The sequence below is a fragment of the Pseudomaricurvus alkylphenolicus genome (assembly GCF_011683955.1).
Taxonomy (GTDB): domain Bacteria; phylum Pseudomonadota; class Gammaproteobacteria; order Pseudomonadales; family Cellvibrionaceae; genus Pseudomaricurvus; species Pseudomaricurvus alkylphenolicus.
Window position 1 is genome coordinate 172,785 of sequence record NZ_JAAQPI010000006.1, and the last position, 115,343, is coordinate 288,127.

Below are 115,343 nucleotides of genomic sequence, written 5' to 3' on the forward strand. Positions count from 1 at the left end.
CTGCACCACCTGTGCTTCCGCAGCGATGACATTGAGGCTGATGTGGCCCGTCTGAAGGAAAAGGGTTACCGCTTCCTGTCGGACGAACCCAGCCTGGGCGCCCACAACAGCAAGGTGATCTTTATTCATCCCAAAAGCTGCGACGGCGTGCTGATTGAGCTTAATCAGCCCATGGGCGATCACTGATCGCCCCGCCCTGCGGGGCAAAGGAAAACCTATAGACAGCAAGATAGTCCATCACAACGGCAAGACTCTCAATTCCTTAAACCCTGGGAATTGTGGTGTCATAACGGGCTATCACCAACAGATGCACAAAGACGAGAACACGCTTTATGTCTGACAAGAAACCGACAATCGCCGATTGGGAAGCCCTGGCCACCAAGCAGACCAAGGGCCTGACTCCCGACGAGTTGACCTGGAACACCCCCGAAGGCATCGACATCAAGCCCCTGTACACCAGCGCCGACCTCGAAGGCCTGGAGCACGCCGACACCTTCCCGGGCATGGCTCCCTACGTGCGCGGCCCCATGGCCACCATGTACGCCGGTCGTCCCTGGACCATTCGCCAGTACGCCGGTTTCTCCACGGCCGAAGAATCCAACGCTTTCTACCGCAAGAACCTGGCCGCCGGTGCCCAGGGCGTGTCGGTGGCCTTCGACCTGGCCACCCACCGCGGTTATGACTCCGATCACCCCCGGGTATCTGGTGACGTCGGCAAGGCCGGTGTGGCCATTGACTCTGTTGAGGACATGAAAATCCTGTTCGACGGCATCCCGCTGGACAAAGTCTCCGTCTCCATGACCATGAACGGCGCCGTACTGCCGATTCTGGCTAACTACATCGTCGCGGCCGAAGAACAGGGTGTGAGCCAGGACAAACTCGCGGGCACCATTCAGAACGACATTCTGAAAGAATTCATGGTGCGCAACACCTACATCTACCCGCCCGCGCCATCCATGAAGATCATTGGCGACATCATCGCCTACGCTTCGGACAACATGCCGAAGTTCAACACCATTTCCATCTCCGGCTACCACATCCAGGAAGCCGGTGCCGATGCCGCACTGGAGCTGGCCTACACCCTGTCCGACGGTCGCGAATACGTGCGTACCGCCCTGGCCGCCGGCCTGGATGTGGACGCCTTCGCACCGCGCCTGTCGTTCTTCTGGGGCATTTCCATGAATTTCTACATGGAAATCGCCAAGATGCGCGCCGGTCGCCTGCTCTGGAACCGCATCATGGCGGAATTCGAGCCCAAGAACCCCAAGTCTTCCATGCTGCGTACCCACTCCCAGACCTCCGGATGGTCCCTGACCGAGCAGGACCCCTACAACAACGTGGTGCGCACCACCATTGAGGCCATGGCTGCCGTATTTGGCGGCACCCAGTCCCTGCACACTAATGCTCTGGACGAAGCGGTGGCCCTGCCGACCGAATTCTCGGCTCGTATCGCCCGTAACACCCAGATCATCATTCAGGAAGAAACCGGCATTACCCAGGTAGCCGATCCCTGGGGCGGCTCCTACATGATGGAGTCCCTGACCCAGCAGATCGCCGACCGCGCCTGGGAGCTGATCGAAGAGATCGAGGAAAACGGCGGCATGGCGAAGGCCATCGAAGCTGGTATTCCGAAACTGCGCATTGAAGAGTCCGCCGCCAAGAAACAGGCTCGCATCGACCGTGGCGAAGACGTGATCGTAGGTGTGAACAAGTACACCCTCGAGGAAGAGGAAGATCTCGACATCCTCGAGGTGGACAACGTCGCCGTGCGCGAATCCCAGATCAAGCGCATCAACGACATCCGCGCCGAGCGCAACAACGAAATGGTCAACCAGGCCCTGGCCGACCTCACCGCCGCTGCCGAAACCGGCGAAGGCAACCTGCTGGACCTGTCCGTGAAAGCCGCCCGCCTGCGTGCCACCGTTGGTGAAATTTCCGATGCCCTGGAAGCCAAGTTCGGCCGCTACAACGCCCAGGCCCGCACCATCTCCGGTGTCTACGGTGCGCCTTACGAGGACGACAGCGACTGGCAGGCGATCAAATCCGACATCGAAGCCTTTGAATCCGAGGAAGGCCGTCGCCCCCGTATGCTGGTGTGCAAAATGGGCCAGGACGGACACGATCGCGGTGCCAAGGTCATCGCCACCGCCTTTGCCGACGTCGGCTTCGACATCGACCTGTCGCCCATGTTCTCCACCCCGGAAGAAGTTGCCAAGCAGGCCATCGAAAACGATGTGCACGTGGTCGGTGTATCTTCCCAGGCGGCCGGACACAAGACCCTGGTACCTGAGTTGATTGCCGAACTGAGCAAGCAGGGTGCCGACGATATTATCGTGGTTGCCGGCGGTGTGATTCCGAAGCAGGACTACGACTACCTGTATGAGTCCGGTGTTAAAGGCATCTTTGGTCCCGGTACCAAGATCCCTGTATCGGCTCGCCAGGTATTGGATGAGGTTCGCAAGGCTCACGCATAACACTGAGTCTTTTGAACACAACGATTGCTGTACTATAGTTTGCCCCCTTAATGGGGGCATTTTTTTAGCTGTTATAGTTTCGATCAGGTTCAGTAGTAACCTGGCCGGCGACCTACCGGCGGGTCTGCATTTTACGCTCCGAATGGGCCATCCATGGCCCGGTCCCGCGCCATCCCTGGCGCTAGTCGCGAAAATGCAGACCCGCCGGTAGGTCGCCTAGTTCTGTGCCACAAGAATGTATATCAAAGGGTCAGACTCCTTGAAAACACTTGGATGGAATCAGGACTTTGGAGACAACTTGATTGCTGATCAAGGGGTCTACCCCTTGATATGCTCAATATTGAACAAAACACGGTCACGAAGGAATAAATTTTTAGGGAACATTATGCCCAGCATCAATCTGGAATTACTTCGCCAGGGCAACCGCCGCGCCCTGGCCAAAGCCATCACACTGGTGGAAAGCAAGCTGGACAAACACCGCAGCGAATCCCAGCAGGTGCTGGAAGACATCCTGCCCGACACCGGTAAAAGCATTCGCATCGGTATCAGCGGCATTCCCGGCGTGGGCAAGTCCACCTTTATCGAAGCCTTTGGCAAACACCTGATCGACCAGGGCAAAAAAGTCGCCGTCCTCGCCGTCGACCCCAGCTCCCCCCTGCGCGGCGGCAGCATCCTCGGTGACAAAACCCGCATGGAAGAACTGTCGCGGGAAGACAACGCCTTTATCCGCCCCTCCCCCTCCGAAGGCGCCCTCGGCGGTGTGGCCCAAAAAACCCGCGAAACCATGCTGTTGTGCGAAGCCGCCGGCTACGACGTTATCCTGGTGGAAACCGTAGGTGTGGGCCAGTCCGAATACGAAGTCGCCGCCATGGTCGACTTCTTCCTGGTGCTGATGATCCCCAACGCCGGCGACGAGCTTCAGGGCATCAAGCGCGGCATTATGGAACTGGCCGACGCCCTGGTCATCAACAAGGCCGATGGTGAAAGTATTAACCTGGCCCAGCGCACCAAGTCCCACTACCAGAACGCCTTCCACCTGATCAAACACGGCTCCTTCTGGAACCCGAGGGTGGAAACCTGCTCCGCGCTGCAGAAAGAGCGCATTGGCGACATCTGGGAAATGATCTGCGACTACCAGAAAGCCGCCTTGGAAAACGACGCCTTCTTCGAAAAACGGGCCCTGCAAAATTCCGAATGGCTCAATAAGCTGATCCACGAAATGCTGGAAATGCGCCTGAACCAGAACCCCCAGGTTCAATCCAAAATGCCAGGACTGCAAAAGGCCGTGGAAGACAACACCACAACACCCTATAACGCCGCCAAGCAGATCGTTGACCTTCTCTAAAAATTGGAGATTTAAAAGGACCCACCACCTGTAATTTCCACCCCCAAAACGGCGGATTACGCCGCTGCGCGACTAATCCGCCCTTCTACGAATCCGGCACGACTGGCTAAGACAAGTGACATTTCAATCTGGCCCGTCTTTTCAGAATATCCGCCCACCACCAAGCCCACCTATTAATGAGGCACAAAACCAGACGAACCGCGGTGTGAAAGGCGGCTGGGGGCTGGTTTCCGGAGCATTAAAGAGGGAGCCGAAAGAGCAAAAAAGACCGGCGTTTTCTGCCGGGCTTTTTTGGGACTGAGGGAAGCCCGGAGGGCCGCACGACCGCTCCGGAAACCAGCCCCCAGCCACCACTTGAGGCACATGACTACGGGCCATTACCGCCACCCAACCGCTCCACAAAGCAAGACACCAGCCGCCACTTGAGGCACAACACCGTCATACAAGTGAGCCCCACCTGATCGGAAAACCATATCCCAATCAACAACTTCCTGTAACAAACAATACGCTAGAGTTACCCCTTCATTCAGGGCATAATGTTGCGCCCTGCAGTCTGGCCTGTGACCCCTTCGAATGGCACGAAAGATACTCAAGCGCTGGTTACCCAACCCCCACGAAATCAAGGAACACCCCACCTTGAATTTCATGAGTCATCTACTGCATGACCCCAACCTGTTCCACCTGAACCGCCACTCCGTCTCCGGCGCCTTCTTCGTCGGTCTGTTTGTCGCTCTTATGCCAACCCTGGGCCAAATGCCCATCGCTGCCCTCGTGGCCCTGATGTTCCGCGTTAACATGCCCATTGCCGTCGCCCTGGTCTGGATCTCCAACCCCCTGACCATGCCGGCCATCTTCTACGCCACCTACGAATTCGGCCGCTGGATACTCGACAGTCCCGCCCTCGAATTCACAATGGAACTGTCCTGGGAATGGTTTAGCACCGAATTCACCAAACTCTGGCAGCCACTGGTTGTGGGATCACTATTGGCAGGCCTGGTAGTGGGATGCCTGGGCTACATCAGCATGCAACTGTTCTGGCGCTGGCACGTGGTAAGGAACTGGGAAAAACGTAAAGCCCGTCGCCAGGCGCAAGAATCTTCCGAGGATATCTAGGGAACCAACTCTACTCAAACCTCAACGCTTCCGCCGGTTCTACCCGACTGGCACGCCAAGCCGGATACAGTGTCGCTAGCAGACTCATTAGCAGCGACACCATCGACACCAGCACAAAATCAGCCAACTGAATCTCAGACGGTAAATAACTGACCGGATACACCTCCGAGTCGAGAAATCGAAATCCGATTATCCCCTCCAGAAATGCCACCAGCGGTTGCACATAGGCAGAACCCAACAACCCCAGCAATCCGCCCAACAACGTACCCGTCGCCCCGATTACCGCACCCTGGACCATAAACACCCCCATCACCTCGCGGCGGCTGGCACCCAGGGTCTTCAGAATCGCAATATCCGTCTGCTTGTCCACCACCACCATCACCAGTGTGGACACCACATTAAATGCTGCAATGGCGACAATCAAAAACAACAACAACCCCACCAGATTCTTCGACATCTGTACCGCGTGATACAAATTGCCGTGAGTGCGGGTCCAATCAGTACCGTAATAGCCATAAGCCATACTGCGTACTTGTCTATAAATGATCTCGGGCGCATCAAACAGGCTGCTGGCTTTAATTCGCAAACCGGAAACGGCACCGGGATTTTCAGACAGGTCACTGGCAGCATCCAAACGCACCAACGCCAGAGAATGGTCCAACTCCGTCCCCGAACGAATAATACCCATCAGCGTCAGCGGTTTGACCTTGGGCAAGGCACGGCTGTCACTGCTGGAAGGCACCAGCACTGTAATCTTGCCGCCTTCCTTCACTCTCAGACTGCGAGCAAGCCCCTGCCCCAGAATGATGCCACTGGCACCGGAGCCACTTTGCAATTGCTGCAGTACCTCTGGCTCAATAAAGTCCTGTACCACGGACACGCGGGCTTCCTGCTCCACATCGATGCCATAGAGCCCGGCGGGCTCAACCCGGCGACCAACACTCAACATCACCTGCAGTTCCACAAAAGGGGCCGCTTCAAGAATATTCGGATTGGCATCAACCACATCGCTGCGCAACTTTTGCCAATCTTCAATACCGTGCCGGTGATAGATTGCGCCATGGGGCAAAATGCCCAGAATTCGGTCCCGCAGCTCCCGTTCGAATCCATTCATCACCGACAACACCGTCAGTAACAAACCCACGCCCAGCGTCAGCCCGGCAATGGACAGCCCGGAAATAAAAGAGACCAACTGGGTTCGACGCCGGGCTCCCGCGTAACGCAGGCCGACAAAACGACTGAAGTAACCCGGCAACATCGACTTAGCTAACCCTTGGATGCAAAGAACCGTCGCGCAGTTCCAGCACCCTATCCATCGATTGCGCCAGGCGTTCGTCATGGGTAACAATCACAAAGCTGGTCGCACACTCGTTGCTCAACTGATGCAACAGCGCCTCGATGCTGTTGGCCGTCTGGCGATCGAGATTTCCCGTAGGTTCATCCATCAACACACACGCCGGCTGATTAACCAGTGCGCGAGCAATGGCAACCCTCTGGCGTTCACCGCCCGACAACTCCGCAGGTTTGTGTTGAAGACGCTGGCCGAGCCCGACCTGTTGCAGCAAATCCGCGGCGGCAGCCAGCGCCCCGGACTTTGTCACGCCCGCGATCAATTGAGGCATGGCCACATTTTCCAGTGCGCTGAATTCCCCTAAAAGGTGATGAAATTGATACACAAAACCCAGATGCTGATTTCTCAGACGACCGCGCACATTGTCATTACATGCGGAAAATGGTTTGCCCAACAGTTCCACTGCGCCGGCATCCGGCGTATCGAGCCCGCCCATCAGATTCAGCAGCGTGGATTTGCCGGAACCGGACGCCCCGATAATCGCCAGGCGCTCACCGCGTACCAGTTCCAGATCGACGCCGGTCAGCACCTCCACTCTGGCGGGGCCTTCCGCATAACTTTTTTGCAGTCCGCTGCAACGCAGAGATGTTTCGGTTCTGACTAGAGTGACTGCAGTGGCCTCTGGTATCCGGCTGTCCTGGCTCAAATTCTTTCCTATAGCAAAATCTGATTTGGATTATTCGTAGCGCAAGGCTTCGGCGGGCTCCACCGTCGAGGCCCGGTAGGCGGGGTAAAGTGTCGACAACAGACTCAGACTGGCCCCCACAACTGCAACTACCAAAACGTCGCCCAGCATCAATTGCGAAGGCATATGACTGATAAAATACACCTGGGGATCAAACACCTGCAGTCCTGTGAGCTGTTCCCAAAACGAGACAATAGCTCCGACGTTAACGGCGATAATGGCACCCAACACACAGCCCATCAGTACGCCCAACCAACCGGTAATGGCTCCCTGAACAACAAAGGTCGCCATCACCTGTCCCCGGCTCAGCCCCAATGTTCTGAGCACCGCAATATCAAAGCGTTTGTCCGCAACCATCAGTACCAAACTGGAAATAATATTAAACGCCGCTACCGCAATTATGATCATCAGCAACACCGACACGACCGTTTTTTCCATCTTGACCGCCGAAAACAGACTGCCCTGGGTCTTGCTCCAGTCACGAACGGTCAACGGGCTGCTGTTGGCCGATGCAAGTTGTGATAACTGACCCTCAAGGTGCTTGGCCAACTCTCCCGCTTCGTACATGTCGCGGGTGCGCAGCTCGACTCCACTCACCCGCTTGCCCGTTCGCAGCAGTTTTTGAGCGTCGGCAAGATGCAGGATGACAAGCTGCTGATCCACCTGCGCACCCACCTCGAACACACCACTGACCGTAAAACGTTTGATGCGAGGGTAAATACCCGCCGGGGTCACGCTCAACTGCGGCAAAGTCAGGGTCACCTTGTCACCGGGCATCACCCCCAGATAACGCGCTAACAATCGACCAATAATAATGTTGTATTCGCCTTGAGCGAGGCTGCTGGTATCGCCGAGCACCATATGTTCTGAAAGCGAAGAGATTCGAGGCAAGTCTTGCGGAAGGACACCTCGCAGCTGAACACCTTGCATACCTCTTTCATAACTTACCATGGCGTCGCCATCGACGTAGGGCGCTGCCGCCAGAATACCGTTTTGAGACTCCACCTGTTGCCGTAATTTCGCCCAATCCCCGATACCGTCCTCGCCAATGACCTCGATATGGGGAATAACCTGCAACAATCGCTGCTTGATCTCTCGATCAAAGCCATTCATTACGGACATCACAACAATCAACGCCAGGGTACCCAGCGTCATTCCCAGCAGGGAAAACCCACTGACGAAGGAAATAAACTGATTGCGGCGCTTGGATCGGGTGTATCGGGCGCCAATAAACAGGGGCAGCGGCAAATTCATAGCCGTCATTAAACCCAATGCCCCGACGGACCACAAGGGTTGAACCAAACTATTAATCAAATGCCCCAACTGCTTGATTCAACAGGCGAATCGCGCCAAAGTCACAGCGGTGACTTCGCAGACACCCGGCGCCGGTGGTGGTACACTCATGGTAATGGCCAACCACCAGACCCACAGCTTATGACCGACTCCGAACGCCGCAGCTTTTTCCGTATCAATAGCGAAATCGCGCTGGATTTCCACAGTGTCAGTACCCAGACCCTGGAACAGGGCAATGTGGAAGAAGAATTCCCCCTGGACCAACAGGCACTGGATCTGTTCAACCAGTTTCGTCGCCTCGACAAGGAAGCGGCCCCTCTACTCAGCGGAATCGCCGAATTCAATCGCGGCGTGGCCGACTACCTGAGTCTGCTGAACAAAAAGATGGACTTGTTGGCTCAGCAATCGCTGGCGGGCGACTATCTGAACAAGGATGTGCGCCCTACCCACGTCAATCTGAGCGAAGGTGGCCTGGCATTTAACTGCGGAAAAGCGCTGTATAAGGGGTCCAGTGTTGCCCTGCGTATGATGTTTTTACCGGACTATACCGCCGTTGCCAGCTTCGCCACCGTCATACGCTGCGACAGTAATGAACAGGGAGGCTATAAGGTGGCCTGCAAGTTTGTGCAACTGACATCGGCCAAGCAGGAAATCCTGGCCAAACAGATTTTACAGGCGCAAATGGCGAAACGCCGCAAACATCGGGAAACATCGGAGGACGATCACCAATGAACCCGGTCAAATTGACACTGGCGGCGCTGCTGTCCCTGGTGTTTGGGGCAGGTGTCGTCGCGGAAACCATCCGGATTCCCATCGGCCAGCAGGGATCTCAACAGACAATCGAAAAACCCGCTCTGGGTATGTCTATGGCTGAAGTCCGGGCGGCTTTTGGTGAACCCGTCGAGCAGCGGGAACCTCGTGGAGAGCCACCCATCTCCCGCTGGGAGTATGAGCGTTTTGTGGTCTACTTCGAATCCGACATCGTCATCCACAGCGTTATCAAACATGTGCGGCGCGATGTCGGTGAAACGAAGAATCCTTAGAAGCGATTGACGCGGTTCAAACCGTCCAGGGCAGCAATGCGATAGGCTTCTGCCATCGTCGGGTAGTTAAAGGTGTTCTTCACAAAGAACTTGATACTGTTGCCCTCACCCGGCTGACTCATAATCGCCTGGCCAATGTGGATAATCTCGGACGCTTCCGCACCAAAGCAGTGAATACCCAGAATTTCAAGATTGTCGATGCGAAACAGCAGCTTCAACATGCCCACATCTTCGCCTGAAATCTGCGCCCTGGCAGTGTTTTTGAAGAACGCACAGCCCACTTCGTAAGGGACTTTAGCGTCCGTCAATTCCCGCTCGGTTTTACCAATCGAGCTGATCTCCGGCAGTGTATAAATGCCGGTAGGCGCGTCAGACACAAACCGTACCGTCAGCCCCGCTATACCGCGGGCACAGGCACGCCCCTGGTCAAAGGAAGCGCTTGCCAGACTGGGCCAGCCAATAACATCACCGGCGGCGTAAATGCCGTCAATATCGGTCTGATAACGTTCATTCACAGACAACTGGCCGCGATGATTTGCCTCAAGACCGATGGCTTCGAGATTAAGGGTGTCTGTATTACCGGTACGTCCGTTACACCACAACAGTGCATCGGCGCGCAGGCGTTTACCTGACTGCAGATGCATGGTCACACTGTGGGCATCCGCTTCCACCGCTTCATATTCCTCGCAGTGACGTACCGTCACACCGCCATCACGCAAGTGGTAGCTGAGGGCATCGGAGATTTCATCGTCGAGAAAAGACAGCAGCTGTTCGCGGCTGTTGATCAGATCCACCTTGATACCAAGGTTGGAGAAGATGGAAGCGTATTCGCAACCAATCACGCCAGCACCGTAAATAATCATGGTTCTAGGCGTATGCTGCATACTGAGAATGGTGTCGCTGTCGTAAATACGCGGATGGTTAAAGTTGACGTTTTGCGGACGGTACGGACGTGAGCCAGTAGAGATCAGGATATTTTTGGCGTTGATGATTTCTTTGGCACCATCTTCTACAACCACTTCGACTTTCTTGTCATCAACGAACGAAGCCTCGCCCACGTGAGTCTGAACGCGGTTGCGGGCCGCCGCCGTCGTAATGCGATCAACCTGCATGGGAATAACTTTGCTGGCCGCCTTAAGCACTTCAGGAAAGGTCAGCAGCCTTGGTTCGCCGATGACCCGGAACAGGTTGTGAGTGTTATAACGGATCAGCTGCTTGACAGCATGACGCAGCGACTTGGAGGGAATCGTACCTTTGTGAGCACAGTTGCCGCCGAGCATATCGGCGCGTTCTACCATGCCCACCTTCATACCGGCCTTGGCCGCGGACATCGCCGCTCCCTCACCCGCCGGTCCCGAACCTATCACCAGTAAATCGTAGGTGTACTCCGCCATCTCCCGCTAAACTCCTCACTCCAGGTTGTGTACTGCGGCGAACAGCTATCCACCGCACTATTGTCTTTATTTATTTGCCAGAGGCATCGTAGGCAAGCTCTGCCGGAGCCTGCTGCTTTTGCTGCTGCTTTTCTTGTTCTTCTTCACACTTGTTGGGATCTCCCCCGCACAGATCACACACATAGTCCTCTTCCTTGAGCGCCGCACCGACACCGCCACAGGAACCTTTTAGTGGTTTACGTCCCATCAGCACACCAACTGACATGGCGATGACAAACAACAACAAGACCGCGAGAGTTACAAAGAACATCTGCATAGTTACCTCCTGGCCCTACGGACCATTGGCCAAATAGGGTTTAAATGTATCAGAGGCCACCTCTTCAAAGGTCGCCCCCTGCCTGATTATAAATAAGGCCGGAATGCCCTCGCCATTAGCCAATGGTAGAGCCTGTTCCAGTCCCAACACACTGAACGCAGTCGCCAGGGCATCCGCCCGGGCCGCCGATTTGTCCAGCACCGTCACCGAAGCCAGATGATGGGTAATCGGTCTGCCGGTTCGGGGATCAATGGTATGACTGTAGCGAACCCCGTTCCGTTCAAAATAATTTCGATAGTCGCCAGAGGTGGCCATGGCCATATCGCTGAGTTCGATCGCCCTCTGAACGGTTTGGGTAAGCCCAGCCGAGGGTGTCTCCACCGCGATACGCCAGGGGGTTCCCCTTCGACTGACGCCCTTCAGGCGGATTTCGCCGCCAATTTCCACCAGATAGTTATGGTAGCCCCCTGCTTCCAGCAATTGTGCCACCCTGTCGACGCCATAACCCTTGGCCACTGCGCTCAGGTCGACGTTGATCGGCTTGTGCCGACGGACACGACCCTGATTCAACTCCAGGTTTTGGTAACCCACATTGACAGAGGCCGCTGCGATTTCCCCGTCGCTGGGCACTCTATCCTTTGCCGGATCGGGCCCAAATCCCCACAGATCAATCAACGGCCTCAGGGTCACATCAAAGGCCCCTTTGGACAGTTGGCTGACCGACTCACTGATCGCCAGCACCTCCATCAGTGGCGCGGACACCGCCTGCCATTGTCCTGTCTCTACCCCATTGAGACGATTGAGCTCCGAATCAGGAATATAGGTGGACATTGCCTGATTGATATCCTGCAGCAACGCATCAATGTCCCGCTGCAGAGCTTCCACATCTTTAGGTGCCCGCTCCGCAACAATCGAAATATTGTAGCTGGTACCCATGGTTGCCCCGGACAGGCGCGTCTGCACCAATTCCGGACGCGGACTGCACGCACTCAGTGCAAAAGCCCAGAGGCAAAACCAAAACGAGGCCAGCATTGCTGACCTCGTCATGAGGAAATTGTCCTTCAAAATTCCCCGTTCCTTCCGCTTAGCCGCCGAAATCATCCAGCAAGATGTTTTCGTCTTCAACGCCCAGATCCTTGAGCATTTTGATCACAGCTGCGGTCATCATTGGGGGCCCACACATGTAGTATTCACAGTCTTCAGGGGCCGGATGGTCCTTCAGGTACTCTTCATACAGAACATTGTGGATAAAACCGGTGAGGCCGTCCCAGTTGTCTTCAGGCTGAGGATCGGACAGGGCCACGTGCCACTCGAAGTTGCTGTTCTCATTGGCCAGCATATCGTACTCGTCCTGGTAGAACATCTCGCGCAGAGATCGAGCACCATACCAGTAAGACATCTTGCGGCTGGACTTCAGACGCTTGAGCTGGTCGAAGATGTGAGAACGCATTGGCGCCATGCCAGCACCACCGCCCACAAAAACCATCTCAGCGTCGGTATCCTTGGCAAAGAACTCACCGAACGGACCGTATACGGTCACTTTGTCGCCAGGCTTGAGGCTGAACACATAAGAAGACATCTGTCCGGCGGGAATACCCTGGGAGCCGGGAGGTGGAGTGGCAACACGAATGTTGAACTTCACGATACCCTTCTCTTCGGGGTAATTGGCCATGGAGTAAGCGCGGATCACCGGCTCATCCACTTTGGACTCGATGTTAAAGAAGCCAAAGCGCTCCCAGTCACCGCGGTACTCTTCTTCGATATCAAAGTCGGCGTACTTGACGTGGTGAGCGGGCGCTTCCAGCTGAACGTAACCACCGGCGCGGAAGTCAACGTTCTCGCCTTCAGGCAGCTTCAGCGTCAGCTCCTTAATAAAGGTGGCCACATTGGGGTTGGACTCAACAGTACACTCCCACTGCTTGACACCAAACACGTCTTCTTCAACGTGAATTTTCATGTCCTGCTTAACAGGCACCTGACAAGACAAGCGCCAGCCTTCGGCTGCATCGCGCTTGGTGAAGTGGGATTCTTCGGTAGGCAGCATGGAGCCGCCGCCACTGTTAACCACACACTTACACTGGGCGCAGCTGCCGCCACCGCCACAGGCGGAAGGCAGGAACAGACCGCCTTCGGCCAGGGTTTGCAGCAACTTGCCGCCCGCAGGAACAGTGAGGGTTTTCTCACCGTTGATTTCGATGTTGACGTCGCCGCTGTTAACCAGCTTCGCACGCGCACTGAGGATAACCGCCACCAGCGCAAGCACGATGCCGGTGAACATCACGACACCTAATACGATTGTAATATCCATACTTCGTAATACCTCGCTGATTACAGGTCAATGCCGCCGAAGGACATAAAGCCAAGAGACATCAGACCCACGGTGATAAAGGTGATACCCAGGCCACGCAGACCGTCGGGTACATCGCTGTACTTCATCTTTTCGCGGATACCGGCCAGAGCGGTAATCGCCAGAGCCCAGCCAACACCGGAGCCGATGCCGAACACGGCGGATTCCGCCAGATCGTAGTCACGCTCTACCATAAACAGTGAGGCACCCATGATGGCACAGTTCACGGTAATCAGTGGCAGGAAAACACCCAGGGCGTTGTACAGCGCAGGTACGTACTTATCCAGAACCATTTCCAGGATCTGTACCAGTGCCGCGATCACACCAATGTAGGTAATCAGGCCGAGGAAGCTCAGGTCCACTTCCGGGAACCCGGCCCAGGCCAGGGCGCCGTCAGCCAGCAGGTAGGTGTACAGCAGGTTGTTCACCGGTACGGTAATACCCAGTACCACCACAACGGCAATACCCAGACCCAGGGCCGCGTCCACCTTCTTGGAGATCGCCAGGAAGGTACACATTCCCAGGAAAAAGCTCAGGGCCATGTTTTCGATAAAAATCGCCCGCACAAACAGGCTAAGATAATGTTCCATCGCTTAAGCCTCCTTAATGGTGTTGGGACAGATCTTGAACTCTTCCTCTTCTACCTGATCAGGCTTGTAGGCACGAATGCCCCAAATGATCAGACCAATCAGGAAGAACGCACTGGGTGGCAACAACAGCATGCCGTTGGAGACGTACCAGCCGCCTTCAGTGGCCAGCGGCAGAATCTCATAACCCAGCAACTTGCCGGAACCGAACAGCTCACGAATCGTACCCAGGGCAATCAGCAGCGCACTGTAGCCAAAACCGTTACCGATGCCGTCCAAGAAGCTTGGCAGTGGTGGGTTTTTCATGGCGAAGGCTTCCGCGCGACCCATCACGATACAGTTGGTAATGATCAGACCCACAAATACCGACAGTTGCTTACTGACATCGTAAGCCACCGCCTTCAGTACCTGATCCACCACGATTACCAGTGAGGCAATAATGGTCATCTGGATGATGATGCGGATGTTGCCCGGGGCGTGGTTACGCACCAGAGACACAAACAGGTTGGAGAAGGCGCACACCACGGTCAGTGCAACACACATCACCAGGGTCACCTTCAAGGAGCTGGTGACCGCCAGCGCCGAACAGATACCGAGAATCTGCAGGGCGATGGGGTTGTTTTCAAGAATTGGCTTTAGCAGTAGCTCTTTCACTTTCATGATTAAGCCTCCCCATTCTTCAGATTGGTCAGGAAGCCGGCGAAGCCTTGCTCGCCCAACCAGAACTTGATCAGGTTATCGACGCCCTTACCAGTGAGCGTAGCGCCCGACAAGCCATCGACCTCGTGTTCAGAACCCACAGTGGCCGGTCCCTTTTTGACGGTCAGGCCCACGGTGCCGTCAGCCTTGTAGGCTTTCTTGCCCGGGAACAGTCCTTTCCAGTTGGGATTATCCACCTCTCCGCCGAGGCCCGGCGTTTCGGCGTGCTCGTAGAAGCCCATACCAACCACAGTATTGAAATCAGACCCCAAAGCCAGGAAGCCGTAGAGCGTGGACCAGAGACCGTAGCCCTTAATGGGCAGGATCACGGTTTCAACACCATTGGCACCCTCCACCAGGTAGACCTTGGCAACATCAGCGCGGCTGGAAATCTTGGCGATATCCTCGTCACCGGACAGCTCCTTGGAGCGGGCCGGATCCTTGGAAGCCTTGCGCTGATCGTACTTGTCAGTGCCCTCTTCCACCTCGGTGAATTTACCGGTATCCAGGTCAACCAGTTTGGTGGTGATCTGCTTGAACTGTTCTTCAACACTCTTGCCGTCTTCCAGCAGGCCTGCGGCCAGCAGGATATTGCGCTTGAAGTCCAGTGACTTGTTAGCGATCTGCGCGGGCTTGAGCATCACTGCTGCGGTGGAGACCACCACGGAGCAGACGATACACAGCGCCAGCGCGACGCCGATAGTTTTTCCAATAGTATCGTTAGACACGTGCCAACCTCCGCTTAATGTTCGACTGAACCACAAAGTGGTCGATGAGCGGGGCAAACAGGTTGGCAAACAGAATTGCCAACATCATACCTTCCGGGAAGGCCGGGTTAGCCACGCGAATCACAACCACCATAAATCCGATCAGGGCGCCAAACCACCACTTGCCAGCGTTGGTCATGGAAGCCGATACCGGGTCGGTGGCCATAAAGATCATGCCGAAGGCAAAGCCACCAATCACCAGGTGCCAATGCCAGGGCATTGCCATCATCGGGTTGGAGGACGGGTCACCAACGAGGTTGAACAGGCTTGAGGTCAGGAACATACCTAACATAACGCCGAGAATGATGCGCAGCGATGCGATTTTCATCGCCACCAGCACCACACCACCGAGCAGGATGGCCAGGGTGGAGGTCTCACCAATCGAACCCTGCATATGGCCGAAGAACGCGTCCATCCAGGTCAGTTGGCCCTCAAGGGCTTGCATACCGTCTGCGGCAGCCACAGACAGCGCAGTTGCGCCGGTGAAACCGTCCACGGCTGTCCACACCGCGTCGCCGGACATTTCCGCCGGATAGGCGAAGAACAGGAAGGCGCGACCCGCCAGTGCCGGGTTAAGGAAGTTTTTACCGGTTCCGCCGAAGACTTCCTTGGCGATAACCACACCAAAACTGATACCCAGGGCCGCCTGCCACAGGGGCACATCGGGCGGGCAAATCAGGGCAAACAGCACCGAGGTTACGAAGAAACCTTCGTTGACTTCGTGACCACGCTTGGCAGCGAACAGCACTTCCCAGAAACCACCGACGATAAAGGTCACCGCGTAGATGGGCAGAAAGTAAAGGGCGCCGTGCAGGATATTGTCGAACCAGCTGTTGGCGTCAAATGAGGCGATAAATACATCGCGCCAGTTGCCAATCTCGGTCAGGCCCAGATCCGCCATGGCGGTGTTGGCCTGCCAGCCGACGTTGTACATACCGAAGAACATCGCCGGGAAAGTACAGACCCAGACGGTGATCATAATGCGCTTGAGGTCGATACCGTCACGAACGTGGGAGCTGGTCTTGGTCACATCGTTGGGACGGAACAGACCGGTATCCACGGCTTCGTAGAGTGCGTACCACTTCTCGTATTTACCACCCTTGTGAAAGTGCGGCTCCATATTGTCTAGAATTGTGCGTAAACCCATGCCTTAACCCTCCTTCTCAATACGGGTCAGGTTATTGCGAAGGATGGGGCCGTACTCGTATTTGCCGGGGCAAACAAAAGTACAAAGGGCCAGATCCTCTTCGTCCAGTTCGAGGCATCCCAGTTTCTGGGCCATATCAGTGTCGCCCACAATCAGGGAGCGGAGCAGCTGGGTTGGCAGGATGTCGAGCGGCATAATGCGTTCGTAGGCGCCGATGGGCACCATGGCACGCTCTGAGCCATTGGTGGAGGTAGTCATATCAAACTTCTTGCCGGAGAAAAGGCTCGACACGTAGATGCTCAGCGCGGAGAAGTTGTCAAAACCGGCGCGCAGGTAATGCAGGAACGGACGGTCGCGCCCCTCTTCCAACGCGCAGATCTGCTGGTGATAACGACCCACGAACGCAAAAGCGCCGGAAGCGGTACGGCCACCAAACACAGAACCGGAAACCACGCGGTTGTCGCCGGATTTCAGCTGACCCGCGGTAAGCTCATCGATGCTGGCACCGACTCGGGTACGAACCAGACGGGGCAACTCAACCTGAGGGCCGCCCAGGGCGATAATGCGCTCAGTAGGCAATACACCCGTGGTGAACAGCTGGCCAAAGGCGATCACATCCTGATAGCCGATAGTCCAGACCGTCTTGCTGACGCTGACAGGATCGAGGTGGTGGATGTGGGTACCGGCGTTGCCGGCTGGGTGCAGACCACCGAACTCGTGTGAGGAAACGCGGCTGTTATTGCCAGTGAAGACGTCGGCGCCTTCGGCTTTGCACACGTATACCTGACCGGCGGTCAGCTTGCTCAGCACAGTCAGGCCGTTGACGAAATCATCGCGGTTTTCGCGGATGATCAACTCCGGATTGGCCGCCAGCGGATTGGTATCCGTGGCGGTCACAAAGATGGAGTTGGGCGTGGTGGCCGGAGCCGGCACCTTGCTGTACGGACGGGTGCGCAAGGCGGTCCAGAGTCCGGAATTCACCAGATTCTCTTTCACCTGCTCCTCAGACAACGAGGCCAATTGGTCCACGCTGTACTGGGCGAAGCTCTCGGCTTCATCACCCTCGACATCGATAACGACAGACTGCAGTACACGCTGAGCACCGCGATTGATCGCGGCCACGGTACCGGCGGCAGGCGCCGTGTAGCGCACCCCCTCAGTCTTCTTATCGGTAAATAGTAGCTGCCCTAGCTTCACTTTGTCGCCGACCTGAACGGCCATGGTAGGCTTCATACCGTGGTAATCAGCACCAATTACGGCGACAGAGCGAATCCGCGGGCCATCGACAATGGCCTGCTCGGGAGCCCCGGATATGGGTAGATCCAATCCCCGACGGATATTAATCATACGTCTCTGCCTAATCACTCGTTTGAAAGTTGTGTCGGCGCTGCGAGTGCAACGCCAAAATATTCTTCTCCAGCCGCTGGACACCGCGATTTATTAACGACACACCTTGAGAAGCCGATCAATTTGCACTCAGAACGGGCAAATAGGATTCAAATTCGGCGATTCAAGTGTAGTCGATCGCAGTCAACTTGCACTCGGCTGTTTGGAGTTTCCTGTCGGGATACGGCTTTGGGACGCTGTCGCTCACTTGTCATCAATACAGCTTTTAATGCTGCTTTATCGCCGTTTTGTTCTCTCTGCTGCAAAGCCCTGTGACGATCTAAACGCCATCTCAGGAGCGCTGGAGCAATAACCCTAGTCTGTTTGCAGGTTCCCCAAAATAAACGGGCGCAATTATAAAGATCAGTGGCGTCACTTGCCAGTGATAAAGTGTGTTTTCAGCGCTTTTTCTGTCGGAAAAAGCCTGATTTCTCAAGATGTTAGGCCTGGAAGGGAATTTTGGACGATTTAGCAGTCAGAATTGATTAAGGAGGCTGATCAGGGTGGAGGGGAAAGGGAAGCAGCAACCGCAGCTACTGCTTCCTTTTATATAGCTACTGAAATCAACCCTTGGGGTAGATATCGTAGGAAACACCGCACATGTCTTCGAGGCAGCGAACCACCTGACAGCTGTAGCCGTATTCGTTGTCATACCAGCAGTAAAGAACGGCGCTGCTACCCTCGACGATGGTGGCGCGGGAGTCAAATACACAGGCGTGACGGGAGCCGACAAAGTCGCTGGACACCACTTCCGGAGAGTTGGTGTAGTCGATCTGCTGCTGCAGCTTGGAGTACAGGGCAGTCTCACGCATGTAGGTATTGAGTTCCTCTGCCGTCGTCTCGCGACCCAGCTGCAGGTTCAAAATGGCCATAGAGACGTTAGGGGTGGGTACGCGAATGGCGTTGCCGGTCAGCTTACCCTTCAGCTCAGGCAGAGCCTTGGCAACCGCCTTGGCTGCACCGGTTTCGGTGATCACCATGTTCAGTGGCGCACTGCGACCCCGACGCTCACCTTTGTGGTAGTTGTCGATGAGATTTTGGTCGTTGGTGTACGCATGCACCGTCTCCACGTGACCGTGGTTGACGCCGTACTCGTCCATCATCGCCTTGAGAACAGGCGTAATAGCATTGGTGGTACAGGATGCTGCGGAGAGGATATTGTCCTCAGCGGTAATATCACCATTGTTGATGCCGTAAACGATATTCTTGATGTCGCCCTTACCGGGCGCCGTCAGGATTACCTTGGAGGCGCCAGGGCATTCCAGGTGCTGACCAAGGCCGGCTTCATCGCGCCACACACCGGTATTGTCGACGATGATCGCGTTGTTGATGCCGTATTCGGTATAGTCAACTTCAGCGGGAGAATTGGCGTAGATCACGCGAACTTCGTTGCCGTTCAGCACCAGGGTATTGGTCTCTTCGTCGACTCGGATAGTGCCCTTGAAAGAGCCATGTACGGAGTCACGACGTAGCAGGCTGGCGCGCTTCACCAGATCATCCGCAGCTTTGCCCTTGCGCACAACAATGGCGCGCAGGCGCAGCACATCACCGCTGCCGGCTTTTTCCACCAGCAGGCGGGCGACCAGGCGGCCGATACGGCCAAAACCGTACAAAACGACATCCTGAGGCTCAGGCAGAGGCTTGCTGGCGCTGCCGACGGCGTCGCCTACTTCAGCCTGGATAAATTCACTGACGCTGGCACCGTTGCCGCTTTTCATGAATTTAACGGCGATCTTGCCCAGATCAATATGGGCAGGTCCCAGATCCAGCTTGGACAGCTCTTCCAGCAGCGGATAGGTTTCAAACTCGGACAGTTCGTTCTCTTCCACCTGACGTACGCGACGATGCGCCTTCATCAGCTCGATCACAGAGAGGTTGACGAGGGAGCGGCCATACATATACAGCTTGACGTTGCGCTCACGGTTCAGCTTACCAATGAGAGGGATCATCGCCTCAGCGAGGGCTTCACGCTCTTTCCAGTCCTTGAAAAAATCGTCTGGCTTGGGTCGGTTCACGAGTTGTCACCTTCAAAATAGTTGGTCGTGGTTTGGCGCTAAAAACACAGTAATTTCAACACCATGCCTCCATCAGGAGGAGCGCTATTATCGTGATTCCAAATGGCCGGCGCAAGCAACTAAGCGAAATCTAAGTGAATTACAAGTCCTTTGGGAGGTTTTGTCCCAGCAATTTAATTCAGTTACAAAATAATGAACAAAAACCGTGTATTTCCGCCAACTGATGGGCCGAAATAGCCACTGCAAAATCAGCTCTTTAAAGCAAATCCGGACAATCCCGGCTACAATACCCCGGCATTTTATTATCGAGTTACTATCGAGCCCTTAAATCGGGACCTTTCTGTCGAGCCAATCGAATGACCATAAGCAACACCGCCACCAGTGCCACCCCTCTTAACCCTGCCCTTAACACCAAATCGGGCAATAAACAGCAGTGGGGCAACTTACCTGGCAGCGCCAAAGCACTCGCCATTCACTCCGCGGCACGGCAACACGACAGCCTGACACTGGTTATTGCGCCCGATACAGAATCGGCCCGACTGCTTGAATCCGAACTGCGTTTCTTTAATCATGCGGATGACCCATTACCTATCCTGCATCTGCCAGACTGGGAGACCCTCCCCTACGACAGCTTTTCCCCGCACCAGGACATTATTTCCGAACGCCTGCTGACGCTGTATCAATTACCGCGCACCGAAACCGGTATTCTGGTGGTTCCGGTAAGCACATTGATGCACCGGCTGGCTCCGGCATCGTTTCTGGCCGGCAACAGCTTAGTGCTCAAACCCGGACAGAAATTTGTCATTGAACATATGCGCCTGCAGCTGGAAAACGCCGGCTACCACTGTGTGGAAACCGTGTACGAACACGGTGAATTCGCTATTCGTGGCTCCCTGATCGACATCTATCCCATGGGCAGTGAAACCCCATTCCGCATCGATCTGTTTGATGACGAAGTGGAAACCCTGCGTACGTTCGATCCGGAAAGTCAGCGCTCTGTCAATCAGGTCGATGCCATCGAGTTGTTACCGGCAAAAGAATACCCGCTCGACAAAGCCGGCATCGCCCGCTTTCGCAATCGCTGGCATCAACGCTTTGATGTCGACCACAAGGCTTGCCCGGTTTATCAGGACATCAGTTCCGGGATCAGTCCGGCCGGAATCGAGTATTACCTGCCGCTGTTCTTTGAGGTGTGCAGCACGCTGTTTGATTACCTGCCTCAAAGCAGCCAGGTATTTTTGCTGGAGCGCATCGACGAATCCACTGAGCAGTTCTGGCGCGACCTGACTGAGCGCTATGAAAGCCGCTGCGGAGATCTTCAACGCCCGATCCTCAAACCCGCAGAGATGTTTTTGTCCGCAGGCGAACTATTTGGGTATCTCAACACCTACCCGCGCAACACGCTGGACAATGCCATATTGGATCCGGGCGCAGGGCGTCGCAACTTTAACTGCCGCCCTTTGCCGAATATCAGCGTCAATTCCCGCTCCGACACGCCACTGGCGGAGCTGGAAAACTATCTGTTGAGCACCAGCCAGAGGGTGCTGTTTTGCGCGGAGTCCGCCGGTCGCCGTGAGGGCCTGCTGGAATTGCTGAACAGAATTGATGTGCAGCCCGCGCAGTTGGATCAATGGCAGGATTTTGTCGATAGCGACGAACCCATTGCCATTACTATTGCGCCCATTGATCGAGGTCTGAGCCTAGAAGAGCCCAATATCACCTTGATCACGGAAACTCAATTGCTGGGTGAGCGGGTGCAGCAGCGACGACGCCGTCGCCAACAGCAAGATGCCGGAGAGTTGGCCATTCGCAATCTGACGGAACTGCGCATCGGTGCACCGGTGGTTCACATTGACCATGGCGTCGGCCGTTACCTGGGCATGGAAACCATAGCGGTCGACGGCCAGACCAATGAGTTTTTAACGCTGGAGTACGCCAACAAAGCCAAACTCTATGTGCCGGTTGCCAGCCTTGATCTGATCAGTCGCTATTCCGGGGCGGACGATCAAATGGCGCCGCTGCACAAACTGGGCAGCGAACAATGGAGCAAGGCCAAGAAAAAAGCCGCTGAGCAGGTGCGTGACGCCGCGGCAGAATTACTCGATATTTACGCTCGCCGTGCTGCTCGCCAAGGCTTTGCCTTCGAAGACCCCAAAGAAGCCTACGAACGCTTTGCGGCGGGTTTTCCGTTTGAAGAAACCGCTGACCAGGAAAATGCCATCGAAGCGGTGTGGAACGATATGATTTCCAAGCAGCCGATGGATCGGCTGGTGTGCGGCGACGTTGGCTTCGGCAAAACAGAAGTCGCCATGAGAGCAGCGTTTATCGCCACTCATTCCGGCAAGCAGGTCGCTATGTTGGTGCCCACAACCCTGTTGGCGCAGCAGCACTTCGAGAATTTCCGCGACCGATTTGCCGACTGGCCCATTCAGGTGGATGTGATGTCGCGCTTCCGCTCGGGCAAAGAAGTGGAAGGTGTTCAGGGCAAACTGGCCGAGGGAAAAATCGACATTGTTATCGGTACCCACAAGCTGCTGCAGTCGGACCTCGACTACAAGAACCTTGGACTGTTGATCATCGATGAAGAGCATCGCTTTGGTGTGCGTCAAAAAGAAAAACTGAAATCTTTGCGCTCGGAAGTCGACATTCTGACTCTCACGGCGACGCCCATACCACGTACCCTGAATATGGCCATGTCCGGCATTCGCGACTTGTCGATTATTGCCACGCCACCCGCGAAGCGACTCTCCGTTAAAACCTTTGTTCGCCAGAATGATCCGGCCATGACCAAAGAGGCAGTATTGCGGGAAATTCTCCGTGGTGGGCAGGTGTATTATCTGCACAACGAAGTAAAGACCATTGAAAAAACCGCAAGAGAACTACAGGAACTGGTTCCAGAGGCGCGAATTGCGATTGGCCATGGCCAGATGCGTGAACGCCAGCTTGAACAGGTGATGAGTGATTTCTACCATAAACGTTTTAATGTGTTGGTGTGTACGACTATTATTGAAACCGGTATCGATGTCCCCAATGCCAACACCATCATTATCGATCGTGCCGACAAATTTGGGCTGGCACAGCTCCATCAATTGCGTGGCCGCGTGGGTCGCTCCCATCACCAGGCCTACGCTTATTTGTTGACGCCCCACCCCAAGGCCATGACCGCTGATGCTCAGAAACGCCTGGAAGCCATTGCCCAAACCACTGATCTCGGTGCCGGTTTTACCCTCGCCACCCACGACCTGGAGATTCGCGGCGCCGGAGAATTGCTGGGGGATGAACAGAGCGGACAAATGGCAAGCGTTGGTTTCACCCTTTACATGGATATGCTCGATCGCGCCGTGAAGGCCATCAAGGATGGTAAAACCGAGAACATTGAAGAGGCACTGGATACGGGTATCGATATCAATCTGCGACTGCCCGCTCTGATTCCGGACGATTATCTGCCCGATGTGCACTCGCGCCTGATGATGTATAAGCGCATTTCCGGCGCCGCTGACGACGATGCCCTGCGCGAACTGCAGGTGGAAATGATTGATCGCTTCGGACTTCTGCCGGATGCCTGCAAGAACCTGTTTAAGATCAGCAGCCTCAAACTGCGCGCCCAGACGCTGGGCATCCGCAAACTGGAAGCCAGCCCCACCGGAGGACGCATCGAATTCGGAAAAGTCACGGAGGTGGACCCGTTAACCATTGTAAAAATGGTGCAAAACCAACCGCAGAAATACCGCCTGGAAGGTGGCAGCCATTTAAAATTCACCCTTGATATGGATAATAGCGATACACGCATCAAGCGGGTGGATGATCTGTTGCAACAACTTGGCGGCAATGCCGCCTGAAACCGCCCTTACTGATCGTTTCCCGGAGTAATATGGCTCGCAGCAATATGGACTGGACATTAACCATGTCATCTCGCCTTCGCCGCACAGGGTTGTCTGCACTTCTCTCTGCGCTATCGGCGGTGGCCATGGCACAGGAGCCGCGCTGGTACGAGGTGGAAATCATCATCTTCGCGCATCCGGAAACACCACACCAGGAAGTCTGGCGGGAGAATCTTGAGCTGGCTTATCCTCCCAATTGGGTGCAGTTGCAAGACCCTGTTGAAGTGGAAAAAGCCATGCAGGAGGCCGCCGACAAACTGGCTCAGGAGTTGGCGGAAGCGGAAAAAGCCGCTGAGGAGCAGGCACGGCTTGAAGCGGAACAGCTGCAAGCACACATCCTGGAGCCGCAGCGATACCGGGACGGTACAGTTAGCCCGGAAACCTTTCCCGATCATTCCAAAGCATCACAACCGGAGATGAGCGCAAACGCTGAGACCGACCCGACCGCCTCCGCCCCCTTGGAGGCGCAGGAAAACAGCGCAGTCACAGAGCCGATGCAGGTGGAACCCGAGGAATCGGAGCCCATATTGCCCCCTCAATTGCCGCTGACGGTTGACCTGGAACGCGAACCCTACTTTTGGCTGCCCAGGGCATCTCGACAGCTCAATCGTCAGGCTTCGGCCATTCGCCGTTCCCGGGACTACCGTCTGCTGTTTCATCAAGCCTGGCGACAGCCGGTGGTCGAACAATCCTTGGCGCCGGAAATACTGATTGCCGCCGGCAACCCGTTTGGTCGACACCGGGAGGTGGAAGGCACTGTATCCTTGAGCGTCTCCCGCTACCTGCACCTGAAGACCAATCTCTGGTTTACCCGGTTCAACCACAACTTCGGCCAGGAACAGGGTGACTGGCCTGAGCTGCCTGTTGCGCCGAATTTACTTCCCGATCCCGCCGATGAGGACTTGCTCGGGGAATTCACTGACTCTCTTCACTGGAGCGAGAATGGCACCAAGCCACCCCATTCTCCCTGGGACAATACACCGGCAATCAGCGACGAGTACGACCAGATTCTCACCAGACCCTTCGTGCCCGGTGAAATCTCGATCATGAAGCAGAAACGGCGTATGCGCAGTACAGAGATGCACTACCTGGATCATCCCAAATTTGGAATTCTGGTACTGACGACACCCTACGAGCTACCCCCGCCCGAGGCCCCTGAAGAACAAACAGATGAATCAAACGAGCGAGAGGCTCTTTAGGATTAAAACACAGTAATCTGAAGAACATAGCGGCCCGAACACATGATCGCGACCAACAATGGCACTCGCATTCGGGTGTACATGCCTCCCGCGACACTTGCACTCGTATTCGGGTGTACATTACATCCTTGTAAATCGTCGCTCCCGGCATCCATGCCTCCCGCGACACTTGCACTCGTATTCGGGTGTACATTACATCCTTGTAAATAAAAAGCCGGCAATTTGAGCCGGCTTTTTGTTGATGTCTTGTTATTGGTGTCTGGATCTGGTTTGGTACAGTTTCAGTTTTCTAGACGGCGCTCACGTTTTCGGCCTGCAGACCTTTATCACCCTCAAGAATGTCAAATTCTACGGACTGACCTTCCGCCAGGGATCGATACCCCTCGCCTTGAATATTGCGATAGTGAACAAACACGTCATCGCTGTTTTCGCCTCGAGTGATAAAACCATAGCCACGAGCATTGTTAAACCACTTGACCGTGCCAACTTCGCGAGCTGCCATACTGAATTACCTCGTTTATTATAATATGAATATTGTTGTTTACCCTAAGAGCGATACCCTTCGCACATTATTCGTGCGAACATCATACGCACGATTCACTCCTGCCCCCCACTTACCCCGAACACGCTATCAACCAGATAACAGTCAATTCGATATCCAGCTCGATATCATTACCGTGACAGCGTGACGGCTCCCGTCAAGGCGAAGCGAATTCACTCTTTTTAAGGTAAAATCCGGCCGCTGTCCAGCAAAAGATTTCACTTTCTTGATATTTTGGAGTAAGGCGGGGTATTTCAGGGAAGCGGGCGGGCTGTCGCGTAAAATCGCAACAGTGACGCCCCAATCAGGTTTCTTACCTGAGCCATTCCACTGTTCACCACCCTCTCAATATCGGCCATGGTGATAATGTCACGGGTAAGTCCAGCGCCCCGATTTACCACCAGGCAAATACTGGCGTAAGACATATCCAATTCCCGGGCCAGACTGGCCTCTGGCATTGCCGTCATACCCACCAGATCGCAGCCATCGTTCATCAGCCTGCGAACCTCCGCCGCCGTTTCCAGCCTAGGCCCTTGAGTACAGCCATAGACCCCTTCTGCCACCACTTCAATCTGACGGTCGTTTGCCGCGCTGATTAAGGTCTGACGCAAGCGCTCACAATAGGGGTGGGTAAAATCAATATGCCGCAACTCACTCCCATCGCGGCCATCAAAGAAGGTGGATTCGCGACTGTGGCTATAATCTATCAGTTGATCCGGTATCGCCAGAACCTCGGTATCCATGGCCGCCGTCAGTCCGCCTACGGCATTTACGGCAATGATGTGAGTGGCGCCCGCTGCCTTCAAAGCGGCGACATTGGCCCGGTAATTTATCAGGTGGGGAGCAATCGTGTGCCCTTGCCCGTGCCGTGGCAAGAACAAAAACTCATGACTCTCGCCCCCCTGGGTTAATTTTCCGACCCGCACCGGGGCAGAAGGCTGCCCCCATGTCGTCTTGGGGCGGGACTCTGAGAGCCACTCGACACCTGCAAAATCCGCCAGACCAGTGCCGCCGACCACCGCCAGCCTCATGGTTGCTCTCCCATAACCGGCGCTGACGTATGCAATGCAATCGGATCCGGCATATGCACCGTGGAAGTTGGGAACGCGCACTCTGCTCCATGCCGCTCAATGATCCCCAGAATATCGAGCAGAATTTCCTGTTTGATTTCGTGGAAACGAATCCAGTCCGTGGTTTTGGTAAACGTATAGATAAAGAAATCCAGCGAACAGGCCGCAAAACTGTTGAAGTTGACGATCAGGGTCTGTCGTTGATCGATCTCCGGGTGATTGCGCAGATAGGCCTTTACGGCCTCGATAATTTCTGGCAATTTGCCGGAATCCTCGTAGCGCACGCCTATCGTTTCGTAGATACGGCGATTGCTCATCCGCGAAGGGTTTTCCAGCGAGATATGGGCAAAAGTGGAGTTGGGAATATACAGCGGCCGCTTGTCAAAGGTACGAATGCGAGTCAGCCGCCAGCCAATATCTTCCACCGTGCCTTCGATCTCTTTGTCAGGCGAGCGAATCCAATCACCCACGCTAAAGGGACGATCAAGGTAGATCATCAACCCACCGAAAAAATTCGCCAGTAAATCCTTTGCGGCAAAACCAACAGCGATTCCACCAATTCCCCCGAAAGCCAGAACACCGGAAATGCTGTAACCCATTGACTGTAAAACCACCAATACCGCAGTAATCAGCACCGACATGCGCAGCAGCTTGCCTATGGCCTTAACGGTGGTGGCATCCATTGGTTTTTCAGAAAACTGTGGATCCATCAGGTTGTCTTCCGAATGCCGGATCAGACGTACCAGAAACCAGGTCAACAGTCCCACCACACCAATTTTACGAAGTGGCTGGATCAACTGGGCCAGCTGATTCTCAGACACTTCGGCGGCCATCTGCGCCGCCAGGGTTAATCCGATCAACCAGATCAACCAACGCAGCGGCCGCCTCGCTGCCCCGACAAACGCGTCATCCCACAAATTGTGGGTTTGCTCGGCTTTGAGCAGCAGGCGATCCAGTGAAACTTTTGCCAGCATGGCCGCCAACAGTGTCAACAGAACAATGGCAAAAACCTGGACGATCCAGTAGTTGCCTTCACCCACCCAGGTCACCAGTCGATTGGCAATGTCCATTAAACGGCCTCCGCGCCAGACTGAGAAACTCGTTGATTCAGGGTCGTAATAACCTGCTGCACCTGTTGCCAGCGCTCACTTTGCCTCAGCTCTCCGTCCCATTGCCCGGGACGGGCGCGCATACGATGACGATCGCCCTGATTGACGTGGTAGAGCGAACTCGGCAATTGTTCAAGCACCTCGCGCGCGCCGTCCCGGTGATTACAAACCAGCACCATATCGCACCCGGCCTGCAATGCGAGTTCTGCGCGCTGTGCAAAGCTGCCCACGCCCGTTGCACCCGCCATGGCCAGATCATCGCTAAACACCACGCCTTCAAAGCCCAGCTGCTGGCGCAAAATCGTCTGCAACCATACAGCGGAAAAACCCACCGGCTTGTCCGCATCGATCTTGGGAAACAAAATATGGGCAGGCATTACCGCATCGAGTTGTTTCGACAAACGCTCGAAGGGCACCAGATCACGGTTACAGATCTCCGTAAGTTCACGATCGTCCACAGGAAGCAGCAAATGACTGTCCCCTCTGACACTGCCATGACCGGGAAAATGCTTTCCTGTCATTGCCATGCCTGCTGTGCGGGAACCTTCAATAAACGCCGCCCCCAGTTTTGCAACCGCTTGCGCATCGGCCGAGAACGCACGATCGCCAATAACGCTGCAGAAGTTGTCGTCAACATCCAGAACCGGCGCAAAGCTGAGATCGAAACCGATATCAATCACCTCTGCAGCCATCAGCCAACCACAGTCCCGCGCCAACGTTAATGCCTGCGCCGGATCCTGATGATAGAGCCGATCAAACACTTGCATGGGCGGTAGGCGGGTAAAACCATCGCGGCAACGCTGTACCCTTCCCCCCTCCTGATCCACGCACAACAACAGCTCTGATCGCAACTCACGCACCGAAGCCAACAATTGCTGCAACTGCGCATAGCCATCGATGTTGCGGCTAAATATGATCACACCACCCACGGCAGGGTGTTGCAGCAAGTCCTTTTCTTCCTCGGTAAGAGAGGTGCCTTCCAAATCCAGAATTACGGGGCCGATTGTCATAGGTTTACGTCTTTGTTGTCAGAGTAATCAGTCATCTTCGCGGTTCAGCATGCCGGTGATCGCAGGTACCAGCAGATTCACAGCGTCTTCGACGCTGCTGTCTTTATCGAAATCCGCCTTGAGGATATTGCGGATGGAATCGAAGCTGGACAAGGTGAACACCGATGCCCCGAGCATAAAATAAAGGCGCCAGTAAAACACCTCTGGCTTTACCTCTGGCATGGCTTCTCGCAACAGCCCCGTAAAGCGTGAATAATGCTGGCCATACTCGGCAATAATGAAGTGACGCAAGTGCTCCTGGGACTGCGTGTAGGCGAGCATCAACAGGCGCATAAACTGGTCCTGGTTTTCCCCCAGGTCCCGGGTCGTGGCCAACAGAGAGCTGAAGAGAGCATCAATCAACTCATCTACACAGAGCGCTTCTTCGCCTTTGGCCGCGATCCGCTTATCCAGCGCTTTCTCCAGGTGATCCGCCAGAGGCGTCAGGAAGCGCGCAAACACAGCCTGAATCAACGCTTTTTTTGAACCAAAGTGATAATTGACTGCGGCGAGATTGACGTTAGCCGTGCTGGTTATGGTCCGCAATGAGGTTTCTGTATAGCCGCGCTCGGCAAACAGTGCACTGGCGGCACCCAAAATCCGCTCGATCGTGTCGGACTGTCCCATGCTTTTTATTCTCCCGCAGTAAAGCGATTGGAACATAAGGTCAGCGACTGGTCATGTCAAGGCGACAAACGAGAGCGGTTGCAATAGACGGATTTTTTATGAACCCGCGAAGCCAAATAACCCCCGGGAGCAAGCAGCCTCAGCCAGACCAAGCCTCTCAATAAAAAACATCCAGAAATTAACGACTTGCACACCCACACGCCGACCTGTGCATATTTCGACCAGCCCACTCCCTGAACATCACGCTTTAAAGGCTATCCAATAGACGGTATGTTGCAATCAAAAGCATGATAAATGACCGAATGCTTATGCCGGACTTTCAATCACCTAAAAAGGAATGAATCCATGGCAAGACTAGACAACTCACCGGCACCCGCCATCGGCGACTGGTATCAGGACGTGGTGGACAACCAGTATTTTGAAGTCGTGGCCGTCGACTCCGCCAGTGGTTCTATCGAAATTCAGTATATTGACGGCGCGGTTAGCGAAGTTGACCGCGACAGCTGGAGCGAAATGAACCTGACCCCGGCCCAGCCTCCGGAAGACGCCAGTGCCGCCTATGAAATGCCCGTCGACGATACCAGTTGGAGCAACGATTCTGTCCTCAATCCCAACAGTTGGAACAATCCCCTCAACCAGATTGAACCTGATCTGTTCCAAGGTTCAGAGGACTTTTAAGGTCCCAGCCGCCGTATGAGGCAGAGTTTGGCGGTTACTCGGTCGCCAGACTGACGAGATGCCGGGTAAATATGTCACAGGCTTCGGCGGGTGTATCAACCACGCTGAACAGTGACAGTTCTTCCTGATCGATACAGCCATTGGCCAGTATCGACTCCTCCATCCATTTCAATAATCCCTGCCAATAATCCTTGCCTAGCAGCACGATTGGAAATGGCTCGACCTTCTCAGTCTGAACCAGAGTCAAGGCTTCAAACAGTTCATCCAGTGTGCCGAATCCCCCTGGCAATATGGCAAACCCTACCGCATTCTTAATAAACAGGAATTTGCGTACAAAAAAGTAGCGAAATGACAAGCTGATACTCTGGTAGGGATTGGCGTCCTGTTCCCTGGGCAGGGTGATATTCAAGCCAACTGAAGCGCCTTCCCGCTCATAAGCACCGCGGTTGGCCCCCTCCATAATGCCGGGGCCTCCGCCGGTTATAACCGGAACACCGGCCTCTGCCAGCAACCCGCCGAGTTCCCTCGCCATTTCATAATAGCGGCTGCCCACCTCAAACCTGGCGCCGCCAAATACAGTCACCGCCCCCTTTAACTTGATAAGTTGCTCTATACCATCGACCAACTCTGACTGGATCCGCAGTACCCGCCAGGCTTCAGGCATTTTTGCATCAAGCATAAACCCTCCTTAAAACAACAACTTAGGACGCACTTTAGTTTAAGTATAGTCACACAGCGGGAAAATCTGCCTAAAAATACTTGCGCGACCCAAATCACTGTATATAATCACAGACACTGTATAAAAACACAGACACCCATACGGAAAGCCAAAGAACAATCGGAGCCCACCATGCACAAGCTCACGGCCAGGCAAGAAGAAGTCCTCAACCTGATCAAACGGTACATCGACGATACCGGCTATCCCCCCACCCGTGCGGAAATCGCCAAGGAGCTGGGGTTCCGGTCAGCCAACGCCGCCGAAGAACATCTCAAGGCTCTGGCCCGTAAGGGCGCCATCGAAATGGTCTCGGGGGCATCCAGAGGCATTCGCCTGCCAGAAGCCGTCACCGGCATTCCCATTGTTGGCCGCGTCGCCGCCGGCAATCCCGTTCTCGCCGCAGAGAACATCGAAGACTATTGCAGCATCCCCAACAGTTTCTTCAGCCCTCCAGCCGACTACTTCCTCAGGGTGACCGGTGAGAGTATGAAGAACATCGGCATTATGGATGGTGACTTGCTGGCAGTGCACAAAACCGAGCAGGTGCGTAACGGAGATGTCGTCGTCGCCCGCATTGACGACGAAGTCACCGTGAAACGCATCCAACACCAAAGCAACAGTCCTATGGTTGAACTCTGGCCGGAAAATGAAGAGTTCGACGTAATCAAGGTTGACCTGGAGCAATCCAGCTTTGCCATTGAAGGTCTGAGTGTCGGCGTCCTGAGAAGAGACTGAGTGTCGACCATCGCGCTGATACGACGATGACCATTTAAATACCCATATAGCGAGCAGGCTAGAGAGGGCAAGCAACATGAATGCACATCAAACTGTTCAACAACCTAATATGGCTCATGCGTTGGCAGGGGCGCAGCTGCACGACATGCCGCTGCAGACAACCAAAACAGCCCCTCGCAAAGAAAGCAGCATTACAGAGCTTGTGCTGACCAAACACAGCCCCGACGAAGTCATGCTGCTATTGCCAGTGATTGCCCACCTGAGCCGAATCAGCGATCGCTGGATTACCTGGGTAGTCGACAGCAAGATTGATCGCAAATTGCTCGATAGCTATGGCGTACAAAGCGAGAAAATTCGATTGATTTATTCTTCCGAGGAGGAAGACAACCGCTGGCTGGTATGGGAAGCCTTAAATGCAGGCACCAGTCACACTGTTATTGCCAATAATGATGTTCGCGATGAAGCCACTATGGCTTACATGGAGGAGGCCGCCACCAACGGTAACAGCCGGGGGCTTTTTCTGCGATACCGCTAAATTTAATTAAGACGATTTGGAGAAAACAACAGTAGCTTAGAACTCGGCTGGGGATATAGCGGTCAGACCGCTGAAGAGTATCGATTAACGAACAGTCAGTGCAGTGTTCTCTGTTCGGATTCCAGTTCGAACGCCGTGTAGTCCTGTTCTGCCAACTCACCCACAGTTTCCAACCCCGCCTCGATCATCGCCTTTACCACTTCGAACCGGGCATCATTCAGATAGCTCTCGGCTTCGCTGGAGAATTTGATCGTCACCAAAGGCTCACTATCGTCGTCCCCTGCCCGGCGCAGGCCGATACAGCCATCCGGCAGCTCTACAATTTCAAACAGGGAAGAGGACATAATGACTCCAGTGACTGACGCACCCGTCTACCGCAATGTGGGCCAGGCAAAGTCAATATTGAAAGGTATTGGGGAATAAAGAAGGCCCAATGATAACACTGACCGGGGTCAATATTCCACCAGGCCCTGACGATGCCGCTCTGAAAGCTCGCGCAACTGCTCCAGCCATTGGCGGACCAGCCCTTTTGTAAGCTCAACCTCAACATGCCCCGCAATCATGGGACCACTGGCCTTTACCACCGGATTGAGAATCGTGCGTTCTGCATCCTGCAGCTGTCGACATCCTGAGTGCTGCGTCAGCTCCTGAACACAGCCGATTTGCCGAAAGGGATTAACATCGAGGTCTGAAATTTCATACACTCGCTCCGGCTCCTGTGACCCCAGCAAGCTGGCCAGCTCACGGCAATACAACTTGAGGGCGATGCCCAGGTGCAGGGTCGCCGCTTGCAACATGGCCAATTGCTGTTGCTTCTCCGGGGCAGAAGCCCCGGAGAGTTGATCGAGGCACATTTGAGCGTGCAACAACTTTTGTTGTACCCGCGCAGTGTATGGATTACTCATGGCCGCAGATCAAACCCACTCAAGCATCCGTTTTTGCCGGCTTGCTAGTCTTTTTGGTACTACTCTTGGCCGCTTTCTTGATGGGCTTGGGAGTAACCACCCAGGCACCATTTTGATAGAAAGCCTTCCAACCTGTCGCTTTGCCGTCAATTTCAGACTGCACATATTGCTCTTTGGTTTTACGACTGAATCGTACCAAGGTGGGATTGCCGTCATCATCCTCTACCGGTGCCGAAAACAGGAAGGTGTACTTGGGGTCAATCTCTTTCTTGTGAGGCAGCAGTTCCGATACCAGTGGAGCTCGGGTTTCCCGGTTTTTGGGAAACTGGCTGGCTGCCAGAAACAGTCCTGAAGCACCATCACGCAGAATATAGTGGTCCTCTACTTTCTGGCAGGCCAATTCCGGCATGGGTACGGGATCCATTTTCGGAGGTGCGGCCTCGCCGTTTTTGAGCAGCTTGCGGGTGTTTTTGCAATCTTCAGACATACAGCCAAAGTACTTGCCAAAACGCCCGGTTTTAAGCTGCATTTCACTGCCACACTTGTCGCACTCAATAACCGGTCCGTCGTAACCTTTGAGCTTGAAACTGCCCTTTTCCACTTCAAAACCGGAACAGTCCGGGTTATTACCGCAAATGTGCAACTTGCGGGTCTCATCCAGCAGATAGCTGTCCATCGCCGTGTTACAAATTTTGCAACGATGCTTTGTACGCAACTGTTTGGATTCCGCCTCGTCATCTTCGTCGACGTTTACCGCTTCGTCTCCGGAAACAAGATTCATCGTAGACTTGCAGCGTTCCTTGGGCGGCAGAGAGTAACCGGAACAACCCAGGAATACGCCGGTGGTTCCCGTCCGAATCTGCATAGGACGACCACAGGTGGCGCAGGGAATATCGGTTTCCGTGGGCTCGTTGGGTCGCATGCCACCTTCGTCGTTTTGGGCATTCAACAGCGTGCTGGAGAAATCATCGTAGAAGCTGTCGAGCAGGTGATGCCACTCTCGCTTGCCTTCTGCAACATCATCAAGTGACTCTTCCATGCTGGCGGTAAAGCCGTAATCCATCAACTCCGTGAAGCTTTCTGTCAGACGCTCAGTGACGATATCGCCCATCTTGTCAGCATAGAATCGACGCTTATCTACATGGGCATAACCGCGATCCTGAATGGTGGAGATAATTGAAGCGTAGGTGGATGGGCGTCCAATGCCTCGCTTTTCCAGCTCTTTCACCAAACTGGCTTCAGTGTACCTTGCAGGTGGTTTGGTAAAGTGTTGATTGGGTTCCAGCTTGATCAGATCCAGATTGTCCCCCACCGCCAACTCCGGCAAGACCACATCTTCGTCCTTCTTGCCCGCGGGCGGCTGAACTTTCATAAAACCGTCAAAGCGGATAACACGACCACGAGTACGCAGCTCGTAGTCACCTGCCGTTACCGTCAGGGAGGTGGACGTAAATTCAGCAGGCGTCATCTGGCAGGCAACGAATTGTTGCCAAATTAGCGTATAGAGGCGTTCAGCATCCCGCTCCATACCCTTGACCTGAGTGGGTTTGGTAGTGACAGAAGAGGGGCGAATAGCCTCGTGAGCTTCCTGAGCCCCTTCCTTGCTGGAGTAGGAATTGGGCTGGGCGGGAAGATACGGTTTACCGTAATTTTCCTCGATAAACTCGCGGCAAGTATCCACCGCTTCTTTGCTCAAATTGGTGGAGTCCGTACGCATATAGGTGATGTAGCCGGCCTCATAGAGGCGCTGTGCCAACATCATGGTTTTCTTGACGCTGAAGCCCAGCCGGGTACTTGCCGCCTGCTGCAATGTCGAGGTGATATAAGGCGCACCGGGCTTTGACTTGGTTGGTTTGTCTTCACGGTTGCTGATACTGAATGCGGATTGCTTAAGCGCATCCACAGCCGCGGTCGCCTGGGCTTCGTTCAAAGGCTTGAAGGCTTCACCGCCCTGCTTCTTCACCTCAAAGCGAACTTCATCGCCCTGCTGGGAACGCAGGTTGGCAAAAACATCCCAATACTCTTCCGGGATAAATGCGCGGATTTCCCGCTCCCGCTCAACCACCAGGCGCACCGCCACCGACTGCACACGACCGGCAGAGAGTCCGCGGGCAACTTTTTCCCAAAGCAATGGTGACACCATGTAGCCGACCACACGGTCAAGGAATCGCCTGGCCTGCTGGGCATTCACCCGATTCTGATCGATGGGACCAGGCTGCTTAAAGGCCTCCTGGATTGCGGATTTGGTAATTTCGTTGAACACAACACGGCGATAACGGCTCTCGTCGCCGCCTATGGCCTGTTGCAAGTGCCAGGCAATGGCCTCTCCCTCGCGATCCAAGTCCGTCGCGAGGTAGATGGTGTCTGCGTTTTCCGCCAGTTTACGTAATTCGTCCACCACTTTTTCTTTGCCCGGCAGCACCTCGTAATGGGCCTTCCAACCATTCTCGGGGTCAATGCCCATGCGGTTGATCAGCTGCTCCTTGGCCTTCTTGCGCTTGTGGACCACTTTTTCTTCGGGCGACATTTTGCGGGTAATGGCCGCCTGACGAGCTCTTTCCTTGGGATCCACCGGCTTTTTCGTACCACCGCTGGTGGGCAAATCCCGGATATGACCAACACTGGACTTCACAACGTACTCGCTGCCGAGGTACTTGTTGATGGTTTTTGCCTTGGCCGGGGATTCGACGATTACTAGGGACTTACCCATATATTCCTTCTGTATACTTACTCAATTCTGTTGTGCCGTGCCGCTGGCCGTTACTACCGGTAAGCGGATGCGCATATATAAGACCTTGCTCCTGGCGGGTCAAGCAATCTCTGAGGATTTAAGTGTAATCTGCGAAATTTTCCAGTTTCATTGGGCCACAGACCTTTTTTACAGATAGCACAGATAACCTCCACTTGAAAACCCCACTACCTAAAGGTTCACATCCCGGGGCCGCTACATTAGTCTGTAATTCATCGATCTTCGGGCAACGTCTTTCAACATGTCTGCATTCGCCAGCTTGGTCATTTTCTGCGCTTTAGCGGTGCTTTCCCTGGTCACCGTCAGTGTGATTAATGAGCGGGAAAAGCGCCAGAAAGCGCTCATGCAGAAAATCAAACGCCTCAAGCATCGTGCCCGAGAGCTTGAAGAACTGGTGGTTGAGGTGGATCTTCTGGTCGAAAGTCGTGCCATCGCCCGACTGATCAATGAGGAAATTCTTGAGTTGATTCTGGCCATGAAGGCGGCCGATGAGAGTGCCACCTACCTGGATGCCAGTTACCAGGCCGCTATTGCCAGAAGCGAAAATCTGGCCGATGAGGGCCAGGTGGTAACGATCGACCGCCTCAAGGGCAGTGACGCCCAAATCGCCCGCAGTCAACGTTCCCTGGAAGAAGCGGCAGGTGTTATTCGCAAACAGCAGCGTTCGGGGAAAATCAGTCTGGAGGAGATGAATATCTTTCTCTCTGAATTGAGCTGGGCTCATCTCATGGTGGACGTTATCTCGCACGTCGCCCAGGGACACAGGGCCATTAATCGCAACGACGTATTGTCGGGTCACGCCTTCTACAAAAAGGCCCAGCAACTGCTGATGCAATCGGCCCACAGCGATAAGCGACGACACAGGATGATTAAAGAACTGGCGGAGATTCTATCCAATCGACGCCGAGCCTTGTCCGAGGACTTGATGCCCGAGACCCGCATCAATCCCGAAGAGAGTGCTCCTCAGTCGTCCTGATCACTTGAATCCACCAACGCCCCGGCAGTCTGCTGCAACCATTGGGCGAGCTCTCTAACCACCGCTTCATCCCCCAGCTCTGACCAATAGCAGCAAAGCCCCTGGGGGCCACTGGCGACGGCAAAAACCGGTGCCGGGAGCCGCTTGAGGCGATCGGCCATCATGGCCATAGATACTGAGCCCGCACCCTCACCCTGCCAATCCCAGCGCCCAAAGGCATGGAGTTCGTGCTCATAAGCCCGGCGCACCAGGACCCAGACGTTGCGAGCGTCCTTGGCACGCTTCCAGGGCAGGCAATACATCGCTGAAGAGTTCAGCTTCTCAGTACCATCGGCCCCCTCCGGAGGGGGCTGCAGGTGCACTCTCAAGCCGTTGTCAGCGGCGCACTGCCGCAGCGCCGCCTGCCGGCGCTGCCCAGCGGTGGGTTGCATCAGCATTATCGGGCCAAGTAACAACGCGACCGCGCAACCGACAATGAGAATCGTTAACCACATATCCAGTCTCTATTGCTCCCCATGGGTTATACCCAGCACCCTCTCAGTACCTGTTCAAAATCGGGGACAGTTTGATCTGGATCTAGGCAATATTTTCAAAGCGGTCTAGTATGCCTTCTAAAGGCTAAGGCGAAAAGGAGGCTCTGATGGCAAATTATTCACACATTTTGGTCGGATTGGACCTGAGCGAGGAATCCAACCAAGTACTCAACCGCGCGGTTGCTCTGGCCAGGGCGAATGCCGCCACCCTGTCACTTGTGCATGTGGTGGAGCCGTTAACGTTTGCCTATGGCGGCGATATTCCGGTGGATCTCAGCGAAATTCAGGAACAACTGCAACAACAGGCTCATCAGCAACTCAAGGAATTGTCACAGCCTGCTGACATTGGCCAGGAAAACCAGCATGTTGTCGTAGGCCAACCGGTAGCCGAAATTCACGACCTTGCCGAACAGCTCAACGTCGATCTGATTGTTGTGGGAAGCCACGGCCGCCGGGGGCTTGCACTGCTGCTCGGGTCCACCGCCAACGGCGTTCTGCATGGTGCCAAAACCGACGTGCTGGCCGTCAGGGTCAAGGATTAACCTAGGTTACATAGCTTCCAGTTCATCCCAGCGGGCGTACTTTTCTTCCAGAGACTGCTGCAGTTCGCCCAGCTGGGACAGAACCTCCGAGACTTTCTCGTGATCCTGCTGGTAAAAATCCGGTGAGGCAATATCGGCTTCCAGCGCTGAAACCCGGTTTTCCAATGCCTCGATTTCGGCTGGCAGGGCATCCAACTCCCGCTGCAATTTGTAACTGAGCTTTTTGGCAGCTTTGGGTGACACCGAATTGGAATCAATTGATTGGGCGTCGGCAGCTTGCACATTTGCCGCCTGCTTGACGACTTCGGGAGCAGTGGAAGCGCTTTCCTCCATAGCGGGCCAGTGCCCTCCCTGACGAATCCAGTCCTCGTATCCTCCAACGTATTCTCGAACCCTGCCCTGACCTTCAAAGGCTATGGTGCTGGTCACTACATTATCCAGGAACTGACGGTCATGGCTGACCAGCAGGATGGTGCCGTCAAAACCGGCCAGTATTTCCTCCAACAGCTCCAGGGTTTCAACATCCAGATCGTTGGTGGGTTCATCCAGCACTAACATATTGGCCGGCTGGCTGAACAGCTTGGCCAGCAGTACCCGGTTGCGCTCTCCCCCGCTAAGGGCTTTTAAAGGCGTCCTGGCCCGAGCTCCGGTAAACAGAAAGTCTCCCAAATAGCTGATGATATGGCGGTCTTTACCGCCAATCGTGATGCTGTCCCGTCCCAACGACACGTTATCGATGGCGTTTTTCTCCAGGTCCAACTGGTCCCGAAGCTGATCAAAATAGGCCACCTCCAGGTTGGTGCCGCAGCGAACCTTACCTTCAGAGGGCTGCAACTGGCCCAACACGATCTTCAGCAGCGTGCTCTTGCCCGCCCCATTGGGGCCAATCAAGCCGATGCGATCACCCCGAATAACTGTGGAGGTAAAATTGCTAATCACTGTGCGCTCGCCAAATTTCTGGGTCACACCCTCGAGCTCGGCAACCAGCTTACCCGACAGTCCGCCCGTATTGAGTTCAATGCGCGCAGTGCCTTGTCGTTCACGTCGCTGAGATCGCTCATCCCGCATTGCCTTCAAGGCCCGCACTCGACCCTCGTTACGAGTACGACGAGCCTTGATGCCCTGCCGAATCCACTTCTCTTCTTCCGCCAGGCGTTTGTCGAACAGCGCGTTATGACGTTCCTCTTCCGCCAGTTGCTGTTCCCGGAATTCCAGAAAACTGCGGTAGTCTCCCTCCCAGCTGCGCAGATGCCCACGATCCAATTCCACAATGTGGGTGGCCAGGGCCTGCAACAATGCCCGATCGTGGGTGATAAACACCACCGCACCCCGAAATTCGAGCACCTGCTTTTCCAGCCATTCGATGGCCATAACGTCCAGATGGTTAGTGGGTTCGTCGAGCAACAGCAGGTCCGGCTCAACCACCAGGGCCTTGGCCAGAGCTACTCGACGGCGCCATCCACCGGAGAGTTCAGCCATGGTCTTGTCCATGGGCAGCTGCAGGCGGCTGATGACCGTCTCGACCTTTTGCTGGAGGCTCCAGCCGTCATGGCTGTCAATTTCCTGCTGAACCTGAGCCAGTTGTTGCAGAGCTTTATCGTCATGAGCCTCGCTGAGCAGGTGATGATAGCGGGCCAGCAGCTGCCCCACCTCTTGCAGACCGCTCGCCACCACATCGTAAACAGACAAATTCTCTGCCTCCGGCAGATCCTGTTCAAGACGGGCGATGCGCAGAGTCGGTTGCCGCCAGACACTGCCGTCATCGGGCAGCACGTCGCCCGACAGCACCTTCAACAGACTCGACTTCCCGGCGCCATTGCGACCAATCAGGCAGACCCTTTGTCCACGCTCGATGCTCAGATCCACACCCTCGAGCAATACCTGGGTACCGTAGTGCAGGCTTGCCTTCTTCAGTTCGATCAGCGCCATAATATTTCGTCTCGCCAGCTAACTTTCAAAATGGGGCGCCATGGTACCCTTATCCTCTCAAATGGCCCAGAGCTACAGGCGTAAACGGTGACAGGGGAGGCTGAAACAGATTCCCTGAGGTTTTAAAAAAGCCGCTGACTCCCAACAATTTGAGCTGTGCCAGCGCCGTGATTTTACCCTACAATAGTTATCAAACGATTACGCGCCACAATGCCCCAGCCAGCTGTAGAGTGTATATGGCCCCAGACAGAACACACGCCGGTTCGCGACGCCCTTTTCCCCCAATGGCCCCATGGCTCTGCCTGTTGTTTGCGCTTGTCTTGCCCTGCCGGGCACTTGCGGATACAACTCAACTGCTGAGTAACAACCCCGCAGGTGCCACCACGCTGCTTGACGAGCAGCGCAAACATTATCTGCGAGCCAGGCAGGCGCTGCGCCAGGGGCACATGGTGACTTTTCGCAAACACCGTGACCGGTTGCATGGCTATTCGCTCAAAATTTATCTGGATTATTACGAACTCAATCGTCGCCTGCGCCGCCTGCCCTACCAGGATGTGGACACCTTTCTGGGGCGCTATGCCGACAGCCATCTCGGCCACAAATTACGCACCCGTTGGTTGTACCAACTGGGCCAGCACAAGCAGTGGCGGCAATTCCTGAATTATTATCAGCCGCAAACCGGTAATACCCGCCTCCAGTGCCTGTTTCTTCAGGCCCGGTTGGAACAGGGCGATGCGGCCGCGCTGGAGGAGGTGGAAACACTTTGGAACGTCGAGCATTCCCAACCCAACGAATGTACTCCACTGTTTAAACGCTGGATCAGGGAGGGCGGTCTGACCCAGGAGATTGCCTGGGAGCGCTTCAACAAAGCTATCGAGACTCGCAACCGGGGCCTCGCCGGTTATGTTCTCAAGCAACTGGAAGGCGACAAAAAGAAACTGGCCGAACTCTATCTGGAGGTAGACAGAAAACCCATTCGTATCCGCCAACATCAGCGCTTTCTAGCCCAGACTGAGGATATGCAAAACATTATCCTTCACGGACTCAATCGCTATGCTCGCCGGGATCCGTTAACAGCGCTGTACGAGTGGAGTCGCTATGACGCCCAGCAGCTGTTCGACAACCGCAAACGCCTACAGACGCAACAACAGCTGATTGTGCAATTAATGCGCAAAGGATATCGGGAGGCCGCTCAGGGGCTTGCCAACCAAGTCCCGCAGCTGGACAACAACAAACTCACTGAAATACTGATCCGGGACGCTCTCAAGCAACTGGACTGGGCCAAGGTCTATGCCTACCTGCGCCAGCTGCCCCCGGCCGAACAACAGTCCGACCGCTGGCTCTATTGGCGAGCGAGAGCCATGGACATTCTCGGTATTGACGACCCGGCCTACCCCACCCCGCGTCAGATTTACGCACAATTGGCCCTTGAGCGGAGTTTCTACGCTTTCCTCGCTGCCGATATTTTGGGCAGCAACTACCGACTGGGAGACAGACCGGCAAATCCGGGCAATGCTGAGATACTGTATGTCTCCAGCCTGCCCGCCAGTCAACGGGCAAGGGAACTGCTGGCCGTGGGCGACACGCTCAATGCCAACCGCGAATGGCTGCATATGAGCACCCGCTTCACCCGGGAATCCCAACATATTGCCGCTGCCAAACTCGCGCACCGCTGGGGCTGGCACCACAAAACCATCACCTCTCTGGCCAGTGCTCGCTCCTGGGACGACCTGCAGATGCGTTTTCCTCTCGCCTACAACAAACATATGTTTGCCGCGGCGCAGCGGCATCAGGTTTCGCCCCTGTTACTCTTCGCCATTGCCCGGCAGGAGAGTGCCTTTGCCGCCAATGCCCGCTCACCGGCCGGCGCCCTTGGCCTGATGCAACTCATGCCGGGAACGGCCAGGCAGACCGCCCGCAAGGTCGGGGTACGCTATCGAAAGAGCGATTTGCTGAAACCGGAGCACAATATCAAGCTCGGCAGCTACTACATCACGGAGCTGCTGCAACAGTTCAACAACAACCGCATTCTCGCAACGGCTGCCTACAACGCTGGTCCCCACCGGGTTACCCGCTGGCTGAAAGAGACCGAAAGCAACCTTCCGGCGGATGTATGGGTAGAGGTTATTCCTTTCCGTGAAACCCGTAAATATGTACAGAATGTGCTGGCTTACTCGGTAATCTATGGCTATCGTACCGGTACAACACCCGAGATGCTGACGCCCCTGGAGGCAAAGGAAACGCTCTGACCGGCACAAATACACACGCTCGGCTTGATAAAGAATCAAAAGGGAACTCTGACAGTATCAACTGCATAAAGGACGTAATGTGACTGACAACGCCCAAGAAACCCACAGCGAACTGCTCCATATCCGGGAGACCATTACGATGTTGTATCTGGCCGTTTGCCAGATAGAAACCTCGGTCAATGAAAGCAATTCCTCGATTGACGACCTGACGACCTCTTTTACCGATCTTGCCCAACACTCCCAGGAAGTGGACGAGCACGTTCAGGCCATGACAGACCTCAGCGAACTCACGGATATCAAGCGTCAGGTCAATGAGACCTCCATGGAAATGCAGTCAAAAATCAAACAGGCCATCACCGCCTTTCAATTCTATGATCGCATCAGTCAGCGACTGGACCACGTGGCTCGCAGCCTGGAGCGCGTCAGTGATGTTATTGGCGATTCCGATCGGGTAAACGATCCGGAGACCTGGACGGCCATCCAGGAACAGGTCAAAAGCAGCTATTCCATGGAATCTGAGCGCATCATGTTTGAGCACATCATGCGAGGAGCCAGCGTTAAAGAAGCGCTGGAGATCTACCGCCACCACTTTTCCCAGGAGGAAACCGGCGAGGTGGACGGAGACGAAATCGAGCTGTTTTAAGGCTTAGGGACTATTGCTTTTGCATTGCAATGCGCAGCCGTTCCTGCACTTTGCCGGCCAGCTCATCTGGCTGGAACTTGGACAGAAAGTCGTCACACCCCACCTTTTTCACCATCGCCTGATTGAAACTGCCCGATAGCGAGGTGTGCAATATGACGTATAGATCCCTGAGATTGGGATCAGAACGAACTTCGTGGGTGAGACGGTAACCGTCCATTTCGGGCATTTCAGCGTCGGTAATCAGCATCAGGTATTCGCTGCAGATGTCCACTCCCTCAGCGGCCTGACGTTTCAGCAGCTTCAGTGCCTTCAAACCGTCCTGGCAATAGACGGTCTCAACCCCAAGGTTTTGTAAGGTCGAGCTGGCCTGGTGATAAGCCGTGGTCGAATCGTCTGCCATCAGTACCTTAATCCGATTGGCCTGCGCAAATGCCAGAAGATCTTTGTCCAGCACTTCATCAGAGACACCTGTCTCATAGGGGACAATGTCCGCCAGAACCCGTTCCACATCCAGAATTTCCACAATTTCATCGTCGAGCTGGGTGATCGCTGTCAAAAAGTGACTGCGTCCGGACCCCTTGGGTGGCGGCAGAATCAGCTCCCAGTTCAAGTTGACGATACGATCCACCGCCCCCACCAGAAACGCCTGAACCGTGCGATTGTATTCGGTCACGATCAAATTACAGTTTTCACGCCCCTTGAGGGGCCTGCCGCCAATGGCAGCACTGAGATCGATGACCGAGATGGTCTGGTTACGCAGATGGGTGACGCCACAAATGACGGGGTTGCTGTGTGGCAAGGCCGTAAGATTGGGGACCTGCAGGACCTCCTGGATCTTGAACACATTCAAGGCAAACAGCTGACGCCCCGCCAGTCTGAAGGTTAACAGTTCGAGTCGATTTTCCCCTACCAACTGAGTGCGCTGGTCGACTGAATCCAGAAGTTTGGACATATAGAACAATCCCGGTCTGAGCTTGTTAAGTGTAGTGCATCGACGCTTCCCGCGTCTGACTCTCAGGTCTTCGGCGGCGCTTTGCAAATATTTAGTGCGTAATTATTCCTCTGAACTCGGCCTCTGCCGCAGCGTCTGCCGTAAATAGTGGTTAAGCTGGGATCCATCGAACGGCCAGCCCAGGTCCTGCATCGATCCGGCCAACCTTACGACCGGGATTCTGACGCCATATCGTTGCAAAAGCGCATCATCATCGGCGATCTCAACCTCCTCCAAACGACACTCCAGAGGCTCTAGCACTGGCCAGCAGACCATCTTGGCCTGATCACATAGGTGACACCCCAAGGTGGTGTACAGGTATAGCGTGCGCATAGAACTGCATATCTCTCAGCAACTGTGAGCGCATGGTAGCAATGATGTGGCGACAAGGGGAACTAATAAAAGGGAGGCTGTAAAAAAAGCCCGACCACGCGACTTGGGGGACTCGCTGTAGCCAGCCGCGGTGTGAGTTGGCTGGCAGTGGTCGGGCAGAGAGTCACTAATGGAGGAGAGGGTCATCAATGACAGTGAGCCGATTGCTCCGGGGCTGGGCTGCTTATCTGTGCTCATCCCCGGAACGTGAGACCATAGTAATCGTCGTTCGTGTAAATTGGGGATAACAGTCGTTAACTACTGTAAAGAAAAGAACCCTGCGGTAAAGCGGCGGCAAACCACTTCAACAGCCGTGATTCAGGGGGTTAAGAAGGGTAATAGCAATGGCAAATAAGGTGACAGCGCCCGGAGACTGATGCAAACTTCGTATCAATGGAATCAATATTCCTCCCAATAACTGACCGCCACATAGAACAAAAATACCATGAGTAAACTTTTGCTTGTCGATGACGACCAGGAACTGTGCCTACTGCTAAAAGAATATCTTCAGACAGAAGGGTTTCAGGTAACCCTGGCCCATGACGGGGCTGCAGGCCTGGAGGCCGCACTGACGGGGCAATACGAGGTGATCGTCCTGGATGTTATGATGCCTGTGATGAGTGGACTCGATGCGCTTCGCAAGATTCGGGACAATATTCGTACCCCGGTTATTATGCTGACCGCGAAGGGAGAAACCGTGGATCGCATCGTCGGCCTGGAAATGGGCGCCGATGACTACCTGCCCAAACCCTGTAACCCCCGTGAATTGGTGGCCCGTGTACGGGCGATATTGAGACGAGCGGAAGACAACGAAACTAAATCCCCTATTTCCGACGAAATCCGGGTGGATGAGCTGTTTATCCAGATCAAGAGCCATGCCGCCTTCTATCAGGAACAGCCCGTGCCACTGACTGGTGCCGAGTTCACAGTTCTGGAGCTACTGATGCGCGAAGCCGGTGAAGTGATCAGCAAAGAAACACTGACCGAAAAAGCCCTCAACCGTAAACTCACCCCCTACGATCGCAGCATTGATGTGCATGTCAGTAATATCCGCAAAAAACTGGCGGCCCTCGGAGCCAGCAAGGAGCTGATCATTAATATCCGTGGCGCCGGCTATATGCTGACCCGCCAGTAACACCAAGACCAGATCGCCAATATGAAACGAACGCCACGACTCCCGATGAGCCGAATCTACGTCAAGATATTCCTCGGCTTTTGGCTCGTCACCATTTTGATGCTGTTTGGCTCCAACGTCATTGTTCACTTTTTTAACCTGAGCCCGGACAAGCATATTTCCCAACAGGATGAAAACGACCCCTTTGACGGCCCCGGCAGCCGCCTGCTCAGAGAAGTGGTCAGCGATGCGATCAATTACAACTACGAGCAGGTGTCGATGGGCATGAAAAGCATGCCACCCTGGGCCACCCGCCACTTTTACCTGATCAACGAACAGGGCCACGATATTCTCGAAAGAGAAATCCCGGAGCATATTGAGGGCTTTCTCCAATATATTTCCAAAGACACCCCCTTCTATCGCAAGCGTGTTGGGGAACAAAACCTCTATGGGCGCCAGTTCAGCCTCAGCGACGGTGCCATACTGCGCCTGGTGGTGTTTTCGTCCAAGGATTATTCGCTGGGCTGGCAGCTGTTCTTTTTCAACTTTTGGCATGTGATGCTGCTGTATATCCTGATCAGCGGAGCCGCCTGTTTCTATATGGCTCGCTATATCACCCGCGATATACAAGTCCTTAAGCTGGCGACGCAGCGCATCGCTCAAGGGGACTGGGATACCCGTATAGGACAGGAGTTCTGTGATCGTCCCGGCGAAATGGCTGAACTCGGCAGGGCCTTCGACAATATGATGGTCAAGCTTCAGAAAGCCATGCTGGAGCAGAAGCGACTGGTCAAAGACGTTTCCCATGAACTGCGCTCGCCCCTGGCAAGATTGCAGGTAGCTCTGGCCATTGCCCAACAGCGCGCCAACAGCGAAATTACTGACGAACTCGACCGTATCAAAGAGGCCGCCGATTACCTGAATGACGTCATTTCCGACATCCTGTCACTACCAGTCACAGAACAAGGCAGCTGGGAACTGAACGATGTGGTGGAATTGAGCAGTCTGGTACACACGATTGCCGATGCCTGTCGGGATGAGGCGGGTCATAAATCGGTCACCCTGGAGGTGCGGGACAATTTGGAGGAATCCCTGGTACAGACAAGGGGCAACACGCTGGTCGGCGTATTTGATAACATCATTCGCAACGCCATCAAATACACCGTGGAAGATTCGCCTGTGACCGTTCTGCTGGACAGGGACGAACAGAGCAACCCGCGAATCACAGTGAGCGATTGCGGTCCGGGGGTGTCCGACGAGCACCTGGAAGATATTTTCGAACCCTTCTTCCGTACCGATGAAGCCCGTGACCGCAAGAGCGGTGGCTACGGACTAGGACTGGCGATTGCCAAGCGCACGGTGGAGCTGCACGGAGGCAGCATCAAAGCCAGGAACAATCCGATTCGCGGACTGTCCATAGCGATAACACTGACGGAATGTGAAACCTGAGTCCGCTCCCTGACCGATCTGGATGGTCTAATGACCGTCCAGATAGTGATGGTCATCGTAGGTTCTGACCAATTCCGGACGAAACACCGTCAGCATGCTGACTAATGCTCCATTGATAAAGCCCTCGGGGAACATCATCAGCAGAGTCAAATAATAGTGACTGGCGACGTCCACCAACAGCGGCGCAGGCCCCAGCACCCTCACATAACACCAAGTTGCCAGAGCCATGGCCTGAACGGTCACCATGGCCCCAAGGAATCCCCCGCCCAGCATATACACGAACAGATTCCGTCCAGGCACTCTTTCAACCACCTTCAATACCCCCTGGGCGGCCAGGGCAGGCACCACAACTGTCAGCAACATTTGCGGCCCCAAAGGCAGCCAGGGAGCTCCTGCCAACAGAGTCGCCAACCCCAAGGCCAGCGCACCCGTGATCATGCCCAACGAAGGGCCGAACACCATCACCACCGTCATCATCACCAATGGATGCAATGCCAGCAGACCGCTGATCGACACCTTTAACTGCCAGAACAGCGCCAGCCCTAAAACGGCAGCAAACAAGGCGTGTTGACGCTCTGGCCGGCTGCGCCATTGAGCCCAGGGTGCTTTGACCACAGCCACCAACAGCGCAACGGTGCTCATTACTGCTCCCGTCGCCCATAACATCGGGGGGCCAGCCTGCAGCAGAATCACTCTAATTTACCTGCGCCCGGTTAACGTCAATGCCCCGACAGCGGCAAGATCCTGCCCCTAGGGTTGCCGCCAGAATCGTCGCAATTTTGTCACTTTGGGCAGGCAAAAATATGTAACCCACTGAATTTATTAAACTTTTAATTTCTGGAAAAAATGGCATGAATTTCGCTGAATGTCCTGCAAAGCCAGTGTTCCTGCCATCGGCAGCTGCACCGGCGCCATTTAATTGAGTATGCAGGATCCTACTATGGCTATATCTGTTGGCACCGGCAATAACGCGGTTTCCTCCAAGGAAAGCACCGTGCGCCTGCGAGTCCCGGTAAAACATGAGGATTTGCACGAGCAATATGCCCAGAGCCGTGCCCGGCTTACCCAGGCCCTGCAAACCAGTTTGGAGCTGACCATTGTACTGGAAATATTCTTCGAACATATCCAGAAGCTGGTACCCATACAGGGCTTTCATTACGGCCACCCCGGCAAGAATTGCCAATTGCAGCTGGGACGTGATGGGCTGCACCGCCTGAACTATCGCCTGAACACGCCCAAGGATAATTTGGGGGCCATTACCTTCAGCCGTGGCAAACGCTTCACTGAAGTCGAAATGGCGACTCTAGAGAGTGTGATTTCCACTTTGGTGTATCCCTTGCGCAATGCACTGCAGTACCGTGACGCGGTGCAAAGCGCTCTGAGGGATCCGCTCACCGGCACCGGTAATCGGGTGGCGCTTGAGCAGACCCTCGAACGAGAGCTGTCCCTGGCGCAGCGGAACTGCCAGCCGCTGTCCTTGCTGGCCATCGATATCGATCATTTTAAACGCGTCAACGACAGTCACGGCCATGCCAGCGGCGACGAGGTATTGCGGGAGGTCGCTCAGGGGATAGTGGCTGTCACTCGTCAGACCGATCTGACCTTCCGCTACGGTGGCGAGGAGTTCGTGGTGGTGCTGAACAAAACCGACGCTGAAGGTGCACGGGTAATCGCTGAGCGTATTCGCCTGTTTGTCGAGAAGCTTCGGGTTGAAACCCACAATGAGCTGTTGCAGGTGACTATCAGCATTGGAGTCAGTAGCCTGCAGGCAGAGGAAGAAAAGAATTCACTGTTCCAGCGCGCGGACAAGGCCCTCTACAACGCCAAACGCAATGGCCGCAATCGTGTCGAAGTTGCCAAAGCGGACCAGATTTCTTAGTAAATCCGGTCCGCATCAACACAATCCTTCACTAGCGATCTAACGCTTCCCCGTGGGCCTGCGGCCTTTTCCGGATCGCAGCCGTTTCATGTGTCGCTCCCGATCTGCGGTTTTTTGGCGCGATGAGGGTGACGGCCGGGGCGCCTGGACACCGGCGGTTTGACAGAGTTCCGCAATTTCACTGTCGTTCAACTCAATCCACTGCCCAACCCTGACATGGGATGGGATAAAGATGTTGCCGTAGCGAACCCGCTTAAGGCGACTGACTTTAACACCCTGTGATTCCCACAGACGTCGCACCTCTCGGTTACGCCCCTCCATCACCACACAGTAGAACCACCGATTGCGGCCCTCACCGGCGCCGTCAACGATATCGGTAAACCGGGCCATACCGTCATCCAGCAGGACACCTTCGCGCAGACGATCCTTCATGTCATCATCCACTTCACCCTGAATCCGCACCAGATACTCCCGGTCGATCATGGATGACGGGTGCATCAGCTTGTTGGCCAATTCACCTTCGTTGGTAAACAGCAGCAGACCACTGGTATTGAAATCGAGACGACCAACCGAAATCCAGCGCTCGCCGGTAAGCGCCGGCAAGCGGTCATAAACAGTGCGACGCCCCTCCGGATCAGAACGGGAACAGATTTCACCTTCAGGCTTGTTGTACAGCAGCACCCGCACAGGATTTTGCTGAGGTGCCACCAACTTTAATCGACGTCCATCCACACTGACCTTGTCTTGGAGCGAAACACGGTCACCCAGCTGGGCAACCTTGCCATTCACTTGCACTCGACCGGCGGCAATGGCCCTTTCCATTTCGCGTCGTGAACCGACACCGGCTCGCGCCAATACTTTTTGCAGCTTTTCGTCCGGCAAATTTTGTTCTTTATGCATAAATCTCTTAAAACCTAGTGTTCATCGAACACCGAGGCCACACTGGACGCGGGAAACAGGCTTCCTTTGTCATCTTTTTTCAAACCGCTTTCCTGGTTTGGCTCATCTTCTTCAGACCCTGGCTCGTCGCGCTCTTTAGGCTCAAGCTCAGTTTCATTGCTCTCTTCAATTTCAGGCAGCGCGGAATCCTCCTCGGCCTGCTCATCGGGTACCAGGGCAAACACTGGTGCACTGTCAGCTGAGGGCTCTTCATTGGCTGAGGGCTCTTCATTGGCTGAGGGCTCTTCATTGGCTGAGAGCTCTTCATTGGCTGAGGGCTCTACACCGGCTGAGGGCTCTTCTTCCGTGGCCTGCCCTGAGGTTTCTTGCGATACCTGCTGTAATTCCTGAGGTAATTCAGTGTCGAACAGCGGACCGATTTGCGCCTCACTCTGATCAGAATCAGGGACGTTTGCCGCCTCGTCATCGTTCAGATCAAGCTCGGGGTTCAGGTTGTCCAGATCCTGCAGCTCACCAAGGCTGGGCAGCTCTTCCAGGCTCTTAAGATTAAAATAGTCCAGAAACTGACGGGTGGTCGCGTAGAGAGAAGGCCTTCCGGGAACATCCCGATGGCCCACCACCTTAATCCACTCGCGCTCAGAGAGTGTTTTAATAATGTGGGAACTCACCGCCACACCACGAATCTCTTCAATATCGCCCCGCGTAATTGGCTGGCGATAGGCAATCAGCGCCAGGGTTTCGAGCAGTGCCCGAGAGTACTTCTGTGGCTTTTCTTCCCACATTAGGTTAACCCAGGGGGCCGTCTCCTTGCGCACCTGAAAGCGCCAGCCCGATGCCAACTCTCGCAACTCAAACCCACGCCCCTCACAGCTATCGGCGATGTTGTTCAATGCCTCCAGTACCGCCTCTTTTGAAGGCGGCTCATCTTCATTGACGAAAAGGCTTAACAGCCGGTCGGTGTTGAGCGGTTGCCCCGCAGCCATTAACGCGCCTTCAAGAATTTGCTGCAGTTGTTGCGTTTCTATCCCCATGGATCACTCTACCTGGAATGCGATACTCGCTATCATTATGATTGTTGCCCAACGATCTTTTATTGAGCTCTGGCCTTAACGTGAATGGCTCCAAAGCTCTCCGTTTGCACAATTTCCACCAGCTGTTCCTTTACCAGCTCCATCACCGCCAGAAACGTCACCACAACCCCGAGACGCCCCTCTTCTACAGAAAACAGACTCACAAATGGTTTAAAGTGATTGCCGCCCAGTCGGTCAAGCACCTGGGTCATACGCTCACGGGTGGAGAGCTTTTCTTTCTCGACATGATGGCTTTCAAACATGTCCGCGCGCCGCAAAACCTCTGACAACGCCAGCAGTAATTCCTTCATATCCACCTCGGGTTCAGGTCGCGTCAGATTGCGATCCGGTGCCTGGGCATTGGCCTGGTGGATTTCCCGCCCCATACGCGGCAATTCATCGATATCCTCGGCAGCCTGTTTGAAGCGCTCGTACTCCTGCAGTCGGCGAATCAACTGTGCCCGCGGATCGTCCTCTTCCTCATCCTCTTCCTGACTTCGAGGCAGCAACATACGTGATTTGATTTCCGCCAACATGGCCGCCATCACCAGGTACTCTGCCGCTAACTCGAAGTGCATGGCCTCCATCATCTCTACGTACTTGACGTATTGATGGGTAATGTCAGCCACGTCGATGTCCAAAATGTCAATATTCTGGCGACGAATAAGATACAACAGCAGATCCAATGGCCCTTCAAACGCCTCCAGAATCACTTCCAGCGCATCGGGCGGAATGTAGAGGTCCTTGGGCAGCTGGGTAAACGCCTCACCCTGCACAATGGCAAAGGGCATTTCCGCCTGCTCAGGGGCGGACTTATCCAGGTTGTCCTGCTCCGCAACAGTTTTGGTATTTGACTCAGCCTCAGGCGCGGTCACCTCCGCGGGTTTTTCATCGGCAGATTCAGGCAGGGGCTTATCCGGTGCTTCCCCAGACGTTATCTCTGCCACGTCTTCGGCCAAATCCACATCACTGCTCACAGAATCACCCTAATGTTTATTGTGCTTGTAGGAATCGTCATTGCTCCCCGGAGCCGGCCGCTCCCCAGCTTACTTGGCGAGCGACAGAAAGCCGGCCATTATAGCGACTTCTCCAGTCCAGGGCACGCGGCTTCTCAAGCTGGAGATTGTGGCTCCTGAAGAAGCCCCGCCAACGCAATTCAGCTGGACTGTCAGGCAATAAAGTCCTGAGCGTCACCGCAACCCTGACGAATCAACTGAGGCTCCTCGCCACTCAGATCAATAACCGTGGTCGCCTCCATACCGCAGAAACCACCGTCGATAACCAACTCCAACTGGTGCTCCAGAGTCTGGCGAATATCATAGGGGTCCGTCAACGGGTACTCCTCGCCCGGCAACAGCAGCGAACTGGTCATCAGCGGCTCGCCCAGCTCCTCCAGTAGTGCAAGCGCAATGGCATTGTCCGGTACCCGCATGCCGATGGTCTTGCGCTTGGGATGCATCAATCGCTTGGGCACCTCCGATGTCGCCTCCAGAATAAATGTAAAGGGCCCTGGCGTGTGACTGCGCAGCGCCCGAAATGTCTGATTATCCACTCTGGCATAGGTCGCCAACTCGGACAGATCCCGACACATCAGTGTAAAGTTGTGGTGTTTGTCCAGCTGCCTGACCGCGCGGATGCGATCGAGGGCCATTTTATCGCCAATATGGCAACCCAGTGCGTAAGCGGAATCGGTGGGGTAGGCCACCAGTCCGCCACTGCGGATAATCTCCACGGCCTGCCGGATCAGACGGACTTGAGGGTTTTCGGGATGAATTTGAAAAAACTGAGCCACAGAACTCCCCTTTCCTGGCTATTCAAAGAACGTCGCCCAGGGGTTCCAGTGTTGGGCAGTAGTACCAAACTGCGCGGGAGTCATATAGGTACACTTAATTCCCGGATGCTGGTAGACGACGGTTGGCTAACTCGCGACCATACCGGATCGTGACCAGAGTTGCCAGACTGGTTGGCAGTTATCAGGCAACGGGCTGTAGCCTCCCAACTCCTGCCAGGGTTGATCAGGCACATGAAAATCGCTGCCACAGGAGGCGTAAAGTTCAAAGCGATTGGCGATCAGCGCCATGTCTCTGGTGGTATTGGGAGACTGCTGACCACTGACCACTTCCATGGCCTCGCCACCCGCCTCCACAAACTCCTGCAACAAACGCCCGAGCTTTGTGCGCGTCATTTTATACTTGTCGGGGTGCGCCAGTACCGCGATACCGCCGGCAGCGCGAATCCAATCCACGGCCTCTCCCACCGAGGGCCAAAGCTGCTTGACGTCTCCCGGCTTGCCCGCACCCAGATAGCGCTTGAAAGCGGCATTGATGCTTTTGCAATGGCCCTCGGCCACCAGAAATTTGGCAAAGTGGGGACGGCCGAGAACAGCCCCTTCCCCGGCTACCTGTCTCGCTCCGTCCAGGGCTCCGGCAATACCGGCTTTTTCCAGCTTCGCGGCAATGGTCTCGGCGCGACGCTCCCGGGCCTGGTGTTGGCTGGTTACGGCTTCCTGCATCACCCGGCTGTCGGGATCCACCTGCAGGCCCACTACATGGATGCCTATGCCATTCCACAGGCAGGAGAACTCAATGCCGGCAATCAATTCGATCCCCTGCACCAGGGCTTCCTGGCGTGCCTCGGCCAATCCGCCCAGGGTATCGTGGTCTGTTAACGCCAACGCGGTCACACCTTGCGTTTTAGCTCTCGACACCACCGCCTGAGGACGTAAAATACCATCTGAGTAATTGCTGTGTGCGTGTAAATCGTACAATCCGCTGGTTCCTGGTGGTTGATTCTGGGTGATGATGTATAGTGCCCGTGGCAACGGTCAGACCATCGCTTTTGACGCCGCAGCCAAGGCCCTATTATCTCTGAGCTTTATAATGACGCAAGCCACAAATTCTCCGGACACTCCTGCCAAAAAAGAAAGCCTGCTTTTCAATCTGCTCCTCAATATCATTATCCCGACGCTGATTCTGACCAAACTCAGCGGGGAGGAGCATCTGGGCACGCAATGGGCCATTGTGGTCGCTCTGGCCTTCCCGGTTGCCTACGGCCTCAATGACTTTCGGTCTTCCGGCAAGGTCAATCTGTTTTCAGCCCTGGGGGTGATCAGCATATTTCTCACCGGCGGTATCAGCCTGCTGCAGCTGGACCCCAAGTATATTGCGATTAAGGAGGCCGCCATTCCCGGACTGTTTGGCCTCGCCACTCTGATTTCAGTGAAGACACCCTACCCGCTGGTGAAGACCTTTCTCTACAACGACAAGGTGCTGCAGGTGGATAAAGTGGCTGCTGCTCTGCAAAAAGAAGGCAATGAAAACGCCTTCAGCGCCGCCCTCACCAACGCCTCTTACCTGGTGGCCATGTCGTTTTTCCTCTCCTCAGTGCTCAACTATGGACTGGCCAAGTATCTGCTGGTCAGCGCTCCAGGAACGGAAGCCTTTAACGCGGAGCTGGGCAAAATGACCGCGCTCAGCTTCCCCGTGATAGCCGTACCGGCAACCATGGTAATGATGGCTGCCCTGTTTTATCTGTTTAAACGCATCAAGACCCTGACTCATCTGGACCTAGAGGACATTCTGGTGCACCAGTAAGGGCAGACCAAGCCCTGTTTGCCATCCGGCATTTCATCCAAACCAAGAAGAACGCTATGTTTTACGCCATTATCAGTGAAGATATCCCCAATAGCCTGCCCCTGCGTGCCAAGTCCCGAGCCGCCCACCTGGCCAGGCTGAATGACCTCAAGACCCAGGGAAGACTGCTGATCGCCGGTCCTCACCCCGCGATCGACAGCGAGGAACCCGGCGAAGCAGGCTTTACCGGCAGCCTGGTGGTAGCGGAATTTGATTCCCTGGAAGATGCCCAGGCCTGGGCGGACGCCGATCCCTATATCGACGCAGGCGTCTACGCCAAGGTAATCGTCAAGCCGTACAAAAAAGTACTGCCCTGAGAGTCAAACCATGAACAAATCCATAGCCTCACGCCTCATGGCCGTGGCACTGTCCGCGGGCGCCCTGTTCACAAGCCTGCCCGCCACCAGTGCGGACGAGTACCGCTGGATAGGCGATACCCTCTATGTTCCCATGCGCAGCGGCAAGGGCAACCAGTTCAGAATCATCAACAAAGGGCTCAAGACTGGCACCCGCTTGACGTTGGTTAGTGCCGACAGCGGAGACGGCTGGACCGAGGTCAGAACCAACGGTGGCGTCACTGGGTTTATTCCCAGCCACTACCTTATGGATCAGCCCACGGCGGCGCAGAGACTCAAGAGCGCTGAAACCAAGCTGCAAACCCTGCAACAGGAACATCGGGAACTGCAACAGCGCCTGGGTGAAAGTCAGCAGGACAACCAGACCAACCAAAGCGAACTGCAGCGAACTCAGCAGAACGCACAGCAATTGCAGCAGGAGCTGACCGAAGTCCGGCAGATTTCCGCCGCTGCGATTGATCTGCACCAACAGCATCAGCAGCTTATGCAGGATCACCAACTGCTGCAGACCGAGATGGATGTGCTGAAAGCTGAAAATCTGCGCCTGCAGAGTGACACTCGCAACACCTTCTTCCTGTATGGAGCAGGGGCTGTTCTGCTGGGAGTTCTGATTGCGGTGATCGCTCCCAACCTCAAGCCCAAGAAACGATATTCCGAGTGGGCCAACTGACGGAGAACAGATTTGACCATCTTCCGACTGATAAGCACCGGGCTGCTTTGCTTGCTGTTGGCAGCATCGGCCTGGGCTGCCAAGGACAACACCAGCAACCCTGTGGTGGAGCTGAAAACGGATCTGGGACCCATTACCCTGGAGCTGTTTGCCGATAAAGCCCCGGCCACGGTGGCTAATTTTCTGCAGTATTGCAGGGATGGCTTTTACAACGGCACTATATTTCATCGGGTGATCCCCGGATTTGTGGTCCAAGGCGGGGGGTTGACCTTCGATTTTGTCAAAAAGGAAACCCGGGATCCGGTGATCAATGAGTCCAGCAACGGTCTGCGCAACCGGCGCGGAACGGTTTCCATGGCAAGACTGCCGGACCCTGACAGTGCCACCTCCCAGTTTTTTATCAATCTCGGCAACAACACTCATCTAGACGCCGCCAAGGATAAACCCGGTTACACCGTCTTCGGCCGCGTGACCAGCGGCATGAACGTGGTTACCGATATTACCCGAGAACCCCAGGGCAAAATGCGGGAACAGGCACCTGACCTTCCAGTGCGCATACTCAAGGTCAAAATCCTGTCACCCGCCTCCTGAGAGAACACAACTATGAGCCAAGCAACCGCACTTAGCGTCAACCTGAACAAAATCGCCCTCCTGCGCAATTCCAGAGAAGGCAGCTACCCCAGTGTTGTGGCCCATGCCCAGGTCTGCCTGGACGCTGGAGCCGACGGCATTACCGTGCACCCCAGACCCGATCAGCGCCATATCCGCCCCTCCGATGTCATGGATCTGACCAGCCTTGTTGCCCCTCTGGATGGCATCGAATTCAACGTGGAAGGCAACCCGTTTGCCGGCCCCCAGGGCAGCTATCCCGGCTTTATGGAGCTGGTGGCACAGAGCCAGCCCGACCAATGCACCCTGGTTCCAGACAGCGACGACCAGTTGACGTCAGATCATGGTTTTAACCTGAAGCAGTCCGGCGCGCGCCTGGAACCCATTATCCAGCGCTTGAAGGACCAGGGCTGTCGCATCAGCCTGTTTATGGATCCCGACCCCGAGCAGATTCGCCTGGCCAAGAACGTCGGTGCCGACCGTATTGAACTCTATACCGGCCCCTATGCAGAAGCTTTCGGCCAACAGAGCGACAATCTCGACAACCTCTTTCAAACCTATGTGGAGGCCGCGGAAACAGCCGCAGAACAGGGCCTCGGGCTCAATGCAGGCCACGACCTGAACCTGGAAAACCTGCCCCGCTTCCGGCAGGTGAAAGACTTGCTGGAGGTTTCTATTGGCCACGCCTTGACCGTAGACTCCATCGCCATGGGCATGGCGGAAGCGGTAAAGCGGTATAGGGCAATTTGCCAGGCCTGAGCCAGCCATTCCTTGTGATGGGCAGTTTTGAACTAAACTTAGGTGAAAGCCGATTTGGACACTGCCCTCACAAGAGCTGGAAACAGGAGCTGGAAATGCATTCGATTCTGGTCAAAGACTACATGCAGCACAATGCACACGCGATTCCCATCGACACCAATATCAAGGATGCGGTTGAGAGTCTGCTCAACGATGGTGTCATCGGCGCTCCGGTGATCGATGGCAACGATCACCTGGTCGGATACGTATCGGAGCAGGATTGCATCAAAGAGATGCTCAATGACGCCTTCTTCTGTGAAGAACCCGCTTCCGTCAGAACAGTAATGAAGACCGAAGTGGTATCAGTGACGCCCGATACCTCTATCGTTGAAATCGCACAAAGCATGCTGGATCGGCGGCCAAAAAACTATCCCGTGGTGGACTCCGGGAAATTGGTGGGGATCATCAATCGCTCTCATATCCTCAGAGCATTACTGGAAAACGAGCAGGATTGTTACATTCGCCACTGATTCACCCCCCCCAGCCCCATTGCAACCTAAGGACGCCCTGCCTACTCCATGCAAACACTCAATATTCTCGGCTGCGGCAAGCTGGGCCGGACCCTTGCACACCTGTGGCACCGGAGCCGGCAATTTGATATCCGACAGATACTGAATCGACACTCGGAAAGTGCCCACAAGGCCTGTGAGTTTATTGGTTCCGGGCGGGCAGTCGGGCAATGGCAGCAATTACAACCTGCCGACGTGTGGCTGATTGGAGCCAATGATGGCAGCATATCCGAGCTGGCCCGGCAGCTGGCTGAAACCGGGCTGGTCAGACAGGACGATGTGGTTTTCCATTGCAGTGGTGCCCTGGGCAGTAATGTTTTGTCGCCACTGAGCCAAGGTACTGCCCTGCTCGCCAGCATCCATCCTGTGCACAGCTTTGCCTGCGCCAACAATTCCCTTACGCACTTTGCCGGCAGCTATTGTGCTTGCGAAGGAAATACTGAGGCGCTGGCCAGACTGCGTCCGGCATTCGACGCCATCGGCGCACGCACGCTGGATATCGACAGCCATAACAAACCCCTATACCACGCAGCGTCAGTGATGGCCTGCAACTACCTGGTGGCGTTGATGGACGCGAGCCTGGAGTGTTTTGAAAGCGCCGGAATAGAAGCCGACCAAGCCAGTAAGTTGCTCCTGCCCCTGGTCAGTCAGACGCTCACCAATTGCCTTTCCAGCTCCCCCCGGGAAGCGCTCACCGGTCCCATTGCACGAGGCGACCATGCTACTGTTGCCAGGCAACTGGAGGCACTGCAACGACACAACACCCACCTGGCAGAGCTCTATCAGACCCTGGGAAGACGCACATTGACTCTGGCCAGGCCGAAGCTGGATGACGAACGTCATACTGCTCTGAAACAATTGCTGGATCCGCTATAATCGCGCTCCTCCATCACCTGACACCGTCCCGGAACATTGAGCTTGAACAAAGGCAAAACAGAACCCGACTCTCCCCTCCGCGATAGCGACGACTATCAACGCAAGAAGGCGTTTTTTGATCAGCTGCTGACCGTTTATGGCCGCAAACCCGTACTGGAAGCACTTCAGGACTCCAGCACCCGCGTTTTCCGCCTGCATCTTGCCGATTCCAATCGCCCGGCATCGATCCTCGATGACATCAGGCAACTGGCAGAAACCAAAGGTGCCGAGGTGGTGTTTCACGACCGCCAGTCGCTTTCGCGTATCTCACGCAACAGCAAACAGGATCAGGGGGTCGCGGTGGATCTGGTTTGCTCGGGCTATCAGGACCATGGGGCATTTTTGGATCAGATTGAGCAGAACGAAGCGCCGTTTATGGATGTTATCGCGCTGGACCGCATCACCAATCCGCAGAATCTGGGCATGATCATTCGCTCCGTGTGCGCAGGCGGTGCGCGCGCCCTGTTGCTTCCCGAAAAAGGCTGCGCTCGCCTCGACGCTCTGGTCATAAAAGCCAGTGCCGGCACCCTGTTCCGCGCGCCGATTTTACGCTGTAAAAGCCTGCCCCAGGCTCTGCAAGCCTTTCGACAGCAGGGTTTTGATATTTATGGTCTGTCTTCCCACGCCGACGCGACATTGAGCGAAGTCGGCACAATGGGAAAGAACGTCTTTGTGCTCGGCAACGAAACCGAGGGCGTTAGCCGTGAAGTCAGCAATCTGTGTAATCGCCTGGTTTCTATCCCCATGAACAACGGGGTGGAATCACTCAATGTGGCGGTGACTGCCAGCCTCCTGTCTTATCGCAGTATGCTGGGGCAGTCGTAACGGTCAGCGTTGCTGGTGGCGGCACTGGCTATTGGACTGTCTATTGGACCGTCTATTGGACTACAGGAGCAATTTTCCATAGCGGACGCACACCGAGATAAACAACAAACAATAGCAGCGTCGCCAGGCCTCCATACTGAAACAGCTGCAGGGCTCCGAACAAATCCACCGCATATCCGCAGACCAGGGCCCCCAGGGGCGCGGCCCCAAACAGCGCCAACTGATACAGCGACAGAGCCCGCCCCCGGTAGGCGTCGTCAGTTTGCTGTTGCAACAGACTCTTGCCCATACTGGCAGACACTCCTGCTACCACACCCCAGGCAAACACCAACATAAACAAACCCTGCTGCGTCGGTTTGGCGGAGATGGCAAGCATGATTAATCCGGCGTAGAGCAGGCAGAACAGCACCGAGCGGCCGGGTTGCTCCACGCCCCCGCGGCGCAGCAGTCCCAGCGTCGCCGCCACGTTGCCACACACAAACACCAGTTGCAGCGCCGAGAAGTACGCGGCTCCCTGGCCGTAAACATCCCGGGCCAATAGAGGCAGTGCCACCACAAACACCCCCAAGTGAACGAAACCGTTAAAACCCACTAATAGTGTCAGGTGCCGAAGAACATGGTGACGCCAGACAAATGCCAACCCCTGCAGGATTGTCACCTGCTTGGAGGCGTCACTGGTTTTGGGTGCAGGCAGAGGACCATTGGTCATCAACAGCGCCGCAGTGCCCAACAGCGCCAGGCATTGAATCGCGAGCAGCCAATGCACCCCCAGCCATTGCATCTGTCCGGCCAAAGCCACTCCCAATGCCTGAGCGACATAGACACAGAGACTGATCTGCACAACCGGCCGCTGCAGACCCTGCTCTTGCCCCAACACCCCCGGCAGGGCTCGATCTCGTAAAGGCTGGATAAAGGCATTGCTGCTGCCCAGAGCCAGACCGTAGACCATCAGCAACCCCAGACTCAACAAGCCACTGAGATTGACGCTGATCATCAGCCCATGACTCAATGCCAGCAACAGGTAAAACCAGGGCAGAACCCGCAGTGCACCGGGTCGATCCGCGTAAGCTCCACCTAGCAACATCAACAACATGGCTGGCAATAACGCCGCGGATTGAACCCAACCCAGTTGCTGGGGTGTCGCCTGCAGCTGGCCGGCCGCCATCCAGGGCAGAAGCACTATCTGTATGCCCATGGCCAACGCGGCCAAGGCTACCGCCAACAGGTAGCGAAGGTATCGAGGGTTCAAATGAGGTTCCGGGCTGTGTATCGGGCCCGCTATTCTAGCGAAGTTTGAGGCGAGAGATGACAGTTAGTGACAACAAAAAGGCCGCCGGGCAATTTATCCGACGGCCTTATCGAGAGTAAGCCTAGAGAACAACTTAGAACTTGTATCCGGATTCCTCATGGGAGACGAGATCCAGACCCGCGGTCTCGTCCTCAGCGCTGACGCGAATACCTTTGGTCAGAACACCGGTCACCTTCAACAGCACCCAGGTCACGATGGCGGTATACACAAATGTTGCCACAACACCCACCAATTGAACGGTGAATTGTGAGCCGATAGAGTAACCGCTGCCTGGCTCCGCGCCGAAGCCGCTGAACAGGCCAAGATCCGGAGAAGCGAATACCGCAACCAGCAGGCTGCCCAGAATGCCACCGATACCGTGAACCGGGAACACGTCCAGAGAATCGTCGATCTTCCAGGTACGCTTGACCATCTGGGTCATATAGAAACAGATCACACCAGCGCTGATACCTATTACCAGTGCACCGGCAGGCCCTACAAAACCGGAGGCCGGTGTAATCGTACCCAAGCCAGCCACCATACCGGTGACAATACCCAGCACACTGGGCTTGCCGAATTTAATCCACTCCATGGTGACCCAGGCCAGCGAACCCGCTGCAGCGGAGATATGCGTGACTGTCATGGCCATGGCGGCATCACCGTTGGCCGCCAGGGCACTGCCCGCGTTAAAACCAAACCAGCCAACCCAAAGCATGCCGGCACCGGTCACTGTCATGGTCATATTGTGTGGAGGCATGGCAGTTGTGGGGAAACCGTTGCGGTTACCCAGAACGATAGCGGCAACCAGAGCCGCCACACCGGCGGTGATATGAACAACGATACCACCGGCAAAATCCATCACACCCATTTCGGCGAGCCAGCCTCCGCCCCATACCCAGTGGCAGACCGGGAAGTAAACAGCCAACAGCCAGAAGGCACTGAACACCAGTACCGAGGAAAACTTCATCCGCTCGGCAAACGCACCCACGATCAGAGCCGGGGTGATAATCGCGAAGGTCATTTGGAACATAAAGAACAGGGATTCAGGGATATCTCCGGAGAGTGATTCACGCCCCATTCCCGACATGAACAGGCGACTGAAGTCCCCGACCCAGGCATTACCCTCGCCAAAACTGAGGCTGTAACCGGCAATCAACCAGATGATAGAGGCAATACAGGCAATGGAAAAACACTGCATTAAAACCGACAACACGTTCTTGGTGCGTACCAGGCCACCATAGAAAAGAGACAGTCCCGGCAGGGTCATAAACAGTACCAGAGCCGTGGAAGTGAGAATCCAGGCGGTATTTGCGCCGCTTAGTGCTTCCTCAGCGGAAGCCATGGCGGGCAGGCAGGCCAGCGCCAAAAAACCAAAGAGTTTGTTCATTGGAATTCCTATGTCTTCGTTATTGTCGGTGCTTTTGAACCCGGGTGCCGGGCCATCCACTTCCCCATCAGTGGCGCACCAAATTGACAATCAAGGCACCAAGATAAACCCTTATATATCAACAGGTTATAAAAGAGCGCACCGTTATGACGCCTTAATTTGCCCAATATTGTGCACAGACAAATTTCTTTTCTCAAGACATCAACAGGGGTTTATCAGTGGTTTCAAGCAAAAAATTCGGTTTTGCACAAGCATGGCGCAAAAATATATGGCGAGCACCAAAATAGACCACTAGATAGACCGCTAAAAGTAGCGGTCTACGACCCTGACACCCCAAGAAATCTCCGGGTAATTCGGGCTATTGTCGTGAGTCCGGGCGGTTCACTTGCTGGCCTTTCAGACTTTGCTTGAATTGCGCCAGCGCGTGCTGCAATGGCAACACGGACGAAGTATCCGGTGCATACTCCAGGGTTTCGAAGCTTTGGTTGAGACGCAGTATGTCGCTTTGCAAGGTGGGGTTTTTCTCCGCTACCCGACGAGCAAACTGGCCAGGCGTTTCTCCGGGCTGACGCTTCCAGCCGTAACGGGCCAGCTGCCTCTCAAAGCGGGCATACAAGCGATGGGCCTGTGAGCGCTTGGGGGGGCGAGTGCGCCACCAGAGGTGCAACGAGCTGATGCCCAATACGGCAAAGCCGGCGAACAGGACAAAAAGCACCATTTTGAGCGGGCTGACATCGCCCATCAGTTTCTGAAAAAAGCGATTTTGGCTATTGCTGTCAAAGGCTATCACGGTGCGATGCCAACGGTAATTAATCGCATCCCATTGCAACCGCAGGTTGGCGATAATGACATTGGCCCGATAACGACCCAGCGACCAGGTGCCCTCGACATCGCCGGCACGCATTTCCCCAAGGCTTTGCTCAATACGCTGTGGTGCGACCGCCGCCGTTGGATCCACCCGTACCCAGCCCTCACCAGGCAACCAGACTTCTGACCAGGCATGGGCATCATATTGGTGAACGACCAGATAGTTTTCCAGGGCGTTGTATTCCCCCCCCTGATAACCGACCACAACCCTGGCGGGAATTCCGGCGGCACGCATCATCACCACAAAGCTACTGGCAAAATGTTCACAGAAGCCGCGCCGCGTGCGCTCCAGAAAGTCATCCACGGTATCCCTGCCCAGGGCGGGAGGCTCCAGGGTATAGGTAAATTCGCGGTTGTAGAGCGTCAATACCCGTTGAATGTACGCACGATCCGAGCCCTCCTCCGCACGCCAGCGCTGAGCCTTCTCGATCGAACGCGGATTGAAGCCTTCCGGCAGCTGCAACTCCATGCGTCGCCGCCAGTGAGGCAAATCCTCGCTTTCCAATTGGTATTTGAGGTCCGAGGATACTCGGTACTGCAACCGCTGATACAGAGGATCAGAACTTATCAACCGAAAGTCCCGGGCCATGCCAATTTCAAACCCGCCATCGGCGGAGTACCATACGGGCAACCCCAAACTGTACATCCAGGGCTGTTGACTGGGTTCGATAATGACACTGTAAGAAATCCGGTCGCCCTGCGGTTTCATCAGACGGTGCCATGGAGGCAATGGCCGTCGCGGCCAACTGATAACATCGCCATCGCGATATTGCCAGAGATGAGCCTGTTGCCAACGTCGACCATCGAATCGCGAAAACACCAGTCCGCGCCAATACAGCTGTTCCCGGGCAGGCACTGGTCCATCAAATGTCACCCGAAACGCTACTCCGCCTGAGCGCGACAGGCGCGTAAAGTCTCCGGGGGACATACTGTCACTCACCCCCGTGCGGGCACCACTATTGGGCAATGGCATGCTCCACAGGGAACCCAAGCGGGGTACCACCAAGAACAGCAACACCATAAGTGGCAGACTGTGCAGCAATAAACGCCCCGCTAAACGCAGACTGCGCCCAGGCAGGCGATGCCCTTGGGGTTGATGAATAGCCAACAGGGCCGACGTCGCCATCCACAGGCAAAGTATTGCGTAGAGTGACGCCTCCAGTGCCGTAGAAAACAGAAATTGCACGCCGATCAGAAAAAATGTCATCAACAGCAGCAACAGCGCGTCCCGATGGCGGACGACTTCCAGCTGCTTTAACAACACCGCACTGACCAGCATTGCCACCATGGGTTCCAGCCCCAAAAATCGCCCGAAAGACAGAAATAATCCAGCACAGCAAACAGCCACCAAAGCAACTTTTGTCAATTGCCTGGGGCGCTGCCATCGACCTCGAAATTCCTGCAGGCGCCACACCATAACGCAGATCCATACCGCCGGCAGCCACAGCGGCAAATGCCACATCAGTGGCGCCATGGCCAGGGTCTGTGAGCCCAGCAACCAAAGCAGGCTGTTGCGAGGCAGCAGATAACGTTTATCCGTGGACTTCATGCTGCAGGCTCTCCAACGGATTTGGCAAACAGTCCTTTATCCGCTTGTGGTTTTTTATACGGGTCCTGTGTGCCGGCCTGTGCCTGCCATTGATACAGCGCCAAGGCTTTGAGTATCTGTTGCTTGTGTTCGGTGCCTGTACCCGGTGCTATTTCCTGACCGGGCAAACGCAATCCATAGGGTTGCTGGGTAGCGCTGATCTTCAATACCCAATGGCACAGGCGCGATAACCTGGCCTCACGCCCCATCCCCTGCAGGGCGTCCCAATCCAGCCACAGTTTAGGCTCGCGATAACTGGCATATTCCTTACTGTGTAAACCCTGACCGCGGGCATAGTGTTTCCAGGCGATATGTCGAGGGGACATGCCCGGTTGGTATGCTTTGAATCCATGAAAGTCTTCCGCGCCCTGTTCGTCCAGACGATCCCCTTCAGAGTCGCCGCCCTGGCTGAGTGGCATTTCTCCACCTGCCACCGGTTTGGGATACACCAATAACCTCGCGTCCATATCAAGCCAACTCCAACAACGCACCAACCCCAGTGGATAGTGGCTTTCCACCAACAGCCGACCTGGATCGTACCAACCTCGTCGTTGGCCCCCTATAAACAGCTTAACCTTGGTGCTGCGAGTGTCGATCAGATCCACCTCTTGAGGCAATTCCCGATCATAAGCCAGCATGACGGCTTCTTTGCCCTCCCCGCTACGACGCTGCAGTTGCATCTCCAGTTCACCTTCCTCGCCGAGGAAACAGGGGGCCGAACGCAGATATTCAATCTCCAGCCCGGACAGATTAAAAAAAGTGTGATGGATGCAGACAATGAACAAGGAGAGCAGGAAAAACGCGAGCGACAGCACCAGATTGTTTTCGTAGTTGGTGCCGATCAACCACAGCAGTAATGTGACCAACAGATACGCAAAACCCGCCCGCGACGGAAAGATAAACAGACGACGGTTATTGAGTTGCTGTCGGCTGGCAGGTTGCAACCGACGTTGAACCCAGCGCTGAAAACGCTGTTGGAAATATCCGCTCAGACGTTCATAGGCGTTCATGGTTTTTTGAATTCCTCGACGATCGGGCTGTGAGAGAACCGTATCAATTGTTATCATGGCGGCCAGATTTACCAGCTGCAAGGGAAACGCAATGACCGCCACCCTGTCGGAACACTGGCAAAAGATCGCCTTTATCGCCGCACTCTGCGAGCGCCACTACCCCAACTATGTCCTGTACTGTGAAGCACTCGATCAAGAAGCGGACAGCGCGGTCTACCGTAAAGTGCTGGGCAAGATATGGGAATACCTGGCCGGGCAGTTAACCTCCCATAAAAACCTGGAAAAAGCCCTCCTGAAAGTACAGGAAATCACCCCCCACGAGCCCACCGAAGAAGATGGCTACGGAATTTATCCGGCGCTGGATGCCTGCCTGCTGTTGACCAGCGCTCTGCAGATGACGCTCGATGACAGCATTGATGACTCTGAGACCGCCGCCGGATTATCACAATCCACCGTCGCTCAGTTTATCGCCATGCTCAATGACCGCGACAGCTTTGACCCTGCAATGGAGCAACATGAACTCTACGAACAGGAACTGCAGTGCCAGCAATGGTTGCTGGAATCGCTGTCCTGCGCCAGCAGTGCCCCGTCCGCCGTCAAATCCCTGCGACGCGAATTAAGGGAATTTGACTGTAGCAACCTGGGCATTGCATTGCCGGATTAGAGATCCGGAAACGGGTTATCCTCGTCCTGATCCTCTTCGATTTCCTCCAGGCTCAGGTTCAGGCCACCGCCCTCTTTGTCCCCGTCGACATCCTCCGCACTGAGTTTGCCGCCCTGTTCATCGAGCTTGATCCTCAAGCGCAGGTTGTTGGCAGAGTCGGCATTCTTTAGCGCCTCCTCCATGCTGATCCTGCCTTCTTTGTAAAGGTGGAAGAGTGCGGAATCAAAGGTTCTCATACCCAGATTTTCCGACTTTTCCATGATTTCCTTAATGTTCTCGAATTCACCCTTAATGACCAGTTCTTCAATGGTCTTGGTACCGAGCAGGACCTCCACCGCGGCGCATCGTTTGCCATCCACGGTTGGAATCAAGCGCTGGGAGACAAAGGCGCGCAGATTTTGCCCCAGGCCGAGCAGCAATTGTGGCCGCCTCTCCTCCGGGAACAGGTTGACGATACGCTCCAGCGCCTGGTTGGCGTTGTTGGCGTGCAGCGTCGATATTGCCAGGTGCCCTGTTTCCGCAAACGCCAGGGCATGCTCCATGGTCTCTCTATCCCGAATCTCACCGATCAAAATCACGTCCGGGGCCTGACGTAAGGTATTAATCAGCGCGTTGTGGAAGCTGCGGGTGTCCACACCCACTTCGCGCTGATTGACGATACACTTTTTGTGCTTGTGCACATACTCAACCGGGTCTTCAATAGTGATGATATGACCACCGCTGGATGAGTTGCGATGATCAATCAGCGCCGCCAGTGACGTGGATTTACCCGAGCCGGTGCCTCCGACAAACAGAATCAGGCCTCGCTTGGACTCCACTACGTCTTTGAGGATTGGAGGAAGCTTCAAGTCTTCAAACTTGGGGATATCGGTATTAATGTTACGGGCAACAATGGAAACCTCGTTACGCTGTTTGAAAATATTGATTCGGAAACGCCCGGTATTGGCCAGCGAAATCGCGAGATTCATTTCCAGGTCTTTTTCAAACTGCTCCCGCTGTTCAGCATCCATAATGGCATCGGCGATTTCCGCTATCTGACCCGTCTTAAGCGGCTCTTTGCCAAGAGGTTTTAAAGTGCCCTGAAATTTGGCGCAAGGCGGTGCACCGGTACTGAGGTAGAGATCCGAGCCATCATTCTTGGCAAGAATCCGCAGGTAATCTTCGATATTCATGCAATCTCCTTGGGATGTCCCCTACTTACGTCCACTTGCTTAAGTGATAGCACACCAGCGGCACTAATGGTTTATGCCGCCAGTACATCCACGCTATTTAGCACTTTTTCCACGAGAGCATAGCCGCTTTGATCACCATAGTCGGCGGCGTCTCGCAATCTGTGAGCCACCACCGCTGGCATGACCTGTTGCAGATCCTCCGGCAATACATGGTCTCGTCCGTGTACCAGAGCCCAGGTTCGGGCGCAGTGCAGCAGCGCCAGAGCGCCGCGGGGAGAGATTCCATAGGCAAAATCGGATGATGTACGGGTGTATTGCACCAGGCGCTGCAGATAACCCAACAGGCTGTCGCTGGCATGAACCTGCTCAACACTGGCCTGAATCTTGGCCAACTGCTCCAAGGTGATGCGGGGTTTGATTTCTCCCAGGCGACGCGAGGGATCCTGCCCTTTAAACATCGCCAACTCAGCATCGGCGTCGGGATAACCGAGCTCAATCCGCATCAGGAATCGGTCCAGCTGGGATTCGGGGAGAGGAAAGGTACCCGACTGGCTGACCGGGTTTTGAGTGGCGATGACAAAGAACGGCTCGGGTAAATCCCGGGTCTCGCCGTCCACGGTCACCTGGTGCTCCGCCATCGCTTCCAGCAATGCGCTTTGGGTCTTGGGTGTGGTGCGGTTGATTTCATCCGCCAACAGCACCTGGGTGAACACCGGCCCCGGGTGGAAGTTAAAGGCATTACTGGTGCGATCAAATACCGACACACCCAGAATATCGGCCGGCAGCAGGTCGCTGGTAAACTGTACACGGTTGTACTGCAGGCCCATCACATTGGCCAGCGCATGGGCCAGTGTGGTTTTGCCCATGCCCGGTAAATCTTCCAGCAACAAATGGCCGCGGGCGAATAAACAGGTCAGTGCCATTTTGACCTGCTCTTCTTTGCCCAACAACACCTGGCCGATATCCTTTACCAGTGTCTGGATCAGTTTTTCCATAGACTGCTTTTCCGTTAGAGCGCGTCGATACCCCGCTGCAAATCCGTCTTGAGATCATTGACATCCTCCAGCCCCACCGCAACCCGAATCAGATTATCGGTAATGCCGGCCTCGGCCTTCTCCTCGTCCGACAAGCGGCCATGGGTGGTGGTACCCGGATGCACGATCGTGGTCTTGGCATCACCAAGATTGGCGGTTAACGACATCACCCGAGTGGCGTCAATAAAACGCCAGGCGGCGGCCTTATCGCCTTTGACCCTGAATGACAGAACCCCGCCGAAACCTCGCTGTTGCTCCACAGCCAACTGATGACCGGGATGATCGGGCAGGCCGGCGTAGAACACCTTTTCTATCTGAGGCTGCTGATCCAGCCATTGCGCCAGTTCCAGCGCATTGGCGGAGTGCGCGTCCATCCGTAAACGCAGGGTTTCCAGCCCCTTCAGGAATACCCAGGCATTAAACGGGCTCATGGTGGGCCCGGCGGTGCGCAGGAAAATCAGCACATCTTCCATCAAGTCAGCGGGACCAACCACAACACCACCGACACAGCGGCCCTGGCCATCAAGGTATTTGGTGGCCGAGTGCACAACAATATCAGCTCCCAGCTCCAAGGGCTTTTGCAAAGCTGGAGTGCAGAAACAGTTATCCACCACCAACAGACTGTCCGATTGCTTCGCCAGTGCCGACAACGCCTTCAGATCCACCACATCACACAGGGGGTTGGAGGGGGTTTCCAAGAATAACAGGCGAGTGCTGTCGGTGATCGCATCCTGCCACTGCGTCATATCGGTTGGGTCCACAAACGTGGTGTTGACCCCGAATTTTTTCATGTACCGGTTAAACAGAGCTGTGGTGGTACCGAAGACACTGCGCGAACATACCACGTGATCACCCGCCTGCAACAGAGCCATGCAAGTGCTGAGAATCGCCGCCATGCCCGATGAAGTGGCAACGGCCGCCTCGCCACCTTCCAGCGCTGCAATACGCTCCTGGAACATGCGTACGGTGGGGTTGGTGTAACGGGAATACACATTGCCCGCTTCTTCGCCACTGAAACGCGCGGCCGCCGCCGCGGCCGAATCAAACACATAACTGGAGGTGGTAAAGATGGGCTCACCATGCTCCCCCTCCGCAGTGCGCACTTGTCCTGCCCTGACGGCCAGGGTATCCAGCCCGACTTGTTTCAGGAGGTCTTGGTCAAAATCTGTCATTGTGTGTCCTTGCAAATCGTTGGATGCCAGAAACAAAAACGGCAGCCAATAGCGCTGCCGTTGTTTCAATGCCGTCCAGCTTTAACTGGCCTCCGCTGCATCATTGTCGTTATGGAGACCGATGACCGCATTGTCGCCTTGATCTATGGAATTGTCACTCTCGGATTTCACACTGTCATTGCGAGCTGCGTCCAGTTTTTCGAAGTAACCGGCATCGACATCAGCAGTAACATACTCACCGGTAAACACCGAGCAATCAAACTGTTCAATGGATTCGTTACCCTCGCGGGAAGCCTCGATCAGATCCTCGAGATCCTGATAGATGAGCCAATCAGCGCCAATTTCCTCGCAAACCTCTTCATCGGTCCGACCGTGGGCAATCAGCTCTTTGGCCGTGGGCATATCGATCCCGTAGACATTCGGGTACTTCACCGCAGGAGCGGCAGAAGCAAAGTAAACCTTGGCGGCACCGGCATCGCGAGCCATCTGAATAATCTGCTGGCAGGTGGTTCCCCGTACAATGGAGTCATCCACCAACATAACATTCTTGCCTTCAAACTCCAGACGAATGGGGTTCAGCTTCTGACGCACCGATTTCTTGCGCTGCTGCTGCCCCGGCATGATGAAAGTGCGGCCAATATAGCGATTCTTGACCAGTCCCTCGCGGAACTTCACCCCCAGCGAATGGGCCAGCGCCTGGCCCGCCACACGACTACTGTCGGGAATGGGTATCACCACATCAATATCGTGATTGGGACGCTCCTTGAGAATCTTCTCCGCCAGCCGTTCTCCCTGTCGCAGACGGGACTTATAAACGGAAATACCATCCATAATGGAATCCGGGCGGGCAAAATAGACATGTTCAAAGATGCAAGGGGTCAGCTTGGCAACGTCAGAACACTGCTGCGTGTGCAACTCTCCCTCGGCAGTAATAAACACCGCCTCACCAGGGGCCACATCGCGCATCAGTTCATACCCCAATACATCCAGCGCCACACTTTCAGACGCGACCATGTACTCAGTGCCCTTTTTCGTTTCGCGCTTGCCGAACACCAGTGGGCGAATACCGCTGGGATCCCGGAATGCCACCAAACCATAGTCCGCAATCAGAGCGACGCAGGCATACCCCCCCCGAACACGTTTGTGCATACCCGCAATGGCCGTGAACACATCCGCTGGTGCTGGCTGTAACTTATTGATCTTCAACAGTTCCTGGGCGAAGACATTGAGCAGCACCTCCGAGTCCGAGTCGGTATTCACATGGCGAAGGTCGGTTCGATACAGATCATCGCTGACTTCGGCGGTGTTGGTCAGGTTACCGTTGTGGGCCAGGGCAATGCCGTAGGGGGAGTTAACATAGAAGGGCTGGGCAAGCGCGGGGCCGGAACTGCCCGCAGTGGGGTAGCGTACATGGCCAATGCCTGCCTTACCGACCAGCCGCTGCATGTGACGGGTGCGGAACACGTCGCGCACCAGCCCCAGGGCCTTCTGCTGGGCAAATCGCCCCTGATGACAGGTGAGGATGCCCGCAGCGTCCTGCCCGCGATGCTGCAGCATCGTCAGGGCATCATACAACTGCAAATTGACATCACTTTTACCGACAACACCAACAATGCCGCACATATCTGGCTAACCTCACCTCAAACAGGAATATTTTAGAATAACGATAGAATCTTCGCCGACAAATTTGCCGCCAATTGGCGCGCTCCGTCTTCCATGGTCAGAAAGTGGGGTATCACTTTCGAATGTTGCCACCAGGGGTCCTGATCAATGGGGACCAACAGCGGCACCAACAGTAACAGGGCCAGAACCACCACCACTCCGCGGCCCATCCCAAATACCATGCCCAACAGACGGTCGGTGCCGGACAAACCGGTCATACGCACCAACTCGGAAATCAGATAATTCACCATGGCTCCTACAACCAGGGTGGCGACAAAGAGCAGACCAAATGCCGCCAATTGGCGCACGGAGGGCAGATCGATAGTGTCCTGCAGCAATACAGACATGGGTTCTCTGAAGGTCACGGCGACAAAAAACGCGGCGACCCAGCACGCCAGGGACAAGGCCTCTTTGATAAGTCCGCGTCTGAGGCCGATCAGGCTGGAAACCGCCAGAATGCCAATGATTGTCCAGTCTGCCCAGTTCACGATAAGTGTTTCACGATTGCTGTTTCACAATGGTGCACGCATGCCCTTCTGCATTGCCCTTTGATGGGGCGGCATTCTAACAAAGCTCGGGGGACGATATCCACGACGGATTATTTCGACGACGCCGAGGGTGAAAATTTGACCACCAGAGTTTCAAGCGACAGGGCCTTATCCAGCTCCCGTTTCAGTTGCCCGGCCTTGTCACGGTTGATTTTGGGACCGACGTACACTCTCGTCACCACACCCTTGCTGGTCTTAAGTGTACGACTAAAAGCGGGGTAATCGTCCGCCAAAAGCTGATCCCGCAGTACATTGGCGCGCTCCGGGGTCTTATAACTGGCAACCTGCACCGCCCAGGCCTTGGGTACCCCCTGCTCATCCAGCACCGCTTTTTTACCAGTCGATGATGGCGGTTTGATTGCCTCAGGCACTGCCGCGGGCTTGCTTTCGCCCAAGGGTCTGGATTCAGCGACCGGACCAGCCTCCTCAGGTAACAGCTGATACATCTCTGCCGCGGGCTTGACCGGTTCGATATCGTCGCGACGGGTGGGCGGTTTTATCTCCAGGGGAGCAATGGTGGGCGCGGGTGGTATCTGACTGGTGCGATCCACCGTGCGGCGTTGTTCATTGTCAAACAACACCGGTATGAAAATGATTCCGAGCGCCCCCAGCACGGCGGCCCCGACAAGCCGCTGTTTCAGTCCGTCATCCACTAACCTGCCCTCCAAGCACAGCCATTGCCTCAGCCACGGTAAAAAAGGAGCCCATAATCACCACCCGATCGCCGGCAACAGCGTTGGTATTCGCGATCGCAGAGGCGACATCGCCATGGCGCCCGGCGTCAACGCCAAGTTCCGTGAAATCGCCCAGCAGCTGGTCAGCGGTGGCCGCCCTGGGAATATGAGACAACTCGGCAACATGCCAGTGCGTCACTTGAGAAAGCAAGGGTTTGAGAACACCCTGTCGGTCTTTGTCTGCCATGATAGCGGTGATGGCGTGGGTCGTGGCCGGCTCCAGGCTGCCGAGGTGTTCCGCCAGCAAGGCGGCGGCGGCGGGGTTATGAGCCACGTCCAAAATATACTCAACCCCATGGACGTTGATATGCTGAGCCCTACCGGGCAATTCCAGCTGAGTCATCACCTTAGCCACCTCATCATCCAGGTGCCCGTCCAGCAGTGCGAACGCCTGCAGGGCTGCGGCCACGCTGACCAGTGGCAATCGGGGAAGTGGTAAATGATACAGCTCCAGTGGCTCACCCTCCGACGTCACACCGCTGAAGTCCCAATGCCCTGAGTGCTGCTCCATATTCATGGACATGCCCATAGCGACCCACAAGGCGCCAATCTCGTGTGCATAGTCCGCCACAGTCTCAGGTGCCCCAAGGTCTGCGCAGATAGCCCAGCGGTTCGGGCGGTAGATACCGGCTTTTTCCCGCCCGATAACATTGATATCCGAACCCAGCCAGTCCTGATGGTCGAGATCGATCGAGGTCACCACAGCCACATCGGCATCCAGGATATTAACGGCATCCAATCGTCCACCCAACCCGACTTCCAGCAACATAACGTCGACATTCAGTTGCTGGAAAATATCGATGGCTGCAAGGGTACCGAACTCAAAATAGGTCAGCGAGATATCGCCGCGAGCCTGGTCAATGCGCTCAAAAGATTCACAAATCAACGCATCCTCTACCGATTGCCCGTCGACCCGGATGCGCTCGTTGTAATGCAGCAGATGGGGAGATGTAAAGGCTCCAACTTTGTCGCCGCGCTGACGACACAAGAGCTCAAGCGTGGCCACACAGGACCCTTTGCCGTTGGTTCCGGCAACAGAGACCACCTTGGCCTCAGGCTGCAGCAACCCCATGCGTTCGGCAACGGCTCTTACCCGTTCAAGCCCCATATCTATCTCTGAGCTGTGCAGTGTCTCCTGCCAGCTCAGCCAGTCCTGCAATTGGGAAAATCTCATCGGCTATATGACCTTGCTGTTTGCCCTTGTCGTCAGCGTAGGAGTCAGTCAGTGGGTTGGATCATATCTCGTCCCCAAAATAAAAAAGCCCCGTCACGGGGCTTTTTTATTTTGGGGTCCGGCTGGGCTGCATTGTAGCAGCGAAGCCGAGCCAGATCACGCCGCAGGGCGTTCTGTGAATTTGGCCAACAACCCAGAGATGCGATCGCGCATTTCCGCACGGGGAATGATCATATCGATCGCACCGTGGTCCAACAGGAACTCCGCTCGCTGAAATCCGGCGGGCAGTTTCTGGCGAATGGTCTGCTCAATGATATTAGGGCCTGCAAAACCGGCGCGGGCACCCGGCTCCGCCGCGTTAATATCCCCGAGCAGGGCCAGACTGGCGGATACACCGCCATAAACGGGGTCGGTCATGATTGAGATGTAGGGCGTGCCCTGTTGCTTCAAACGCTCAATCACAGCGCTGGTCTTGGCCATCTGCATCAGGGAGATCAGGGCCTCCTGCATGCGTGCGCCGCCTGTGGCGGAAAAACAGATCAGGGGAATGTCCTCTTCCAGGGCCACCTGAGCGGCACGGGTGAACTTCTCTCCCACCACGTAACCCATAGAGCCACCATGAAAAGCAAATTCAAAGGCAACCGCCACGACAGGCTTGCCGTTTAACTCCCCGCGCATTGCCACCAGCGCGTCTTTTTCGCCGGTAGCCTTTTGGGCAGCGCTCAGGCGATCTTTGTACTTCTTCAGATCCTTGAACTTGAGGCGGTCGATAGGCTCCACCTCGACCGCCAGTTCCTGGCGATTGCCCTCATCGAGGAACACATCCAAACGGCGACGTGCGCCAATGCGCATATGGTGGTCACACTTTGGACAAACGTCCAAGTTACGCTCCAGTTCAGGGCGGTAGAGCACCGCACTGCACTTGACGCATTTCTTCCACAGCCCTTCGGGCACTTTGCTTTGCCCGCGACCACGCTGGGTGCGCACAGCGGAGGGGACAATCTTGTCAATCCAACTCATAAGATCACGTCTCTGTGATAGGTGGTTAATCTTTCAGTTCATCCAGACCGGCACGGATCGGCTGCAACAGATCACACACCGCCTTGGCAATATCCTCCGCCGACTGATCGGCGGCCTTGCCCATCGCGTCGACCAGCACGCTGCCCACCACGGCGCCATCGGCGGTTCGGGCAATGGCTTTGGCGGTATCGGCGTCTTTGATGCCAAATCCCACGCAGATGGGCAGTTCAGTCCGGCCTCGCCAGGCCGCCAGCTTCTCTTCCACGGAGGTGACATCCAGGTGCCCCGCTCCAGTCACACCCTTGAGGGAGACATAATAGAGGAAGCCACTGGCCACACCCATGATCGTGTCCGCGCGTTCCGGTGTCGTCGTTGGAGCCAGCAGGAAGATATTTTCAATACCTACCTTTTTCAGCTCCTGGTTGAGCGGTCCAGCCTCTTCTGCAGGCAGATCCACCGTCAGCAATCCGTCTACACCTGCGTCGCCCGCATTTTGTGCAAAGGTTTGGTATCCCATGCGTTCGACCGGGTTTGCATAGCCCATCAGCACTACTGGTGTGTGATTATTGGTTTGGCGAAATTCCTTGACCACGGCCATTGTGGACTTCAATGAGGTCTTATTGGCCAGCGCACGTTCGTGCCCCAAGGCAATCACCGGCCCTTCTGCCATGGGATCGGAAAAAGGCACACCCAACTCGATAATATCGACACCGGTTTCCACCATCGCGTGCATGGTGGTCAGCGTCGCCTCAGGCACGGGATCACCGTTAACGATGTAGGCCACCAGTGCCTTGCGGCCGTCTTGCCGGGCTTGATTTAAACAGGATTCAATTCGATTCATGGGGCTTAGACCTCGATTCCATCAATGGCTGCTACGGTGAGGATATCCTTGTCACCGCGCCCCGACAGGTTGACCACAATGGTCTCGTCTTTTGACATGGTCTTGGCCAGTTTAGCGGCGTAGGCCAACGCATGGCTGGATTCCAGTGCCGGCATAATACCTTCTACCCGAGTGAGGGTACGGAACGCGTCCATGGCTTCGTCGTCGTTGATAGCCACATATTCCGCGCGTCCAATATCCTTTAACCAGGAATGCTCCGGTCCAACTCCGGGATAATCGAGTCCCGCAGAAACTGAGTGGGTTTCTATGATCTGGCCGTCTTCATCTTCCATCAGGTAGGTGCGATTACCGTGCAGAACGCCGGGAATACCATCGTTCAACGGAGCCGCATGCTGCCCTGTCTCAACCCCGTATCCGCCGGCTTCCACCCCGTAAATCCTGACACTGTCATCGGACAGGAATGGATGAAACAAGCCGATAGCATTGGAACCACCACCCACACAGGCCACAAGGGCATCGGGCAGACGCCCCGTCATATCCAGACACTGTTGGCGTGCCTCGCGGCCGATTACGCACTGGAAGTCACGTACCAGCTGCGGATAGGGATGTGGTCCGGCGACAGTACCAATAATGTAGAAGGTGTCATCGACGTTGGTGACCCAGTCACGCATGGCTTCGTTCATGGCGTCTTTTAACGTCCGGGAACCGGATTCAACAGCGTGTACCTCCGCACCCAGCAATTTCATGCGATAAACATTCAATGCCTGACGTTGAACGTCTTCGGCGCCCATGTAAACTTCGCACTTCAACCCCAATCGCGCGGCCACGGTGGCAGACGCCACACCATGTTGACCAGCACCGGTCTCGGCAATAATGCGGGACTTGCCACTGTATTTTGCCAACAGAGCCTGGCCGATTGTGTTGTTAACCTTGTGCGCGCCAGTGTGGTTGAGATCCTCACGCTTGAGATAAATCTGCGCTCCACCCAGCTGCTCGCTCCATCGCTCCGCATGATAGAGCGGCGAAGGCCGGCCAACGTAATGGGCCAGATCCTTATCGAATTCAGCCTGGAAGGCCGGGTCGTCCTTCAGGCGAGTGTACATCTGCTCAAGCTCTTCCAGAGCCGGCATCAGCGTTTCGGACACAAACTTGCCCCCGTAAGGACCAAAGTGGCCCCGGCTGTCCGGGAATTGGGAATAATCCACGGCTGCCTGCTTTTCTACTTCACTCACTGTTTTCTCCGGTTTTGGCGCGACGCACAAAGGTCGCTATCTTTTCGGCATCTTTTTGGCCTGGGCTGGATTCAACGCCACCGCTGACATCCACCCCGTAGACGCCAGTCGCTTGCACGGCGACGGCAACGTTTTCAGGGTTCAGACCTCCCGCCAACACCAGAGGGCGCGGAGGATTGCGAGGGACTCGCTGCCAGTCAAAAGTCTCTCCTGTGCCCCCCGGCACACCGGGGCGATAGGCATCCAGCAGAATACCAGCGGCACTGGGATACTGGTTGATCAAGGGAGCCACGTCCAGCTCTGGTTTCATACGCAGCGCTTTCATATAGGGTTGCCCAAAATGGCGACAATATTGCTCATCTTCATCGCCATGAAACTGCAGCAGGTGCAGGCCCACCTCATCGCAGAGTTGCTTGACCTGAGTCGCCGACTCATTGACAAACAAACCCACAACGGTGACAAATGGCCCCACGATTCTGGCGATAGCCGCCGCCTGCTGTGGCTCAACATAGCGAGGGCTCTTGGAGTAAAACACCAGGCCGATGGCATCCGCACCCGCCGCAACGGCCGCCTCTGCATCGGCCTCAGAGGTGATACCGCAAATTTTGACTCTGACAGGGGAATTCATGAATAACTAAAAGGACTGTGTAAAACAAGAGCGCGATACTAGCAGATTTGTGCGGGAAATGCTTCCGCTCAATCACCGCTATCGCCCGTGGTCAAAGGCATTCATCGATTATGTTCATCACCGAATGCGCCCAGAGACTCGGCAAAAAATACCGGTCCGGGACTGGCGCTCGGCAGCTGAAAGGACACAGGGTAATCCACCGCCACCAGATGCAGGCCATTGGGCTTGGCGGTCACCCCACCTTTACGGCGATCACGATGCTCCAGCACCTCGCTCACCCACTCAGAAGGCTGCTCTCCCTTGCCCACCGCCAGCAACACGCCCATGATGTTGCGCACCATGTGATGAAGAAACGCATTGGCCTGAATCTCAACCACTACCAGCTCACCGCGCCTCGCAATATGCAGATAGTGGATCTCCCGCACCGGACTGCGCGCCTGACACTGGGAGGCCCGAAAGGAACTGAAGTCGTGCCGCCCGATCAGCACAGCAGCACCTTGACGCATGGCTTCCAGATCCAGTGAATGGCGAACCCAGGTTAACTGCTCAAACCCCAAGGCCGGACGACTGGGTCCATTGTATATCACATAGCGATAGGTACGATTGCGAGCGCTAAAGCGCGCATGAAACCGGGGGGAGACCTCTTTCGCCCATTTGACGCTGACGGTGTCGGGTATAAGTGCATTCACCCCCATGGTCCAGGCCTTGGATGGCCGGCAAGACAGGGTATCAAAATGCACGATCTGATTAGTGCCGTGAACACCAGTATCTGTGCGACCGGCGCAGACCAGTGTCAGCGATTCATCCGCCACCTTGGAAAGTGCCGTTTCCAAACGCTGCTGCACGGTATCCACGCCGCTGGGCTGTTTTTGAAAGCCGTGAAAGGCCGCCCCATTGTATTCCACCCCCAGAGCAATCCGATGCATCTGTTCAGGGAATACCCCTTCTTCCAGGATTTCAACGTTACGGCTGTAGGGCTTTTGGGTGGGAGGATAAATATCGGACATAGGATAGGGAACAGTCAAAGAAAGGGGTTATCATGGGGTCAGACTGCTTGTTTTCAAATTGAAGCGTCTGACCTCATGATACCCTGACCCCTGATTCCGAGGGGGAAATAAAAAGTGATTAGCCTATACGGGAAAGCAGCTCCTCGGCCTCCTGTTTTTGCTCGTCGCTGCCTTCCTGAACCACTTCATCGAGAATGTCTTTGGCGCCATCCTGATCACCCATATCAATATAGGCTCTTGCGAGATCCAACTTGGTCGCCGCCTCATCAGTATCTGCCAGAAAATCCAGCTCGGCGTCCAGGTCTTCATCCGTGAGGTCATCGTCGCCCGCGAGTGCATCTTCTGGTTCGGGTAACTCGGACAGTGCCTCACTGAAAACATCATCCTGCGCACTTTCAGCCGCCGGCAGTTCCGTCTCAACTTCCGGCTCACGCATCAGCGTGTCATCCAGGTCGTCAGACATATCAGTGACTGCTTCAACCGTTTCCGCACGCACCAAAGTGACATCATCGTCAACGGGTGCTTCTGCCAGCGTAGGAATATCGGTGCCTTCTTCCTCCGTTTCGACATCCAGCACCGCATCCAAATCCAGATCACCTGACAGATCGGTGTCCAGGCTGAATTCCTCCAAATCAGCAGTCTGGTCGCCTTCGTCTTCGGAAGTGAGATCCATATCGGATGCCAGGGCATCAACCTCATCATCCAGTGCCGAGAGATCAATATCGGCCTCAATTTTGTCATCATCGAGATCAAAAGCTTCGCCGAGCTGATCATCCTCAGCGCTGAGATCCAACTCCGCTTCCAGGCTCTCAGACTCAAGCGCGTCGTCATCGCTGTCATCGGGAAACTCGAGGTCAAAGTCCGCCTCTGCGGGCTGCAGATCCGCCTCTGACTCTGTCTCCGTTTCCAGGTCCATGGCTTCGAGTTCAGCGTTAATGGCGTCGGCGTCGATGGCTTCGGTTGCCTCATCGTCGAGTTCTAGAGCATCCTCGCTATCAAACTCTGCCGCCAACTCTTGCAGGTCGGCATCCAGGTCAGCGGAGGGCTCTTCATCGGCTGAGGGCTCTTCATCGGCTGAGGGCTCTTCATCGGCCGGGGGCTCCTCATCGGCTGAGGGCTCCTCAAATTCCGTGGCAAATTCTTCAAATTCCGCTGAGGGCTCTTGATCGGCTGAGGGCTCTTCAACAGCTGAGGGCTCCTCAAAAGAGAGATCCTCGTCAAGCAAAGCGGATTCTTCTTCGAAGAACGCCGAAGGTTCTTCTTCGGACTCCGGTTCGGGTGGTTGCTCCTCAAATTCGGCAGACAGATCGAATTCGGCTTCAGGTTCCTCGTCGACTGAGAGCTCTTCCGATTCCTCAAGTGCTGGAGCTTCTGCGTCAAAATCCGCGTCGAGCGCGTTGTCCAACTCGTTCAGCTCTGCAGATAAATCCATCTCCGCACTGTCGGATTCCGAGGTTTCGACATCCCAGTCCAGAGAGAATTCCTCTTCAGCCGCAGAGCCTTCTTCTACAGCCCCCTCATCGCCTTGAACATCCAGATCAGCGCTGTCTTCCAGCTCTCCAAGATCTAATTCGAGGGAAGTGTCTGCCGCCAGTTCCGACTCCGCCGATTCAGTTTCAGTGGCGAAGTCGTCTTCCAGATTAAGATCGAACGAAACCTCTGAACCATCCTCTTCGGTTTCCACATCACCCAAATCGAGATCGAGATCGAGAGCTTCTGAAGAATCCACCTCCAGATCGGTGAGATCAAGATCCAGCTCTTCGTCCTGAGCAGCTTCCACCCCGTCGTCGCCGAGATCAAAATCCATGGCGAAATCTTCGGACTGATCATCTGTCGCTGAGGGCTGATCTTCCAACGCTGAAGGCTGATCTTCCAACGCTGAGGGCTGATCTTCCAAAGCTGAAGGCTCTTCCCCCAACAGGGCGTCATCAAATGCGGGGGCATCCTCGAACTGCATGCGCAGATCTTCGGCCCTGGCAGTGGCACCTGAATCATTAGCGGCCACAACCCGAGCGTATTGCTGATCAAACTTGTCCAGCTCTTTGGTCTCGGTGTAGACCTCCATCAATTTCAAGCGAGCGGACAAATCATTTTCATCTGCTTCCAAAGACTTCAGCAGCATTTCCTCTGCCTGGTCCAATTTGCCGTAGGCGATATAGATATCCGCTTCGCCAACCGCGTCGCCGGTCTGAGACTCGGTAGACAACGAAGGTTCGGCTTCGGCCTCTGTTTCCTGCTCTTCAAACAGAGCGTCGGCATCCGCGTCCAATTCAGACAAAATGTCCTCATCAACAGCCGCTTCTTCAACCAGCTCTTCAGTGGTCTCTGCCTCTGGCTCCTCAAACACCGGCTGCTCCGGCTCAGCAACTGGCGCTGGCACCAGTTCTGTTTCCTCCTCCTCAGACTGTCGTCGTCTCAGCAGTAACAATACCCCCACAACCACCGCGAGCAACCCCCCGCCGATGTACAGCAGGTTATCCATCAGCCTATCCATCAACGACGGCGGCTTCGGCTGGGACCGGACAACACTGGTTGGATCGGGCGTCGAAGGAGGTTTAGTGGCTGGAGGAGGTGTGGGAGTCGCTGTAACCGGCGGTGCCGCCGGCGTCGCACTGACAAGGGTATCGTCTTGTGTGGGAGCGGTAGCACCTTCAGAAACCGCCAGATCCCGTTCAGATTGCTGACTGGCCAATTGCAGGGCGCGCAGCTCCTGACTGGACACCTCAAGCAACCGCTCCATGGTACCTATCTGCTCTTCGAGCTCCCTCACCCGATCAGTAAGTTCAGCGTTTTCCCTGCGAGACTTGTCAAGCTCCTCCAATGCGGAACTGAGCTCACCCTGAAGGCCCTCAGTATCGCCACCTGTCTCACCGGCGGCGCGTCCAGATTCGGAATCATACGAAGACGAGCTGCCCGCCACCTTCAGGCGACCTGACACCTCTTCATTACTCTCAGCCCTGGTCGCGCGGCGTTTGCCCCCCGCCAGCTGCGCGCCGAGATTACCGCTGCTCCACTGCTCATTCTGGTAAGCCACTTCACTGACGGCCTGGCGGCTGTTGACACCGGCGATATCGTCCGCACTGGGCACCCGGAGCACTTGCCCTTTGCGCAGCAGGTTGATATTGCCATTGATAAACGCCTCAGGATTAAGGCTCTGAATCGCCAGCATCGTCTGATGGACACTGAACTCCCGGCTGGGGCGTACATTCAGGGCAATCTCCCACAAAGTATCGCTGGAACTGACGGGCCCATAGACATTGCCACCACGGGCGTCAGATCTGGCAACCTGACGGGGAGTGCTTTGACGCTCGGCTGCCGGCTCACGGCGGGAAACAGTCGCCGGCTGCTGAGAACGGGGCTGCACCTCGCGGCGCGGCTCACCCACAGGCGCTTGCGGTGCTGTGCGGGCGCTCTGCACCGGACGGACGTTGTCGTCGGAAAAGACGGGCAAATCCATCAACAGCGTATATTCACGCAAGATACGGCCGCTGGGCCATTGGGTTTCGAGCAGAAAATTCAGGTAGGGTTCACGAACCGGCTTGCGGCTGGTCACTCGTACAAACGGCGCTGACGGCCCTTCGAGCACCACCTCAAAACGCAGCTCAGTCAGGAAAAACAGACGATCAATACCCGCTCGCTGGAAATCCTCACGGGACGCAATCGCGACCAGAATCTCATCTTTCGAGAGATCCCTCGCCTGAAGCAGCTTAATTTCTGCTTCCAGCGGCTGATTCAAAGTGGAATTGAGTTTTATTTCTCCAAGCCCCAGGGCACTGGCTAACTCTGCCCCCAAGGCTCCCGCCAAACCCACGGCTAACGCCAGCTTACGAAGACGCATAGAACGTTCCTTTTGTTATCCCCTCGCCCCACAGAGCCATCATGACTGTAAACGACGATTGCGGTCGAAACGTGCTACTCCGACGCGATCATCGGTCTGGCTGCGAAGAATACCACCCGAAGTTGAAGAACAAACCTCGAATGATTCTCCAGTAATGGCCGTAAGTATTCATTATAAATAGCTTTTTAGCAACAACAGGGCCATTCAGAACAGGTTGGGGGACTCCCCGGTCGCATAAAATTAGACCCAATGCACAAAACTCGGTTTTTTTCGCCGACCGATATCTATTGAGGATAGATCACTCGGAGCCATGCACAAGCACCGAAAACCGTGAGAATAGGGATATTTTGAGAAGTGCTCAAAGAGCGGCAGAAAAGCAAGAGAAGACTGGCCGCGACAGCGGCCAGCCCAGGCACAATCAGGCCTCGCGCAAGATACGCAACATGCGGCGCAGAGGTTCAGCCGCGCCCCACAGCAACTGATCACCCACAGTGAAGGCGTTCAGATACTCAGGTCCCATATTCATTTTACGGATACGGCCCACAGGAATGGACAAGGTACCGGTCACCTTGGTCGGGGTCAGATCAGACATAGTCAGGTCACGATCATTGGGAACAACCGTCGCCCACTCATTGGCCTCAGCCAGGATAGACTCCACATCGGAAACAGGAACATCCCTGGTCAACTTGATGGTCAACGCCTGACTATGACAACGCATGGCCCCGATACGCACACAGGTACCATCAATTGCGATCGGATTGCCGCTTCGACCCAGGATCTTGTTGGTCTCCGTCTGTCCCTTCCACTCTTCACGGCTCTGGCCGTTTTCCAACTGAGTGTCGATAAACGGCAGCAGACTGCCAGCCAGAGGATGACCAAATTGATCCGTGGGGAATTCACCACTGCGCATGGTTTCAGCAATCTTGCGATCGATATCCAGAATCGCGCTGGCGGGATCCGCCAACTCGGTCGCCACACTGTCACGCAGAGCCCCCATCTGACTGATCAACTCACGCATATTCTGAGCACCGGCGCCACTGGCGGCCTGATAGGTCATGGCAGACACCCACTCCACCAGACCTTCCTGAAAGAGTCCGCCCAAGCCCATCAGCATCAAACTCACGGTGCAGTTGCCACCGATGTAGTTTTTAACGCCATTTGCGAGACCGTCTTTCACTACATTGGCATTAACCGGGTCCAGCACGATGATTGCGTCATCTGACATACGCAGACTGGAAGCCGCATCGATCCAGTAGCCCTGCCAGCCGGAAGCCCTGAGATCACCAAACACAGACTTGGTGTAATCACCGCCCTGACAGGACACAATGGCGTCCATCGTCGCCAATTCTTTAATATCACGCGCGTCTTTCAATGTCGGAATGTCTTTACCAATCGTAGGGCCCTGACCCCCCACATTAGAAGTGGTAAAGAAAATCGGCTCGATATCCGCGAAATCATTCTCCGCCAACATCCGCTCCATCAAAACGGAGCCCACCATGCCACGCCAACCAACAAAACCTACACGCATTTTTTCAATCTCTAAAAGTCAGGGTTAAAAATAAATTCCCAAACTGCCGCCGGGGCAGAAAATTGGGGGCGAAATAATAGCACAGATTAGAGGGGCTGTGGGCTTGAGGATTGGCACATGGGACAACATACCCAATACCCGATGTTTCTCCATATTAACTATTTGAAGTTAAGACGTTCAGAACCATAAAGGCAGGGTACCTCGGTCCAAAGGGTGGCTGGGTGTCCCCTGGAGGGGCATTTTAAGCGAACGCCGAAAGAGCCAATGAGACAAGCGTTTCTCAGCTTGGCTCATTGGGGACTGAGGGAAGCCCGGAGGGCCGGTAGCGTGCCCCTCCAGGGGATTCCCAGCCGCCCGTTGTGGCACAAAATTATCAGTCCCTTTCGCCCTTTCCGCAAAGACAAAAGTGGGTCAAAGCGCCGCTACAACCGCATCACCCATCGCAGAAGTAGAAACCTGAGTCATACCATCAGACATAATATCCCCGGTACGCAACCCCTGATCCAACACCTTACTCACAGCCGCCTCAATACGATCCGCAGACTCACTGGCATTCAACGAATAACGCAACATCATCGCCGCCGACATAATCGTCGCCAGCGGATTGGCGACACCCTGCCCGGCAATATCCGGCGCACTGCCATGAGAAGGCTCATAGAACCCCTTATTGCCCTCATTCAGAGAAGCCGATGGCAACATACCGATAGAGCCGGTCAACATAGACGCCTCATCCGACAGAATATCCCCAAACAGATTACCGGTGACAATCACATCAAACTGCTTCGGATTCACCACCAACTGCATCGCCGCGTTGTCCACATACATATGGCTCAACTCAACCTCCGGATAATCCTTGGCGACCTCCTCCATGATCTCACGCCACAGCACCGTCACTTCCAGCACATTCGCCTTATCGACAGAACACACCTTCTTGCCGCGTTTCTGTGCCGCATCAAAAGCCACCCTGGCAATACGACGAATCTCAGACTCGCTGTAAATATCCGTGTTATAACCCTGACGCTCACCGTTCTCCAGCGTGCGAATACCACGTGGCTCACCAAAGTAAATGCCACCGGTCAACTCACGCACAATCAGAATATCCAAACCGGCAACCAACTCCGGCTTCAGAGGTGAGGCATCCGCCAACTGAGCGAATGTAATCGCCGGACGCAGATTGGCAAACAAATCCAGATCCGAACGAATATCCAACAGACCCGCCTCCGGACGCAGATGACGTTCGGTTTTGCCGTCCCACTTGGGGCCACCAACCGCACCAAACAAAATAGCGTCCGCAGCACGCGCTTTCTCACGGGTATCTTCGGGATAAGGATGCCCATGCTCGTCGTAAGCACGACCACCCAGCATACCCTCAATAAAATTCAGACCCAGCTGGTCTTTCTCATTCACCGCCTCCAACACCTTGCGAGCTTCGGCGATGATCTCAGGACCGATACCGTCCCCTTCCATAATCAGTACATTGCGTGACATAGCATAAATTCCAAATTGTTATTCGGGCTGAATCGCACCAAACAGCCAGGGCGCCTGCTGCTTGCGACGGACTTCGTATTCGCGGATAGCATCGGCTTCCTGCAACGTAAGACCGATATCATCCAAACCGTTCAGCAAACAGTGCTTGCGAAACTCATCCACCTCAAAGCCAAAACTCTCACCACTTGGAGTCGTCACAGTTTGGGCCTCAAGATCGATATCCAGCTCGTAGCCTTCTGTGGCGTACATTTCCTGGAACAACTGTTCAACAATCTCAGCGGACAAAATGATCGGTAACAGTCCGTTCTTAAACGAGTTATTGAAGAAAATATCCGCATAACTCGGCGCGATAACGGCGCGAAAGCCATAATCGTCCAGCGCCCAGGGCGCATGCTCACGACTGGAGCCGCAACCAAAGTTTTCGCGAGCCAACAAGATACTGGCGCCCTGGTAACGAGGGAAATTCAGCGGAAACTCCTCGTTCAGCGGGCGACCACTGCAATCCTGATCGGGCAAACCCTCATCCAGATAACGCAGCTCATCGAACAGGTTTTTGCCAAAACCGGTACGCTTGATGGACTTTAAAAAATTCTTGGGAATGATCATATCGGTATCAACGTTGGCGCGATCCATAGGCGCCGCGATACCTTTTACCTGAGTAAAGCTTTTCATATGCGCAATCCTTACAAATCTCTAACGTCGACAAAATGACCGGCAATCGCTGCCGCCGCGGCCATAGCGGGACTCACCAGATGAGTGCGGCCACCGTAGCCCTGACGACCTTCAAAGTTGCGGTTGGACGTTGAAGCACAATGCTCGCCATTGCCCAACTTGTCGGCATTCATCGCCAGACACATGGAACAACCCGGCTCGCGCCACTCGAAACCGGCCTCCAACAGAATCTTGTCCAGACCTTCGGCTTCCGCCTGAGCCTTCACCTGGCCGGAACCCGGAACCACCATCGCCTGAATCACAGAGTCAGCCACCTGGCGACCTTTGGCAACTTCGGCTGCCGCACGAACATCCTCAATTCGAGAGTTAGTGCAAGAACCGATAAAGACACGATCAACACTAATGTCGGTAATCTTCTGTCCCGCCTCAAGCCCCATATACTCCAGCGCACGCTCAATGCCGGACTTCTTCACCGGATCATTTTCCTCGGCGGGATTGGGCACAGCGGCATCCACCGGCAACACCATCTCCGGAGACGTGCCCCAACTCACCTGCGGCTTGATACTGGCGCCGTCGATCTCGACAACCTTATCAAACACCGCATCATCATCACTGACCAACTGCTTCCAATCGGCAACAGCGGCCTCCCACTGGTCGCCGGAAGGCGCGTAAGTGCGGCCTTTCACATACTCAATGGTGGTATCGTCCACCGCCACCATACCGGCGCGGGCGCCCGCTTCGATCGCCATGTTACAGACCGTCATACGGCCCTCCATGGACATATCACGGAACACCTGACCACCGAACTCCATGGCGTAACCGGTACCACCGGCAGTACCGATCTCACCAATAATCGCCAGGACCACGTCTTTAGAGGTCACACCCTCGCCCAACTCGCCGTCCACCTTGATCAGCAGATTCTTCATCTTCTTGGCCACCAGACACTGGGTCGCCATCACATGCTCAACCTCAGATGTACCGATACCGTGAGCCAAAGCCCCCAGCGCACCATTGGTGGCGGTATGAGAATCACCACAAACAATGGTCATGCCCGGCAGGCAGGCACCTGTTTCGGGCCCAATCACATGGACAATACCCTGGCGCTTGTCGTTGATCTTAAATTCAACAATGCCAAACTCGTCGCAGTTATCATCCAGGGTCTGCACCTGAATCTTGGACACCGGATCCTCAATACCATCTACACCGGAAGCGCGCTCCTTCTGGGTCGTGGGCACATTGTGATCAGGCGTGGCCAGAATACTGTCCACACGCCAGGGCTTGCGGCCCGCCATTCGCAGCCCCTCAAAGGCCTGAGGCGTGGTCACTTCATGAATAATATGGCGATCGATATAAATCAACGCCGAGCCGTCATCCCGCTCTTTAACGAGATGGGCATCCCAGAGTTTGTCGTACAGGGTCTTGCCTGCCATTGGAAACCTCACAGGTGGCTAATGTCCGGTTGCTGGACGTTATTTTGGATACCGGGAGTCTGGTCACGGCTCCCTATGGTGGTGAATTCTAGGCCTCCACAACCAATAAGACAAATTCATCTTTTTTATAAATTACATTCCATTTGGGAATGCAATAATCTAACCTTATTCCTCGTGGAGGTCTGTGTTCTCGCCTCTGATCTCACCTCAAAAAGGAGCCAACTTGAATGGATACCCAGCACCTCAAGGCCTTCCTGACCGTTGCGCAACTGAGCTCATTCACCCTGGCTGCGGAACAACTGCACCTGACCCAACCCGCCATCAGCAAACGCATTGCCTCCCTGGAACAACAGCTCAATTGCAAGCTATTTGATCGTATCGGGCGGGACATCCACCTGACCGAAGCCGGCCGTGCCCTACTGCCTAGAGCGCGGACCATTCTGCAAACCGTCAAGGATACCGAACAGGCCCTATCCAACCTCAGTGGCCATATCAGCGGCACCCTGAAACTCGCCACCAGTCACCATATCGGCCTGCACCACCTGCCTCAGGTCCTCAAATACTTTACCCGCGAACACCCGGAAGTCGTGCTGGAACTCGAATTCCTGGACTCAGAGAAAGCCTATTCAGCCGTGCAGCGAGGTGAAGTGGAACTGGCCATGATCACCCTATCGCCCGAAGACACAGACAACACCACAGCCACCGTTCTCTGGCCCGACCCCTTGGCGTTTGTGGCCGCACCGGATCACCCTCTGACGAATGAACCCAATTGCGAACTCAAGAACCTGAGCCAATATCCGGCTATCCTGCCCGATCCGCTGACCTACACCACCCAACTGATCCGAAAACGCTTCGACGCCAAGCGCCTGCCGTTGCAAACCACCATGGCCACCAACTACCTGGAGACCATCAAAATGCTGGTCTCAATCGGTTTGGGCTGGAGTGCCCTGCCCCGCACCATGCTGGATGAACAATTGCGGGAACTGAAAATCCCGGGGCAATCTTTGCAACGCAATCTCGGCAGCATCCACCACAGCGCTCGCACATTAAGCAATGCCGCCGAAGCGTTTCTGGGGGCTTTGAAGCAACAGCCGGCGACTTTGGCCGGCTAGTGTAGTGCATCCGAAGTTGGTTTCAGAGTTGGTGCCAACACCCGTCGCGCTCAGAGCGCGCTGCTACAGCGTGAAATACGCACCAGTGCAAATTACCACCGAAACGAAATAACAATGAGGCACCACAATTGACGCACCGCGTTGTAAAAGGTGGCTGGGGTGCGGTTTCCGGAGCATTAAAGAGGGTGCCGAAGGAGTCAAAAAGACCGGCGTTTTTTGTCGGGCTTTTTGGTGACTGAGGGAAGCCCGGAGGGCCACCCGACTGCTCCGGAAACCGCACCCCAGCCGCCGCTTGAGGCACCAGACCTGCAGCCGCCTGAGCTCCGAACCTGCCACCGCTAGAGAACCAAACCTACCACCGTCTGAGCTCCGAACCTGCAATCGCTAGAGAACCAACCTGCAGCCTCCTGAACAACGATCAGCCCCAAAAAGTAACCCGATGAAGACTCGAATTGGTACAGAAAACCAAGATATGTGGCACAGATTCAAACAAAACGAACACCAAACAACCTTCGCGAAAAAATAACGAACCAGTTAACAGCTTTGTCAGAAAAGATTAACTACAATCCCGCCACGTCTTCAAAGAAAGACGAACAAAACAACAAGGAGAACACCATGAAAACACATCAGACATTACTACTGGCGGCCGCACTCACCGCGACCACCGGACTCACACAAGCCGACACTGTATTGGGCGTCTACGCCGGCGTCGGTATCTGGCAACCCGACATCAGCGGAAAACTGGGCGAAGTCCCCATCAGCGCCAGCGACCTGGACATCGACGACGATAACGCCAACTTCCTCTACGTCGCACTGGAACACCCCGTCCCGCTGCTGCCCAACATCCGCCTGCAACAGACCAGCATCGACAACAGCGGCAACTCCGCCATCAGCTCCGACTTCCGCCTCGGCGACATCAGCTTTGACAGCGGCGAGCAAGTCAGCACCAAACTCGACCTGACCCACCAGGACGCAGTCCTCTACTACGAAATCCTCGACAACTGGGTCAACCTCGACCTGGGCCTTAACATCCGCCGCTATGATGGTCATATGAGCGTCACCAGCGCCAACGAAAGTGAACGCGTCAGCCTCGACGGTGTCATTCCCATGATATACGGCAAGGCCCAATTCGATCTGCCCTTTACCGGCTGGTCTGTGGCTGGGGAAGCCAACGTCATCAGCTACAGTGGCGACGGCATCACCGACTACACCGTTAAAATCGCCTATGCCAGTGACATCATCCCCCTGTTCGACGTCGGTTTTGAAGTGGGTTACCGCGATATGAGCCTCGACCTCGAAGACCTGGATGACCTCGTTGCCGACGTCAGCATCGACGGCCCCTACGCCGCGCTGACAGTTCACTTCTGAGACTGATCGTGGGGATCAACCGTAAACCGGGAAATCCCCACACAGCGCCTTCACTCGCTCACGCACCTGATCCACCACCTGCTGATCACCACGCGCATCAATCACATCACACATCCAACCCGCCAGCTCGGCAACCTGCTGCTCCTTCATACCACGAGTCGTCACTGCTGGCGTACCGACGCGAATACCACTGGTGACAAACGGCGACTGAGGGTCATTGGGCACCGTGTTTTTATTCACGGTGATAAAGGCATCACCCAACCAGGCATCTACCTCCTTACCGGTCAACTGCTGCTCAATAAAATCCACCAAAAACAAATGATTGCTGGTACCACCGGCAACCACCTTATACCCGCGTGCCTGGAATACTTCAGCCATCGCCTGAGCATTTAAGATCACCTGCTTTTGATACTCTTTAAACTCAGGCTGAAGCGCCTCCTGCAAGGCCACTGCCTTGGCAGCGATCACATGCATCAGCGGGCCGCCCTGGATACCCGGAAAAATCAGGGAATTAAACTTCTTCGCCAGCTCCTCACGATTGGTCAGAATCAGACCGCCGCGGGGTCCCCGCAACGTCTTGTGAGTCGTGGTGGTAACCACATCGGCAAACGGGACCGGATTCGGGTATAACCCGGCAGCCACCAGGCCCGCCACGTGAGCCATATCCACAAACAGATAAGCACCGACACTGTCGGCAATATCGCGGAAGCGCTGCCAATCCATCACTCGGGAGTAAGCCGAAAATCCAGCCACAATCATCTTAGGCTGATGCTCTTTGGCCAGCGCCTCGATCTGGTCGTAATCCAACTCACCGGTCTCGGGCACCACCCCGTACTGAACCGCCTGATAAATCTTGCCGGAAAAATTTGGCTTGGCACCGTGAGTCAGATGACCGCCATGGTCGAGAGACAACCCCAAAAAGCAGTCACCCGGCTGCAACAGCGCCATGTAAACTGCGGCATTGGCCTGAGAACCGGAATGAGGCTGCAAGTTGGCAAACTCGGCAGAAAACAGTTCTTTCGCGCGATCAATAGCCAACTGCTCAACGGTGTCCGCGTGCTCACAGCCGCCGTAGTAACGCTTGCCGGGATAACCCTCGGCATACTTGTTGGTGAGCTTCGAGCCCTGGGCCTGTAGCACCCGCGCGCTGGCATAGTTTTCCGAGGCGATCAGCTCAATGTGCTGCTCCTGCCTGATATCCTCCGCCGCCATGGCCTGCCACAGATCACTGTCAAAATCCTGAATGGTATCGCTGAGCTTAAACATAGATCGCCTCGTCTGCTGGAATGATGAAAACCAGCCAAAATCATACGAGCACCAATCAAATAAAGATAATTAATAGTTGAAATCCGGTAATAAAATAAACTAATGGAGAAGAGGTCACGGGTTTGCGGACAAAGGCCCCCGCATCCCCCACCACACCAGCCCAAGGGCCAGTGCGGATGCAAAGCAACTGACAGCAAACGACAACACCGGGCTGCTTGACCACAGATAACCGCTGATCAGCGCCCCCAACGCCCCGCCGGCACCAAAACTCGCAGCGCTGTACAGCGCCTGGCCCTGTCCCTGGATACGACCGGGAAAGTACCTGCGTACCAACTCGATAGCCACCGAATGGGCGCTACCGAAAGTGAACGCATGCAACACCTGGGCAAACACCATCAGAAGCAAGTGCTCAGGAAAGCAACCGATCAGAAACCACCGCAGCACAGCCATCGCCAGACTGAACTGAAAAATGGCCCGGGGGCCAATGTGTTTCATTACATGGTGCATGTACCAGAACACCAGCACCTCGGCCACCACGCCCAATGCCCAAAGCACGCCGATGGACGTGCGGCTGTAATTGAGCGATTCCAGAAACACACTGTAAAAGGTGTAATAGCTGCCGTGACTGAGCTGCAACAGCAGAGACGCCATCAAAAAACACAGCACAGGCTTTTGCAGCGCGACTGATAGAAATCCTTCCCCCTGATGCTGTTCATGTTGCGAGGACTGTGGCTCATCCAGCGCCAGTGCGCTAAGCCAGATGGCGATTAAAAACGCCATTCCCACCCAGGGCAATGCAGCCACCGAGTATAGATCAAAGAGAACTCCCAGCAGTACCACTACCAGAATAAAGCCCACCGACCCCCAAAGCCGGATGCGGCTATAGAAATGGGGACGCCCGCCCAGGTAATTCAGCGTAATCACCTCAAACTGAGCCAACACGGCATTCCAGAAAAAACTGAAGACCACAAATACGACAGCTACCCACCAGAAATCCTGGCGCCAGAACAGGAAGCCAAAGCAGATTGCCGCCATCAGACTGCCCAGACGAATCACCCACAACCGGCGACCACTGCGATCCGCCAGCCAGCCCCAGACATTGGGCGCCACCAGGCGGGTCAGCATCAAAGTCGATGCGACAATACCGATTTGTTCAGGGGAGAAATCCAGGGACTGCAGCCACAGCCCCAGAAAAGGCACCATGGTTCCCACCATGGCAAAGTAAAACGCGTAGAAGCCGGACAGTCGCCAGTATGGCAGCTGACCCGGATTCATCAGGCTTCGGGGGCCTGTCCGGGAATCACAGGAATATTGTGCTCAACGCCGCCATTTTGACCTCGGTGGCGCAGCAGATGATCCAGAACCACCAGCGCCATCATAGCCTCCGCAATAGGTGTCGCGCGGATACCCACACAGGGATCATGGCGGCCCTTGGTCACCACCTCAACCGACTCTCCCTGGACATTCACGCTGCGACCGGGCAAATGCAGGCTGGAGGTAGGCTTGAGCGCTATGCTGGCCACCAGATCCTGCCCCGTGGAAATGCCGCCGAGAACACCACCAGCCTGGTTGGAGAGAAAACCTTCAGGGACAATCTCGTCCCGGTGCTCGGTACCCTTCTGTTCAACACAGTCAAAGCCGGCACCGATTTCCACGCCTTTCACCGCATTGATACTCATCAGAGCATGGGCCAGATCCGCATCCAGGCGATCGAAGATCGGCTCACCCAATCCCGGTATCATACCGGTAGCCGTCACGGTGATGCGGGCACCAACGGAGTTACCCTCCTTGTTGAGCGCCTGCATATAGGTTTCCATCTCCGCCACCTTACTGGCATCGGGGCAGAAAAACGGATTATTGTCCACCTCGTTCCAATCCACGCTGTCGATTTTGATGGGCCCCAGTTGTGACAGGTAACCCTTCACTTCAATACCGTGAAATTGCTTGAGGAATTTTTTGGCAATGGCTCCGGCTGCAACCCGCATGGCGGTTTCTCGGGCTGAAGAGCGGCCACCGCCCCGATAATCCCGCACACCATACTTCTGCATGTACGGGTAATCAGCATGGGCGGGACGATAGAGATCTTTGATATTGGAGTAGTCCTTGGAGCGCTGATCGGTGTTTTCGATCAACAGCCCGATTGGGGTACCCGTGGTCTTGCCTTCAAACACGCCGGAGAGAATCTTCACCATATCGGCTTCCCGGCGCTGAGTGGTGTAACGGGACTGCCCGGGCTTACGGCGGTCCAGGTCGCGCTGCAGATCCTCCTCGCACAGTTCCATCCCGGGAGGGCAGCCATCGACGATACAGCCCAATGCCAGACCGTGACTCTCGCCAAAGGTGGTTACAGTAAACAGCTTGCCAAAGGTATTACCGGACATATCTCTCTCGTGAGCAGCAACTAGTGAATCATTGAAAGCGGCGCATTATACGCACATTACGCCAACTCTGCTCGGTGCAGATCCAACTGCTCCGCGGTCAGCACAAAAATCCCGTGGCCGCCCTGCTCAAATTCCAGCCAGGTAAAGGGGACTCCGGGAAAGGTCGCTTCCAGCGCCGGCCAGCTGTTGCCCACTTCCACCACCAGCAGGCCATTGTCGGAAAGGTGCTGGCGGGCTTCGCTCAGCAGGCGGCGGGTAAAGTCCAGACCATCTGCTCCGCTGCCCAGTGCCAGGGCCGGCTCCGCCTGGAATTCCGCCGGCATACTGGCGAGGTCTTCAGCGTTGACATAGGGCGGATTGCTAACGATGAGATCAAACACCTCACCCTGCAACCCGGCAAACAGATCCGACTCCACTGCCCTCACCTGATCCTCCAGGTGATGGCGTTCGATATTGGACTGCGCCACCTCAATGGCATCGGCGGAGATATCACTCAGCACCACCTCCGCATCTGTAAAGGTGTGCGCGCAGGCTATCCCAATGCAACCACTGCCCGTGCACAGGTCGAGAATCCGGTGCGGATAGCTCGCCAGCCAGGGCTGAAACTCCTGCGCAATGGTTTCCGCCAGAGGGGAACGCGGTACCAACACCCTGTTGTCGACGTGGAATGCCAACCCCGCAAACCACGCCGTGCCGGTAATGTATGGGGCCGGGATGCGCTCATTAATCCGGCGCTCGATGACATGCACCAGGTGCCGACGCTCGTCCGAGGTCAGGCGCGCATTGAGCAGATCAGGAGGACTGTCCCAGGGCAGATGCAAACTGAGCATAATCAACTGCACCGCTTCATCCCAGGCATTGTCTGTACCGTGACCAAAAAACAGGCCCTCGGAGTTAAAGCGGCTGGTGGCCCAGCGCAGATAATCGCGAATGCTCAACAGCTCATGAACCGGCGATTCCCGCTTTTCGATCATGCTGGTGTTCTCCCATTGATTAAATTCGTAAGCCAGATAACGCCGCAGCGATTACCAGAACAACGCCGCAGCACTGGCGCACAGGGTCATCACAAACAAAAACCACTTCAGCGCCCTCTGGCTCACCTTCAGCGCCAGACGAACGCCAAGTTTGGCGCCGGTCATGGTACCCGCCGCCAGGATCAGTCCCGGCACCCACTCCACCTGGCCGTTCCAGATAAATACGGCCAGCGCCACGGCGGTAAACGCCGCCGTGCACAACATCTTTAAGGCATTGGCCCTGACCAAATCGTAGCGTAAAACGCCGGCCAGCGCGGCGATAAGGATAAATCCGACACCTGCCTGTACAAATCCGCCATAGAATCCGGCCAGCATCAGCGCCCACCAGGCGCTGGTGTTCCCGCTGGCGCTCTTGGGATGTTCGTCAGGCCCGGGCATAACCGTGGCAGGACGCAGCAGGATAATCAATGACATGCCCACCATGGTTCCCAGCAACAAAGGCTTGAGCAGCACGTTAGGCAACAGCGACGCACACAGTCCGCCAGCCAGTCCACCCATCAGGGTAGGCCAGAGGATGGCAGCCACGCCGCCAGTATCGAGTTTACCGTGACGGTCAAAATCCCTGACCCCCACCAGACACTGCAAGAAAACGCCCACCCGATTGGTGGCATTGGCAACATCGGCGGGCAGCCCCATCATCATCAGGGCCGGCAGCGTCAGGTTTGATCCGCCTCCGGCCAGGGTATTGATCACCCCCGCGATCAGCCCCGTCACCAGCAAAAGTGCAATAAAAGCAAAACTGATATCCAGCATTGAAGAAATCCAACCGAATTGAGGGCGCCCAGTCTACTGATTTGGCAATAAATGACCACCCGACATGGTCATTCGGGAGGTTCCAATGGCCGTTATTGAAACAAAAACCACTTTACCGGGGCCTGACCTTGTCGTAGGGTACGCCCCGAAGTTCCCATAGACAGTCTAAATCCCTTGTTTTACTGGGGTTAAGGGGGAACTGGTGACCTGCTCGCCGGGGCTTGAACAGCAAACCGCGACCAAGGCAGCAAACCAAACGGCGGCGATTTGCGTACATCAGAAGCAAACGCTGACAACCATGCCGAAGGAATTACCCATGAAAGAACAGTACGCCGACATTATCCGCGCGATTGGAGAAGATCTTGATCGCCCCGGGCTCCAGGACACTCCGGAACGGGCCGCCAAGGCCATGAAATTCTTGACTCGGGGTTACCAGCAGACCGTCGAGGATGTCGTCAACGGTGCGCTGTTTCCTTCAGACTCCAGTGAGATGATTATCGTCAAAGACATCGAGCTTTACTCCATGTGTGAACACCACATGTTGCCATTTATTGGCAAGGCACATGTGGCTTACATTCCCACTGGCCAAGTGGTGGGACTGTCCAAGATTGCACGGATTGTGGACATGTTTGCCCGTCGCCTTCAGATCCAGGAACAGCTGACCGTTCAAATCGCCGAAACGATTCAGAGCGTAACCGGTGCAGAAGGGGTCGGCGTGATTATCGAAGCCAAGCACATGTGCATGATGATGCGCGGGGTGGAAAAGCAGAACTCAGCAATGAAGACCTCCTCCATGCTCGGCAGCTTTCGGGACAATATGGCCACCCGAAGTGAATTTTTGTCGCTGATTCGCTGAACCGTCCCGGCAGGGCTCCCAGATCTGACGGGAGCTCATTTTAGTCTCACCAGGACCACCTCTACACTCACCTGCCCCCGGCTCTTCGCCCCAGGTACCAGACTACCCAAGCCTCTTGCCACCACGCGCCCTTCCGCCACACCGGCGTCAAGCAGCTGTTGCCGCACCGTCTTCGCCAGCTGCAAAGAGCGCTGTTGCTGCTGCTCAAGCGTACCGTCTTCAAAGTCGTGCGCCACCAGGGCCAGGTTCCAGCCTCTGTCACTGCGCAATGCCGCAACCAGTGCCGGTAAATGCGCCTCAGCCAGGGCGCGCTGATCGACAGCAATGCCCGGCAGCACAAAACTGCGGCCATCCCTCAGGCGCTGCGCAATCACCTCCGGACTGCTGGATACCGCCAACTGCTCAGCGGTGCTGATGGTATCGATCTGAACATAGGAACGCTTGTTGCCACGCTGGACCGCATAAAGAGCGACGTAGCTGCGGTCACCGGCCGCCCCCACCTCAATGGCAGAATAAAACTGGTGTTGATCCAATCCATAGAGCTGTTTGATACCAAAGCGGATGTTGGCCCAGCTGTTACTGCTGCCACAGCGGCGGGACTGGCAGGCGAACAGTTCACGTCCGCCCATTTGCAGCAACTGCTGGCGAAAATAGTCAAACACCTCTCCCACGTCATACCCCTTTTCCAACTCCAGGGTCTTGCGCTGCAGTTCACCGGTGAGGCGCTGTTCGCGTTCGGGGCGCCACTGATTGTTGACCTTTTTCATCTCACCCAAGGTCAAACGATAGTCATCGGTGCTGGTAGTATTCAATTCAAATACCACTTTGGCGTGGGGATACGGGGCCAGGGGTAAGGCCGCCGCAATCGGGGACAGCAGCCACGTCACGAGCAGCAGGCCCATGCCCGCTATTGCGCTGCAAAAGATAGGATCATTCTGTAATTTCGCCATAGCTACCGAACTAATATCCGTATTTCGAGTAGGTGTGTAGGCTGCCAATTACGCTGCCCGTCTAGCCAGCGTAAAACTGATTGAGGATCTCTGCAAGTTCAGCGCAGCTATCCGCCTCCATATGAAAGTGATGGCTGCCAGTAACAACGACCGGTTGTGGAGCACTCAAGCCGGATGTGCGCTGTTCAAACGCCTTGGCCATGCCCTCGCTTGCCAGGATCAGCTTGGTCTCAGCTGTGATGCGATCCATAAAGGCCGCAATGTGTTCGCGGGTCAGTTTAATGGCCGAAGCCGCCTTGAGGTGGGGATCGGAACTCCAGCAATAGCCGCCATCCACCGCTTTAACACCGCGCTCCACCAGTGTCTCTGCGGCCAGGCGTGACAGAGACCAGAAACCCTCCATCCGCACCTCAATCATGGGCTCCAGCGAATCATAGGTGCGGAGGCGTCGTTCGCGGCGGGTATCCTGGATGGATCGCGCCAGCTGTTCAGGTGCCTTTTGCGGATCCACCGGTTCCGGATACATGCCGTCGAGCAATGCCAGCTTGCGGATGCGTTGCGGAAATGTGCCTGCGGAGAGCATGGCAATCACCGCCCCGCGGGAATGTCCCATCAGGGAGAATTGTCCCCAACCCAGGGCATCAGCAATACCAAAGACCTCTCCGATATCGGCCCAGATATTGTAGGGTTCCACACCCGGGCGGTGGTCACTCAGGCCGTGCCCCGCCATATCCAGCGCCACGACATAAAATTCTTTGGCCAGTAGCGGCGCCAGTCGAAAAAAGCTGGCGCTGTTGTCGAACCAGCCGTGCAGAGCCAAAATCGGTGGTTTGGAGGCTTGCCCCCAGGCCTGGGCAGCAAAGGTCATGCCCTGCAGATCAAACTGCAGTTGGGTCGGGGAAGTCACGGTTTACATTCTCAATAGATTAATAATCCGGCTGGTGCAGCCACAACAGCTCTCCGCAGGAGCCCGCCATCACATCTGCTTCCACATAGGCCAATGCGCTGGTACCCATGATATGGCGCCCTGGCGCCAGGCCACAGAGCCAATCGACAAAACTTCCCACCAAAGGCTGGTGGGTCACCAGTAAGGGAATATCGTCCTGAAGAGATTCCACAAATTCACCCAGCGGCATCAGGCGGGAATCCGGAGTCAGAAGATCAGAGGTCTCGACGGGTAACTCCAGCTGCTCAGCCGCCAGCTGCGCCGTCTGCTGGGCCCGGATGTAAGGGCTGGCAATAATCCGGGTCACCCTGGACAAATCCCCGGCGGAGCGGGAAAGAATATCCAGTGTCTGCTGGTGCCCCAGAGAGGTGAGAGCTCGTTCACGGTCGGTTTCCGCAAACAACTGGGCCTCACCGTGACGCAATAGAAAAGCCTGCATAATGTATTTACTTCTACTCTGCTTCTACTGTCAGTTCCCTACCGCGCTTGATTACGGTTGCTATTCACTCTGGTCAGGCCAGTCCATAAACGGATAGGGCTTTTCCTCACTATTGTAGGTCATAAAGCGCCAGATCTGGAAAATATAGGTCGCCAGACTCTGTCCGAATCCGCGCAGCTTGTCATTGTCACTGCCCGCCAGCAGAGAGAACAGGAACTGCACCACTACCACCACCCACATAACGGCCACCGCCACCTGCACAGCAATGGCAAACAGCAGCATAAAAATCAGCCGAATCCAGTGGCGGCTATTGGTGAGGTTGGTGCTCGATTGTGTCGTTTCCATCAGGACTTCCTTGAATATTCAACGTCGTAGTTTTGTTCACCCATCATCAGCCCTGTAGCCACTTCCGCCAAGGGCTTACTATCAAACAAAATAGCATACATGCCCGTCACCAGCGGCATATACACTCCCATTTCGTCAGCTTTTTGTTTGACAATGCGGACTGTGTTCACCCCTTCCGCCACCTGTCCGATCTCCGCAACGGCCTGCTCCAGAGTCTTGCCCTGACCGATCGCCTGGCCCACCCGGTAGTTGCGACTGAGGTCTGAGGTGCAGGTGAGAATCAGATCCCCAACGCCCGCCAGGCCGAGGAATGTCATCGGGTCCGCCCCCAACTCTCGGGCAAAGCGCCCCATCTCCGCCAGACTGCGGGTCAAAAGCATGGCGTGGGTGTTGTGCCCGCAGCCAACGGCGGTGGCAAGCCCGGAAACAATGGCATAGATATTTTTCAGTGCACCACCCAGCTCCACACCGTAGCGGTCACGGTTGGCATAAACCCTGAACGTCGGTGAACTCAGGGCAGTTTGAATACTCTTGATGACAGTTTCGTCGTCGCTGGCGATTACCGTACCCGTTTGTTGCTGTTGAACAATTTCCCGCGCGAAGTTGGGGCCACTGAGCACGCCGATACGAGCATCGCTCAGTTCCTGTTCCAGAATCTGGCTCATCAAGGTGAAGCCTTCCGGCTCAATGCCCTTGGTGGTACTGATAACAATAGTGTCGGGCCGTAATAACGGCGCCACCTGGCGGGTAACCTCGCGAAAGGACTTACTCGGAACTGATATAAACACCACATCACTGGCACAGACCGCCTGCTCCAGGTCGGCACTGATGCGAAGGTTATCGTGCAGTGCATAGCCGGGAAGATATTCGGGGTTTTCGCGCTGCATCTGGCAGCGTGCTGCCCGCTCGGCGTCACGCATCCATAACCAGGTGTGATGACCATTGACCGCCAGGATATTGGCAACGGCCGTACCAAAACTACCGCCACCCAGGACAGCGATGGTGAGCTCTTTCGACATAGGGAAGCGCAGCAACAAATGAGGAGCCGCAAGTGTATCGGGAAATGAGAGGGGGGAAAAGTGGTTGCAGATATTGCCTCAGCACCTATCTGCACTTATACCGAATTCAGGCTGAAGAACAATGACACCCTTCTTCAGCCTGCAATCAATCAGTTGCTCAGTTCAAGCAACAGCTTGTTGAGTTTGGCAACGTATGCGGCCGGATCGTCCAGACTGCCACCCTCTGCAAGACTGGCTTGATCAAACAGAATGCTGGCCAGATCGGCAAAGCGGTCCTCGTCGGCTTCCTGATCCAGCTTTACCACCAGTGGGTGTTCAGGGTTAATCTCAAAGATGGGCTTGGACTCCGGTACATCCTGCCCGGCCTGCTCCAGAATACGGCGCATTTGAGCGCCCATATCGTGCTCGCCCACTACCAGACACGCCGGTGAGCCAGTCAGACGATTGGTGACGCGAACATCTTCAACCTGTGCCTCAAGCACGTCCTTAACCCGCTTGACCAGATCTTCGTGCTGCTTGGCACTCTCTTCCTGAGCCTTCTTATCCTCTTCGGTATCCAGCTCGCCCAGATCCAACTGACCTTTGCCCACGTCCTGGAACTGCTTTTCCTTATAGTCCATCAAGTGGCCCATCAGCCACTCATCAACCCGGTCTGAAAGCAACAGAACTTCGATATTCTTTTTGCGCAGCGCCTCCAGGTGAGGGCTGTTCTTGGCAGTGTTGAAGTTCTCGGCTGCCACGTAGTAGATCTTGTCCTGGCCTTCCTGCATCCGTTCGATGTATTCATCGAGAGACTGATCCTGATCGGCCTTGTCGGTATGAGTCGAGGCAAAACGCAGCAGCGAGCCAATTTTTTCGCGATTGGCGAAATCTTCGGCAGGCCCCTCCTTCAATACTTGGCCAAACGCCGACCAGAAAGTCGCGTACTGCTCGGGATCATTTTTCGCCAGTTTTGACAGCATATCCAACACACGTTTGGTCAGTGCACTGCGCATGGCATCGATGTTGGGATCCTTCTGCAGAATTTCGCGCGATACGTTCAGGGACAGATCATTGGAGTCCACAATACCCTTCACAAAACGCAGGTACAGCGGCAGAAACTGTTCGGCGTCATCCATGATAAAGGTACGCTGAACATAAAGCTTCAGACCCCGAGAGGCGTCGCGGTTGTACAAATCAAATGGCGCTTTGCCGGGGATGTACAGCAAACTGGTGTAGTCTAGCTTGCCCTCGACCCGATTGTGGCTCCACTTCAGTGGATCTTCAAAGTCGTGGGAAACGTGCTTGTAGAATTCCTTGTACTCATCTTCGCTGATCTCGCTGCGAGAACGAGTCCAGAGTGCGGTAGCACTGTTAATGGTCTCATCTTCCGGCTGGGCGGGCTCCTCGCCTTCCGCAGGTGGCAGCGGATCTTTCTTCATGATTACCGGCAGAGAGATGTGATCGGAGTACTTTTTGATCACTGAGCGTAAACGCCAGCCATCGGCAAATTCTTCGGCATCGGACTTCAGGTGCAAGACGATGCTGGTACCCCGCTTCTCTTTTTCAACCGTCTCAACCGTAAATTCGGCTTCTCCTGTGCACTCCCAGTGCACGCCCTCTTCAACGGCTGCGCCGGCGCGACGGGTAAAGACTTCAACGCGGTCGGCGACGATAAAGGCGGAGTAGAAACCCACACCAAACTGACCGATCAGCTGGGAATCTTTTTGCTCATCACCGGAGAGATTCTGCAGGAACTGGGCGGTACCGGATTTGGCGATGGTGCCCAGATGCTCGACAACTTCATCACGGTTCATACCGATGCCGTTGTCGCTGATGGTGATGGTCTTGGCTTCTTTATCGAATTCGACGCGGATGGCCAGCTCGGAATCATCTTCGTAGAGGCTGCCATCGGAGAGGGCTTCGAAGCGCAGTTTGTCGGCGGCGTCTGAGGCGTTGGAAACCAGCTCTCGCAGGAAGATCTCCTTGTTGGAGTACAGCGAGTGAATCATCAAATGCAGCAGTTGCTTGGCTTCGGTCTGAAAGCCACGGGTTTCTTTATGCGCTTCCACAGTCATGTTGGGCTCCTGAACGTCTTTGCGGAGGATTTATCGGTTAGTGACAGGGAGATGGGGTTGGGATTGGGGATTTCAAGGGCTTTTGTTTGGTTGGTTTGGGGATATTGTGGTTTGTGACTGTTTTTTGTTCTGGGTTCATTTTTGGTAAGTGCTAATGTCGGTTCGTGGCTGCTTGTTCTTGGCGTCACGCTGGGTGCCTCATAGCGACGATGAGAACACCCGGGTCCCCTGCCGCAGCACTGAGCTTCGTGGCATCCAAGTCGCTAGCAGAATTGCATTGTTCTTTGAATGGTTGGCCCCGCGAGCTTGGTGGTTCTAGCGCGCCCTTGAAATGGGTGGAGGTGGCGAGGGTGGTGGACGCTGCGTCGAACTTGCGGAGTATCCCCCACCAAAATAACCGAAATGGCCCGCGGAGCAATCCTGCCAGCGATACAGTGAAATACGAAGTCAGAAATTCCAGCAAGGGAAACAAGCCTTCACAGCCATTTTGGTATGTAAGGCACCACCCCACGAGAACCGCGGTGTTGGAGGTGGTTGGGGGCAGTGTTTTCGGAGCGTTAAAGAGGAGCACCGAAGGAGCCAAAATGACCGGCGTTTTTTGCCGGGCATTTTGGTGACTGAGGGTAGCCCGGAGGGCCGCCCGACAGCTCCGAAAATGCTGCCGCCAACCGCCTTTGAGGCACAAAACCAGACCTGCCCAATCTCAACCTACTACATGAACTACAGGGTACCCAAAAATCAATCAACCAACATCTGCGCCCGAGCCTTGGCAATCGGCTTAGCCTCATCCTCCTGCCAGGCCTCAACACTCAAATTGACCAACTTGCGCCCAAATCGAACAATCTCGCAGCGGGCAAAAGTATCCTGATAGCGACCAGCCCGAACATAATCGATGGAAAAATCCACCACCTTGGGTACCGCCACCGCATCCATGGATAACATCACATGGATAATCCCACACATTTCCATAAACCCGCCCAAGGCCCCACCGTGCAGCGCCGGCAGCGTGGGATTACCGATATTGCTCTTCTTGGGCGGCAGGTGAAAACACCCCCGCTCCTTATCCACCCTTACGCCCAGCATCTTGGCGTAAGGGATATATTCAATAAACTCGTTGGGATCGCCACACTCGCGGGCTTTCGACAACATCTCGGCGATATTGGGCATATGTGTCATGCCGCACCTCCCTGCTCTGCCACCATTTTGGCATAAGCGCTCAGTACCCCTTCACGGAAATTGTCGAAGGTTCCCGGCTCCAGCGCCACAAAATTGCCCACCGCGTGGGCTACAGGCCGAGACTCATCATCCTGAAACGCCACACCCCGGGTAAAAATCACATTCTTGGTCGTACGATAGACCTCGGCCTTGCCAATGATCGGCTTATGAGGTTCCGCCGCCCCCATATAATCGATGCGCAAATCAATCGTCGGCGTCAATCCCAGTTCATCCAGCACCGTACTGGCAGCAAATCCACAGCAACTGTCCAACAACGCCGTAATCGCCCCGCCATGCACAACTCCCGTCGCCGGATCGCCCACCAGATCTTCATGGTATTCCAGCTTCATGGATGCACCGCCGCGAAAAATCTCCAGCACTTCTATACCCAGCGCATGGAAATGGTCACCGCGGTTGGCCTGGGTCATCAGCTCACAGAGCTTGCGTACATCGTCGAGATCGACTGCCATCGAGAGTCCTTAAACAAGAGTCAGGTCGGCCCAACATAATAACGAAAGTCGCGCCAAAGATCCCGACCAGCCTGGCCAACCTGGTCAAGTGGATGTTCGCCCTACGGATACAGAGCCATTCAGAATGTGCACAGACAGAAAGCGGAGCGCGGCCTTTATTTGGCTCTTAAACGAAAAAGGGCTGCAGACGCAGCCCTTTTTTAACACTTAAGTCCGTCCCCAGCTTACCAGCCAGTGATTTCCTTCAGTGCATCACCGATACCGGCCAGAGAACGCACGGTCTTAACACCCGCGTCTTCCAGAGCAGCGAACTTCTCGTCCGCAGTACCCTTACCACCGGAGATGATGGCACCGGCGTGGCCCATACGCTTACCCGGAGGTGCAGTAACACCAGCAATGTAAGAAACCACAGGCTTGGTTACATTCTCTTTAATGTAAGCCGCCGCTTCTTCTTCCGCGGAACCACCGATCTCACCGATCATAACGATGGCCTCGGTCTGAGGATCGTTCTGGAACATTTCCAGAATGTCGATGAAGTTGGAGCCGGGGATTGGGTCACCACCGATACCAACACAGGTGGACTGACCGAAACCGTAGTCAGTAGTCTGCTTAACGGCTTCGTAAGTCAGAGTACCGGAACGGGAAACGATACCCACTTTGCCAGGCAGGTGGATATGGCCAGGCATAATGCCGATCTTACACTCACCCGGAGTGATTACACCTGGGCAGTTAGGGCCAATCAGGCGAACACCCAACTCGTCACACTTAACCTTACACTCCAGCATGTCCATCACAGGAATGTGCTCGGTGATACAAACGATCAGCTTGATACCGCCGTTGGCCGCTTCCAGGATAGAGTCCTTACAGAAAGGCGCAGGTACGTAGATAACGGAAGCTTCAGCGCCAGTAGCCTCTACCGCTTCAGCAACAGTGTTGAAAACTGGCAGACCCAGGTGAGTGGTGCCACCCTTGCCTGGAGTTACACCGCCGACCATCTTTGTACCATACTCGATGGCCTGCTCGGAGTGGAAAGTACCTTGACCGCCAGTAAAGCCCTGGCAGATCACTTTAGTGTCTTTGTTAATCAATACGCTCATTGTGCTAGCCCCTTATTCACCCTTAGCCGCTTTAACAACCTGCTCAGCAGCGTCGGTCAAGCTAGTTGCAGCAATAATGTTCAGACCGCTGTCGGACAGAACCTTGGCACCCAGGTCGGCGTTGTTACCTTCCAGGCGAACAACAACAGGCACCTTAACGCCCACTTCTTCTACCGCGCCCACAACGCCCTCAGCGATCAGGTCACAGCGAACGATACCACCGAAGATGTTGATCAGAACGGCTTCAACCTTGTCGTCGGCCAAGATGATCTTGAAGGCTTCGATCACACGCTCTTTGGTCGCACCGCCACCTACGTCGAGGAAGTTGGCAGGAGAACCACCGTGCAGATTAACGATATCCATGGTACCCATGGCCAGACCGGCACCGTTTACCATGCAGCCGATGTTTCCATCCAGTGCAACGTAGTTGAGGTCCCACTGGGCCGCATGAGCTTCACGCTCGTCTTCCTGGGTGGGGTCGTGCATTTCTTTCAGGTCAGGGTGACGATACAGCGCGTTGCTGTCCAGAACCACCTTGGCGTCCAGGCAGTGCAGATCGTCGGAAGGCGTGATCACCAGCGGGTTGATTTCCAGCAGGGCCAGGTCCTTTTCCTGGAACATTTTGGCCAGACCCAGGAAAATCTGGGTGAACTGCTTAACCTGCTTGCCGCTCAGGCCCAGTTGAAAGGCCAGGTCGCGAGCCTGGTAAGGCTGGGCGCCAGTCAGGGGATCAACGGTGGCTTTCAGGATCTTCTCAGGAGTTTCTTCCGCAACCTTCTCGATTTCCACGCCACCCTCGGTGGAGGCCATGAAAACGATGCGACGGGTGGAGCGATCTACAACCGCACCCAGGTACAGCTCCTGAGCGATGTCGGTGCAGGGCTCAACCAGAATACGGCTAACGGGCTGACCGTTGGCGTCTGTCTGGTAAGTCACCAGGTTGTTACCCAGCCAGCTCTTGGCGAAATCCTCGATTTCAGCCTTGGAGCTGACCAGCTTTACACCACCGGCCTTACCACGGCCACCAGCGTGTACCTGGGCTTTCACAACAAATTTATCACCACCGATAATGTCGGCAGCAGCGGCAGCTTCCTGGGCAGTTTCCGCAGCGATACCCTTGGAAACAGGCAGGCCATACTGGGCGAACAGCTGCTTGCCCTGATACTCATGCAAGTTCATGTCTACTTTCCATCCACTCGCGCCTTTGGCGCTCGATTATTCAATGACAACCCGATCGAAATCGGGCCATCGGGTTTGAGACACACCTGAACTCTGTGGTCCTCGGCGTGTCCCCCGTGGTGCGCTGTAATATTATTTTTTGCGCCTTTTGCGGTTCGGCATGTGAATGGCATGACCATTCACCGCCAAGGCAGCTTCCTTTACGGCTTCCGAGAAAGTCGGATGACCGAAAACGGTCATGCCAATATCCTCGGCAGTGGAGCCAAATTCCATGGCAATAGCTACCTGCTGCACTAAATCAGAAGCGTTGGGGCCAACAACATGGGCACCCAGCACGCGATCGGTTTTGGCGTCGGCAATCATTTTCACCATACCCTGGGCCTCGTCAGAGGCTACCGCGCGGCCGATGGCCACAAACGGGAAGGTGCCGACATTATAGTCTTCCCCGTCCGCCTTCACCTGCTCTTCGGTACGACCGACGGAGGCAACTTCGGGGTGGGTGTAAATAACGTTGGGGATAATATCATAGTTCACCAGCGGCTTCTGCCCGGCAATACGCTCGGCCACCATAACGCCCTCTTCGGAGCCTTTGTGAGCCAGCATGGGGCCGCGAACCACGTCACCGATGGCCCAAACGCCCGGGGCGCTGGTGGAGCACAGATCGTTGACGTAGATAGAGCCTCGCTCATCCAGGTTAACACCGGAGTCGCCGGACAACAGGCCTTCAGTGTAGGGACGACGACCGACACAGACGATCAGCTTGTCGAAGGTTTGCTTCTGCTCGTTGCCGTCTTTGTCGGTGTAGGTAACTTCAACTTCGTCACCCTTCACGTCGCTACCGGTAACACGGCAGCTCAAGCGGATGTCCAGCCCCTGCTTGGTCAGAATCTTTTTGGTTTCCTTGGCGATATCCTGGTCCATCATGGCCAGGAAGTCGTCCAGCGCCTCCAGGCAGACCACGTCGGAGCCCAGACGGGACCAGACGCTGCCCAGTTCCAGGCCGATCACACCGGCACCAATCACACCGAGACGCTTGGGCACTTCCTGGAACTCCAGGGCGCCAGTGGAATCAACGATCACTTTTCCATCGACGGGGGCAACAGGAATGTTTACGGGTACAGAACCGGAGGCCAAAATCACGTTCTCGGCTTCCAGTACCTGCACGTTACCATCGTTGTCGGTAAGCTCGACCTTGCGACCGGCCAACAGCTTGCCGCTGCCGTACAGTGGGGTCACTTTGTTGGCCTGGAACAGGCCGGCGATGCCACCGGACATCTGCTTAACCACTTTGTCCTTGCGGGCGATCATGGCGGGCACGTCAATGCTGACGTCGCCGGTGTTGATGCCGTGTGTGGCGTAATCCGCCTTGGCAGCGTGATACTTGTGAGAGCTATCGAGCAGCGCCTTGGACGGGATACAACCCACGTTCAGACAGGTGCCGCCATTGACACCCTTGCCCTTATCGTCCTTCCACTTCTCGATACAGGCGGTTTTCAGGCCCAGCTGAGCTGCGCGAATGGCAGCCACATAACCGGCAGGGCCCGAACCAATAACAATCACATCGTATTTATCCGACATACTGGTGTCCTAGCTTAGTGAGGTTTGAATACTGTCTTAGCGACTTATGATGACATGCAGATGAATCGTCAGCATAAGTCACTTTGGAAATCCCTATAGGGGATATAAGCCGCTTACAATTCCAACAGGATGCGAGCGGGATCTTCGATCATGTCCTTGATGGCCACCAGGAACTGTACAGCGTCCTTACCGTCAATCAGGCGGTGGTCGTAGGACAGCGCCAGGTACATCATCGGCAGGATTTTCACTTCACCGTCAACGGCAACCGGGCGGTCCTTAATAGCGTGCATGCCCAGAATCGCGGTCTGCGGCGGGTTGATAATCGGAGTGGACATCAGTGAACCAAAACCACCACCGTTGGTGATGGAGAAAGTGCCACCGGTCATTTCTTCCATGGTCAACTTGCCCGCCTGGGCACGGATCGCGTAGTCCTTGATGGTGTTCTCCACCGCGGCCAGACTCTTGTGCTCAGCATCGCGAATCACAGGAACTACCAGACCACGATCGGTGGAAACCGCCACACTGATGTCCTGGTAACCGTGGTATACGATATCGTCGCCGTCGATAGAAGCATTGACCGCGGGGAAACGACGCAGCGCTTCAACGGCAGCCTTCACAAAAAAGCCCATAAAGCCCAGACGGGTACCGTTGTGAGATTTCTCGAACTGATCTTTGTACTTTTTGCGCAATGCCATCACAGGTGCCATGTTCACCTCGTTGAAGGTGGTCAGCATGGCGGTGCCCTGGGAAGTTTCCATCAGGCGCTCTGCAATACGCTTGCGCATGCGGGTCATGGGTACACGCTTTTCAACACGCTCGCCGACAATCGCAGGCTCGGCAGCGGCAGGAGCGGCAGCCGGCGCAGCGGCTGGTGCCGGAGCGGGCACAGCAGCCGGTGCGGCGGCAGGCGTCTGAGCATTGGCGACGTCTTCTTTAGTGATACGGCCGTCTTTGCCCGTACCGGCAACAGACGCCAGATCGACGCCTTTTTCCTGAGCCAGTTTGCGGGCGGAAGGACTCGCAGCAGCAGCGCCTTCCGAGGTAGCCACCTCTTCGGCGACGGTTTCAGCAACCGCCGGAGCGGCGGCGCTCGCTTCGCCGGCGGCAAATTGAGCAATTACCTCGTTACTCAGAATGGTGTCACCCTCTGCTTTGATGATTTCAGCGATGCTGCCATCCGCCGGTGCAACGACTTCCAAAACAACCTTGTCGGTTTCGATATCAACAATCAGCTCGTCGCGCGAAACAGGTTCGCCGGGCTGCTTGTGCCAGGTTGCTACAGTGCCGTCCTGTACGGATTCCGGAAAAGTGGGTGCCTTGATTTCGATAGTCATTCTTCTGATCCTTTAGCCTTACGCTAATAAATTTTGCCTTAGCTGGCCCGCCTGGCGGGCCATAATGTTGTTGGGTTTTGCTCAGTCAGTTCAACCGATGGTCAACGCCTCGTTGATAAAGCGATTCTGCTCTTCCACATGGATCGACATGTAGCCGGCCGCCGGAGCAGCAGAGGCTTCACGCCCGACAAAATTGAGATAGAGCTTCGGATTAATGTCGTGAATCACACGACGCATGTGGTGCTGACTGCTGTACCAGGCACCCTGGTTCATGGGTTCTTCCTGACACCAAACCACTTCCTGAAGATTGGTAAACGGCTCCAATGCCGCTTTCAGTTCCACTTCAGGGAATGGGTAGAGCTGCTCGAGACGTACCAGGGCGACATCGTCCTGCCCCTGCTCCATTCGTGCCTCCAGCAGGTGGTAGTACACCTTGCCGCTGCACAATACGACGCGCTTAACGTTCTCGGGTTTGAGCTCGTGCTCACCAATAACATTGTGGAACTTGCCCTGTGCCAACTCTTCCAGCGAGGAGGTGGCCAGCTTGTGACGCAAAATCCACTTCGGACTCATAACCACCAGCGGACGACGCATGGGGCGCACCGCCTGGCGACGCAACATATGGAACACCTGCGCCGGCGTGGTGGGGATACAGACTTGGATGTTGTGCTCGGCACACAACTGCAGGTAGCGCTCCAGACGTGCAGAAGAGTGCTCGGGCCCCTGCCCTTCATATCCGTGCGGCAGCAGCATCGTCAGGCCGCACAGGCGTCCCCACTTGTGCTCTCCACTGGTAATAAACTGATCGATCACCACCTGGGCACCGTTGGCAAAATCACCAAACTGAGCTTCCCAGATCACCAGAGCATTTGGCGTAGTAGTGGCATAGCCGTATTCAAATGCCAACACCGCCTCTTCCGACAGGAACGAATCGTAGATGTCGAACTCAGGCTGATCCTCGCGCAGGTGACGTAGCGGCTGGTAGCTGCTACCGTCCTTCTGATTGTGAATCACCGCGTGACGGTGAGAGAAGGTACCGCGGCCAACGTCCTGTCCGGTCAATCGCACACGGGTGCCTTCATCCAGAATTGTGGCATAAGCCAGGGTTTCCGCCATGCCCCAATTAATAGGCTGGGCACCACCGGCCATTTTGCGGCGGTCATCATAGATTTTTTGCACCTGGCGCTGTACCTGAACACCGTCTGGTACTTCGCACATCTTCTGGGCCAGCTCCTGCAGACGCTTGAGCTCGAAGCCGGTGTTTGCCGGGGTGGTCCAGTCGTGGCCGATAAAGGGCGTCCAATCCACAAACAGGGATTTGTCCGGCTCACTGACCAGCCCCTGGGCCACGTGTTCGCCCGCATCCAACGCATCACGATAGGCGTTGGACATTTGATCGGCCTCCGCCTTGCTCACCACGCCCTGGGCTACCAGATAGTCAGCATACAGCGTGCGGGTGGTCTTGTGCTTGCGAATGGTCTTGTACATCAACGGCTGAGTGGACGAAGGCTCGTCGGTTTCATTGTGACCGCGACGACGGTAACAGACCAGATCAATAACCACGTCTTTCTTAAACTCGTAGCGGTAGTCCATCGCCAGCAGAGTCACAAACAGAACCGCTTCGGGATCGTCCGCGTTGACGTGGAAGATCGGCGCTTCAATAACCTTGGCCACGTCGGTGCAGTACTCGGTGGAGCGGGCATCTTCACGACGGCTGGTGGTAAAGCCAACCTGATTATTGATCACAATGTGCAAGGTACCGCCCGTGCTGTAGGCGCGGGTCTGGGACATCTGGAAGGTTTCCATCACCACACCCTGACCGGCAAAGGCCGCGTCACCGTGTACGGAGATTGGAACCACCTTATTGCCGAGCGGATCGTCACGGCGATCCTGGCGGGCACGGACCGAACCTTCCACCACCGGCGAAACGATCTCCAGGTGAGAGGGGTTAAAGGACATCGCCAGATGCACTTCACCGCCGGGGGTCATCACGTTGGAAGAGAAACCCTGGTGGTATTTCACATCACCGGAGCTGTCGATGATGCGCTTGCCCTCGAACTCGTCAAACAGGTCGGCTGGATTCTTACCCAGGGTGTTAACCAGGGTATTGAGGCGACCACGGTGGGCCATACCCAGAACAATCTCCTTGGCACCGTGCTCGCCGGCGCGACGAATCAAGCCGTCGAGCAATGGAATAAAGCTCTCGCCACCTTCGAGACCGAAACGTTTGGTACCCGGATACTTGCTGTCCAGGTGACGTTCAAGGCCTTCGGCCGCCGTCAGACGCTCAAGGATACGCTTGCGAAAATCCGGTTCGTAATGGGGGTTGGAGCGAACACTTTCGAGGCGCTGCTGCAGCCACTGTTTCTCGGCGAAGTTGGTGATGTGCATGATCTCCGGGCCAACAGAACCGCAGTAGGTCTGCTCCAGAGAATCGATGATTTCACGCAATGTGGCTTCTTCTTTGCCGAAGAAGGTATTACCGGTCTGGAAAGTGGTATCCAGGTCGGCGGGTGTGAGGCCGTGAAACGACAGCTCCAGGTCGGGCACCTTTTCACGCTGCATCAAACCCAGCGGATCAAGGCTGGCCTTTTGGTGACCGCGGAAACGGTAGGAGCTCATCAACTGAACGACTTTAACCTGCTTGCGTTCATGTTCGATGTTGGCGCCGCCGGAACCAGGTGCCGCCAGAGGACGTGCACGGTTTTTACCCAGCAGTTCAAAGTGCTCTCGAATTACAGAATGGGGTGTATCCTGGGACACGACGCCTTCGACACGGGGAAGCTGGTCGAAGTAATTACGCCATTCTTCAGGAACGCCGTTGGGATCGTATAAATAGGTATCGTAGAGTTCCTCGACATAGGCCGCATTCCCACCGGATATATGGGAGGTCGCCCACAGTCGCTCCATGATGCTTTCTTGCATTTGTGCCCACCTTTAAACAGGGCATCGCTTCCTGCATGAGCAAATACAACGTGTCTATCAGCTCTGACACGGCTTCACCGTCTGCAACTCATCACACCGCTTCTATGCCAATGAGACCTCGATATTGGCAGCGCGAGTTGCTTCAGCCAGCACAGACGTCGGCAAGTTTCACCAAACGCCACATAAGTGCGTGAACCCCGTGAGAAACAAGCAGACTTGCTTATCTACCTCACACAGTTAGCCCGGGACTCGATTTTATCAAGCGACCCGAAATACCCCTGCTATTACTAGCAATTAGCTAACAGTTAAAACCAAATCTTTTGGATCGGTTTCGTTCTTTGTCGGATCGTCACCCCAACCAGGGTGCGCCCAAATCTATAATTCTTATTGAGCAAGCCGGTCGCTAGTCTGTATCGATGTCACGGCCGGCCGGCTGGGTCTCTGCACTAAATACGGTACCTGATAAAGAGGCCACCTCTGTGGGCGGCCTTCTTTGACAGCGCTATTAGGTTCCGCTTTGAATCAACATGTTACGGATATGCCCGATAGCGCGAGTGGGGTTCAACCCCTTCGGGCACACGGAAACACAGTTCTGGATGCCGTGGCAGCGGAATACGCTGAACGGATCATCCAGATTGGCCAGTCGGGCTTCAGTCGCTGTGTCACGGCTGTCCGCGAGGAAGCGGTATGCCTGCAACAGGCCGGCCGGGCCAATAAATTTATCTGGGTTCCACCAGAACGACGGACAGCTGGTAGAACAGCAAGCGCAGAGAATACACTCGTACAATCCATCCAGTTTAGCCCGGTCTTCGGGAGACTGCAGGCGCTCGATCGCCGGAGCCGGCGTGTCGTTCTGCAGGTAAGGCTCGATCTTCTTGTACTGGGCGTAGAACTGGCTCATGTCGATCACCAGGTCGCGAATCACCGGCAGGCCGGGCAGCGGACGCAGGATCAGCGTGTTGCCTTCAACACACTCGGACAGGGGTTTAATACAGGCCAGGCCGTTCTTGCCGTTGATGTTCATGCCGTCGGAGCCGCACACGCCTTCACGGCAGGAGCGACGAAACGCCAGTGAAGGGTCCTGGGCCTTGAGCAACTCCAGCACATCCAGCACCATCAGGTCTTTACCCTGCGTGTCCACCTCATAGCTTTGCATGTAAGGGGCGGAATCCGTCTCAGGGTTATAACGATAAACTTCTACTTTCAACATTGTCTGCAATCCCCCGGTTTAGTAGGTACGAACCTTAGGTTCGAACGCTTCCATGGTCTTCGGTGCGAAGTTAACTGCACGTTTGCCAACGCGCTTCTCGCCCGGGAAGTACATGGAGTGGCACAACCAGTTTTCGTCGTCACGATCCTGGAAGTCTTCACGGGCGTGAGCACCGCGGGACTCTTTGCGCTCTTCAGCGGCGATAGCAGTTGCCTCGGCCACTTCCAGCAGGTTTTGCAGTTCCAGCGCTTCAACACGTGCGGTGTTGTAGGCGTTGGATTTGTCAGCCAGCTTGACGTTCTCAATGCGCTCGCGCAGATCGGCCAGCTTCTTGATGCCTTCCTGCATGAACTCGCCCTTACGGAACACACCGAAGTGATTCTGCATGGTGTTCTGCAGTTCTTTACGCAGCTCAGCAGCGCCTTCACCGTTGTTGGTGTTGTTAACGCGGTTGAGGCGATCCATGGCGGCTTCCAGGTCGGACTCGGAAGCTTCGCGGTGCTCGATACCTTCGCGCAGGGCCTTCTCGATAAACAGGCCGGAGGCGCGACCGAATACCACCAGGTCAAGCAGCGAGTTACCACCCAGGCGGTTGGCACCGTGTACGGATACACAGGCAACTTCACCACAGGCGTAGAAACCGTCGATCACCTTGTCGTTACCGTCGGCATCTGTGGTCAGAGCCTGGCCGTCAACGTTGGTGGGGATACCCCCCATCATGTAGTGACAGGTTGGAACAACAGGAATCGGCTCTTTAACCGGATCAGCGTGAGCGAAGGTACGGGACAGTTCCAGAATGCCAGGCAGTTTGGCGTTCAGGGTCTCTTCACCCAGGTGGTCCAGCTTCAGGAATACGTGGTCGCCTTCCTCACCACAGCCACGGCCGTCGAGGATTTCCAGAACCATGGATCGGGCCACAACATCACGGCCGGCCAGGTCTTTGGCGTTAGGCGCATAACGCTCCATAAAGCGCTCGCCATCTTTGTTGATCAGGTAGCCACCTTCACCGCGACAACCTTCGGTGACCAGTACACCGGCGCCGGCAATACCGGTCGGGTGGAACTGCCACATTTCGATGTCCTGCACCGGGAAGCCGGCACGCAGGGCCATACCGACACCGTCGCCGGTGTTGATGTGGGCATTGGTGGTGGACGCGTAGATGCGGCCGGCGCCGCCGGTGGCGAATACAGTGGCTTTGGACTTGACGTAAACCACTTCACCATCTTCGATGTTCATGGCGATCACGCCGGTCACCACACCGTCCTGGTTCTTGACGATGTCGATGGCGAACCACTCATTCAGGAACACGGTGTCGTTCTTAACATTCCCCTGGTACAGGGTGTGCAACAGAGCGTGGCCGGTACGGTCGGCTGCTGCACAGGTACGGGCTGCCTGGCCACCGCGGCCAAAGTCTTTGGACTGACCACCGAAAGGACGCTGGTAGATGCGACCATTTTCCTTACGGGAGAACGGCAGGCCCATATGGTCCAGCTCGAATACAGCCTCGGGGCCTACGGAACACATGTACTCAATCGCGTCCTGGTCACCGATGTAATCGGAACCCTTGACGGTGTCGTACATGTGCCAGCGCCAATCGTCGTTGGGATCTTCAGAGGCGATTGCACAGGTGATACCGCCCTGGGCGGAAACCGTGTGAGACCGGGTTGGAAACACCTTGGTAATTACAGCGGTCTTGTAGCCGGACTGGGCCAGCTGCAGTGCGGCGCGCATACCAGCGCCACCGCCACCAATCACAATACCGTCAAAAGAAATCGTTCGCATATTAGCCATTACTTAAAACCCCCACAGAATTTCGATACCCCAGACGGTGTAAGTCACAGTGACTACACCCAGCGCCATTTGCGCCAATACTCGCAGCACAGTGGCCTTGGAGCCCATCATGCGAGTGGTGAGGTAATCGGTCAGAACGGCCCACAAACCAATCCAGGCGTGTGCGGCCAGGGAGATCAGGGTGACCAGGCTAAAGACGCGCATCCACAGGTGGCTGTAGAGTTCTTGCCAGGCTGTGTAAGTCACTTCAGGTGTGCTGAGAATAAAACCTACAATAAAGAAGGTGTAAGCGGCCATTACCACGGCGCTTACGCGCTGAATCATCCAGTCGTAGAGGCCACTACGACCAAAGCTTGTTACTGCGGTTACCATACCCAAACCCCCGCTAATGCAATCAATACGACGGCAACAACCAGGGCGATCTTCGCGCCGGACTGTCCACCCTCAAGAGTTTCTCCGATGCCCATATCCATAATCAGGTGACGAATACCGGCTACCATGTGGTAGGCCAGCGCCGCCAGGGTTCCCCAGATGAAGAACTGATAGATTGGATTCTGCAGCCCTTCCTTCAAAGCGGCGAAGCTTTCTGGCGACTCCAGGCTGGCGTCGAGCATGCACAGCAGAATCGCCACACCGGCAAACAGGATGACACCTGAAACACGGTGAAGGATGGATACATAGGCGGTTATGGGAAGTTTTATCGTGGCAATGTCAAGATTGACAGGTCTGTTCTTGTTCACGGTCGAGTCACACCTTTTTTCGCCCAATAGACAGGCATTTGTAGTCTGCAGCCGACCCAGGGCCGAACCGCACATCCCCCAGCATAGGTAGTAAACACAAACCGTGCCCAATGGTTAACACGCCTTGTGAAAATTAGCCCCATGAAAGACGCGCGAAATTATAGAGATCCCCCTGTAAAAAAACAACAAATACACACAATTTCAGCCACTTAGTTCGACTAAAGTCCCATTCCCCGGTCTTTGTTGAGGTGTAAAAATCCACGATGTGACCAACAATCCACCGACTGCACCAGTTTGACCCGCCCCGCACCAATTGTGACCAACAAATTACAAACCTGCGCGAAGCCACCAGAATACGGCGTTTTCGGGGAAAACAAGGGGAATATCTCGATTTTTACAGACTGATTTCAATTGACAATCCCAATGGGCGCCTTATAGTGTGCCCCGCCTCACAGTCCTTATAAACGGCTCAAAAGGCCGGTACTATAGAGGGCTTGTACACACATTTCTTACAACAGGAGTCCGTAATGACTGATAAGAAAGCGCACCTTTCGGTCGACGGTTTGGATGAATCC

General features: G+C 55.3%; 106 protein-coding genes (2 of these 106 cut by a window edge). 31 read left to right on the forward strand and 75 right to left on the reverse strand.

The window, feature by feature from the left end; translation table 11 throughout:
* The 4 genes from mce to HBA55_RS16790 form a co-directional block, all read left to right on the forward strand.
* Positions 1-186, forward strand: the end of a protein-coding gene (mce, locus tag HBA55_RS16775) for a methylmalonyl-CoA epimerase (protein WP_166993781.1). The gene continues 225 nt to the left of window position 1, outside the view; the window shows 186 of its 411 coding nt (coding positions 226-411); its start codon lies off the left edge, out of view; the stop codon is at positions 184-186.
* A 146-nt stretch (positions 187-332) separates the two neighbouring features.
* Entirely contained in the window at positions 333-2,474 is a 2,142-nt protein-coding gene (scpA, locus tag HBA55_RS16780) for a methylmalonyl-CoA mutase (RefSeq protein WP_166993783.1), read from the forward strand.
* 385 nt (positions 2,475-2,859) lie between these two features.
* Complete coding sequence (gene meaB / locus HBA55_RS16785; protein WP_206019835.1) at positions 2,860-3,819, forward strand: methylmalonyl Co-A mutase-associated GTPase MeaB; 960 nt, start codon at positions 2,860-2,862, stop codon at positions 3,817-3,819.
* A 573-nt stretch (positions 3,820-4,392) separates the two neighbouring features.
* Positions 4,393-4,932 (forward strand): DUF2062 domain-containing protein, encoded by a 540-nt coding sequence (locus tag HBA55_RS16790; protein ID WP_166993787.1) that lies wholly within the window; start codon positions 4,393-4,395, stop codon positions 4,930-4,932.
* A gap of 10 nt (positions 4,933-4,942) precedes the next feature.
* On the opposite strand, the gene HBA55_RS16795 is transcribed toward HBA55_RS16790, so the two are convergent.
* The 3 genes from HBA55_RS16795 to HBA55_RS16805 are packed head-to-tail and all read right to left on the reverse strand — an operon-like array spanning position 4,943 to position 8,231.
* Positions 4,943-6,190 (reverse strand): lipoprotein-releasing ABC transporter permease subunit, encoded by a 1,248-nt coding sequence (locus HBA55_RS16795; RefSeq protein ID WP_166993789.1) that lies wholly within the window; start codon positions 6,188-6,190, stop codon positions 4,943-4,945.
* Positions 6,191-6,194: 4 nt separating this feature from the next.
* Positions 6,195-6,911 (reverse strand): ABC transporter ATP-binding protein, encoded by a 717-nt coding sequence (locus tag HBA55_RS16800; RefSeq protein ID WP_420821505.1) that lies wholly within the window; start codon positions 6,909-6,911, stop codon positions 6,195-6,197.
* A gap of 48 nt (positions 6,912-6,959) precedes the next feature.
* The gene (locus HBA55_RS16805) at positions 6,960-8,231 is read right to left on the reverse strand and encodes a lipoprotein-releasing ABC transporter permease subunit (RefSeq protein ID WP_338109420.1); all 1,272 of its coding nucleotides are present in this window, start codon (positions 8,229-8,231) and stop codon (positions 6,960-6,962) included.
* Between the two features lie 171 nt (positions 8,232-8,402).
* On the opposite strand from HBA55_RS16805, the gene HBA55_RS16810 reads away from it, so the two are divergent.
* Both HBA55_RS16810 and HBA55_RS16815 read left to right on the forward strand, forming a co-directional pair.
* Complete coding sequence (locus tag HBA55_RS16810; protein ID WP_166993791.1) at positions 8,403-8,993, forward strand: PilZ domain-containing protein; 591 nt, start codon at positions 8,403-8,405, stop codon at positions 8,991-8,993.
* Positions 8,990-9,304, forward strand: coding sequence for a hypothetical protein (locus HBA55_RS16815; protein ID WP_240946132.1), 315 nt, complete (start codon positions 8,990-8,992; stop codon positions 9,302-9,304). The genes HBA55_RS16810 and HBA55_RS16815 overlap by 4 nt, the downstream gene beginning before the upstream one ends.
* Here the strand turns inward: HBA55_RS16815 and sthA are convergent.
* The 10 genes from sthA to HBA55_RS16865 all read right to left on the reverse strand — a co-directional run bounded on the left by sthA (position 9,301) and on the right by HBA55_RS16865 (position 19,962).
* A complete protein-coding gene (gene sthA, locus HBA55_RS16820; RefSeq protein ID WP_166993793.1) occupies positions 9,301-10,698 on the reverse strand; it encodes a Si-specific NAD(P)(+) transhydrogenase in 1,398 nt (465 codons plus the stop codon). The two genes, HBA55_RS16815 and sthA, sit on opposite strands and share 4 nt — an antisense overlap.
* A gap of 70 nt (positions 10,699-10,768) precedes the next feature.
* Positions 10,769-11,014 carry a (Na+)-NQR maturation NqrM gene (nqrM, locus tag HBA55_RS16825; RefSeq protein ID WP_166993795.1) on the reverse strand — a complete coding sequence of 82 codons (246 nt, stop codon included), beginning with the start codon at positions 11,012-11,014 and terminating at the stop codon, positions 10,769-10,771.
* Between the two features lie 15 nt (positions 11,015-11,029).
* Positions 11,030-12,061 carry an FAD:protein FMN transferase gene (locus HBA55_RS16830; protein WP_166993797.1) on the reverse strand — a complete coding sequence of 344 codons (1,032 nt, stop codon included), beginning with the start codon at positions 12,059-12,061 and terminating at the stop codon, positions 11,030-11,032.
* A 37-nt stretch (positions 12,062-12,098) separates the two neighbouring features.
* A complete protein-coding gene (gene nqrF / locus HBA55_RS16835; protein ID WP_166993799.1) occupies positions 12,099-13,322 on the reverse strand; it encodes an NADH:ubiquinone reductase (Na(+)-transporting) subunit F in 1,224 nt (407 codons plus the stop codon).
* Between the two features lie 20 nt (positions 13,323-13,342).
* Positions 13,343-13,951, reverse strand: coding sequence for an NADH:ubiquinone reductase (Na(+)-transporting) subunit E (nqrE, locus tag HBA55_RS16840; RefSeq protein WP_166993801.1), 609 nt, complete (start codon positions 13,949-13,951; stop codon positions 13,343-13,345).
* A gap of 3 nt (positions 13,952-13,954) precedes the next feature.
* Positions 13,955-14,608, reverse strand: coding sequence for an NADH:ubiquinone reductase (Na(+)-transporting) subunit D (locus HBA55_RS16845; protein WP_166993803.1), 654 nt, complete (start codon positions 14,606-14,608; stop codon positions 13,955-13,957).
* A gap of 2 nt (positions 14,609-14,610) precedes the next feature.
* Positions 14,611-15,375, reverse strand: coding sequence for a Na(+)-translocating NADH-quinone reductase subunit C (locus HBA55_RS16850; protein WP_166993805.1), 765 nt, complete (start codon positions 15,373-15,375; stop codon positions 14,611-14,613).
* Positions 15,368-16,561 carry an NADH:ubiquinone reductase (Na(+)-transporting) subunit B gene (locus HBA55_RS16855; RefSeq protein WP_166993807.1) on the reverse strand — a complete coding sequence of 398 codons (1,194 nt, stop codon included), beginning with the start codon at positions 16,559-16,561 and terminating at the stop codon, positions 15,368-15,370. Before HBA55_RS16855 ends, HBA55_RS16850 begins: the two co-directional genes overlap by 8 nt.
* Before the next feature lie 3 nt (positions 16,562-16,564).
* Positions 16,565-17,908, reverse strand: a complete 1,344-nt coding sequence (locus HBA55_RS16860) for a Na(+)-translocating NADH-quinone reductase subunit A (RefSeq protein WP_166993809.1) — start codon at positions 17,906-17,908, stop codon at positions 16,565-16,567.
* 602 nt (positions 17,909-18,510) lie between these two features.
* Positions 18,511-19,962 carry a glyceraldehyde-3-phosphate dehydrogenase gene (locus HBA55_RS16865; RefSeq protein ID WP_166993811.1) on the reverse strand — a complete coding sequence of 484 codons (1,452 nt, stop codon included), beginning with the start codon at positions 19,960-19,962 and terminating at the stop codon, positions 18,511-18,513.
* A gap of 356 nt (positions 19,963-20,318) precedes the next feature.
* On the opposite strand from HBA55_RS16865, the gene mfd reads away from it, so the two are divergent.
* Together mfd and HBA55_RS16875 are read left to right on the forward strand one after the other, a co-directional pair.
* Positions 20,319-23,801: a transcription-repair coupling factor gene (gene mfd / locus HBA55_RS16870; protein WP_166993813.1), complete on the forward strand. Its 3,483-nt coding sequence runs from the start codon at positions 20,319-20,321 to the stop codon at positions 23,799-23,801.
* Positions 23,802-23,866: 65 nt separating this feature from the next.
* Positions 23,867-25,042: a CsiV family protein gene (locus HBA55_RS16875; protein WP_166993815.1), complete on the forward strand. Its 1,176-nt coding sequence runs from the start codon at positions 23,867-23,869 to the stop codon at positions 25,040-25,042.
* Positions 25,043-25,331: 289 nt separating this feature from the next.
* Here HBA55_RS16875 and HBA55_RS16880 read toward each other — a convergent pair whose 3' ends face one another.
* The 5 genes from HBA55_RS16880 to HBA55_RS16900 form a co-directional block, all read right to left on the reverse strand.
* Complete coding sequence (locus tag HBA55_RS16880; RefSeq protein ID WP_166993817.1) at positions 25,332-25,544, reverse strand: cold shock domain-containing protein; 213 nt, start codon at positions 25,542-25,544, stop codon at positions 25,332-25,334.
* 293 nt (positions 25,545-25,837) lie between these two features.
* A complete protein-coding gene (locus tag HBA55_RS16885) occupies positions 25,838-26,614 on the reverse strand; it encodes an S-methyl-5'-thioinosine phosphorylase (protein ID WP_166993819.1) in 777 nt (258 codons plus the stop codon).
* Positions 26,611-27,723, reverse strand: a complete 1,113-nt coding sequence (locus HBA55_RS16890; RefSeq protein WP_166993821.1) for a mechanosensitive ion channel family protein — start codon at positions 27,721-27,723, stop codon at positions 26,611-26,613. The genes HBA55_RS16885 and HBA55_RS16890 overlap by 4 nt, the downstream gene beginning before the upstream one ends.
* Complete coding sequence (nagZ, locus tag HBA55_RS16895; RefSeq protein ID WP_166993823.1) at positions 27,723-28,772, reverse strand: beta-N-acetylhexosaminidase; 1,050 nt, start codon at positions 28,770-28,772, stop codon at positions 27,723-27,725. The genes HBA55_RS16890 and nagZ overlap by 1 nt, the downstream gene beginning before the upstream one ends.
* Before the next feature lie 27 nt (positions 28,773-28,799).
* Positions 28,800-29,438 (reverse strand): TetR/AcrR family transcriptional regulator, encoded by a 639-nt coding sequence (locus HBA55_RS16900; RefSeq protein WP_166993825.1) that lies wholly within the window; start codon positions 29,436-29,438, stop codon positions 28,800-28,802.
* Between the two features lie 345 nt (positions 29,439-29,783).
* On the opposite strand from HBA55_RS16900, the gene HBA55_RS16905 reads away from it, so the two are divergent.
* Positions 29,784-30,116, forward strand: coding sequence for a DUF6763 family protein (locus HBA55_RS16905; protein ID WP_166993827.1), 333 nt, complete (start codon positions 29,784-29,786; stop codon positions 30,114-30,116).
* Between the two features lie 34 nt (positions 30,117-30,150).
* On the opposite strand, the gene HBA55_RS16910 is transcribed toward HBA55_RS16905, so the two are convergent.
* Entirely contained in the window at positions 30,151-30,795 is a 645-nt protein-coding gene (locus HBA55_RS16910) for an LOG family protein (protein WP_166993829.1), read from the reverse strand.
* 171 nt (positions 30,796-30,966) lie between these two features.
* Here HBA55_RS16910 and lexA point away from each other — a divergent pair, with 171 nt between their 5' ends.
* Positions 30,967-31,569: a transcriptional repressor LexA gene (gene lexA, locus HBA55_RS16915; RefSeq protein WP_166993831.1), complete on the forward strand. Its 603-nt coding sequence runs from the start codon at positions 30,967-30,969 to the stop codon at positions 31,567-31,569.
* 76 nt (positions 31,570-31,645) lie between these two features.
* Positions 31,646-32,104: a SulA-like leucine-rich domain-containing protein gene (locus HBA55_RS16920; protein WP_166993834.1), complete on the forward strand. Its 459-nt coding sequence runs from the start codon at positions 31,646-31,648 to the stop codon at positions 32,102-32,104.
* Positions 32,105-32,199: 95 nt separating this feature from the next.
* Here the strand turns inward: HBA55_RS16920 and HBA55_RS16925 are convergent, their stop codons facing one another.
* From HBA55_RS16925 to topA, 3 genes are all read right to left on the reverse strand, one after another.
* Entirely contained in the window at positions 32,200-32,448 is a 249-nt protein-coding gene (locus HBA55_RS16925; RefSeq protein WP_166993836.1) for a hypothetical protein, read from the reverse strand.
* Positions 32,449-32,556: 108 nt separating this feature from the next.
* The gene (locus tag HBA55_RS16930; RefSeq protein WP_166993838.1) at positions 32,557-33,009 is read right to left on the reverse strand and encodes a hypothetical protein; all 453 of its coding nucleotides are present in this window, start codon (positions 33,007-33,009) and stop codon (positions 32,557-32,559) included.
* Positions 33,010-33,028: 19 nt separating this feature from the next.
* Positions 33,029-35,719, reverse strand: coding sequence for a type I DNA topoisomerase (gene topA / locus HBA55_RS16935; RefSeq protein ID WP_166993840.1), 2,691 nt, complete (start codon positions 35,717-35,719; stop codon positions 33,029-33,031).
* Positions 35,720-35,999: 280 nt separating this feature from the next.
* Between topA and HBA55_RS16940 the strand changes: the two genes are divergently transcribed.
* Positions 36,000-36,734, forward strand: a complete 735-nt coding sequence (locus HBA55_RS16940; protein WP_166993842.1) for a hypothetical protein — start codon at positions 36,000-36,002, stop codon at positions 36,732-36,734.
* Here the strand turns inward: HBA55_RS16940 and HBA55_RS16945 are convergent.
* Positions 36,722-37,228: a hypothetical protein gene (locus HBA55_RS16945; protein ID WP_166993844.1), complete on the reverse strand. Its 507-nt coding sequence runs from the start codon at positions 37,226-37,228 to the stop codon at positions 36,722-36,724. The genes HBA55_RS16940 and HBA55_RS16945 overlap by 13 nt on opposite strands.
* 146 nt (positions 37,229-37,374) lie before the next feature.
* Between HBA55_RS16945 and HBA55_RS16950 the strand changes: the two genes are divergently transcribed.
* Complete coding sequence (locus HBA55_RS16950; protein WP_166993846.1) at positions 37,375-37,809, forward strand: universal stress protein; 435 nt, start codon at positions 37,375-37,377, stop codon at positions 37,807-37,809.
* 6 nt (positions 37,810-37,815) lie between these two features.
* Here HBA55_RS16950 and HBA55_RS16955 read toward each other — a convergent pair whose 3' ends face one another.
* Positions 37,816-39,738: an ATP-binding cassette domain-containing protein gene (locus HBA55_RS16955; RefSeq protein WP_166993848.1), complete on the reverse strand. Its 1,923-nt coding sequence runs from the start codon at positions 39,736-39,738 to the stop codon at positions 37,816-37,818.
* 236 nt (positions 39,739-39,974) lie between these two features.
* On the opposite strand from HBA55_RS16955, the gene HBA55_RS16960 reads away from it, so the two are divergent.
* Together HBA55_RS16960 and HBA55_RS16965 are read left to right on the forward strand one after the other, a co-directional pair.
* A complete protein-coding gene (locus HBA55_RS16960) occupies positions 39,975-41,987 on the forward strand; it encodes a transglycosylase SLT domain-containing protein (RefSeq protein ID WP_166993850.1) in 2,013 nt (670 codons plus the stop codon).
* 79 nt (positions 41,988-42,066) lie between these two features.
* Complete coding sequence (locus HBA55_RS16965; RefSeq protein WP_166993852.1) at positions 42,067-42,630, forward strand: hypothetical protein; 564 nt, start codon at positions 42,067-42,069, stop codon at positions 42,628-42,630.
* A gap of 10 nt (positions 42,631-42,640) precedes the next feature.
* Here the strand turns inward: HBA55_RS16965 and HBA55_RS16970 are convergent, their stop codons facing one another.
* Positions 42,641-43,582, reverse strand: coding sequence for a chemotaxis protein (locus HBA55_RS16970; protein ID WP_166993854.1), 942 nt, complete (start codon positions 43,580-43,582; stop codon positions 42,641-42,643).
* 102 nt (positions 43,583-43,684) lie between these two features.
* Positions 43,685-43,954: a glutaredoxin family protein gene (locus HBA55_RS16975; RefSeq protein WP_166993856.1), complete on the reverse strand. Its 270-nt coding sequence runs from the start codon at positions 43,952-43,954 to the stop codon at positions 43,685-43,687.
* Positions 43,955-44,438: 484 nt separating this feature from the next.
* Here HBA55_RS16975 and HBA55_RS16980 point away from each other — a divergent pair, with 484 nt between their 5' ends.
* Together HBA55_RS16980 and HBA55_RS16985 are read left to right on the forward strand one after the other, a co-directional pair.
* A complete protein-coding gene (locus HBA55_RS16980) occupies positions 44,439-45,128 on the forward strand; it encodes a response regulator transcription factor (RefSeq protein ID WP_166993858.1) in 690 nt (229 codons plus the stop codon).
* Positions 45,129-45,149: 21 nt separating this feature from the next.
* Complete coding sequence (locus HBA55_RS16985) at positions 45,150-46,556, forward strand: ATP-binding protein (protein ID WP_166993860.1); 1,407 nt, start codon at positions 45,150-45,152, stop codon at positions 46,554-46,556.
* A 27-nt stretch (positions 46,557-46,583) separates the two neighbouring features.
* Here HBA55_RS16985 and HBA55_RS16990 read toward each other — a convergent pair whose 3' ends face one another.
* Positions 46,584-47,222 carry an energy-coupling factor ABC transporter permease gene (locus tag HBA55_RS16990; RefSeq protein ID WP_277345640.1) on the reverse strand — a complete coding sequence of 213 codons (639 nt, stop codon included), beginning with the start codon at positions 47,220-47,222 and terminating at the stop codon, positions 46,584-46,586.
* Positions 47,223-47,496: 274 nt separating this feature from the next.
* Between HBA55_RS16990 and HBA55_RS16995 the strand changes: the two genes are divergently transcribed.
* Entirely contained in the window at positions 47,497-48,435 is a 939-nt protein-coding gene (locus HBA55_RS16995; RefSeq protein ID WP_166993864.1) for a GGDEF domain-containing protein, read from the forward strand.
* A gap of 39 nt (positions 48,436-48,474) precedes the next feature.
* Here HBA55_RS16995 and rluB read toward each other — a convergent pair whose 3' ends face one another.
* The 5 genes from rluB to HBA55_RS17020 all read right to left on the reverse strand — a co-directional run bounded on the left by rluB (position 48,475) and on the right by HBA55_RS17020 (position 53,172).
* On the reverse strand, positions 48,475-49,335 hold the full coding sequence (rluB, locus tag HBA55_RS17000; protein WP_166993865.1) for a 23S rRNA pseudouridine(2605) synthase RluB: 861 nt from the start codon (positions 49,333-49,335) through the stop codon (positions 48,475-48,477).
* A gap of 14 nt (positions 49,336-49,349) precedes the next feature.
* Positions 49,350-50,366: an SMC-Scp complex subunit ScpB gene (gene scpB / locus HBA55_RS17005; RefSeq protein WP_166993867.1), complete on the reverse strand. Its 1,017-nt coding sequence runs from the start codon at positions 50,364-50,366 to the stop codon at positions 49,350-49,352.
* 59 nt (positions 50,367-50,425) lie between these two features.
* On the reverse strand, positions 50,426-51,382 hold the full coding sequence (locus HBA55_RS17010) for a segregation and condensation protein A (protein WP_338109421.1): 957 nt from the start codon (positions 51,380-51,382) through the stop codon (positions 50,426-50,428).
* Positions 51,383-51,573: 191 nt separating this feature from the next.
* Positions 51,574-52,197: an L-threonylcarbamoyladenylate synthase gene (locus tag HBA55_RS17015; RefSeq protein ID WP_166993869.1), complete on the reverse strand. Its 624-nt coding sequence runs from the start codon at positions 52,195-52,197 to the stop codon at positions 51,574-51,576.
* Positions 52,198-52,323: 126 nt separating this feature from the next.
* Positions 52,324-53,172 carry a PHP domain-containing protein gene (locus HBA55_RS17020; RefSeq protein ID WP_166993871.1) on the reverse strand — a complete coding sequence of 283 codons (849 nt, stop codon included), beginning with the start codon at positions 53,170-53,172 and terminating at the stop codon, positions 52,324-52,326.
* Between the two features lie 112 nt (positions 53,173-53,284).
* Here HBA55_RS17020 and HBA55_RS17025 point away from each other — a divergent pair, with 112 nt between their 5' ends.
* From HBA55_RS17025 to HBA55_RS17060, 8 genes are all read left to right on the forward strand, one after another.
* Entirely contained in the window at positions 53,285-53,998 is a 714-nt protein-coding gene (locus HBA55_RS17025; RefSeq protein ID WP_166993873.1) for a VC0807 family protein, read from the forward strand.
* 56 nt (positions 53,999-54,054) lie between these two features.
* Positions 54,055-54,354, forward strand: coding sequence for a YciI family protein (locus HBA55_RS17030; protein WP_166993875.1), 300 nt, complete (start codon positions 54,055-54,057; stop codon positions 54,352-54,354).
* A 10-nt stretch (positions 54,355-54,364) separates the two neighbouring features.
* Entirely contained in the window at positions 54,365-55,063 is a 699-nt protein-coding gene (locus HBA55_RS17035; RefSeq protein WP_166993877.1) for a TIGR04211 family SH3 domain-containing protein, read from the forward strand.
* Positions 55,064-55,075: 12 nt separating this feature from the next.
* Positions 55,076-55,654: a peptidylprolyl isomerase gene (locus HBA55_RS17040; RefSeq protein ID WP_166993879.1), complete on the forward strand. Its 579-nt coding sequence runs from the start codon at positions 55,076-55,078 to the stop codon at positions 55,652-55,654.
* A 12-nt stretch (positions 55,655-55,666) separates the two neighbouring features.
* Complete coding sequence (locus HBA55_RS17045; RefSeq protein ID WP_166993881.1) at positions 55,667-56,431, forward strand: pyridoxine 5'-phosphate synthase; 765 nt, start codon at positions 55,667-55,669, stop codon at positions 56,429-56,431.
* 95 nt (positions 56,432-56,526) lie between these two features.
* Entirely contained in the window at positions 56,527-56,940 is a 414-nt protein-coding gene (locus HBA55_RS17050; RefSeq protein WP_166993883.1) for a CBS domain-containing protein, read from the forward strand.
* 48 nt (positions 56,941-56,988) lie between these two features.
* On the forward strand, positions 56,989-57,855 hold the full coding sequence (locus tag HBA55_RS17055; RefSeq protein ID WP_166993885.1) for a Rossmann-like and DUF2520 domain-containing protein: 867 nt from the start codon (positions 56,989-56,991) through the stop codon (positions 57,853-57,855).
* A gap of 42 nt (positions 57,856-57,897) precedes the next feature.
* Entirely contained in the window at positions 57,898-58,719 is an 822-nt protein-coding gene (locus tag HBA55_RS17060; RefSeq protein WP_166993887.1) for a TrmH family RNA methyltransferase, read from the forward strand.
* Positions 58,720-58,771: 52 nt separating this feature from the next.
* On the opposite strand, the gene HBA55_RS17065 is transcribed toward HBA55_RS17060, so the two are convergent.
* From HBA55_RS17065 to HBA55_RS17080, 4 genes are all read right to left on the reverse strand, one after another.
* Positions 58,772-59,968 (reverse strand): MFS transporter, encoded by a 1,197-nt coding sequence (locus HBA55_RS17065; RefSeq protein ID WP_166993889.1) that lies wholly within the window; start codon positions 59,966-59,968, stop codon positions 58,772-58,774.
* Between the two features lie 133 nt (positions 59,969-60,101).
* Positions 60,102-61,394, reverse strand: a complete 1,293-nt coding sequence (locus tag HBA55_RS17070) for an ammonium transporter (RefSeq protein WP_166993891.1) — start codon at positions 61,392-61,394, stop codon at positions 60,102-60,104.
* A gap of 358 nt (positions 61,395-61,752) precedes the next feature.
* A complete protein-coding gene (locus tag HBA55_RS17075; RefSeq protein WP_166993893.1) occupies positions 61,753-63,810 on the reverse strand; it encodes a transglutaminase TgpA family protein in 2,058 nt (685 codons plus the stop codon).
* Positions 63,807-64,859 carry a DUF58 domain-containing protein gene (locus HBA55_RS17080; protein WP_166993895.1) on the reverse strand — a complete coding sequence of 351 codons (1,053 nt, stop codon included), beginning with the start codon at positions 64,857-64,859 and terminating at the stop codon, positions 63,807-63,809. Before HBA55_RS17080 ends, HBA55_RS17075 begins: the two co-directional genes overlap by 4 nt.
* Positions 64,860-64,950: 91 nt before the next feature.
* Between HBA55_RS17080 and HBA55_RS17085 the strand changes: the two genes are divergently transcribed.
* On the forward strand, positions 64,951-65,523 hold the full coding sequence (locus HBA55_RS17085) for a DUF416 family protein (RefSeq protein ID WP_166993896.1): 573 nt from the start codon (positions 64,951-64,953) through the stop codon (positions 65,521-65,523).
* Here HBA55_RS17085 and HBA55_RS17090 read toward each other — a convergent pair.
* The 17 genes from HBA55_RS17090 to leuC form a co-directional block, all read right to left on the reverse strand.
* The gene (locus HBA55_RS17090; RefSeq protein WP_166993898.1) at positions 65,520-66,695 is read right to left on the reverse strand and encodes a PilT/PilU family type 4a pilus ATPase; all 1,176 of its coding nucleotides are present in this window, start codon (positions 66,693-66,695) and stop codon (positions 65,520-65,522) included. The genes HBA55_RS17085 and HBA55_RS17090 overlap by 4 nt on opposite strands.
* Before the next feature lie 71 nt (positions 66,696-66,766).
* Positions 66,767-67,690 (reverse strand): AAA family ATPase, encoded by a 924-nt coding sequence (locus HBA55_RS17095; RefSeq protein WP_166993900.1) that lies wholly within the window; start codon positions 67,688-67,690, stop codon positions 66,767-66,769.
* Between the two features lie 14 nt (positions 67,691-67,704).
* Positions 67,705-68,901 carry an O-succinylhomoserine sulfhydrylase gene (locus HBA55_RS17100; protein ID WP_166993902.1) on the reverse strand — a complete coding sequence of 399 codons (1,197 nt, stop codon included), beginning with the start codon at positions 68,899-68,901 and terminating at the stop codon, positions 67,705-67,707.
* An 81-nt stretch (positions 68,902-68,982) separates the two neighbouring features.
* Positions 68,983-70,524: an amidophosphoribosyltransferase gene (gene purF / locus HBA55_RS17105; RefSeq protein WP_166993904.1), complete on the reverse strand. Its 1,542-nt coding sequence runs from the start codon at positions 70,522-70,524 to the stop codon at positions 68,983-68,985.
* 32 nt (positions 70,525-70,556) lie between these two features.
* A complete protein-coding gene (locus tag HBA55_RS17110; RefSeq protein ID WP_166993906.1) occupies positions 70,557-71,051 on the reverse strand; it encodes a CvpA family protein in 495 nt (164 codons plus the stop codon).
* A 110-nt stretch (positions 71,052-71,161) separates the two neighbouring features.
* Complete coding sequence (locus HBA55_RS17115; protein ID WP_166993908.1) at positions 71,162-71,764, reverse strand: SPOR domain-containing protein; 603 nt, start codon at positions 71,762-71,764, stop codon at positions 71,162-71,164.
* Positions 71,757-73,019: a bifunctional tetrahydrofolate synthase/dihydrofolate synthase gene (gene folC, locus HBA55_RS17120; RefSeq protein WP_166993910.1), complete on the reverse strand. Its 1,263-nt coding sequence runs from the start codon at positions 73,017-73,019 to the stop codon at positions 71,757-71,759. Before folC ends, HBA55_RS17115 begins: the two co-directional genes overlap by 8 nt.
* A gap of 156 nt (positions 73,020-73,175) precedes the next feature.
* The gene (gene accD, locus HBA55_RS17125) at positions 73,176-74,039 is read right to left on the reverse strand and encodes an acetyl-CoA carboxylase, carboxyltransferase subunit beta (protein ID WP_166993912.1); all 864 of its coding nucleotides are present in this window, start codon (positions 74,037-74,039) and stop codon (positions 73,176-73,178) included.
* 25 nt (positions 74,040-74,064) lie between these two features.
* Positions 74,065-74,880 (reverse strand): tryptophan synthase subunit alpha, encoded by an 816-nt coding sequence (gene trpA / locus HBA55_RS17130; RefSeq protein ID WP_166993914.1) that lies wholly within the window; start codon positions 74,878-74,880, stop codon positions 74,065-74,067.
* 5 nt (positions 74,881-74,885) lie between these two features.
* On the reverse strand, positions 74,886-76,112 hold the full coding sequence (gene trpB, locus HBA55_RS17135) for a tryptophan synthase subunit beta (RefSeq protein ID WP_166993916.1): 1,227 nt from the start codon (positions 76,110-76,112) through the stop codon (positions 74,886-74,888).
* Positions 76,105-76,740, reverse strand: coding sequence for a phosphoribosylanthranilate isomerase (locus tag HBA55_RS17140; protein WP_166993918.1), 636 nt, complete (start codon positions 76,738-76,740; stop codon positions 76,105-76,107). The genes trpB and HBA55_RS17140 overlap by 8 nt, the downstream gene beginning before the upstream one ends.
* Positions 76,741-76,841: 101 nt before the next feature.
* Positions 76,842-77,747: a tRNA pseudouridine(38-40) synthase TruA gene (gene truA, locus HBA55_RS17145; RefSeq protein ID WP_166993920.1), complete on the reverse strand. Its 906-nt coding sequence runs from the start codon at positions 77,745-77,747 to the stop codon at positions 76,842-76,844.
* Between the two features lie 118 nt (positions 77,748-77,865).
* Positions 77,866-81,585, reverse strand: a complete 3,720-nt coding sequence (locus HBA55_RS17150; RefSeq protein ID WP_166993922.1) for a FimV/HubP family polar landmark protein — start codon at positions 81,583-81,585, stop codon at positions 77,866-77,868.
* A 418-nt stretch (positions 81,586-82,003) separates the two neighbouring features.
* A complete protein-coding gene (asd, locus tag HBA55_RS17155; protein ID WP_166993924.1) occupies positions 82,004-83,113 on the reverse strand; it encodes an aspartate-semialdehyde dehydrogenase in 1,110 nt (369 codons plus the stop codon).
* A 411-nt stretch (positions 83,114-83,524) separates the two neighbouring features.
* Positions 83,525-84,601 (reverse strand): 3-isopropylmalate dehydrogenase, encoded by a 1,077-nt coding sequence (gene leuB, locus HBA55_RS17160; protein WP_166993926.1) that lies wholly within the window; start codon positions 84,599-84,601, stop codon positions 83,525-83,527.
* Positions 84,602-84,619: 18 nt separating this feature from the next.
* Positions 84,620-85,273, reverse strand: coding sequence for a 3-isopropylmalate dehydratase small subunit (gene leuD, locus HBA55_RS17165; RefSeq protein WP_166993928.1), 654 nt, complete (start codon positions 85,271-85,273; stop codon positions 84,620-84,622).
* An 11-nt stretch (positions 85,274-85,284) separates the two neighbouring features.
* A complete protein-coding gene (gene leuC, locus HBA55_RS17170) occupies positions 85,285-86,703 on the reverse strand; it encodes a 3-isopropylmalate dehydratase large subunit (protein ID WP_166993930.1) in 1,419 nt (472 codons plus the stop codon).
* A gap of 227 nt (positions 86,704-86,930) precedes the next feature.
* Between leuC and HBA55_RS17175 the strand changes: the two genes are divergently transcribed.
* Together HBA55_RS17175 and HBA55_RS17180 are read left to right on the forward strand one after the other, a co-directional pair.
* A complete protein-coding gene (locus HBA55_RS17175) occupies positions 86,931-87,815 on the forward strand; it encodes a LysR family transcriptional regulator (RefSeq protein ID WP_166993931.1) in 885 nt (294 codons plus the stop codon).
* Between the two features lie 615 nt (positions 87,816-88,430).
* Positions 88,431-89,183 carry a TIGR04219 family outer membrane beta-barrel protein gene (locus HBA55_RS17180; protein ID WP_166993933.1) on the forward strand — a complete coding sequence of 251 codons (753 nt, stop codon included), beginning with the start codon at positions 88,431-88,433 and terminating at the stop codon, positions 89,181-89,183.
* Between the two features lie 15 nt (positions 89,184-89,198).
* Here the strand turns inward: HBA55_RS17180 and glyA are convergent, their stop codons facing one another.
* The 5 genes from glyA to HBA55_RS17205 all read right to left on the reverse strand — a co-directional run bounded on the left by glyA (position 89,199) and on the right by HBA55_RS17205 (position 94,617).
* Entirely contained in the window at positions 89,199-90,449 is a 1,251-nt protein-coding gene (glyA, locus tag HBA55_RS17185; RefSeq protein WP_166993935.1) for a serine hydroxymethyltransferase, read from the reverse strand.
* Positions 90,450-90,563: 114 nt separating this feature from the next.
* Positions 90,564-91,724 (reverse strand): MFS transporter, encoded by a 1,161-nt coding sequence (locus HBA55_RS17190; protein ID WP_240946133.1) that lies wholly within the window; start codon positions 91,722-91,724, stop codon positions 90,564-90,566.
* Positions 91,724-92,830: a chorismate synthase gene (gene aroC, locus HBA55_RS17195; protein WP_166993937.1), complete on the reverse strand. Its 1,107-nt coding sequence runs from the start codon at positions 92,828-92,830 to the stop codon at positions 91,724-91,726. Before aroC ends, HBA55_RS17190 begins: the two co-directional genes overlap by 1 nt.
* Before the next feature lie 56 nt (positions 92,831-92,886).
* Positions 92,887-93,804 carry a 50S ribosomal protein L3 N(5)-glutamine methyltransferase gene (gene prmB / locus HBA55_RS17200; protein WP_166993939.1) on the reverse strand — a complete coding sequence of 306 codons (918 nt, stop codon included), beginning with the start codon at positions 93,802-93,804 and terminating at the stop codon, positions 92,887-92,889.
* Between the two features lie 51 nt (positions 93,805-93,855).
* Positions 93,856-94,617, reverse strand: coding sequence for a sulfite exporter TauE/SafE family protein (locus HBA55_RS17205; protein ID WP_166993941.1), 762 nt, complete (start codon positions 94,615-94,617; stop codon positions 93,856-93,858).
* A gap of 316 nt (positions 94,618-94,933) precedes the next feature.
* Here HBA55_RS17205 and folE point away from each other — a divergent pair, with 316 nt between their 5' ends.
* Positions 94,934-95,473: a GTP cyclohydrolase I FolE gene (gene folE, locus HBA55_RS17210; RefSeq protein WP_240946156.1), complete on the forward strand. Its 540-nt coding sequence runs from the start codon at positions 94,934-94,936 to the stop codon at positions 95,471-95,473.
* Between the two features lie 35 nt (positions 95,474-95,508).
* Here the strand turns inward: folE and HBA55_RS17215 are convergent, their stop codons facing one another.
* The 17 genes from HBA55_RS17215 to sdhC all read right to left on the reverse strand — a co-directional run bounded on the left by HBA55_RS17215 (position 95,509) and on the right by sdhC (position 114,768).
* Positions 95,509-96,423: a DUF4892 domain-containing protein gene (locus tag HBA55_RS17215; RefSeq protein ID WP_166993943.1), complete on the reverse strand. Its 915-nt coding sequence runs from the start codon at positions 96,421-96,423 to the stop codon at positions 95,509-95,511.
* 61 nt (positions 96,424-96,484) lie between these two features.
* A complete protein-coding gene (locus HBA55_RS17220) occupies positions 96,485-97,330 on the reverse strand; it encodes an alpha/beta fold hydrolase (protein ID WP_338109422.1) in 846 nt (281 codons plus the stop codon).
* A 19-nt stretch (positions 97,331-97,349) separates the two neighbouring features.
* Positions 97,350-97,808 (reverse strand): phosphohistidine phosphatase SixA, encoded by a 459-nt coding sequence (sixA, locus tag HBA55_RS17225; protein ID WP_166993945.1) that lies wholly within the window; start codon positions 97,806-97,808, stop codon positions 97,350-97,352.
* 60 nt (positions 97,809-97,868) lie between these two features.
* Positions 97,869-98,153 carry a DUF4389 domain-containing protein gene (locus tag HBA55_RS17230; RefSeq protein ID WP_166993947.1) on the reverse strand — a complete coding sequence of 95 codons (285 nt, stop codon included), beginning with the start codon at positions 98,151-98,153 and terminating at the stop codon, positions 97,869-97,871.
* Positions 98,153-99,172, reverse strand: coding sequence for an NAD(P)H-dependent glycerol-3-phosphate dehydrogenase (locus HBA55_RS17235; RefSeq protein WP_166993949.1), 1,020 nt, complete (start codon positions 99,170-99,172; stop codon positions 98,153-98,155). The genes HBA55_RS17230 and HBA55_RS17235 overlap by 1 nt, the downstream gene beginning before the upstream one ends.
* 149 nt (positions 99,173-99,321) lie before the next feature.
* Positions 99,322-101,229 carry a molecular chaperone HtpG gene (gene htpG, locus HBA55_RS17240; protein WP_166993951.1) on the reverse strand — a complete coding sequence of 636 codons (1,908 nt, stop codon included), beginning with the start codon at positions 101,227-101,229 and terminating at the stop codon, positions 99,322-99,324.
* A 738-nt stretch (positions 101,230-101,967) separates the two neighbouring features.
* Positions 101,968-102,405, reverse strand: coding sequence for a PaaI family thioesterase (locus HBA55_RS17245; protein WP_240946134.1), 438 nt, complete (start codon positions 102,403-102,405; stop codon positions 101,968-101,970).
* Positions 102,402-102,914, reverse strand: coding sequence for a PaaI family thioesterase (locus HBA55_RS17250; protein ID WP_206019838.1), 513 nt, complete (start codon positions 102,912-102,914; stop codon positions 102,402-102,404). Before HBA55_RS17250 ends, HBA55_RS17245 begins: the two co-directional genes overlap by 4 nt.
* Before the next feature lie 224 nt (positions 102,915-103,138).
* Positions 103,139-104,011, reverse strand: coding sequence for a succinate--CoA ligase subunit alpha (sucD, locus tag HBA55_RS17255; protein ID WP_166993953.1), 873 nt, complete (start codon positions 104,009-104,011; stop codon positions 103,139-103,141).
* A 12-nt stretch (positions 104,012-104,023) separates the two neighbouring features.
* Entirely contained in the window at positions 104,024-105,190 is a 1,167-nt protein-coding gene (gene sucC / locus HBA55_RS17260) for an ADP-forming succinate--CoA ligase subunit beta (RefSeq protein WP_166993955.1), read from the reverse strand.
* A gap of 132 nt (positions 105,191-105,322) precedes the next feature.
* Positions 105,323-106,768 (reverse strand): dihydrolipoyl dehydrogenase, encoded by a 1,446-nt coding sequence (lpdA, locus tag HBA55_RS17265; protein WP_166993957.1) that lies wholly within the window; start codon positions 106,766-106,768, stop codon positions 105,323-105,325.
* 113 nt (positions 106,769-106,881) lie between these two features.
* Complete coding sequence (odhB, locus tag HBA55_RS17270) at positions 106,882-108,102, reverse strand: 2-oxoglutarate dehydrogenase complex dihydrolipoyllysine-residue succinyltransferase (RefSeq protein WP_166993959.1); 1,221 nt, start codon at positions 108,100-108,102, stop codon at positions 106,882-106,884.
* A 90-nt stretch (positions 108,103-108,192) separates the two neighbouring features.
* The gene (locus tag HBA55_RS17275; RefSeq protein ID WP_166993961.1) at positions 108,193-111,027 is read right to left on the reverse strand and encodes a 2-oxoglutarate dehydrogenase E1 component; all 2,835 of its coding nucleotides are present in this window, start codon (positions 111,025-111,027) and stop codon (positions 108,193-108,195) included.
* Positions 111,028-111,532: 505 nt separating this feature from the next.
* Complete coding sequence (locus HBA55_RS17280; protein WP_166993963.1) at positions 111,533-112,237, reverse strand: succinate dehydrogenase iron-sulfur subunit; 705 nt, start codon at positions 112,235-112,237, stop codon at positions 111,533-111,535.
* Between the two features lie 18 nt (positions 112,238-112,255).
* The gene (sdhA, locus tag HBA55_RS17285; protein WP_166993965.1) at positions 112,256-114,028 is read right to left on the reverse strand and encodes a succinate dehydrogenase flavoprotein subunit; all 1,773 of its coding nucleotides are present in this window, start codon (positions 114,026-114,028) and stop codon (positions 112,256-112,258) included.
* Between the two features lie 3 nt (positions 114,029-114,031).
* Positions 114,032-114,400, reverse strand: a complete 369-nt coding sequence (gene sdhD, locus HBA55_RS17290) for a succinate dehydrogenase, hydrophobic membrane anchor protein (RefSeq protein WP_166993967.1) — start codon at positions 114,398-114,400, stop codon at positions 114,032-114,034.
* Positions 114,394-114,768 (reverse strand): succinate dehydrogenase, cytochrome b556 subunit, encoded by a 375-nt coding sequence (gene sdhC, locus HBA55_RS17295; protein ID WP_166993969.1) that lies wholly within the window; start codon positions 114,766-114,768, stop codon positions 114,394-114,396. The genes sdhD and sdhC overlap by 7 nt, the downstream gene beginning before the upstream one ends.
* A gap of 527 nt (positions 114,769-115,295) precedes the next feature.
* Between sdhC and gltA the strand changes: the two genes are divergently transcribed.
* Positions 115,296-115,343: the 5' portion of a citrate synthase gene (gltA, locus tag HBA55_RS17300; RefSeq protein WP_166993971.1), read on the forward strand. The gene runs 1,242 nt beyond the window's last position; only the first 48 of its 1,290 coding nucleotides appear in the window; its start codon is at positions 115,296-115,298; its stop codon lies off the right edge, out of view.

Excerpts from the sequence above, each read along its gene's own strand:
- scpA (WP_166993783.1), top strand. The coding sequence starts at position 333 with ATGTCTGACAAGAAACCGACAATCGCCGATTGGGAAGCCCTGGCCACC.
- meaB (WP_206019835.1), top strand. The coding sequence starts at position 2,860 with ATGCCCAGCATCAATCTGGAATTACTTCGCCAGGGCAACCGCCGCGCC.
- HBA55_RS16790 (WP_166993787.1), top strand. The coding sequence starts at position 4,393 with ATGGCACGAAAGATACTCAAGCGCTGGTTACCCAACCCCCACGAAATC.
- HBA55_RS16795 (WP_166993789.1), bottom strand. The coding sequence starts at position 6,190 with ATGTTGCCGGGTTACTTCAGTCGTTTTGTCGGCCTGCGTTACGCGGGA.
- HBA55_RS16805 (WP_338109420.1), bottom strand. The coding sequence starts at position 8,231 with ATGACGGCTATGAATTTGCCGCTGCCCCTGTTTATTGGCGCCCGATAC.
- HBA55_RS16810 (WP_166993791.1), top strand. The coding sequence starts at position 8,403 with ATGACCGACTCCGAACGCCGCAGCTTTTTCCGTATCAATAGCGAAATC.
- HBA55_RS16815 (WP_240946132.1), top strand. The coding sequence starts at position 8,990 with ATGAACCCGGTCAAATTGACACTGGCGGCGCTGCTGTCCCTGGTGTTT.
- sthA (WP_166993793.1), bottom strand. The coding sequence starts at position 10,698 with ATGGCGGAGTACACCTACGATTTACTGGTGATAGGTTCGGGACCGGCG.
- nqrM (WP_166993795.1), bottom strand. The coding sequence starts at position 11,014 with ATGCAGATGTTCTTTGTAACTCTCGCGGTCTTGTTGTTGTTTGTCATC.
- HBA55_RS16830 (WP_166993797.1), bottom strand. The coding sequence starts at position 12,061 with ATGACGAGGTCAGCAATGCTGGCCTCGTTTTGGTTTTGCCTCTGGGCT.
- nqrF (WP_166993799.1), bottom strand. The coding sequence starts at position 13,322 with ATGGATATTACAATCGTATTAGGTGTCGTGATGTTCACCGGCATCGTG.
- nqrE (WP_166993801.1), bottom strand. The coding sequence starts at position 13,951 with ATGGAACATTATCTTAGCCTGTTTGTGCGGGCGATTTTTATCGAAAAC.
- HBA55_RS16845 (WP_166993803.1), bottom strand. The coding sequence starts at position 14,608 with ATGAAAGTGAAAGAGCTACTGCTAAAGCCAATTCTTGAAAACAACCCC.
- HBA55_RS16855 (WP_166993807.1), bottom strand. The coding sequence starts at position 16,561 with ATGGGTTTACGCACAATTCTAGACAATATGGAGCCGCACTTTCACAAG.
- HBA55_RS16860 (WP_166993809.1), bottom strand. The coding sequence starts at position 17,908 with ATGATTAATATCCGTCGGGGATTGGATCTACCCATATCCGGGGCTCCC.
- mfd (WP_166993813.1), top strand. The coding sequence starts at position 20,319 with ATGACCATAAGCAACACCGCCACCAGTGCCACCCCTCTTAACCCTGCC.
- HBA55_RS16875 (WP_166993815.1), top strand. The coding sequence starts at position 23,867 with ATGTCATCTCGCCTTCGCCGCACAGGGTTGTCTGCACTTCTCTCTGCG.
- HBA55_RS16880 (WP_166993817.1), bottom strand. The coding sequence starts at position 25,544 with ATGGCAGCTCGCGAAGTTGGCACGGTCAAGTGGTTTAACAATGCTCGT.
- HBA55_RS16885 (WP_166993819.1), bottom strand. The coding sequence starts at position 26,614 with ATGAGGCTGGCGGTGGTCGGCGGCACTGGTCTGGCGGATTTTGCAGGT.
- HBA55_RS16890 (WP_166993821.1), bottom strand. The coding sequence starts at position 27,723 with ATGGACATTGCCAATCGACTGGTGACCTGGGTGGGTGAAGGCAACTAC.
- nagZ (WP_166993823.1), bottom strand. The coding sequence starts at position 28,772 with ATGACAATCGGCCCCGTAATTCTGGATTTGGAAGGCACCTCTCTTACC.
- HBA55_RS16900 (WP_166993825.1), bottom strand. The coding sequence starts at position 29,438 with ATGGGACAGTCCGACACGATCGAGCGGATTTTGGGTGCCGCCAGTGCA.
- HBA55_RS16905 (WP_166993827.1), top strand. The coding sequence starts at position 29,784 with ATGGCAAGACTAGACAACTCACCGGCACCCGCCATCGGCGACTGGTAT.
- HBA55_RS16910 (WP_166993829.1), bottom strand. The coding sequence starts at position 30,795 with ATGCTTGATGCAAAAATGCCTGAAGCCTGGCGGGTACTGCGGATCCAG.
- lexA (WP_166993831.1), top strand. The coding sequence starts at position 30,967 with ATGCACAAGCTCACGGCCAGGCAAGAAGAAGTCCTCAACCTGATCAAA.
- HBA55_RS16920 (WP_166993834.1), top strand. The coding sequence starts at position 31,646 with ATGAATGCACATCAAACTGTTCAACAACCTAATATGGCTCATGCGTTG.
- HBA55_RS16925 (WP_166993836.1), bottom strand. The coding sequence starts at position 32,448 with ATGTCCTCTTCCCTGTTTGAAATTGTAGAGCTGCCGGATGGCTGTATC.
- HBA55_RS16930 (WP_166993838.1), bottom strand. The coding sequence starts at position 33,009 with ATGAGTAATCCATACACTGCGCGGGTACAACAAAAGTTGTTGCACGCT.
- topA (WP_166993840.1), bottom strand. The coding sequence starts at position 35,719 with ATGGGTAAGTCCCTAGTAATCGTCGAATCCCCGGCCAAGGCAAAAACC.
- HBA55_RS16940 (WP_166993842.1), top strand. The coding sequence starts at position 36,000 with ATGTCTGCATTCGCCAGCTTGGTCATTTTCTGCGCTTTAGCGGTGCTT.
- HBA55_RS16945 (WP_166993844.1), bottom strand. The coding sequence starts at position 37,228 with ATGTGGTTAACGATTCTCATTGTCGGTTGCGCGGTCGCGTTGTTACTT.
- HBA55_RS16950 (WP_166993846.1), top strand. The coding sequence starts at position 37,375 with ATGGCAAATTATTCACACATTTTGGTCGGATTGGACCTGAGCGAGGAA.
- HBA55_RS16955 (WP_166993848.1), bottom strand. The coding sequence starts at position 39,738 with ATGGCGCTGATCGAACTGAAGAAGGCAAGCCTGCACTACGGTACCCAG.
- HBA55_RS16960 (WP_166993850.1), top strand. The coding sequence starts at position 39,975 with ATGGCCCCAGACAGAACACACGCCGGTTCGCGACGCCCTTTTCCCCCA.
- HBA55_RS16970 (WP_166993854.1), bottom strand. The coding sequence starts at position 43,582 with ATGTCCAAACTTCTGGATTCAGTCGACCAGCGCACTCAGTTGGTAGGG.
- HBA55_RS16975 (WP_166993856.1), bottom strand. The coding sequence starts at position 43,954 with ATGCGCACGCTATACCTGTACACCACCTTGGGGTGTCACCTATGTGAT.
- HBA55_RS16980 (WP_166993858.1), top strand. The coding sequence starts at position 44,439 with ATGAGTAAACTTTTGCTTGTCGATGACGACCAGGAACTGTGCCTACTG.
- HBA55_RS16985 (WP_166993860.1), top strand. The coding sequence starts at position 45,150 with ATGAAACGAACGCCACGACTCCCGATGAGCCGAATCTACGTCAAGATA.
- HBA55_RS16990 (WP_277345640.1), bottom strand. The coding sequence starts at position 47,222 with ATGTTATGGGCGACGGGAGCAGTAATGAGCACCGTTGCGCTGTTGGTG.
- HBA55_RS16995 (WP_166993864.1), top strand. The coding sequence starts at position 47,497 with ATGGCTATATCTGTTGGCACCGGCAATAACGCGGTTTCCTCCAAGGAA.
- rluB (WP_166993865.1), bottom strand. The coding sequence starts at position 49,335 with ATGCATAAAGAACAAAATTTGCCGGACGAAAAGCTGCAAAAAGTATTG.
- scpB (WP_166993867.1), bottom strand. The coding sequence starts at position 50,366 with ATGGGGATAGAAACGCAACAACTGCAGCAAATTCTTGAAGGCGCGTTA.
- HBA55_RS17025 (WP_166993873.1), top strand. The coding sequence starts at position 53,285 with ATGACGCAAGCCACAAATTCTCCGGACACTCCTGCCAAAAAAGAAAGC.
- HBA55_RS17030 (WP_166993875.1), top strand. The coding sequence starts at position 54,055 with ATGTTTTACGCCATTATCAGTGAAGATATCCCCAATAGCCTGCCCCTG.
- HBA55_RS17035 (WP_166993877.1), top strand. The coding sequence starts at position 54,365 with ATGAACAAATCCATAGCCTCACGCCTCATGGCCGTGGCACTGTCCGCG.
- HBA55_RS17045 (WP_166993881.1), top strand. The coding sequence starts at position 55,667 with ATGAGCCAAGCAACCGCACTTAGCGTCAACCTGAACAAAATCGCCCTC.
- HBA55_RS17050 (WP_166993883.1), top strand. The coding sequence starts at position 56,527 with ATGCATTCGATTCTGGTCAAAGACTACATGCAGCACAATGCACACGCG.
- HBA55_RS17055 (WP_166993885.1), top strand. The coding sequence starts at position 56,989 with ATGCAAACACTCAATATTCTCGGCTGCGGCAAGCTGGGCCGGACCCTT.
- HBA55_RS17070 (WP_166993891.1), bottom strand. The coding sequence starts at position 61,394 with ATGAACAAACTCTTTGGTTTTTTGGCGCTGGCCTGCCTGCCCGCCATG.
- HBA55_RS17075 (WP_166993893.1), bottom strand. The coding sequence starts at position 63,810 with ATGAAGTCCACGGATAAACGTTATCTGCTGCCTCGCAACAGCCTGCTT.
- HBA55_RS17080 (WP_166993895.1), bottom strand. The coding sequence starts at position 64,859 with ATGAACGCCTATGAACGTCTGAGCGGATATTTCCAACAGCGTTTTCAG.
- HBA55_RS17085 (WP_166993896.1), top strand. The coding sequence starts at position 64,951 with ATGACCGCCACCCTGTCGGAACACTGGCAAAAGATCGCCTTTATCGCC.
- HBA55_RS17090 (WP_166993898.1), bottom strand. The coding sequence starts at position 66,695 with ATGAATATCGAAGATTACCTGCGGATTCTTGCCAAGAATGATGGCTCG.
- HBA55_RS17095 (WP_166993900.1), bottom strand. The coding sequence starts at position 67,690 with ATGGAAAAACTGATCCAGACACTGGTAAAGGATATCGGCCAGGTGTTG.
- HBA55_RS17100 (WP_166993902.1), bottom strand. The coding sequence starts at position 68,901 with ATGACAGATTTTGACCAAGACCTCCTGAAACAAGTCGGGCTGGATACC.
- purF (WP_166993904.1), bottom strand. The coding sequence starts at position 70,524 with ATGTGCGGCATTGTTGGTGTTGTCGGTAAAAGTGATGTCAATTTGCAG.
- folC (WP_166993910.1), bottom strand. The coding sequence starts at position 73,019 with ATGAGATTTTCCCAATTGCAGGACTGGCTGAGCTGGCAGGAGACACTG.
- accD (WP_166993912.1), bottom strand. The coding sequence starts at position 74,039 with ATGAGTTGGATTGACAAGATTGTCCCCTCCGCTGTGCGCACCCAGCGT.
- trpA (WP_166993914.1), bottom strand. The coding sequence starts at position 74,880 with ATGAATCGAATTGAATCCTGTTTAAATCAAGCCCGGCAAGACGGCCGC.
- HBA55_RS17140 (WP_166993918.1), bottom strand. The coding sequence starts at position 76,740 with ATGAATTCCCCTGTCAGAGTCAAAATTTGCGGTATCACCTCTGAGGCC.
- truA (WP_166993920.1), bottom strand. The coding sequence starts at position 77,747 with ATGTCCGATATTTATCCTCCCACCCAAAAGCCCTACAGCCGTAACGTT.
- HBA55_RS17150 (WP_166993922.1), bottom strand. The coding sequence starts at position 81,585 with ATGCGTCTTCGTAAGCTGGCGTTAGCCGTGGGTTTGGCGGGAGCCTTG.
- asd (WP_166993924.1), bottom strand. The coding sequence starts at position 83,113 with ATGCGTGTAGGTTTTGTTGGTTGGCGTGGCATGGTGGGCTCCGTTTTG.
- leuB (WP_166993926.1), bottom strand. The coding sequence starts at position 84,601 with ATGTCACGCAATGTACTGATTATGGAAGGGGACGGTATCGGTCCTGAG.
- leuD (WP_166993928.1), bottom strand. The coding sequence starts at position 85,273 with ATGAAAAGCTTTACTCAGGTAAAAGGTATCGCGGCGCCTATGGATCGC.
- leuC (WP_166993930.1), bottom strand. The coding sequence starts at position 86,703 with ATGGCAGGCAAGACCCTGTACGACAAACTCTGGGATGCCCATCTCGTT.
- HBA55_RS17175 (WP_166993931.1), top strand. The coding sequence starts at position 86,931 with ATGGATACCCAGCACCTCAAGGCCTTCCTGACCGTTGCGCAACTGAGC.
- HBA55_RS17180 (WP_166993933.1), top strand. The coding sequence starts at position 88,431 with ATGAAAACACATCAGACATTACTACTGGCGGCCGCACTCACCGCGACC.
- glyA (WP_166993935.1), bottom strand. The coding sequence starts at position 90,449 with ATGTTTAAGCTCAGCGATACCATTCAGGATTTTGACAGTGATCTGTGG.
- HBA55_RS17190 (WP_240946133.1), bottom strand. The coding sequence starts at position 91,724 with ATGAATCCGGGTCAGCTGCCATACTGGCGACTGTCCGGCTTCTACGCG.
- aroC (WP_166993937.1), bottom strand. The coding sequence starts at position 92,830 with ATGTCCGGTAATACCTTTGGCAAGCTGTTTACTGTAACCACCTTTGGC.
- prmB (WP_166993939.1), bottom strand. The coding sequence starts at position 93,804 with ATGATCGAAAAGCGGGAATCGCCGGTTCATGAGCTGTTGAGCATTCGC.
- HBA55_RS17205 (WP_166993941.1), bottom strand. The coding sequence starts at position 94,617 with ATGCTGGATATCAGTTTTGCTTTTATTGCACTTTTGCTGGTGACGGGG.
- folE (WP_240946156.1), top strand. The coding sequence starts at position 94,934 with ATGAAAGAACAGTACGCCGACATTATCCGCGCGATTGGAGAAGATCTT.
- HBA55_RS17215 (WP_166993943.1), bottom strand. The coding sequence starts at position 96,423 with ATGGCGAAATTACAGAATGATCCTATCTTTTGCAGCGCAATAGCGGGC.
- sixA (WP_166993945.1), bottom strand. The coding sequence starts at position 97,808 with ATGCAGGCTTTTCTATTGCGTCACGGTGAGGCCCAGTTGTTTGCGGAA.
- HBA55_RS17230 (WP_166993947.1), bottom strand. The coding sequence starts at position 98,153 with ATGGAAACGACACAATCGAGCACCAACCTCACCAATAGCCGCCACTGG.
- HBA55_RS17235 (WP_166993949.1), bottom strand. The coding sequence starts at position 99,172 with ATGTCGAAAGAGCTCACCATCGCTGTCCTGGGTGGCGGTAGTTTTGGT.
- htpG (WP_166993951.1), bottom strand. The coding sequence starts at position 101,229 with ATGACTGTGGAAGCGCATAAAGAAACCCGTGGCTTTCAGACCGAAGCC.
- HBA55_RS17245 (WP_240946134.1), bottom strand. The coding sequence starts at position 102,405 with ATGACACATATGCCCAATATCGCCGAGATGTTGTCGAAAGCCCGCGAG.
- HBA55_RS17250 (WP_206019838.1), bottom strand. The coding sequence starts at position 102,914 with ATGGCAGTCGATCTCGACGATGTACGCAAGCTCTGTGAGCTGATGACC.
- sucD (WP_166993953.1), bottom strand. The coding sequence starts at position 104,011 with ATGAGCGTATTGATTAACAAAGACACTAAAGTGATCTGCCAGGGCTTT.
- sucC (WP_166993955.1), bottom strand. The coding sequence starts at position 105,190 with ATGAACTTGCATGAGTATCAGGGCAAGCAGCTGTTCGCCCAGTATGGC.
- lpdA (WP_166993957.1), bottom strand. The coding sequence starts at position 106,768 with ATGTCGGATAAATACGATGTGATTGTTATTGGTTCGGGCCCTGCCGGT.
- odhB (WP_166993959.1), bottom strand. The coding sequence starts at position 108,102 with ATGACTATCGAAATCAAGGCACCCACTTTTCCGGAATCCGTACAGGAC.
- HBA55_RS17275 (WP_166993961.1), bottom strand. The coding sequence starts at position 111,027 with ATGCAAGAAAGCATCATGGAGCGACTGTGGGCGACCTCCCATATATCC.
- HBA55_RS17280 (WP_166993963.1), bottom strand. The coding sequence starts at position 112,237 with ATGTTGAAAGTAGAAGTTTATCGTTATAACCCTGAGACGGATTCCGCC.
- sdhA (WP_166993965.1), bottom strand. The coding sequence starts at position 114,028 with ATGGCTAATATGCGAACGATTTCTTTTGACGGTATTGTGATTGGTGGC.
- sdhD (WP_166993967.1), bottom strand. The coding sequence starts at position 114,400 with ATGGTAACCGCAGTAACAAGCTTTGGTCGTAGTGGCCTCTACGACTGG.